The organism is Streptomyces cyaneochromogenes, assembly GCF_003963535.1.
In the GTDB taxonomy this organism is placed as follows: Bacteria; Actinomycetota; Actinomycetes; order Streptomycetales; family Streptomycetaceae; genus Streptomyces; species Streptomyces shaanxiensis.
Genome location: NZ_CP034539.1, coordinates 7,693,857 through 7,809,199 on the forward strand (window position 1 = coordinate 7,693,857; position 115,343 = coordinate 7,809,199).

The 115,343-nt window shown below is 71.8% G+C and carries 62 protein-coding genes and 1 pseudogene (1 of these 63 only partly in view); 43 read left to right on the top strand and 20 right to left on the bottom strand.

Annotation, left to right across the window (positions count from 1 at the left end; genetic code table 11):
* Positions 1-80: 80 nt before the first annotated feature.
* The 3 genes from EJ357_RS35160 to EJ357_RS35170 all read right to left on the bottom strand — a co-directional run bounded on the left by EJ357_RS35160 (position 81) and on the right by EJ357_RS35170 (position 31,310).
* Entirely contained in the window at positions 81-6,680 is a 6,600-nt protein-coding gene (locus EJ357_RS35160) for a type I polyketide synthase (protein ID WP_126395710.1), read from the bottom strand.
* 40 nt (positions 6,681-6,720) lie between these two features.
* Positions 6,721-17,463, bottom strand: a complete 10,743-nt coding sequence (locus tag EJ357_RS35165; protein WP_126395711.1) for a type I polyketide synthase — start codon at positions 17,461-17,463, stop codon at positions 6,721-6,723.
* 71 nt (positions 17,464-17,534) lie between these two features.
* Positions 17,535-31,310, bottom strand: coding sequence for a type I polyketide synthase (locus EJ357_RS35170; protein ID WP_126395712.1), 13,776 nt, complete (start codon positions 31,308-31,310; stop codon positions 17,535-17,537).
* A 298-nt stretch (positions 31,311-31,608) separates the two neighbouring features.
* On the opposite strand from EJ357_RS35170, the gene EJ357_RS35175 reads away from it, so the two are divergent.
* The 3 genes from EJ357_RS35175 to EJ357_RS35185 all read left to right on the top strand — a co-directional run bounded on the left by EJ357_RS35175 (position 31,609) and on the right by EJ357_RS35185 (position 33,297).
* Positions 31,609-32,022 carry a YybH family protein gene (locus EJ357_RS35175; RefSeq protein ID WP_126395713.1) on the top strand — a complete coding sequence of 138 codons (414 nt, stop codon included), beginning with the start codon at positions 31,609-31,611 and terminating at the stop codon, positions 32,020-32,022.
* A gap of 157 nt (positions 32,023-32,179) precedes the next feature.
* Entirely contained in the window at positions 32,180-32,884 is a 705-nt protein-coding gene (locus EJ357_RS35180) for a DUF2306 domain-containing protein (protein WP_175647626.1), read from the top strand.
* Entirely contained in the window at positions 32,881-33,297 is a 417-nt protein-coding gene (locus tag EJ357_RS35185) for a YybH family protein (RefSeq protein WP_126395715.1), read from the top strand. The genes EJ357_RS35180 and EJ357_RS35185 overlap by 4 nt, the downstream gene beginning before the upstream one ends.
* Before the next feature lie 518 nt (positions 33,298-33,815).
* Here the strand turns inward: EJ357_RS35185 and EJ357_RS35190 are convergent.
* The gene (locus EJ357_RS35190) at positions 33,816-35,414 is read right to left on the bottom strand and encodes an MFS transporter (protein WP_126395716.1); all 1,599 of its coding nucleotides are present in this window, start codon (positions 35,412-35,414) and stop codon (positions 33,816-33,818) included.
* 89 nt (positions 35,415-35,503) lie between these two features.
* Entirely contained in the window at positions 35,504-36,091 is a 588-nt protein-coding gene (locus EJ357_RS35195; RefSeq protein WP_126395717.1) for an NADPH-dependent FMN reductase, read from the bottom strand.
* A gap of 137 nt (positions 36,092-36,228) precedes the next feature.
* Here EJ357_RS35195 and EJ357_RS35200 point away from each other — a divergent pair, with 137 nt between their 5' ends.
* The 7 genes from EJ357_RS35200 to EJ357_RS35230 all read left to right on the top strand — a co-directional run bounded on the left by EJ357_RS35200 (position 36,229) and on the right by EJ357_RS35230 (position 47,582).
* Positions 36,229-39,513 carry a BTAD domain-containing putative transcriptional regulator gene (locus tag EJ357_RS35200; protein WP_126395718.1) on the top strand — a complete coding sequence of 1,095 codons (3,285 nt, stop codon included), beginning with the start codon at positions 36,229-36,231 and terminating at the stop codon, positions 39,511-39,513.
* A 346-nt stretch (positions 39,514-39,859) separates the two neighbouring features.
* Positions 39,860-41,431 carry an aspartate aminotransferase family protein gene (locus EJ357_RS35205; RefSeq protein ID WP_126395719.1) on the top strand — a complete coding sequence of 524 codons (1,572 nt, stop codon included), beginning with the start codon at positions 39,860-39,862 and terminating at the stop codon, positions 41,429-41,431.
* Positions 41,432-41,614: 183 nt separating this feature from the next.
* Entirely contained in the window at positions 41,615-43,204 is a 1,590-nt protein-coding gene (locus EJ357_RS35210) for an aspartate aminotransferase family protein (protein ID WP_126395720.1), read from the top strand.
* A 194-nt stretch (positions 43,205-43,398) separates the two neighbouring features.
* Entirely contained in the window at positions 43,399-45,654 is a 2,256-nt protein-coding gene (locus tag EJ357_RS35215) for a BTAD domain-containing putative transcriptional regulator (protein ID WP_175647627.1), read from the top strand.
* 98 nt (positions 45,655-45,752) lie between these two features.
* Positions 45,753-46,289 carry a flavin reductase family protein gene (locus tag EJ357_RS35220; protein WP_126395721.1) on the top strand — a complete coding sequence of 179 codons (537 nt, stop codon included), beginning with the start codon at positions 45,753-45,755 and terminating at the stop codon, positions 46,287-46,289.
* A complete protein-coding gene (locus EJ357_RS35225) occupies positions 46,286-46,753 on the top strand; it encodes a hypothetical protein (protein WP_126395722.1) in 468 nt (155 codons plus the stop codon). Before EJ357_RS35220 ends, EJ357_RS35225 begins: the two co-directional genes overlap by 4 nt.
* A gap of 58 nt (positions 46,754-46,811) precedes the next feature.
* Positions 46,812-47,582 (top strand): glucose 1-dehydrogenase, encoded by a 771-nt coding sequence (locus tag EJ357_RS35230; RefSeq protein WP_126395723.1) that lies wholly within the window; start codon positions 46,812-46,814, stop codon positions 47,580-47,582.
* Between the two features lie 68 nt (positions 47,583-47,650).
* Here the strand turns inward: EJ357_RS35230 and EJ357_RS35235 are convergent, their stop codons facing one another.
* Positions 47,651-48,565 carry a ScbA/BarX family gamma-butyrolactone biosynthesis protein gene (locus tag EJ357_RS35235; protein WP_126395724.1) on the bottom strand — a complete coding sequence of 305 codons (915 nt, stop codon included), beginning with the start codon at positions 48,563-48,565 and terminating at the stop codon, positions 47,651-47,653.
* A 125-nt stretch (positions 48,566-48,690) separates the two neighbouring features.
* On the opposite strand from EJ357_RS35235, the gene EJ357_RS35240 reads away from it, so the two are divergent.
* The 21 genes from EJ357_RS35240 (at position 48,691) to EJ357_RS35340 (ending at position 79,404) form a co-directional block, all read left to right on the top strand.
* Positions 48,691-49,329 (top strand): ScbR family autoregulator-binding transcription factor, encoded by a 639-nt coding sequence (locus EJ357_RS35240; RefSeq protein WP_126395725.1) that lies wholly within the window; start codon positions 48,691-48,693, stop codon positions 49,327-49,329.
* A gap of 451 nt (positions 49,330-49,780) precedes the next feature.
* Positions 49,781-50,899, top strand: a complete 1,119-nt coding sequence (locus EJ357_RS35245; protein ID WP_228472710.1) for an IS701 family transposase — start codon at positions 49,781-49,783, stop codon at positions 50,897-50,899.
* Positions 50,900-51,050: 151 nt separating this feature from the next.
* Complete coding sequence (locus EJ357_RS35250; RefSeq protein WP_126395727.1) at positions 51,051-51,896, top strand: AfsR/SARP family transcriptional regulator; 846 nt, start codon at positions 51,051-51,053, stop codon at positions 51,894-51,896.
* A gap of 202 nt (positions 51,897-52,098) precedes the next feature.
* Complete coding sequence (locus tag EJ357_RS35255) at positions 52,099-53,277, top strand: acyl-CoA dehydrogenase family protein (RefSeq protein WP_228472711.1); 1,179 nt, start codon at positions 52,099-52,101, stop codon at positions 53,275-53,277.
* Positions 53,278-53,367: 90 nt separating this feature from the next.
* Positions 53,368-54,267: an NAD(P)-dependent oxidoreductase gene (locus tag EJ357_RS35260; RefSeq protein WP_126395728.1), complete on the top strand. Its 900-nt coding sequence runs from the start codon at positions 53,368-53,370 to the stop codon at positions 54,265-54,267.
* A gap of 39 nt (positions 54,268-54,306) precedes the next feature.
* A complete protein-coding gene (locus tag EJ357_RS35265; RefSeq protein ID WP_228472712.1) occupies positions 54,307-55,740 on the top strand; it encodes a flavin monoamine oxidase family protein in 1,434 nt (477 codons plus the stop codon).
* A gap of 31 nt (positions 55,741-55,771) precedes the next feature.
* Positions 55,772-57,028 carry a cytochrome P450 family protein gene (locus tag EJ357_RS35270; protein WP_126395729.1) on the top strand — a complete coding sequence of 419 codons (1,257 nt, stop codon included), beginning with the start codon at positions 55,772-55,774 and terminating at the stop codon, positions 57,026-57,028.
* A gap of 2 nt (positions 57,029-57,030) precedes the next feature.
* Positions 57,031-58,605, top strand: a complete 1,575-nt coding sequence (locus EJ357_RS35275; protein WP_126395730.1) for a GMC family oxidoreductase — start codon at positions 57,031-57,033, stop codon at positions 58,603-58,605.
* Between the two features lie 536 nt (positions 58,606-59,141).
* On the top strand, positions 59,142-59,684 hold the full coding sequence (locus tag EJ357_RS35280; protein ID WP_126395731.1) for a hypothetical protein: 543 nt from the start codon (positions 59,142-59,144) through the stop codon (positions 59,682-59,684).
* Between the two features lie 95 nt (positions 59,685-59,779).
* Positions 59,780-63,241 carry a CHAT domain-containing protein gene (locus EJ357_RS35285; RefSeq protein WP_126395732.1) on the top strand — a complete coding sequence of 1,154 codons (3,462 nt, stop codon included), beginning with the start codon at positions 59,780-59,782 and terminating at the stop codon, positions 63,239-63,241.
* The gene (locus tag EJ357_RS35290) at positions 63,238-63,918 is read left to right on the top strand and encodes a hypothetical protein (RefSeq protein WP_126395733.1); all 681 of its coding nucleotides are present in this window, start codon (positions 63,238-63,240) and stop codon (positions 63,916-63,918) included. The genes EJ357_RS35285 and EJ357_RS35290 overlap by 4 nt, the downstream gene beginning before the upstream one ends.
* Positions 63,918-64,595 carry an RES family NAD+ phosphorylase gene (locus EJ357_RS35295; protein ID WP_126395734.1) on the top strand — a complete coding sequence of 226 codons (678 nt, stop codon included), beginning with the start codon at positions 63,918-63,920 and terminating at the stop codon, positions 64,593-64,595. Before EJ357_RS35290 ends, EJ357_RS35295 begins: the two co-directional genes overlap by 1 nt.
* 58 nt (positions 64,596-64,653) lie before the next feature.
* Positions 64,654-65,730 (top strand): macro domain-containing protein, encoded by a 1,077-nt coding sequence (locus tag EJ357_RS35300; RefSeq protein ID WP_126395735.1) that lies wholly within the window; start codon positions 64,654-64,656, stop codon positions 65,728-65,730.
* Positions 65,731-66,154: 424 nt separating this feature from the next.
* Positions 66,155-68,089, top strand: coding sequence for a hypothetical protein (locus tag EJ357_RS35305; RefSeq protein WP_126395736.1), 1,935 nt, complete (start codon positions 66,155-66,157; stop codon positions 68,087-68,089).
* Positions 68,090-68,139: 50 nt separating this feature from the next.
* Positions 68,140-69,312 (top strand): hypothetical protein, encoded by a 1,173-nt coding sequence (locus EJ357_RS35310; RefSeq protein WP_126395737.1) that lies wholly within the window; start codon positions 68,140-68,142, stop codon positions 69,310-69,312.
* On the top strand, positions 69,309-71,810 hold the full coding sequence (locus tag EJ357_RS35315) for a hypothetical protein (protein WP_126395738.1): 2,502 nt from the start codon (positions 69,309-69,311) through the stop codon (positions 71,808-71,810). Before EJ357_RS35310 ends, EJ357_RS35315 begins: the two co-directional genes overlap by 4 nt.
* Positions 71,807-73,210 carry a serine/threonine-protein kinase gene (locus EJ357_RS35320; RefSeq protein ID WP_126395739.1) on the top strand — a complete coding sequence of 468 codons (1,404 nt, stop codon included), beginning with the start codon at positions 71,807-71,809 and terminating at the stop codon, positions 73,208-73,210. Before EJ357_RS35315 ends, EJ357_RS35320 begins: the two co-directional genes overlap by 4 nt.
* On the top strand, positions 73,207-74,805 hold the full coding sequence (locus EJ357_RS35325) for a vWA domain-containing protein (protein WP_126395740.1): 1,599 nt from the start codon (positions 73,207-73,209) through the stop codon (positions 74,803-74,805). The genes EJ357_RS35320 and EJ357_RS35325 overlap by 4 nt, the downstream gene beginning before the upstream one ends.
* Positions 74,805-75,479, top strand: coding sequence for a 4Fe-4S single cluster domain-containing protein (locus tag EJ357_RS35330; RefSeq protein WP_126395741.1), 675 nt, complete (start codon positions 74,805-74,807; stop codon positions 75,477-75,479). Before EJ357_RS35325 ends, EJ357_RS35330 begins: the two co-directional genes overlap by 1 nt.
* Positions 75,476-76,825: a coiled-coil domain-containing protein gene (locus tag EJ357_RS35335; protein ID WP_126395742.1), complete on the top strand. Its 1,350-nt coding sequence runs from the start codon at positions 75,476-75,478 to the stop codon at positions 76,823-76,825. The genes EJ357_RS35330 and EJ357_RS35335 overlap by 4 nt, the downstream gene beginning before the upstream one ends.
* Complete coding sequence (locus EJ357_RS35340) at positions 76,822-79,404, top strand: AAA family ATPase (protein WP_126395743.1); 2,583 nt, start codon at positions 76,822-76,824, stop codon at positions 79,402-79,404. The genes EJ357_RS35335 and EJ357_RS35340 overlap by 4 nt, the downstream gene beginning before the upstream one ends.
* Here the strand turns inward: EJ357_RS35340 and EJ357_RS35345 are convergent.
* Complete coding sequence (locus EJ357_RS35345; protein WP_126395744.1) at positions 79,395-80,375, bottom strand: AAA family ATPase; 981 nt, start codon at positions 80,373-80,375, stop codon at positions 79,395-79,397. The two genes, EJ357_RS35340 and EJ357_RS35345, sit on opposite strands and share 10 nt — an antisense overlap.
* A gap of 221 nt (positions 80,376-80,596) precedes the next feature.
* On the opposite strand from EJ357_RS35345, the gene EJ357_RS35350 reads away from it, so the two are divergent.
* Positions 80,597-84,334, top strand: coding sequence for a CHAT domain-containing protein (locus EJ357_RS35350; protein WP_126395745.1), 3,738 nt, complete (start codon positions 80,597-80,599; stop codon positions 84,332-84,334).
* A gap of 183 nt (positions 84,335-84,517) precedes the next feature.
* On the opposite strand, the gene EJ357_RS35355 is transcribed toward EJ357_RS35350, so the two are convergent.
* Together EJ357_RS35355 and EJ357_RS49660 are read right to left on the bottom strand one after the other, a co-directional pair.
* Positions 84,518-86,077 (bottom strand): TIGR04141 family sporadically distributed protein, encoded by a 1,560-nt coding sequence (locus EJ357_RS35355; RefSeq protein ID WP_228472713.1) that lies wholly within the window; start codon positions 86,075-86,077, stop codon positions 84,518-84,520.
* Between the two features lie 9 nt (positions 86,078-86,086).
* Positions 86,087-86,275, bottom strand: a complete 189-nt coding sequence (locus EJ357_RS49660) for a hypothetical protein (protein ID WP_228472714.1) — start codon at positions 86,273-86,275, stop codon at positions 86,087-86,089.
* Positions 86,276-86,430: 155 nt separating this feature from the next.
* On the opposite strand from EJ357_RS49660, the gene EJ357_RS35360 reads away from it, so the two are divergent.
* Entirely contained in the window at positions 86,431-88,086 is a 1,656-nt protein-coding gene (locus EJ357_RS35360) for an N-6 DNA methylase (RefSeq protein WP_175647628.1), read from the top strand.
* A gap of 20 nt (positions 88,087-88,106) precedes the next feature.
* Here the strand turns inward: EJ357_RS35360 and EJ357_RS35365 are convergent, their stop codons facing one another.
* From EJ357_RS35365 to EJ357_RS35375, 3 genes are read right to left on the bottom strand one after another with little or no spacing between them, the layout of a single operon-like run.
* Positions 88,107-90,242 (bottom strand): DEAD/DEAH box helicase, encoded by a 2,136-nt coding sequence (locus tag EJ357_RS35365; protein ID WP_126395747.1) that lies wholly within the window; start codon positions 90,240-90,242, stop codon positions 88,107-88,109.
* Entirely contained in the window at positions 90,242-91,510 is a 1,269-nt protein-coding gene (locus tag EJ357_RS35370) for an McrC family protein (protein ID WP_126395748.1), read from the bottom strand. The genes EJ357_RS35365 and EJ357_RS35370 overlap by 1 nt, the downstream gene beginning before the upstream one ends.
* A complete protein-coding gene (locus tag EJ357_RS35375) occupies positions 91,507-93,330 on the bottom strand; it encodes an AAA family ATPase (protein ID WP_126395749.1) in 1,824 nt (607 codons plus the stop codon). Before EJ357_RS35375 ends, EJ357_RS35370 begins: the two co-directional genes overlap by 4 nt.
* Before the next feature lie 442 nt (positions 93,331-93,772).
* Between EJ357_RS35375 and EJ357_RS35380 the strand changes: the two genes are divergently transcribed.
* The 6 genes from EJ357_RS35380 to EJ357_RS35405 all read left to right on the top strand — a co-directional run bounded on the left by EJ357_RS35380 (position 93,773) and on the right by EJ357_RS35405 (position 103,853).
* Positions 93,773-95,086, top strand: coding sequence for a sigma-70 family RNA polymerase sigma factor (locus EJ357_RS35380; protein ID WP_228472715.1), 1,314 nt, complete (start codon positions 93,773-93,775; stop codon positions 95,084-95,086).
* Positions 95,087-95,123: 37 nt separating this feature from the next.
* The gene (locus EJ357_RS35385; RefSeq protein ID WP_126395751.1) at positions 95,124-98,267 is read left to right on the top strand and encodes a helicase-related protein; all 3,144 of its coding nucleotides are present in this window, start codon (positions 95,124-95,126) and stop codon (positions 98,265-98,267) included.
* Entirely contained in the window at positions 98,264-100,147 is a 1,884-nt protein-coding gene (drmB, locus tag EJ357_RS35390) for a DUF1998 domain-containing protein (RefSeq protein WP_126395752.1), read from the top strand. Before EJ357_RS35385 ends, drmB begins: the two co-directional genes overlap by 4 nt.
* 4 nt (positions 100,148-100,151) lie before the next feature.
* The gene (locus EJ357_RS35395; RefSeq protein WP_126395753.1) at positions 100,152-101,264 is read left to right on the top strand and encodes a DEAD/DEAH box helicase; all 1,113 of its coding nucleotides are present in this window, start codon (positions 100,152-100,154) and stop codon (positions 101,262-101,264) included.
* Positions 101,265-101,310: 46 nt separating this feature from the next.
* The gene (locus EJ357_RS35400) at positions 101,311-102,621 is read left to right on the top strand and encodes a hypothetical protein (protein ID WP_126400446.1); all 1,311 of its coding nucleotides are present in this window, start codon (positions 101,311-101,313) and stop codon (positions 102,619-102,621) included.
* A gap of 131 nt (positions 102,622-102,752) precedes the next feature.
* The gene (locus tag EJ357_RS35405) at positions 102,753-103,853 is read left to right on the top strand and encodes a restriction endonuclease (protein ID WP_228472716.1); all 1,101 of its coding nucleotides are present in this window, start codon (positions 102,753-102,755) and stop codon (positions 103,851-103,853) included.
* Between the two features lie 336 nt (positions 103,854-104,189).
* Here EJ357_RS35405 and EJ357_RS35410 read toward each other — a convergent pair whose 3' ends face one another.
* The 4 genes from EJ357_RS35410 to EJ357_RS48565 all read right to left on the bottom strand — a co-directional run bounded on the left by EJ357_RS35410 (position 104,190) and on the right by EJ357_RS48565 (position 109,334).
* The gene (locus EJ357_RS35410; protein WP_126395754.1) at positions 104,190-106,691 is read right to left on the bottom strand and encodes an Hsp70 family protein; all 2,502 of its coding nucleotides are present in this window, start codon (positions 106,689-106,691) and stop codon (positions 104,190-104,192) included.
* Positions 106,692-106,759: 68 nt separating this feature from the next.
* On the bottom strand, positions 106,760-107,395 hold the full coding sequence (locus tag EJ357_RS48555; protein ID WP_175647629.1) for a nucleotide exchange factor GrpE: 636 nt from the start codon (positions 107,393-107,395) through the stop codon (positions 106,760-106,762).
* On the bottom strand, positions 107,392-107,676 hold the full coding sequence (locus EJ357_RS48560; RefSeq protein ID WP_175647630.1) for a hypothetical protein: 285 nt from the start codon (positions 107,674-107,676) through the stop codon (positions 107,392-107,394). The genes EJ357_RS48555 and EJ357_RS48560 overlap by 4 nt, the downstream gene beginning before the upstream one ends.
* A complete protein-coding gene (locus EJ357_RS48565; RefSeq protein WP_175647631.1) occupies positions 107,673-109,334 on the bottom strand; it encodes a hypothetical protein in 1,662 nt (553 codons plus the stop codon). Before EJ357_RS48565 ends, EJ357_RS48560 begins: the two co-directional genes overlap by 4 nt.
* Before the next feature lie 21 nt (positions 109,335-109,355).
* Here EJ357_RS48565 and EJ357_RS48570 point away from each other — a divergent pair, with 21 nt between their 5' ends.
* Positions 109,356-109,526, top strand: coding sequence for a hypothetical protein (locus EJ357_RS48570; RefSeq protein WP_175647632.1), 171 nt, complete (start codon positions 109,356-109,358; stop codon positions 109,524-109,526).
* A gap of 112 nt (positions 109,527-109,638) precedes the next feature.
* Here EJ357_RS48570 and EJ357_RS35420 read toward each other — a convergent pair whose 3' ends face one another.
* Entirely contained in the window at positions 109,639-110,058 is a 420-nt protein-coding gene (locus EJ357_RS35420) for a PIN domain nuclease (RefSeq protein ID WP_126395756.1), read from the bottom strand.
* Positions 110,058-110,300: a type II toxin-antitoxin system VapB family antitoxin gene (locus EJ357_RS35425; RefSeq protein WP_126395757.1), complete on the bottom strand. Its 243-nt coding sequence runs from the start codon at positions 110,298-110,300 to the stop codon at positions 110,058-110,060. The genes EJ357_RS35420 and EJ357_RS35425 overlap by 1 nt, the downstream gene beginning before the upstream one ends.
* A 468-nt stretch (positions 110,301-110,768) precedes the next feature.
* On the opposite strand from EJ357_RS35425, the pseudogene EJ357_RS35430 reads away from it, so the two are divergent.
* Positions 110,769-111,873, top strand: a pseudogene (locus EJ357_RS35430) (hypothetical protein).
* Between the two features lie 29 nt (positions 111,874-111,902).
* Here the strand turns inward: EJ357_RS35430 and EJ357_RS35435 are convergent.
* A complete protein-coding gene (locus EJ357_RS35435; protein ID WP_126395758.1) occupies positions 111,903-112,367 on the bottom strand; it encodes an ATP-binding protein in 465 nt (154 codons plus the stop codon).
* Between the two features lie 156 nt (positions 112,368-112,523).
* On the opposite strand from EJ357_RS35435, the gene EJ357_RS35440 reads away from it, so the two are divergent.
* Together EJ357_RS35440 and EJ357_RS35445 are read left to right on the top strand one after the other, a co-directional pair.
* A complete protein-coding gene (locus EJ357_RS35440; protein ID WP_126395759.1) occupies positions 112,524-113,405 on the top strand; it encodes a helix-turn-helix domain-containing protein in 882 nt (293 codons plus the stop codon).
* On the top strand, positions 113,402-113,605 hold the full coding sequence (locus EJ357_RS35445; protein ID WP_126395760.1) for a DUF397 domain-containing protein: 204 nt from the start codon (positions 113,402-113,404) through the stop codon (positions 113,603-113,605). Before EJ357_RS35440 ends, EJ357_RS35445 begins: the two co-directional genes overlap by 4 nt.
* Here EJ357_RS35445 and EJ357_RS35450 read toward each other — a convergent pair.
* Positions 113,591-115,343, bottom strand: partial view of a competence protein CoiA family protein gene (locus EJ357_RS35450; RefSeq protein WP_126395761.1) — the 3' portion only. It continues 467 nt past the right edge of the window; 1,753 of the gene's 2,220 nt are visible here — the last part of the coding sequence; its start codon lies beyond the right edge, outside the window; it ends in the stop codon at positions 113,591-113,593. The genes EJ357_RS35445 and EJ357_RS35450 overlap by 15 nt on opposite strands.

The following is a 115,343-nucleotide window of genomic DNA, read 5'->3' on the forward strand; positions in this document are numbered from 1 at the left end:
GGCACCCGGGAAGCCATGGCGACACGAACGCGGGGAGGGGCCGGGTACCGATGGCGGTACCCGGCCCCTCCCCGCTCATGTCACACCGAGCCCGCGCTCACCGGGGCGTCGGGGAAGTAGCCCCTGCTCACGAAGAAGGCGACGTACCGGGCGAACAGCTCCGGTGTCATCTCCGGGCACGCCACCCCCGTACCGGCGAGGGCCTCTTCGGTGCCGGTGGTGTCGAAGCGCGGGTAGAACCGCCGGCTGTCGGTCGCCAGTACCTCGAATGCGTCGAGGAGCGGGTTCATGGCGTTGTCGGTGTCGGACGCCACCCGCGCGTACCACTCGTCCCAGCCCAGTTCCGCCAGCCCGTAGCCGGCCGAGCGGAAGTGCTCGACGCAGGCGGCGAAGTCCAGGCTGCTCGGGTTGGACAGGTGGAACGTCCCGCCAGCGGCCTTCTCCTGCCGGGACATCGTGAGGATCGCCTCACTGACGTAGTCGACGGGAACGGGGTGCACCGCCGCCGACAGGCCCTCGGGGACGGCGCCCGCCTGGAGCAGACCCTTCAGGCTCAGCCACACGAAGTCCTGTGTCTGGCAGGCACCGTTGACCCGGTCCCCGGACACCACGTCGACGCGGTACACACTGACCGGCAGGCCGCGCTCCCGGGCCAGGCCGATCATCTGCTCGGCCACCCACTTGCTCTGCACGTACCCGGTCGGCAGCTCCCGCGCCGGACCCGTCGGGTCGTCCTCACGCACCGGTACGCCCTCGGTCAGCGCCTTGGGGAAGACGCCCACGGTGGAGACGTGGTGGACGGGGACGGTGCGGTGACGGGCGGCCAGGCGCAGAATCTCCTCGGTGCCGCGGACGTTCGTGGCCTTGAGTTCCGTGTACGGGCGCAGCCAGTGGACGTGGGCACCCGCGTGGTACACCGCGTCGACCGTGCGCGCCAGGTCGTCGAACTCCGCCTCGCCGAGGCCGAGGCACGGCTCGGAGAGGTCGCCCACCAGGACGGTGACACGGGCGAAGTCCACTTCGTCCTGGAGCCCGTACCACTCCAGGTTCGCCCGCAGCCGCTGCCACGCCGCTGCCTCGTCGGCGGCGCGCACCAGGCAGTGCACCCGCGCCCGGGTCCCGCGTAGGAGGTCGCGCAGCAGGAACGCTCCGAGGAACCCGGTCGCCCCGGTCAGCAGCACCGTGTCGGGGTCGACGGCCACCCGGATGACCTCGGACGCCGGACGCACGTCCTCGGCCAGCCGGACCTCGGCCTCCAGATCGACGGCCGGCCGGGCCGCGGCCCCCTGGCCACCCGGCCCGTGCAACGCCGTCTGCAGCAGGTGGCCGGCGAGTTCACGCGGGCTCGGCCGGTCGAAGACCAGCCCGCTCGGTAGCGGGCTGCCCACGGCCGCCGAGAGACGGTTGCGCAACTCCACGGAGGTCAGCGAGTCGAGACCGAGAGCGCTGAACTGCTGCTCGGGGTCGACGGCGCCCCCGGTGGCGTCCGGGTGGCCGAGCACCGCCGCCACCTGGGCCCGTACCAGCGCGAGGACATGCTCGTAGCGTGCGGCGTCGTCGAGCCCGGCGATCTGGTCGGCCAGCGCCAGGGCGGCGGTCGCGGAGTTGACCGCCGTACGCCGCGCGGGCGTGCGGACCAGGCCCGTCATCACCACCGGTGCCTGTGCCGCGTTCTCCCGCAGGGCCTCCCGGTCGACGGGCGTGGCCACGACCGCCGCTTCGCCGAGGGCGAGCGCGGTGTCCAGGAGCGCCGGGCCGGTGCTCTCCTCGATGGGAAGCAGTCCGGAACGGGCGATCCGCTTGAAGTCGGCCTCCTCCATGTGCCCGCTCATCCCGGTGGTCTGCGACCACAGACCCCACGCGACCGACGTGGCGGGCAGGCCCTGGGCGGCCCGGTGCTGGGCGAGGCCGTCCAGGAAGGCGTTGGCGGCTGCGTAGTTGGACTGGCCGGGGCCACCGACCACGCCCGCGACGGACGAGAACAGCACGAACGCCGACAGGTCGAGATCACGGGTCAGCTCGTGCAGGTTCCAGGCGCCGTCCACCTTCGGGCGCAGCACCGCGTCGAGCCGGTCGGCGGTCAGCGTCGACACCAGACCGTCGTCCACGACACCCGCGGTGTGCACGACGCCGGTCAGCGGGTGGGCGGCGGGCAGATCCGCCAGCAGCGCCGCGAGCGCGTCCCGGTCGGCCGCGTCACCCGCGACGAACGTGACCTTCGCCCCCAACTCCCCGAGCTTCCGGCCGAGTTCACCGGCACCGGGGGCCTCGGGGCCGCGCCGGCTCAGGAGGACGAAGTGCGCGACACCGTGCTCCGCGGCCAGGTGCTGGGCGAACAGGCCGCCGAGGGCGCCCGTTCCGCCGGTGACGAGGACCGTACCCCGAGGGTTCCACGCGCCCGTCGCGGCTCGCGCGGCGTCGGCGTCGACCGGGTTCAGCCGGGGGACGAACACCCGCCCGTCCCGCAAGGAGGCCTGCGGTTCGCCGGAGGCCAGGACGCGCGACAGCGAATGCCGCCGCTCGGCCACGGTGTCCGCGTCCGCCGCGGCCTCATGGTCCAGGTCCCCGGCGGCGACGTCGACCAGCACCACGCGGCCGGGCGCCTCGGACTGGGCCGAACGCACCAGACCCCACAGCGCGGCCGCCGCCGGGTCCGGGGCCTCGGCCGGCGCGACCGCCACCGCGCCCCGGGTGAGCACCACCAGGCGGACCCCGGCCAGTTCGTCGTCCGACAGCCAGTCCCGCAGCAGCGCCAGCATGCCCCGGGTCATCTCGTGGGCCGTGCCGGCGACATCGCCGCCGTGGGATGCGCCGCACATCACGGCCACCGCGTCCAGGGGACGCCCCGAACGGACGGCCCGGCGCACCGCCGCCACATCGGCGAGGAGTTCTGCTTCCGGGCCCTGCGGCCACGGCCCGCCGACACCGGGCGCCACCTGGCCGAGTACGGCCCAACGCGGGGCGTCCGAAGGCTCCGTGAGCGTGATCGGCCGCCACGCCACGGAGAACAGGGAGCCGAGCCGGGCGGCGTGGTCGCCGGCCGGCCCGCGCGCGGGCGCCGGGCCCGCCGCCAGCGAGTCGACCGAGGCGACCGGCTGCCCGGACGCGTCGGCCAGCCACAGCGACAGGCCGCCACCGGCGGACCTCCTCAGCCGCACCCGCAGCGACAGGGCCCCGGTGGCGTACAGCCGCACACCGCGCCACTCGGAGGAACGCCCGGTCGCCAGCGCGACCGCCGCGTCACCGAACCAGGCCGGGTGCACGGCGGCGTCCAGCAGGGCGGGATGCAGCACGGACCCGGCCGGGACCGTGCCCGCCTCCTCCGGCAGGGTCACCTCCGCGTACAGGTCGTCGCCCCGCCGCCACGCCGCCCGCAGCCCGCGCAGCGCCGGCGCGTGTGCCAGACCGGCGGTCTCCAGCGCCGCGTAGCCCTCGGCGACATCGATCGGTTGAGCGTCGGCAGGGGGCCACTGGGAGAGGTCGAAGGGCTCCGCGGGGCCGCCGAAGCTCAGCGTGCCGTGGGCGTGCGCGGTCCACGGGGTGCCGGCGTCCGGCCGGGAGTGGATGGTGAGCATCCGGCGGCCGTCGCCGTCCTCCGCGCCGACGGCGACCTGGAGCTGGAGCGCTCGGCGCTCCGGCACCGGAACCGGCGCGGTGACGGTCAGCTCGTCCAGTACCGTGCAGCCGGCCTCGTCACCGGCGCGCACGGCGAGTTCGACCAGTGCGGCGTGGGGCAGGATCCGGGAGCCCTCGGCCGTGAGCCCCGTCGACCAGGGCAGGTCCGCCGTGGAGAACCGGCCGCTGAAGAGCAGCCCCTCGCCCGAGGCCGGTTCGATCGCCGTACCGAGCAGCGGATGCCCGGTCGCCCCGGGCCCCGCTGCCGCCGCGGCGCTGCCGGAACGCCGGTCGTCGAGCCAGTACCTCCGCTGCTGGAAGGCGTACGTCGGCAGATCCACCCGCCGGGCGCCGGTGCCCTCGAAGAAGGCCGCCCAGTCCACCGGGACACCGTGCGTGTGGAGCGTGCCCACTCCGCCGACCAGTGATTCGGCCTCCGCGTCGAGTCGTCGCAGCAGCGGCACCACGGTGTGGTCACCGCCGATGTCGGCGAGCACGTCGCGGGCGGGGGCGCTCAGCGCGCTGCCCGGCCCCACCTCGGCGAAGGCCGTGACACCCAGGTCCGCGAGCGAGCCCACGGCGTCGGCGAAGCGGACGGCCTCACGGACCTGGTCCGCCCAGTAGTCCGGTGTGCTCAGTTCGGCGGCGGTGACGAGCCGTCCCGTGAGGGTCGAGACGAGGGGGATGCGCGGCGTGTGGTAGGTCACCGTGTCGGCGACGTCCCGGAACGCGTCGAGCATGTCGTCCATGTGGGGGGAGTGGAAGGCGTGGGAGACGGTGAGTCGTTTGGTTTTGCGGCCTTGTTCGCGTAGGTGGGTGGCGACGGTTTCGGCGGCTGTCTCGTCTCCGGAGATGACTATGGAGGAGGGGCTGTTGATCGCGGCTATGGCCAGCCGGCCTTGGTGTTCGGCCACGAGTGGGTGGACCTCGTCCGCGGTGGCCTGTACGGCGATCATCGCGCCTGCGCCGGGCAGTGCCTGCATCAGGGTGGCGCGGGCGGCGACCAGTTTGGCGGCGTCTTCGAGGGTCAGGATTCCGGAGACGTGTGCGGCGGTGAGTTCGCCGATGGAGTGGCCGGCGAGGTAGTCGGGGCGCAGGCCCCAGGACTCGGCGAGCCGGAACAGTGCTGTTTCCAGCGCGAACAGGGCCGGCTGCGCATAGCCGGTCCGGTCGAGAAGGGCGCCCTCCGTGCTGCCCGGCTCCGCGAACACGACCTCCTTCAGCGGCCGCTCCAGTTCTTTGTCCAACTGGGCGCAGACCGCGTCGAAGGCCTCGGCGAACACCGGGAACGACGCGTACAACTCACGCCCCATACCCGGCCGTTGAGCGCCCTGCCCGGTGAACAGGAAGGCGAGTTTGCCCCGCCTGGCGGCGGCGGTTGCGGTGATGGTGTCGGGGGTGGGGGTGTTGTGGGCGAGGGCTTGGAGTTGGTGGGTGGGGTGGGTGTGGGTGGGGGTGAGGAGGAGGGCTCGGTGGTTGTGGGTGGTGCGGGTGGTGGCGAGGGAGTGGGCGGTGTCGAGGGAGGTGAGGTGGGGGTGTGTTTGGAGGTGGGTGAGGAGTCGTTGGGCTTGGGCGGTGAGTGCTTGGGGGGTCTTGGCGGAGAGCAGGTAGGGCAGTACGGGAAGGTCGCGGCGTTCGGCGGGCTCGGTGTCCTCCTGCGCCTCCGTCGGGCCGTCCGCGGTCGGCTGTTCCAGGATGACGTGCGCGTTGGTTCCGCTCACGCCGAAGGCGGAGACGGCGGCGCGTCGCGGCGCCCCGGACACGGGCCACGGGCGGGCTTCGGTGAGCAGGGAGACGTCGCCGGCGTCCCAGTCGACGAACGGGGTGGGTTCGTCGAGGTGGAGGGTCTTGGGCAGCACGCCGTGGTGCATGGCCTGCACCATCTTGATGACGCCGCCCACCCCGGCCGCGGCGACTGTGTGTCCGATGTTGGACTTGAGGGAGCCGAGGTGGAGGGGGCGGTTTTCGGGTCGGTTCTGTCCGTAGGTGGCGATGAGGGCTTGGGCTTCGATGGGGTCGCCGAGGCGGGTTCCGGTGCCGTGGGCTTCGACGGCGTCGACATCCGTCGGGGCGAGGCCGGCGTTGGTGAGGGCCTGCCGTATGACACGTTCTTGCGACGGGCCGTTGGGGGCGGTGAGGCCGTTGGAGGCGCCGTCCTGGTTGACGGCCGAGCCGCGGATGACGGCCAGCACCTGGTGGCCGTTGCGGCGGGCGTCGGAGAGGCGCTCCACGAGCAGCAGGCCCACACCCTCCGACCAGGCCGTACCGTCCGCAGCCGCCGAGAAGGACTTGATCCGTCCGTCCGGAGCCAGTCCGCGCTGCTGCGAGAAGTCCACATAGCCGCCGGGATCCCCGTTGACCGTGGCCCCGCCCGCCAGCGCGAGCGCCGACTCACCCGAACGCACCGACTGCACCGCGAGGTGGAGCGCCACCAGTGACGAGGAGCACGCCGTGTCGATCGAGACCGCAGGGCCCTCCAGACCGAGGGTGTAGGCGATGCGACCCGATGCCACACTGCCCAACTTGCCCGTCATCAGGTAGCCCTGGAGTTCGCTGGGCGCCTCCAGCCCCAGATAGCTCTCCTCCACCACACCGACGAACACACCGGTGCTGCTGCCCTTGAGCGAGTCCGGGTCGATGCCCGCGTGCTCGAACGTCTCCCAGGCGGTCTCCAGCAGGACCCGCTGCTGCGGGTCCATGGCCACCGCCTCACGAGGAGAGATCCCGAAGAACTCCGCGTCGAACCGGGTGGCACCGTCCAGGAAGCCGCCCTCACGCGTGTACGACCTGCCCGGCTTCCCGGGCTCCGGGTCGTACAACTCACCGACGTCCCAGCCACGGTCGGTCGGCCACGGTGAGATCGCGTCCACCTCGTCGGCGACCAGGCGCCACAGGTCGTCGGGCGAGGCCACGCCGCCCGGGTAGCGGCAGGCCATCCCCACGATCGCCACCGGCTCGGCGGCGGCCGCCTCCAGCTCGGCGAGCTGTTGGCGCGTCTTCTGCAGATCAGCGGTCACCCATTTGAGGTAGTCGACGAGCTTTTCTTCCTTGCTTGTGTCAGACATGCGACACCCACATCTCCTCGGAACAATTGCTGGGGGCTGATCAACCGGACGTGCGGCCGAGCTGGTTGTCGATGAAGTCGAAGATCTCGTCCGCCGACGCCGACTCGATCCCGTCCACTGCGTCGGCCCGCGCCGGGACTTCCGGGCCGGTCACCCGGGACAGCAGGGACTGCAGCCGTGCGGCCAGGGCGGTACGCTCGCCGCCCTCCCTCGGCAGCGCACCGAGTACCGCCTCGAGCCGGTCGAGCTCGGCCAGCGCCGAACCGCCGCCCGCGCCCGTACCGGTTCCGGACTCGGTGCCGGTCTCCGGCTCGATCTCCGCCAGCACGTACGCGGCGAGCGCCGCGGGCGTGGGGAAGTCGAAGACCAGCGTGGCGGGCAGCCTGCGGCCGACGGACCGGCCGAGCCTGTTGCGCAGGTCGACCGCCGTGAGCGAGTCGAGCCCGAGCTCCTGGAAGGGACGGTCCTCGGCGACGGCGTCGGCGCCCGAGTGGCCCAGCACCGCCGCGAGCGTGGCGCGCACCAGCTCCGACACGGTGTCGTACCGCCGCTCGGCGGGTATCGCGCCGATCCGGTCCGCCAGCGGCACGGCGGGTTCCGCTCCGGCCCCGGCGTCCGACCGCACCGGTACCGTGACCAGGCCGCGCAGCGGCGCCGGCAGGACGTCGCGGGCACGCAGCGCCGCGGTGTCCACCGGCAGCGCCGTCAGCGCGGGCCGCCCCACGGCGAGCGCCGCGTCGAAGAGCGCCGTCCCCTGCTCGTCCTCGACCGGCCGGAAGCCCTCGCGGGCGAAGCGGGCGCGTTCCCCGTCGGTGAACGAGGCACCCATCCCGGAGGCCCGCTGCCACCTGCCCCAGCCGATCGAGACGGCGGGCAGGCCCTGGTCGGCCCGGTGCCGGGCGAGGCCGTCCAGGAAGGCGTTCGCGGCGGCGTGGTTGGCCTGGCCCGGGCTGCCCAGTACACCCGCGCTCGACGAGAACATGACGAAGGCGGACAGCGGGAGATCACGGGTCAGCTCGTGCAGATGCCATGCCCCGTCGGCCTTGGGCCGCAGCGCGGCGGCGAGCTGCTGCGGGCTCAGCGTGGCCAGGAGGGCGTTGTCCACCACTCCCGCGGTGTGCACGACGCCGGTCAGCGGCTGCTCCGCCGGGATCCGGCCGAGCAGCGCGGCCAGCTCCTCCCGGTCGCCGACGTCACCGGCGGCGACGGTCACGCTCGTCGCCCCCAACTCGCGCAGCTCCGCGCGGAGTTCGGCCGCCCCGGGGGCGTCGGCGCCGCTACGGCTGAGCAGCAGCAGGTGCCGCACGCCGTGGCGGGTCACCAGGTGGCGGGCGAAGAGTCCGCCGAGCGATCCGGTGCCTCCGGTGACGAGCACGGTGCCCTGCGGGTCCCAGGCCGGCGCGGCCTGATCCGTCGGCTCCGTCATCCGTCGCAGACGGGGCACGAAGGCACGGTCGCCGCGTACGGCCGTCTCCGGTTCACCGGACGCGACGGCCGACGCCAGTACCGCGTACCCCTCGGGAGAGCCGTCGGTCTCCGTGAGGACCACCCGGCCCGGCGCCTCGGCCTGGGCCGACCGCACCAGTCCGCGCAGCGCGGCCGCCACGGGATCCGCCGACTCCCCGGGCGCCACGGCCGCGGGGGAACGCAGGGCGACCACGAGCGGGGTGTCCGCGAGCCGGTCGTCCGCCAGCCAGTCGCGCAGGACGGCCGACACCTGGCGCGTCAGCGCGTGCGTCGCGCCGACCGGGTCGCCGGAGTCGTCCGTCCCGGCCTCGAACAGCACGGCGGAGATGTCCGCACCGGAGGCGACGGCCTCGCCGGCCGCACCCGCGTCGCGCAGCGGTGTCGCACCGGCCGGCTCGGCGCCCGTCCGCCCGGAGCCCAACACGCCCCAGTGGAAGGGGACGTCGAGGACGGTCGTGCCCAAGGGCACCCAGTCGGTCGTGTACAGGGCCGCGTACGCCGAGTTGCGCGCCCCGCTGAACCGGGACTCGGGCAGCTCCACGAAGGAGACCGACGCGACGGTGGCGACGAGCCTGCCGTCCGCATCGGTCAGCCGTATCGCGGCCTTGTCCTCGCCCGTCCCGGTCAGTTCGGCGCGGGCCTCCGTGATGCCGGTGGCGTACAGACGCACGCCGCGCCACCGGGTCGGGAAGGCGACGGTGCCCGGCGCGGCGGTCGGCCGGGCGTCCAGCGCCGCGTCCAGCAGGGCCGGGTGCAGTGCGAACCGGTCAGCCTCGTCCCGGAGCCCCGCGGGCAGCGCCACCTCGAAGGACGCCCCGGCCACCGCGGCCGTGTCGTCCCCGCCACCGGTGCCGAGCTCGCCCTCGGCCAGCGACTGCCAGGCCGCGTCCGGGTCGTCCGGGCGCGCGAACACGCGCACCGCACGACGGTCGTCCGCGTCGGGCGCCCCCACGGCCACCTGCAGCTGTACGGCGCCTTGGGACGGGACGACCAGGGGGGCCGGGACGGTGAGCTCGTGCAGAACGTCGCAGCCGAGTTCGGCACCCGCGCGCAGCACCGTCTCGACGAGCGCGGCGGCGGGGAGTACGGGCTCGTCCACGACGATGTTCCCGGCCAGCCAGGGGTGACGGCCGGCCGCCACCCGGCCGGTGAACACCGTGCCCTCGCCGCCGGCCAGCGGCACGGCCACCCCGAGGAACGGATGGCTGGTCGGCCGCAGGCCCCACTCGGCGGCGTCGGCCCCGGCGGGACCCGCGTCCAGCCAGTAGCGGCGGCGCTGGAACGCGTACGTGGGAAGCGCGACGTGCCGCGCACCGCTGCCGGCGAAGAACGCCTGCCAGTCGACCCGGACACCCGCGTCGTGCAGGGCCCCGACCGCGCCGACGAGCGTCGTGGGCTGCGGCCTGCCGCGGCGCTGCAACGGCCGCACCGCGAACGCGCTCTCCACCGCCTCCGCGACCAGTGCGCTGAGCACACCGTCCGGGCCGATCTCCACGAAGGCCGCGACGCCCTCCTTGGCGAGGATCTCGGCGGCGTCCGCGAAACGAACCGACCCCCGGACCTGCTCGACCCAGTACTCGGCCGTGATCAGGTCCCCTCCGGTGGCGACACGACCGGTGAGCGTGGACACGACCGGGATGCGCGGCGCGTGGTAGGTCACCGTGTCGGCGACGTCCCGGAACGCGTCGAGCATGTCGTCCATGTGGGGGGAGTGGAAGGCGTGGGAGACGGTGAGTCGTTTGGTTTTGCGGCCTTGTTCGCGTAGGTGGGTGGCGACGGTTTCGGCGGCTGTCTCGTCTCCGGAGATGACGACGGAGGAGGGGCTGTTGACCGCGGCTATGGCCAGCCGGCCTTGGTGTTCGGCCACGAGTGGGTGGACCTCGTCCGCGGTGGCCTGTACGGCGATCATCGCGCCTGCGCCGGGCAGTGCCTGCATCAGGGTGGCGCGGGCGGCGACCAGTTTGGCGGCGTCTTCGAGGGTCAGGATTCCGGAGACGTGTGCGGCGGTGAGTTCGCCGATGGAGTGGCCGGCGAGGTAGTCGGGGCGCAGGCCCCAGGACTCGGCGAGCCGGAACAGTGCTGTCTCCAGCGCGAACAGGGCCGGCTGCGCATAGCCGGTCCGGTCGAGAAGGGCGCCCTCCGTGCTGTCCGGCTCCGCGAACACGACCTCCTTCAGCGGCAGTTCGAACGCGCCGTCCCACTGGGCGCAGACCGCGTCGAAGGCCTCGGCGAACACCGGGAACGACTCGTACAGTTCCCGGCCCATGCCGGCGTACTGGGCTCCCTGCCCGGTGAACAGGAACGCCGTACGGCCCGACAGGTCCGCACGTGCCCGCACCGGTTCGGCCGCACCGGCCCGTACCGAACGCAGCCCGGCGACGAGCTCGTCCCGGTCCGCGCCGGTCACACTCGTGCGGTGGTCGAGCGCGGTGCGCGCGGTGGCCAGGGAGCGGGCCACGTCCAGCGGGGACAACTCCGGGTGGACTTCGAGGTGTTCGAGCAGGCGGGCAGCCTGCCGGGAGAGCGCCTCGGGGGTCTTGGCGGACAGCAGCCACGGCACGGCGGGCAGGGCCTGCGGCTCGGCCGGCCGGTCCTCCTCCGGCTCGTCCGACGACGGCTGCTCCAGGATCAGGTGCGCGTTGGTGCCGCTGATGCCGAAGGACGACACTCCGGCGCGCCGCGGCGCCCCGGACACGGCCCACTCCCGGGCCTCGGTGAGCAGGGAGACGTCACCGGCCTCCCAGTCGACATGAGGGCTGGGAGCCTCGACGTGCAGCGTCCTGGGCAGCACGCCGTGGTGCATGGCCTGCACCATCTTGATGACGCCGGCGACACCGGCGGCTGCCTGGGTGTGTCCGATGTTGGACTTGAGGGAGCCGAGGTGGAGGGGGCGGTTCTCGGGTCGGTTCTGTCCGTAGGTGGCGATGAGGGCTTGGGCTTCGATGGGGTCGCCGAGGCGGGTTCCGGTGCCGTGGGCTTCGACGGCGTCGATGTCGGTGGGGGTGAGGCCGGCGTTGGTGAGGGCCTGGCGTATGACGCGTTCCTGGGACGGGCCGTTGGGGGCGGTGAGGCCGTTGGAGGCGCCGTCCTGGTTGACGGCCGAGCCGCGGATGACGGCGAGGATGTGGTGGCCGTTGCGGCGGGCGTCGGAGAGTCGCTCAACGAGCAGCAGGCCCACACCCTCCGACCACCCGGTGCCGTCCGCGGTGGCCGAGAACGACCGGCAGCGGCCGTCCGCCGACAAGCCGCGCTGCTGCGAGAACTCGACGAACCCCTGCGGCGTCGACATCAGCGTCACACCACCGGCGAGCGCCAGGTCGCACTCGCCCGCGCGCAGCGCGTTCACCGCCTGGTGGATGGCCACCAGCGACGAGGAGCAGGCCGTGTCGACGGTGACCGCGGGACCCTCCAGGCCGAGGGTGTACGACACCCGGCCCGAGGCGACACTGCCCGCGTTGCCGCTGAACAGATAGCCCTCCATGTCCTGCGGGACCTGCTTCACCCGCGACGCGTAGTCGTGGTACATCACGCCCGTGTACACGCCGGTACGGCTGCCGCGCAGCGTCGACGCGTCGATGCCGGCGTCCTCCAGCGCCTCCCAGGCGGTCTCCAGCAGGAGCCGCTGCTGCGGGTCGGTGGCGAGCGCCTCGCGCGGCGACATCCCGAAGAACTCGGGGTCGAAGTGGTCACCGTCGTACAGGAACCCGCCGTGCCGGGAGTACGTCCTGCCCGGCGTGCCCGGCTCCGGGTCGTAGAGCTCCTCGATGTTCCAGCCTCGGTCGGCCGGCAGCTCCGAGATGGCGTCGACCTCGTCGGCGACCAGCCGCCACAGGTCGTCGGGCGAGGCCACCCCGCCCGGGTAGCGGCACGCCATGCCCACGATCACGACAGGGTCCTCGGCGGCGGCCCCGGAGGGCACGACCGCGTCGGGCGCCCGCGAGGCGGCGGGGGCGATCAGGGTCGACAGATACGCGGCGATGGCGGCCGGGGTGGGGTGGTCGAAGACCAGGGTGGTGGGCAGGCGCAGTCCGGTGGCCTCGCCGAGCCGGTTGCGCAGCTCGACCGCGAGCAGCGAGTCGAACCCCAGCTCCTTGAAGACACGGTCGGAGTCGACCGCCCCCTGGTCGGCATGGCCGAGCACCCCGGCCACATGACCGCGCACCAGGTCGGTCAGCACCCGCTCCCGCTCGGTCCCGGAGACCGCGGCCAACTGATCGACCAGCGACGCCCCTCCGGCCGCCCCGGCCGCGGCGCGACGGCGCACCGCCGGAACGAGGGCGCGCAGCATCGGCAGGGGCTCGGCGCCCTTGCGGCGCAGCGCCGCAAGATCCAGCCCGGTCGCCGCGAGGACCGCGTCCGAGGACGCGCCGGCGGCGTCGAACAGTGCCATGCCCTCGTCCGAGGACAGCGGGCGGAGCCCGAAGCGGGCCATCCGCTGCACGTCCACGTCCCCGAGGTGGCTGGTGATGGCGCTGCTCTCCTCCCACAGGCCCCAGGCGAGGGAGGTGGCGGGCAGTCCGTGGGCGGTGCGGTGGTGGGCCAGGGCGTCCAGGAAGGTGTTGCCGGCCGCGTAGTTGGCCTGTCCTGCCGTGCCGAGGAGGCCTGCGATGGACGAGTAGAGGACGAAGGCGGACAGGTCGAGGTCGCGGGTGAGTTCGTGCAGGTTCCAGGCGGCGTCGACCTTGGGCCGCAGTACGGCTTCGAGGCGCTCGGGTGTCAGGCCGGTGAGGAGGCCGTCGTCGACGATGCCGGCGGTGTGGACGACCGCCGTGAGCGGGTGGTCGGCCGGGACGGATGCCAGGGCGGAGGCCAACGCCTCGCGGTCGGCGGCGTCGCAGGCTGCGAAGGTCGCGGTGACTCCCGACTCGGCGAGTTCGTCGCGCAGTTCGTTCGCGCCGGGTGCGTCGGCGCCGCGTCGGCTGAGCAGCAGCAGGTGCCGGACACCGTGCCGGTCCGCCAGATGCCGGGCGAGAAGGCGGCCCAGCGCACCGGTGGCTCCGGTGATCAGTACGGTGCCCGCATCCCAGCGCGGCGCCGTCGCCTCGGCGTCGTCCGCCTCCTGGCGAACCCGGACCAGGCGGGGCACGAGCACGGTGTCACCCCGCACAGCGGCCTGCGTCTCGCCGGACGCCACCACCGCGGGCAGCAGGGAGCCCGCGGACGGGCCGGCGTCGAGGTCGACGAGGCCGAAGCGGCCGGGGTTCTCGCTGTCCGCGGAGCGGAGCAGGCCCCACAGGGTGCTGTGGGCGAGGTCGGTGACATCCTCCTGTCCTGCGGCGACGGCGCCGTGGGTGACGATGACGAGGCGGGACTGGGCGAACCGTTCGTCGGCCAGCCAGGCCTGGGCCAGTTCGAGGTGGTGCCGGGTGGTCTCGTGGATGCGGGCGGGCAGATCCGCGTCGCTCTCCCGGGGCGGTTCGGGAACGGTCAGCACGACGTCCGGTACCGCCGCCCCGCCCTCGACCGCCGCCACGAGCGCGGCGAGGCCGGTGAAGGACCGTGCGGCGTCGACCGGCAGGCCGAGGCCGCCGTCACCGCCCAGCAGGGCCCATGTGCCGGTGTCCGCAGGGGAGTTCACCGCCGCGAGGCCGCTCCACTCCACCCGCAGCAGCCCGTCGCGGTGGGCGTCCGCCGCAGCCCGCAGCGCTTCCTCGGACAGCGGTCGCAGCGCCAGCGACCCGACGGAGGCCACCGGTGCGCCCAAGCCGTCGGCCACCAGGAGCGACGCCGACTCCGGCCCGGTGAGGGAGAGCCGTACCCGCAGCACCGAGGCTCCCGCCGCGTACACCGTCGCGTCGGACCAGGCGAAGGGCAGCAGAGGCCGGCGGTCCTCGTCCACCACGCCCGGCAGCAGGCTGTGCAGCGCCGCGTCGAGGAGCGCCGGGTGCAGGGTGAAGAGCCCCGCGTCCGACTGGAGTTCCTCCGGAAGCGCGACTTCGGCGAAGATCTCGTCCCCGGTCTCGCCCCGCCATGCCCTGCGCAGGCCACGGAAGGCCGGGCCGTACTCGTAACCCTGCTCCCGCACCCGCTCGTACATGCCGTCAAGGTCGGCCTCGACCGCCCCGGCGGGCGGCCAGACGAGCAGACCCGCGGGCGCCTCGTCGGGCGTCGGGGCGAGCAGGCCCTCCGCGTGCAGCGTCCACGCCGCCGCGTCCTCCAGCGCACCGTCGGGGCGCGAGTAGATCTCCAGCCCGCGCCGGTCGCCGTCATCGGCCTCCCCGACGACGAGCTGGAGCTGCACGCCGCCCTGCTCGGGCAGCAGCAGGGGTGCGGCCAGGGTGAGGTCCTCGACCCGCTCGCACCCCACGTACTCCCCGGCCCGCAGCGCCAGTTCGACCAGGCCGGTGCCGGGCAGCAGCACCGAGCCGTGGACGGCGTGGTCCACCAGCCACGGATGCGAGCGGCGCGAGATCCTGCCGGTGAACAGGAATGCGCGGCGGTCCGCGACCGCGACCGCGGCACCGAGGAACGGGTGCCCGTCGGTCGAACCCAGCCCGAGACCGGCGGCGTCGCTCGGCGCGCCGACCGCCTCCAGCCAGTGACGGGTGCGCTGGAAGGCGTACGTCGGCAGCGGCACCCGGCGCGCCGTCGTGCCGGCGAAGACCGTCTGCCAGTCAACGGCTACGCCACGGCAGTGCGCCTCGCCGAGGGAGAGCAGGAACCGCTCCATGCCGCCCGCGTCGCGCCGCAGCGAGCCGAACGCGGCGGCGTCACGGCCGGCCGCCTCCGCCGTCTCCTGCACCGCGAGCGCGAGCACGGGGTGCGGGCTGGACTCGATGAACGTGCCGAACCCCTGCTCCAGCAGGGCGCGTACGGCGTTCTCCAGCTCCACGGTCTGCCGCAGGTTGCGGTACCAGTAGCCGCCGTCCAGTTCGGTACCCACGACCCAGTCGCCGGTGACGGTGGAGAAGAACGGGACCGTGGCCGGGCGCGGGCTGACCGGCGCGAGGAGCGCGGCCAGCTCCTCCTCCAGCAGCTCCACGTACTTCGAGTGGGAGGCGTAGTCCACCGTGATGGTCCGGGCCCGTACGCCGTCCGCCTTGCAGGCCTCCACGAGGCTCCGCAGCGGCTCGACCTCACCCGAGACGACCACGGAGGCGGGGCCGTTGACGGCGGCGACCTGGATCCGGTCCTGCCACGGGGTGATGCGCTCGCGCACCTCGTCGGCGGGGAGCGCGACGGACACCATGCCGCCGAGGCCGGCCAGGACCCGGCCGATGGCCTGGCTGCGCAGGGTGACCACGCGGGCGGCGTCATCGAGGGTGAGGATGCCCGCCACGTACGCGGCGGCGATCTCGCCCTGGGAGTGCCCCACCACCGCGGACGGCCGGACCCCGTGGGCCTGCCAGAGTTCCGCGAGCGACACCATCACCGCGAACAGGACGGGCTGGACCACATCCACGCGGTCGAGGGACGGAGCCCCTTCCGCCTGGCGCAGCACGTCCTCCAGGGACCAGTCCACATAGGCGGAGAACGCCTTCGCGCACTCGGCGATCCGGGCGGCGAACACCGGTGAGTCGGCCATCAGTTCCACGGCCATGCCCGCCCACTGGGACCCCTGCCCGGGAAAGACGAACGCCGTCTTGGAGGGCTCGGCGGCGGTTGCGGTGATGGTGTCGGGGGTGGGGGTGTTGTGGGCGAGGGCTTGGAGTTGGTGGGTGGGGTGGGTGTGGGTGGGGGTGAGGAGGAGGGCTCGGTGGTTGTGGGTGGTGCGGGTGGTGGCGAGGGAGTGGGCGGTGTCGAGGGGGGTGAGGTGGGGGTGTGTTTGGAGGTGGGTGAGGAGTCGTTGGGCTTGGGCGGTGAGTGCTTGGGGGGTCTTGGCGGAGAGCAGGTAGGGCACTACGGGAAGGTCGCGGCCTTCGGCGGCCTCCGCAGCCGCGTCGGTCGCTCCGTCCGCCGTCGTTCCGGCCGGATCCTCCGCCGGGTCCTCCGCGGTCGGCTGTTCCAGGATGACGTGCGCGTTGGTTCCGCCCATGCCGAAGGCGGAGACGGCGGCGCGTCGCGGCGCCCCGGAGACAGCCCACTCCCTGGCCTCCGTGAGCAGGGAGACGTCACCCGCCTCCCAGTCGACGAACGGGGTGGGTTCGTCGAGGTGGAGGGTCCTGGGCAGCACCCCGTGGTGCATGGCCTGCACCATCTTGATGACGCCGCCGACGCCGGCGGCTGCCTGGGTGTGTCCGATGTTGGACTTCAGGGAGCCCAGGTACAGGGGCCGGTCGTCGGGTCGGTTCTGCCCGTAGGTCGCCAGCACGGCTTGGGCTTCGATGGGGTCGCCGAGGCGGGTTCCGGTGCCGTGGGCTTCGACGGCGTCGACGTCGGTGGGGGTGAGGCCGGCGTTGGTGAGGGCCTGCCGTATGACACGTTCTTGCGACGGGCCGTTGGGGGCGGTGAGGCCGTTGGAGGCGCCGTCCTGGTTGACGGCCGAGCCGCGGATGACGGCCAGCACCTGGTGGCCGTTGCGGCGGGCGTCGGAGAGTCGCTCCACGAGCAGCAGGCCCACACCCTCCGACCAGGCCGTACCGTCGGCGGCCGCCGCGAACGGCTTGCACCGTCCGTCGGGCGCCAGCCCGCGCAACCGGGAGAACTCGACGAACCCGGTGGGAGTCGACATCACGGCCGCCCCGCCGGCGAGCGCCAGGTCGCACTCGCCCGCGCGCAGCGCGTTCACCGCGAGGTGGAGCGCCACCAGCGACGAGGAGCACGCCGTGTCGACGGCGACCGCGGGCCCCTCCAGACCGAAGGTGTAGGCGAGGCGGCCCGAGGCGATGCTTCCCGCGCTGCCGCTGTAGAGATAGCCCTCGAAACCCTCCGCCGGAAGGTGCGGACGGGAGCCGTAGTCCGTGTACATGAGGCCCGTGAACACTCCGGTACGGCTGCCCCTGAGCGCCGCCGGGTCGATGCCCGAGCGCTCCAGGACCTCCCACGTGGTCTCCAGGAGCAGTCGCTGCTGCGGGTCGGCGGCGAGCGCCTCACGGGGCGAGAGGCCGAAGAACTCGGGATCGAACTGGTCGGCGTCGTGCAGGAAACCCCCGTGGCGGACGTACGACGTGCCCACCCGCTCGGGGTCCGGGTCGAACAGGTTCTCCAGGTCCCAGCCGCGGTTGACGGGAAACTCGGACACGGCGTCGACCTCGTCGGCGACCAGCCGCCACAGATCCTCCGGCGAGGCCACCCCGCCCGGGTAACGGCAGGCCATCCCCACGATCGCTATGGGCTCCTGCGCCTTCTCCTCCACCTCGCGCAGTTTCCTGCGAGCGTCCCGCGCGTCGGCGATCGCCCGCTTGAGGTAGTCGCGGAGTTCCTTCTCGTCAGCCACCTGTCGTCAGCTCCCCAAGTGTGTTGCGCTCAATTGCGGGTGATGCGTGGTGCACGGGCTCGGGAGCCCGGTCAGTCGAGTTCGTCGACGAGGGCGAACAGGTCCTCGTCCGAGGCGGATTCGAGATCGTCATCACCCAGCTCCTCCCGTGTGGTGCGGTCCGTCTTCTCGATGAGTTGCAGCAGTTGGCGCAGGCGGGTGCCGATCCGGTCCTGCGCGATGTCGTCGGGCGTCCCGTCGGACGCCGCCGACCGGATCAGCCCCTCGATCCGGTCCAGACCGGCGAGGGCTTCCTCGGCCGGACCGTCGTCCGCCACGACGAGTTGGTCGCGCAGATACGCGGCGATGGCGGTCGGGGTGGGGTGGTCGAAGACCAGGGTGGTGGGCAGGCGCAGTCCGGTGGCCTCGCCGAGCCGGTTGCGCAGTTCGACCGCGGTGAGCGAGTCGAAGCCCAGCTCCTGGAAGGCCCGGTCGGCGCCGATGGCACTCTGGTCGGCGTGGCCGAGCACGTCGGCCACCCGGGCCCGCACCAGATCGACGAGCAGCCGCACCCGCTCGGCCTCCGCGAGACCGGCGAGGCGTTGCGCCAGCGACGGCCCGGACTGCTCCCCGCCGCGTGCGGCGGTGCCGCGCGCCACGGGCCGGCGCACCAGGTCGCGGAAGAGGACGGGCGGCTCCTCGCCGCTCGACCGCAGCGCGTCCAGATCGAGGCCGCTGACGGCCAGTACCGCCCGGTCCGTGTACGGCGCTGCGTCGAACAGGTCCATCGCCTCGTCCGGCGCCAGCGCCTTCAGGCCGCTGCGGGCCAGCCGCTTGAGGTCGGCGTCGGACAGCGAGCCACCCATACCGCCGTGCTCACCGCTCCACAGGCCCCAGGCGAGGGAGGTGGCGGGCAGTCCGTGGGCGGTGCGGTGGTGGGCCAGGGCGTCCAGGAAGGTGTTGCCGGCCGCGTAGTTGGCCTGTCCTGCCGTGCCGAGGAGGCCTGCGATGGACGAGTAGAGGACGAAGGCGGACAGGTCGAGGTCGCGGGTGAGTTCGTGGAGGTTCCAGGCGGCGTCGACCTTGGGCCGCAGTACGGCCTGTAGGCGTTCGGTCGTCAGGCCGGTGAGGAGGCCGTCGTCCACGATGCCGGCGGTGTGGACGACCGCCGTGAGTGGGTGGTCGGCCGGGACGGATGCCAGGGCGGAGGCCAACGCCTCGCGGTCGGCGGCGTCGCAGGCTGCGAAGGTCGCGGTGACTCCCGACTCGGCGAGTTCGTCGCGCAGTTCGTTCGCGCCGGGTGCGTCGGCGCCGCGTCGGCTGAGCAGCAGCAGGTGCCGGACACCGTGCCGGTCCGCCAGTCGGCGGGCCAGGATCCGGCCCAGCGCACCGGTCGCACCGGTGATCAGTACGGTGCCCTCGTCCCAGCGCGGTGCATGCTGCCCGGTGTCCGTGGGCCCGGACGCAGCCCGGGCGAACCGCGGCACCAGGATCCGGCCCTTGCGCAGGGCAGCCTGCGGCTCGCTCGCCGCGGCCGCGATGACCAGCCCCGTGTCGGACTCGCTGTCCCCGTCGAGGTCGACGAGGCCGAAGCGGCCGGGGTTCTCGCTGTCCGCGGAGCGGAGCAGGCCCCACAGGGTGCTGTGGGCGAGGTCGGTGACGTCCTCCTGTCCTGCGGCGACGGCGCCGTGGGTGACGATGACGAGGCGGGACTGGGCGAACCGTTCGTCGGCCAGCCAGGCCTGGGCCAGTTCGAGGTGGTGCCGGGTGGTCTCGTGGATGCGGGCGGGCAGATCCGCGTCGCTCTCCCGGGGCGGTTCGGGAACGGTCAGCACCACGTCCGGTACCGCCGCCCCGCCCTCGACCGCCGCCACGAGCGCGGCGAGGTCCGCGTAGCGAGGCAGGGCGTCGAGCCCGCCGGCCGGTCCCTCGCCCAGCACCGCGCAGCTTGCGGCGTCCACGCCGCGCACCGTGCCGGCCTCGTTCCACCGCACCTCCAGCAGGCCCTCGCGGTGGGCGTCCGCAGCCGTCCGCAGCGCTTCCTCGGACAGCGGCCGCAGCGCCAGTTCGGCCACCGAGGCGACTGGCGCGCCCAGACCGTCGGCGACCGTCAGCGCGGCGGACTCCGTCCCGTTCAGGGACAGTCGGACCCGCAGCACGGTGGCGCCGGTGGCTCGCACGGTGACGCCGGACCAGGCGAAGGGCAGCACCGCGGGACGGTCGTCGCCGGTCACCCCGGGCAGCAGCGGGTGCAGTGCGGCGTCCAGGAGCGCCGGGTGCAGGACGAAACGTGCGGCGTCCGCGTGCCGGGACTCCGCGAGCGCCACCTCGGCGAAGAGTTCCGTGTCCGTGTGCCAGACCCGGCGCAGACCCTGGAAGGCGGGCCCGTACGCGTAACCGTGCTCGGCCAGCCGCTCGTACACGCCTTCCAGGTCGGCCTCCGTCGCCCCGGCGGGCGGCCAGGCGCCCAGGTCGGGCACCGCCTCCTCGGCGGACGCCGGAGCCACCCGGCCGGTCGCGTGCAGCAGCCACGGGGCGAGATCGTCCTCCCCCGCACGGGAGAAGACCTCCAGCGTGCGCCGCCCGGCGTCGTCCGCCTCGCCGAGCACCGCCTGGAGCCGTACTCCGCCCTGCTCGGGCAGCAGCAGCGGTGCGGCGAGGGTGAGGTCCTCGACCTCGGCGCAGCCGACCTGTTCCCCGGCGCGCAGCGCGAGGTCCGCGAAGGCGGTGCCCGGCAGCAGGGCCGCACCGTGCACGGCGTGGTCCCACAGCCACGGGTGGGTGTGACGGGACACCCTTCCGGTGAACAGGAAGGCGTCCCGCCCGGCCATCGCCACGGCCGCGCCCAGCAGCGGGTGCCCGGTCGGGCCGAGCCCCAGTCCGGCGGCGTCACCGGGCACCGACGGGGCCTCCAGCCAGTGCCGTTCGTGCTGGAAGGCGTACGTCGGCAGCGCCACCCGGCGGGCGCCGGGGAACAGCGCGGACCAGTCCAGCGCCGCGCCCCGCAGGCCGAGCACCGCCAGCGCGGCGCCGACGGTACGGGACTCGGACCGGCCGGAGCGCAGGACCGGCGCCAGTACCGCCGCCTCCTGCGTGAGGCAGTCCTGGGCCAGGGCCGTGAGCACACCGTCGGGGCCGACCTCCACGAAGTCGGTCACGCCCTCGGCCTCCAGGAAGCGGACCCCGTCCAGGAACCGGACGGCGGCGCGGATGTGCCCCGCCCAGTAGTCCGGCGACCGCAGCTGCTCGTCCGTGGCGAGTTCCCCGGTGACGTTGGAGACGACGGGGATCGCCGGGGAGTGGAAGGTGATGCCCGAGGCGACCGAGGCGAACTCCTCGACCACCTCGTCCATGTGGGGGGAGTGGAAGGCGTGGCTGACGGTCAGCCGCTTCGTCTTGCGGCCACGCTCCCGCCAGAGCGCGGCGATCCGTTCCACCGCGCTCTCGTCGCCGGAGACGACGACGGACCGGGGCCCGTTGATCCCGGCGACGGCGACCGCGCCACCGAACTCCTCGAGCGAGGGGAGGACTTCCTCCTCGCTCGCCTGCACCGCGGCCATCGCACCGCCCGTACGGGCGGCCTGCATGAGCCGGCCGCGGGCGGCCACCAGGGCACAGGCGTCCTCCAGGCCGAACACCCCCGCGACGTGCGCCGCGGTGACCTCGCCGATGGAGTGCCCGAGCAGGTAGTCGGGTGCCGCCCCGTGGTGGGCCAGCAGCCGGAACAGCGCCACCTCGACGGCGAACAGCGCGGCCTGGGTGAAGACGGTCCGGTCCAGCAGCTCCGCGTCCGCGGAGTCCGGCGCGGCGAACAACACGTCCTTGAGCGGCCGGGGCAGCTCGCGGTCGAGGTGCCCGCACACCGCGTCCAGCGCCTCGGCGAACACCGGGTGGGTCTCGTACAGTTCACGGCCCATGCCCAGGCGCTGACTGCCCTGCCCGGTGAACAGGAACGCGGTCCCGCCCCGCCGGGTCCCCGGGGCCCGCACCACCGAGGGCGCCGACTCGCCGCGCGCGAGCGCCTCCAGGCCGGCGCGCAGCTCCTCCCGGTCGCCGACGACGGCGGCCCGGTGCTCGTGCGGGGAACGCGTGGTCACCAGCGACAGACCCACGTCGGCGGAGCGCAGCCCGGGATTCTCGACGAGGTGCCGGTGCAGTCGCTCGGCCTGGGCGCGCAGCGCGCTCTCGCCGCGGCCGGAGACGATCAGGGGTACGACCTCGTCGCCCCCCGGGCCGGCCGCGGCGGGTTCCGCGTCGCCCGGCCCGGTGTCCTGCGGTGCCTGCTCCAGGATGACGTGCGCGTTGGTGCCGCTGATGCCGAACGACGACACACCGGCGCGGCGGGGCCGCTCCCCGTCCCGTGTCCACTCCCGCTCCTCGACGAGCAGCGCGACCGCCCCGGACTCCCAGTCCACGTGCGGCGAGGGTTCGTCGACGTGCAGCGTCCTCGGCAGCGTGCCGTGCCGCATGGCCTCGATCATCTTGATGACACCGCCGACACCGGCGGCGGCCTGCGCGTGGCCGATGTTCGACTTCAGCGAGCCCAGGTACAGGGGCCTGTCGCCGGGCCGGTCCTGGCCGTACGTCGCCAGCAGGGCCTGCGCCTCGATCGGGTCACCGAGGGTGGTACCGGTGCCGTGTGCCTCCACGGCGTCCACGTCGGAGGGGGCGAGCCCCGCGTTGGCGAGGGCCTGGCGGATCACCTGCTCCTGGGACGGGCCGTTGGGGGCGGTGAGGCCGTTGGAGGCGCCGTCCTGGTTGACCGCCGAGCCGCGCAGCACCGCGAGCACCTGGTGGCCGTTGCGCCGCGCGTCGGAGAGCCGCTCCACCAGGAGCAGTCCGACGCCCTCCGACCAGCCCGTGCCGGCCGCGCCGGCGGCGAACGAACGGCACCGGCCGTCCGGCGAGAGCCCCCGCTGGCGGGAGAACTCGATGAACGTGTTCGGCCCCGACATGACCGTGACGCCACCGGCCAGGGCCAGGTCGCACTCCCCCTGGCGCAGGGCGTTCGCCGCGAGGTGCAGCGCCACCAGCGACGACGAGCACGCGGTGTCGACGGTGAGCGCAGGCCCCTCCAGGCCGTACGTGTAGGCGAGGCGGCCGGAGACGACGCTGGACAGGTTGCCGGCGAGCAGGAAGCCCTCGAACTCCTCCGGCGTGGCCGCGAGCCGCGACGCGTAGTCGTCGTACATCACGCCCGTGAACACACCGGCGTTGCTGCCGCGCAGCGAGTCCGGGGTGATACCGGCGCTCTCGAAGGTCTCCCACGCGGTCTCCAGCAGCAGCCGCTGCTGCGGATCGGTCGCCGTCGCCTCACGCGGGGACATGCCGAAGAAGGCGGGGTCGAAGAGGTCCGCGTCGTGCAGGAACCCGCCGTGACGCACGTACGACGTACCGGGAACCTCCGGGTCGGGGTCGTACAGCGCCTCCAGGTCCCAGCCGCGGTTGACGGGGAACTCGCTGATCGCGTCGGTGCCGTCGGCCACGAGCCGCCACAGCTCCTCGGGCGAGCGCACACCACCCGGGAAGCGGCAGGCCATGCCGATGACGGCGATGGGCTCGTCGGCCGACCGTGCGGCGCGTACCGCGGCCGTCGCGGCCGGGCGGGTGCCCGAGATCCGGTCGTACAGGTACGTCGCGAGGGCGGTCGGCGAGGGGTGGTCGAACACCGCGGTGGCGGGCAGTCGCAGGCCGGTCGCGGTGCCGAGCCGGTTGCGCAGCTCCACTCCGGCCAGGGAGTCGAAGCCCGCCTCCTTGAACGCCCGGTCCGGATCGACGGCCTCGCTGTCCGCGTGCCCGAGCACGCCGGCCACCGTCGAGCGGACCAGCGCGAGGACGGCGGTGCGCCGCTCCTTGTCGCCGAGCTCGGCGGTCCGCCGGACCCAGGACGACGCGTCGGCACCCGCGCCGCCGGTCGCCGCGGCCGTACGCGGACGGGGCTTGACCAGGCCGCGCAGCAGCGCGGGCGGCAGGGAACCGGTGGCGCGCAGCCGCGCCAGGTCGAACGCCGCGGGGACGGCGAGGACGTCCGTGCCCGCGAGGGCGGCGTCGAACAGCTCCAGCCCCTGCTCCGGAGCCAGCGGCGAGATGCCCGCCCGGGTCCAGCGCGCGAGGTCGGCGTCGCCCAGCGTGCCGCCCATGCCGTGCTCCCCGCCCCACAGGCCCCAGGCCATCGAGGTGGCGGGCAGCTCCAGGGCGCGCCGCCGGGCGGCGAGCGCGTCCAGATAGACGTTGGCGGCGGCGTAGTTGGCCTGTCCCGCGGTGCCGGTGACACCGGAGACGGAGGAGAAGAGGACGAACGCGGCGAGGTCCTTGTCCAGCGTCAGCTCGTGCAGGTTCCACGCGGCGTCGACCTTGGGCCGCAGCACGGCGTCGAGCTGCTCCTCGGTGAGCGACTCCACGGTGGCGTCGTCGAGGACGCCCGCGGTGTGCACCACCGCGACCAGCGGACGTTCGGCCGGGACGCAGCCCAGCACGTCGGCGAGCGCCGCGCGGTCGGCAGCGTCCGCGGCCACGACGGTCACCTGGGCGCCCAGCTCGACGAGTTCGGCGCACAGGGCTTCGACGCCCGGCGTGTCCGGGCCGCGCCGGCTGGTCAGCAGCAGATGCCGCACCCCGTGCCGGGCCACCAGATGGCGGGCCAGCAGCCCGCCGAGGCCACCGGTGCCGCCGGTGACCAGCACCGTGCCGTCCGGGTCGAGGGCGCGCCGCGGTGCCGCGTCCGTACGCGTCGCCCGCGCCAGCCGAGGCACGTGCAGCGCCCCGTCGCGGACGGCCACCTGCGGCTCCCCGGCGGCGAGGGCGGCGGGCAGCAGCGGCTCGCCCGAGTCGTCGAGGTCGACGAGGACCACCCGGTCGGGGTGCTCGGACTGCAGGGACCGGACCAGGCCCCACACCGGCGCGGCGTCCAGGTCCTCGACCCGCTCGCCGGGGCGTACCGCGACGGCGCCGTGCGTCACGAACACCAGCCGGGTGTCGGCGTACCGGGGGTCCGACAGCCAGCCGCGGGCGATGCGCAGAGCCCGCCGCGCGGCCTCGTGCGCGGCCTCGGCGCTGTGGCCGCCGCCCGCCGCGGGCGCGAACCTGACGACGACGGCGTCGGCGCCCGCGGGGTCGGGCAGTTCGTCACCGGCCGCTTCGACCGGACTCGGCCCGGTTTCGGCGGGGGTGCCGACGACGGGCCACTCGACCGTGAACAGCGCGTCGCCGACGGAGTCCCCGGCGGGGACGAGCCGGTCCCTGGGGACGGGCCGCAGCGACAGCCGTTCGACCGTGGCGACGGGCGCCCCCGTGCCGTCGGCGAGCGTCAGCGTGTAACCGTCGGGTCCGGCCGGAGCGATACGGGCCCGCAGCTCGGTCGCGCCCACGGCGTGCACGGTCGTCCCGTCCCAGGCGAAGGGCAGGCGGATCTCCCGCGCGTCGCCGGCGCCGCGGGCCGCGTCGAGCACCAGCGGGTGCAGCGCCGCGTCCAGCAGCGCGGGGTGGATCGCGAACCGGCCGGCGAAGTCGCGCTGCTCGTCGGGCAGGCGCAGCTCCGCGTAGATCTCGTCGCCCCGGCGCCACAGGCCCCGCAGCCCCTGGAAAGCGGGGCCGTACGCGTAGCCCAGGTGCGCCAGCCGCTCGTACACGTCCGTCAGGGGCTCGGCGACGGCGTCCGCCGGCGGCCAGGCGGCCAGATCCTCGGGGGCGGGCGCGGACGCCGGTTCGGCCAGGGTGCCGGACGCGTGCCGGGTCCACGGGGCCGGCTCGTCGTCGCCCTCCGCACGGGAGTGCACGGCGAACGCCCGCAGGCCCGAGGCGTCGGGAGCGCCCAGGGTGACCTGGACCCGGGTGCCCCGGCGCTCGCCCAGGAACAGCGGGGTCTCCAGGGCCAGTTCCTCGACCCGCCCGAACCCCACCTCCTGGCCGGCGGCCACGGCCAGTTCGAGGAAGGCGGTGGCGGGCACCAGGACACTGCCGCCGACGGCGTGGTCGGCCAGCCACGGGTGCCGCCCTGGGGAGAGCACGCCGGTGAGGATCCGCTCGTCCCGGTCGGCGAGTTCGACCGACGTGGCGAGCAACGGGTGCTCGGAGACCGTCAGGCCGAGCCCGCGCCCGTCGGTGCGCTCCTCGGGCACGAACCAGTAGCGCTCGTGCTGGAAGGCGTACGTGGGCAGGGCGGTCCGCGAGGCGCCGGGGAAGAACGACGCGATGTCCGCCGCGGCTCCCGCCACATGGGCCTGGGCGATCCCCGAGGTGAGGACCTCCGCCTCGGGACGCCCGGAACGCAGCAGCGGGACGGCCGTGGCGCGCTCCGTGGTGAAGGAGGCCTGCGCCATCGCGGTGAGCACGGCGTCGGGCCCGACCTCGACGAACGTGGTGACCCCCTCGGCCTCCAGTGTGCGGACCGCGTCGAGGAAGCGCACGGTGCCGCGGATCTGGCCCGCCCAGTAGGCGGGGGACCGCAGCTCGTCGTCGGAGGCGAGGGCGCCGGTCACGGTCGAGACGATCGGGATCGCGGGCGACCGGAACTCCAGCTCGGAGGCGACCGCGCGGAACTCCTCGAGGACACCGTCCATGTGCGGTGAGTGGAAGGCGTGGCTGACGCGCAGCCGGCGCGTCCTGCGCCCCTGCTCCCGCCAGTGGGCCGCGACCTGCTCCGCGGCCTCCGCGTCGCCGGACACCACGACCGCGGCGGGTCCGTTGACCGCCGCGACGGCGAGGGCGCCGCCGTGAGCGGCCGACGTCCGGGCCACCTCGGCCTCGTCGGCCTGCACCGCGATCATGGCACCGCCGGGCCGCGCGGACTGCATCAGCCGGCCCCGCGCGGCGACGAGCGCGGCGGCGTCGGGCAGGGACAGCACACCGGCCACGTGCGCGGCGGCCAGCTCGCCGACCGAGTGGCCCGCCAGCCGGTCGGGGACGAACCCGTGGTGCTCCAGCAGCCGGAACAGCGCCACCTCGACGGCGAACAGGGCGGGCTGCGTGTACGACGTCAGGTGCAGCAGCTCGGCGTCCTCCGAGCCGTCCGCGGCGAACATCACCTGCAGCACAGGACGCTCCAGATGCCCGTCCAGGGCGGCGGCCACCTCGTCCAGGGCCCGCGCGAACACCGGATGGGAGGCGTACAACTCCCTTCCCATGCCGGGGTACTGGGCGCCCTGACCGGTGAACAGGAAGGCCGTCCGGCCGGCCCGCCCGGCGTCGCCGCGCACCACGTTGGGTGCCTGCTCGCCACGGGCCAGCGCGTCGAGGCCCGCCAGGAACCCGGCGGTGTCCGTGCCCGTCACCGCCGCACGCCGGTCGAAGACGGTACGGGCGGCCAGTGAGCGGCCGACGTCGGAGACCGGCAGCCCCGGGTGGCCGGCGACGTGGTCGCGCAGCCGGGCGGCCTGCGCGCGCAGCGCCGTGTCGTCGTGGGCGGAGATCACCCACGGCACCGTCGTCGTCGGCGCGGCCGTGACGGCGGGTACCGGAACCTCCGCCTCCGCGGCCTGTTCGAGCACGACGTGCGCGTTGGTACCGCTGATCCCGAACGACGAGACCGCGGCCCGGCGGGGCCGGCCGGTACGCGGCCACTCCCGCTCCTCGGCGAGCAGCTCCACCGCCCCGGAGGACCAGTCGACGTGCGGCGTGGGCTCGTCCACGTGCAGCGTCCTGGGCAGGACTCCGTGCCGCATCGCCTGGACCATCTTGACGATGCCGCCGACGCCCGCCGCGGCCTGCGTGTGGCCGATGTTGGACTTGAGCGAGCCGAGGTACAGCGGCTGCGGACCGCCACGGTCTCGCCCGTACGTGGCGAGCAGCGCCTCGGCCTCGATGGGGTCGCCGAGCCGGGTGCCGGTGCCGTGGGCCTCCACCGCGTCCACGGCGTCGGCGCGCAGCCCCGCGTCCTCGAGGGCCTCGCGGATCACCCGCTGCTGGGACAGCCCGCTCGGCGCGGTCAGCCCGTTGGAGGCACCGTCCTGGTTGACGGCGGTGCCGCGGATGACCGCGAGCACCTCGTGGCCGTTGCGGCGCGCGTCCGACAGCCGCTCGACGAGCAGCAGGCCGACGCCCTCGGCCCACGACGTGCCGTCGGCCGACGCGGCGAAGGACTTGCTCCGGCCGTCCGGGGCCAGCCCGTGCTGCCGGGAGAACTCGACGAACATGCCGGGGGTCGACATCACGGTGACACCGCCCGCCAGGGCCAGGTTGGTCTCGCCCGAGCGCAGCGACCGTACGGCCATGTGCAGGGCCACCAGGGACGAGGAGCACGCCGTGTCGACGGTCACCGCCGGGCCGATCAGCCCCAGTTGGTAGGCGACCCGGCCGGACATCACGCTCGCGGTGGTGCCGGTCAGGACGTGCCCCTGGACGTTCGCCGGCGCGGAGTGCATGCGCGGGCCGTACTCGAGGGCCGTTCCGCCGACGAACACGCCGGTACGGCTGCCCTGCAAGGAGGTCGGGTCGATGCCCGCCCCCTCGACGGCCTCCCAGGCGGTCTCCAGCAGCAGCCGCTGCTGCGGGTCCATGGCCAGGGCCTCGCGCGGCGCGATGCCGAAGAAGCCCGCGTCGAAGCCGCCGGCGTCGCGCAGGAAGCCGCCCGCGTCGACCGCGCTCCGGCCCGGCTCGCGCAGCTCGGGGTCGAACAGGTCCTCGGCCCAGCCGCGGTCCTCGGGGAAGCCCGAGATCGCGTCGCCCGCCTCGGACACGAGCTTCCACAGGGCCTCGGGGGAGTCGACGCCACCGGGGTAGCGGCAGGCCATGCCCACGATGGCGATCGGCTCCCCGGCCGTCGCCGGTGCCGAACGCTCGTCGCCGGTCTCGCCCGCGCCGGTCAGCTCCGCCAGCAGGTGCCCGGCCAGCGCGGCCGGTGTCGGGTGGGCGAACAGCAGACCGCTGGGCAGCGTCAGACCGGTGGCCGCGGCGAGGGCGTTACGCAGTTCCACGGCCATCAGCGAGTCGAAGCCGAGGTCCTTGAACGCGGCCCGCAGGCCGACGTCGTCCTGCGGCCCGTACTCCAGGACGGCCGCCGTGTGCGCCGAGACCAGCTCGGTCACCGTGCGCAGCCGCTCGGCCGCCGGCAGGGCGGCGATCCGTTCACCGAGCCCGCCGGCCGGGACGACGGGACGCCGCGCAGGGGGTTTTGGGGCGGATGAGGCGGGGGCCGCCGCGCCCGAACGGGCCTGTGCGGCCCGCCGGGTGCCGTCGATCCAGTACGTCTCCCGCTGGAAGGCGTACGTGGGCAGATCGGTGCGGCGGGCGCCGGTGCCCGCGTACGCCGACGCCCAGTCCACCTCCGTACCGCGTACGAAGACCGAGGCGAGCGCGGTCAGCAGTGACTGCGGCTCGGACCGGCCGCCGCGCAGCGCCGGGACCGCCGCGACCGCCTCCGGGTCGAGCACGGACTCGGCGGCCATGGCCGCGCAGACCCCGTCCGGCCCCAGCTCCAGGAACGTGCCCACGCCCGCTGCCTCGAGGGCGCGCACCGCCTCCATGAACCGGACCGGACGGCGAACCTGGTCCACCCAGTACTCGGGCGAGCACCACTGACCGCCCTGTGCGACCCGGCCGGTCACGGTGGACACCACCGGGACGCGCGGGACCTCGAACGCGAGCGTCTCCACCACCCGGCGGAAGTCGTCCAGCATCGGCTCCATGAGCGGCGAGTGGAACGCGTGACTGACCGTCAGCCGCTTGGTGCGCCATCCCCGTTCGGACGCCTGCCCGGCCACCGCCAGCACGGCGTCCTCGGCTCCCGAGACCACGGTCGCCCGCGGACCGTTGACCGCGCCGATCCCGGCACGGTCCGCGTACGGAGCCAGCAGCTCCAGCACGTCGGCCTCCGAGGCCTGGACGGCGACCATGGCGCCGCCTTCCGCAAGCGCCTCCATCAGCCGGCCCCTGGCCGCGACCAGGCGCGCCGCGTCCTGCGCCGACAGGGTCCCGGCCACATGGGCCGCGGCCACCTCGCCGACCGAGTGCCCGGCCACGAAGTCCGGGCGCACACCCCAGGACTCCACCAGCCGGTACAGCGCCACCTCCAGCGCGAACAGCGCGGGCTGGGTCCACCCGGTGCGGTCCAGGCCGTCGCCGGAGCGGATCACCTCGGCCAGCGGGCGCTCCAGCAGCGGGTCCAGCAGGGCGCACATGTCGTCGAAGGCGCGCGCGAAGACGGGGAAGGCCTCGTACAGTTCCCGGCCCATGCCGGCCCGCTGCGAGCCCTGTCCCGTGAACAGCACACCGAGCCCGCCCGGCTGGACCGAGCCGGTGACGACACCGGGGGCGGGCATCCCGTCCGCCAGGGCCTGCAGCCCGGCCCGCAACTCCCCGTCACCGCCGAGCAGGACGGCCCGGTGCGGGAACATGGTCCGGGACGACAGCAGGGACCAGCCCACGTCGGCGGAGGTCGGCGAGCCGTCGGAGGTGGCGGTCGGCGAGCCGTCGGACAGGAACGTGTCCAGTCGCCCGGCCTGGGCGCGCAGCGCCTGCGGGCCGCGTCCCGAGAGCACCCACGGCAGTACACCGGGGGCGGCCGAGGTGCCCGACGGGGCGGCGGTCGCCTCCCGCCCCTCCGCGGTGCGGGGAGCCTCCGACAGCACGACGTGGCAGTTGGTGCCACCCATGCCGAAGGAGCTCACGCCCGCCACCAGCTCCCGGTCCTCGTGGGGCCAGGGCGTCAGCTCCCGCTGGACGGACAGACCCAGCTCGCCCAGCGGAATACGGGGGTTGGGGGTCTCGAAGTTCAGGCTGGCCGGCAGGGCCCGGTGACGCAGGCTCAGCAGCACCTTGAGCATGCCGACGATGCCCGCCGCGCCCTCCAGGTGCCCGACGTTGGTCTTCGCCGAGCCGACCAGCAACGCGTCCTGCGCGCCGCGCCCGGCGCCGAGCGCCGCTCCGAGCGCAGCGGCCTCGATGGGGTCGCCGACCGGAGTGCCGGTCCCGTGCAGCTCCACGTACTGCGTCGTCGACGGGTCGACCGACGCCTTGCGGTAGGCGGACCGCAGCACGTGTTCCTGCGCGTCCTGGCTGGGGACGGTCAGACCGGCGGTCGAGCCGTCGTTGTTCACCGCGCTGCCGCGGATCACGCCGTGTACGCGGTCGCCGTCGGCGAGGGCCGCGGCCAGCGGCTTGAGGATCAGCACACCGCCGCCCTCACCCGGCACGAAGCCGTTCGCCCGGGCGTCGAACGTGTAGCTGAGGCCGTCGGGCGACAGACCGCCGAAGCGCTCCTCGGTGACCGCGTTCTCGGCGAGGACGTTCAGGTTCACACCGGCGGCGACGGCCATCGAGGACTCACCCGACCGCAGGCTCTCGCAGGCGAGGTGGACGGCGACGAGGGAGGACGACTGGGCGGAGTCCACGGTCAGGCTCGGCCCGTGCAGACCCAGGTAGTACGAGACACGGTTGGCGATGACGCCCCGGTTCACCCCGGCCATCGTGTGCTGGGTGATCGCGTCCGTACCGTGCTGGTAGACCAGGTTCGTGTAGTCGTCCCGCAAGGTCCCCACGAAGACCGCCGTACGGCTGCCGCGCAGCGTCGCCGGCACGATCCCCGCGTCCTCCAGCGCCTCCCAGGCGAGCTCCAGTACGAGCCGCTGCTGGGGGTCCATGGAGACCGCCTCGCGGGGCGAGATGCCGAAGAAGGCCGCGTCGAAGTCGCCGACCCCGTCGATGAATCCGCCGCGCGACGGCAGTCGGGGCGCGTCGGTCGCGGCCTCTGCCGAGTGCGCGTCCCAGCGGCCGGCCGGCACGTCCGTGACGGCGCTGCGGCCCTCACGGAGCAGTTCCCAGAATTCCTCGGGAGTCGCGGCCATCGGCAGTCGGCACGACATTCCGACGACCGCTACCGCCCCGTCGTTCTCCGCGTAGGAATCCGCCGCCACCGGCCGGTGCTCACTCGCCATCTGCTTGTCCGCCCTTTCGTCGCCGCCGGACCCGCGGCGTGGTCCAGACGCGTGCGCTTGTTCAACACGCGCCTGGAAACGTGGAATTGGTGACCGTGTCAACGAACGTAGCAACAGGCCGAATACCGGCGATCAGTGAGCGGTAACGTGCCGATAACCCGGCACGTGAGGCGGCCTTGTGGACGCTTTGTTACCCACGGATGGAAGGCCCCGGCTACGTTGGTCGCGGATTTGCTCGGCCACCTGCCGAGATGTCCTGGAAAACCACAGCAGGCCTGTGCCGTAGGAGGTTTCAGTCATGGCAGGGAAGACCGATGCCGTCGTGCACGCGGGCGGTGTGGAAGAGCATCTCGCCTTCTACGTCCGCACCTTCAACTCGGGTGACGCCGACGCCATCAACCAGCTCTACACCGAGGAAGCGGTGTCCGTGTGGGAGCCCGGAAAGCCGCTGCAGGGGGAGGAGCGCAGGACGAATCTCGCGGAATTCCTCAAGCTGCACCCCCGGTTGAGCGCGAAAATCCGTGAGTCGCACGTCACGGGCGACACCGCTCTGCTGTCCGTCGACTGGAACATGGAGATCGACGGCGAGGAAGGAAAGCGGGAGTCCTTCGGCGGACTCGCCACCGACGTTCTGCGTCGCGGTGCCGACGGTAATTGGCGCTATGCCATCGACGATCCGTACGGCGATCCGCGGAACGATATTGCCGAGTGACTCGGTGGTGAAAGCGACCGATTCCCCGCCCTCGTCACCGCGGCCCTCGTCAACACCACGGGCGTCGCCCCCGGCCACGGGTGGGCCCCGGCAGAGAGGGACGGCGGAACGGCGGTGGTGGCAGCGCCCCTGGATCGGACCGCTCGCGTTGGTCTGCGTGGTCTTCCTCGTACTGTCGCTGCCGCGCTACCTGACCTTCGACCCCCGCCGGTCCCGCGTCCCACAGCCGGAGAACTTCACGTTCCACTACCCCCTGCTGGTGGCGCACATCCTGTTCGGGTCGGTGGCCATCGTCACCTGCTGCCTCCAGATCTGGCCCTGGCTCCGGCAGGCCCACCCCGCGGTCCACCGCGTCAGCGGGCGGCTGTACGTCTTCGCCGGGGTCCTCCCGGCCGGCGTACTGGGGCTCGTCCTCGGCGCCACCAGTCCGAGCGGCCTGACCATGCGCATGAGCAGCCTCATGCTGTCGTCGCTGTGGCTGATCACCGCGATCGCGGGTTATCGCACCGCCAGACAGCGCAGATGGGGTGACCACCGCCGGTGGATGGTCCGCAGCTTCGCGCTGACCATGGCGATCGTACTCAGCCGCGTCTACCTGCTGCTGCTCATGGCCACCGTCCTGCCGGAACCCGCCTCGGCCGATCCGGCCGTGATGGACGCCTGGAACGACGCCCTGATCGGCAACGCCGACTGGCCCGCGTGGATCACCACCCTCCTGATCGCCGAGTGGTGGCTCACCGAGCGAGGCGCCGGCGCCAAGCACAAGGCACGGGCCGCCCGGCGCAGGACCGCGGCCGCCGCGTCCCACCGTGACAACGACCAGACCCCCACCCCCGCCCCGGAGAGAGGGAGCCCGTCATGAGCACCGAGACCGACCTGTACAACCTGGAACTCACGGCCGACCCCGACCAGCAGAACGAGGTCTTCCTCCTGGCCTTCAATTCCTACGACGGAGCAGTCTTCGACCGGCTGTACCGCGACGACGCGATCTCGAACCTGTCGGGCTCGCCCCTGACCGGTGCGGCGCGCAAGGCGAAGATCACGGAGATGCTCGCGCTGAAGCCGTCGCTCAAGGCGACCCTGCGCCACTCGTACACGGCCGGGGACGTCCAGCTCATCGTCGTGGACTACCAGTTGGAGGTGCCGACGCCGGACGGCGGCCGCGAGGAACTCCGCGGCACCTGCACCGACGTCCTGCGGCGCGGCGAGGACGGCAAGTGGCTCATGGCCATCGACCGGCCCATCCCGCTGGAGCAGCCGACCGCGGCCGCCTAGCCCCTGAGCCGATCACGGCCCCCGACCGAGCGGTCCCCACCGCCCGGCCGGGGGCCGTCGTCGTATCCGCGCGCCCTACGAGAGCGGGCGCACCCACCGTACGGCCGCGGGACCGGCCGCACGGGGCCTACCGCGCACCCCGCGGCTTCCGGACCCCGCAGCCCAACTGCCCCTGACAGGCACCCACATGGGCTGCGGCACGAGGAGGGCCCCACGGAGCCCGCCCCACCTCGCCCACGGCACCGGAACCTGTGGGGCCGCCCTTGGAGCTTGCCGTAGGGGGCGCCCTGCACCGGTACGAGTCGGGCACGGACATCGGCACCCAACGCCCACGGCTCGGTCATCCGAGTCGGCACATGTGGCCCCGGACCAGGGCCACATTCTCACCCGAGCCCGGCACGCCACCCACCGATTCACCGCGGGCGCGTGCGCGTGCGCGAACCCCCACCACACACGTGCGGGGCGGCCCGGTCGAATCGATCGACCGGGCCGCCCCGCGAACTTCCTCGCGCCGAGCCTCAGCGCCCTTCCCCGGCGGTCGCCGGTTCCGCCGGCGCCGGGATCGCGCCGGTCTCGTCGGCGTCGGGGGCCTCCTCGTCGCCGCCCGCCGGGACGTGCCGCAGCAGCACCATCGCGGCGATGGCCACCACCGCGACGATCGCCCCCGCGAGACCGCTCGCGAGGTTCAGGCCGTTGGTGAACGCCTCCCGGGCCTGGTCCAGGAGCTCGGGGCTCACCGAGCCGGACACGGCGTCGGCGCCCGCGAGGGTGTCGCGCACCGTGCTCTCGACCGACGCCGGGAGGTCCTGCGGCAGGGCACCGCCGATCTCGTCCCGGTACACGGCGGTCACGACACTGCCCAGCCCGGCGATGCCCAGCCCGATGCCGAACTCCATGGCCGTCTCCGACATCGCCGCGGCCGAACCGGCCTTCTCCGGCGGCGCCGAGCCGACGACCAGGTCCGTGCCGAGCACCATCATCGGGCTGATGCCGGTGTAGATGAGCACGAAGCCGGTCACCAGCAGCGGCAGCCCGTCGACGCTGTCGACCATGGCGATCAGGGCGTACCCCAGCACCGAGAGGAACAGCGCACCGCCGACGACGAACCCGGGTCGCACCTTGGCGGCGATCGCCGGCGTCAGCGACGACGCCACGATCAGCGCGCCGGCCGCGGGCAGCAGCCACAGGCCCGCCTTGATCGGCGACTGGCCCGCCACCAGCTGGAGGTACTGCGTGATGAACAGGTACAGCCCGCCCATGAGGCCGAGGCCGAGCAGCAGCACCAGCAGCGCCGCGGTGAACGCCCGGTTCTTGAACAGCCGCAGGTCCAGCAGCGGGTCGGCCAGCTTGCGCTGACGCTGCACGAAGACCACGCCGAAGACCACACCGACCAGGAGAGTGCCGATCGCGACGCCGTCGACCCCGTGCTCGGCCAGGCGCTTGATGCCGTAGATCACCGGCAGCACCGTGACCAGGGACAGCGCCACGCTGGCCAGGTCGATGCGGCCCGCGTCGGTGTCCTTGTACTCGGGGAGCAGCAGCGGCGTCGCCACCAGGAGCACCACCATCACCGGCACGGCGAGCAGGAACACCGAACCCCACCAGAACCACTCCAGCAGCGCACCGCCCAGCACCGGACCGACGGCGATACCGACCGAGAAGCAGGTCACCCACACACTGATGGCGACGCCGCGCTGACGGGGGTCCTGGAACATGTTGCTGATCAGCGCCAGCGTCGACGGCATCAGCGTGGCACCGGTGATACCGAGCAGCGCGCGGGCCGCGATCAGCATCTCCGGGCTGGTGGCCGTCGCGGCGAGGACCGAGGCGAGACCGAAGCCGAGCGCGCCGATCATCAGCAGCTTGCGCCGGCCGATCCGGTCACCGAGCGTGCCCGCGGTCACCAGGAAACCGGCGATCATGAAGCCGTAGATGTCGACGGTCCACAGCAGTTCGGTGCTGCTCGGCTTGAGGTCCGCGCTGATGTGCGGGACCGCGAGGTTCAGCACGGTCGCGTCGAGGGCCAGCAGGATCGTGGGGAGCGTGAGCACGAAGAGCCCGAGCCACTCCCGTGGGCCGGCCCTGAGGTCCGCGGAGGCCTGGGTATCTGTCGTCATGGGGGAACCCTCCATGGTTCGTGGGTCGTTGCGCCCCGGTGGTCCGGGGCAGGGGACGGGGGCGGGGCACCGGCTGGGCGCCCCGGGGGTCAGGACTCGTACGGACGGCTGTCGCGGGCGTCGTGCAGGACGCGCGCCCACCAGGTGAGCTGGTCGAGCGTCGTCTTGACGGCGGCCGTGAAATGCGTGGACGTCTTGGGCCAGTGGCCGTCGGCGTCGAACTCGTCCCAGTAGTTGGGGATGCTGATGCCGTCGCGGATCGCGACCGCGTGGACCTCGGTGAAGGCGCTGCGCAGTTGCTCGGTGGCGTGCAGCCCGCCGGACGGACCGCCGTAGGACAGGAACGCGACCGGCTTGGCCTTCCACTCGTCCAGGTACCAGTCGATGGCGGTCTTGAGCGGTGCCGGGAAGCTGCGGTTGTACTCCGGGGTCACGACGACGAAGGCGTCGGCGGCCGCGAGCCGAGGAGCCAGCTCCGCCACGGGACGGGGCAGCTCCTCGCACTCGTCACCGAGCGTGTCGGGCAGGTTCGTGTCGGCCAGGTCGATCAGGTCGACGTCGAAGTCCCTGCGCCGGCGGGCGTGCCCGGTGAACCACCGGGCCGCGGTGGGACCGAAGCGACCCCGGCGCGTACTGCCGATGATGATCGCCAACCGCAGAGGGCTGTTGTCGGACATCGGATGCTCCTGCGCCGGGTCGGCGGTGCCGACGGTGGTGGACGTGTTCCAGCCTGCGGCGGGGCGCTCACGGCCCGCTCACGGTCCGCTCACGGTCGACTCCCGGCACGTCACGGGGCTGCGTTAACGTGACGCCCATGCGATTCGGAGTGCTGGGGCCACTGGCCGTGTGGCGGGCGGACGGCGGCCTCGTCACCGTCCCCGGGCTCAAGACCCGAGCGCTGCTGGCCGCTCTGCTGTCGCACGAGGGCCGCCCCGTGTCCGCGGACCGGCTCGTCGACGAGCTGTGGGACGAGCGGGAGCTCCCGGGCAACCCCTCCGCCGCCCTCCAGACCAAGGTCTGGCAGCTGCGGAAGGTGTTCGAGGACGCGGAGGCGGGCGGCCGCGAGCTGCTGACCCTGCGCGACGACGGCTATCTGCTGCGTACGGAACCCGAGAGCGTCGACATGGACCGGTTCGCGGCCCTGACCGCCCGCGCCCGGGCCGCCGACGACCCCGGCACCCGCGCGGCACTCCTCTCCGACGGCCTCGCGCTGTGGCGGGGCGAGGCGTTCTCCGGCTTCGAGGACGCCGCGTTCGCCCGCCCCCTCGTCACCCGCCTCGAAGAGGCCCGCCTCGCCGCCCTCGAAGCCCTCGCCGAGGCCCGGATCGAACTGGGCGAACACCTCGACGTGGCGGGAGAACTGCACGAACTCGTCGTACGCCACCCGCTGCGCGAGCGGTTGCGCGCCCTGCAGATGCGCGCGCTCTACGCGGCCGGCCGGGTGAGCGAGGCCCTGGCCTGCTACCAGGAGCTACGCACCCGGCTCGCCGACGAACTGGGCCTGGACCCCAGCCCCGAACTCACCGCCCTGCACCAGGCGATGCTGGAGCGGGACGCGGAGCTGGAGGCTCCCTCCACGGCCGTGGCGGCCCCCCGGCGACGCGCCGCCACGAACCTGCCCGCTCCACTGACCGAGCTCGTCGGCCGTGAGGGCGCGGTGGCCGAGGTGAAGGGCCTGTTCGCCACCGCGCGGCACGTGACGCTCACCGGCTCCGGCGGTGTCGGCAAGACCAGGCTCGCACTGGAGACGGCGGCCCGGCTGGCCGACGACTTCCCCGACGGTGCCTGGCTGGTCGAGCTCGCCGCGCTCGGCCGTACCGCCGGCGCGAACGCGGTGGACCCGGTGGCGGAGGCCGTGATGACGGCACTCGGCATCCGGGAGGAGCCGGGGCCGGCCTCTCGCGGTGCGAACGGACCTTCCTCACCCGCCGAGAGCCTGGCCGAGGCGCTCGCCGGCAAACGGCTGCTGCTGCTCCTCGACAACTGCGAGCACATCGTCGACGCGGTCGCCGAACTCGCGGCGCTGCTGCTGAAGCGGTCCCCCGAGCTGCGGATCCTGGCCACCAGCCAGGAACCGTTCGGGGTCCTCGGCGAGGTGGTGTGGGCCGTGCCCCCGCTGGAGGTGCCCGACCCCGCGCGCGAGGCGGGCCTCGACGAGGTGGCCCGTTCCAGCGCCGTCGAGCTGTTCGTCGCCCGGGCCGCCGCCACGGCACCCGGCTTCACGCTCGACGACGGCAACGCCCGGGACGTGTCGGTGATCTGCCGTCGACTCGACGGGATCCCCCTGGCCCTCGAACTGGCCGCCACCCGGGTACGGGCCCTCGGGGTGCGAGGGCTGATCACCCGCCTCGACGACCGCTTCCGGCTCCTCGCCACCGGATACCGGGGTGCCCCGCCCCGCCAGCAGACGCTCCGGGCGATGATCGACTGGAGCTGGGACCTGCTGACCGGCCCCGAGCGCGCCGTACTGCGCCGCCTCGCCGTCCACGCCGAAGGGTGCACCCTGGTGGCGGCGGAGGCCGTCTGCGCCGGGGCAGAGGTGCACCCCGACGACGTACTCGACCTGCTCGCCCGCCTGGTAGCCCGCTCACTGGTCGTCATGACCGACAGCGGTGACGAGCCCCGCTACCGGCTGCTCGAATCCGTCGCGGACTACGGTCTGGCCCGCCTGGACGAGGCGGGTGAGAGCGAGGACGCACTGCGGCGCCACCGCCGGTACTACATCGAACTGGCCGAACGCGCGGCGCCGTTGATGCGGGGTCCCGAGCAGGGCCGATGGCTGCGCCTGCTGGACGCGGAGGCCGCCAACGTCCGCCGGGTGCTCGACCACGCCATCCAGCAGGGCGCCGTCGAGGACGTCCTCAGGCTCGTCAACGCGCTGGTCTGGTACTGGTTCCTGCGCGGCCGGCTCCGCGAGGCGGGCCGCTCGCTGGAGGCGGCGCTCGCGGCGACGGAGCGGACCGAGGCCACCCGCGCCTCGCGGGCCGTGGCCTCCCTGCGGGCGCGGGCCCGGGCGTGGCGAGCGGGGTTCGCCGTGCTCGTCGGCGACGGCAGCGAGCGGACGCAGTACAGCCGGGTCGCGGATGAGCTGTTCCGGGAGCTGACGGACCCTCGGGAGCGGGCCGGAGCACAGTGGTTCCTCGGCTTCGCCCTGTTCGGCGTCGGCGACCAGGCCGCCAGCGAGGAACTCATCGACCAGGCACTCGAAGGGTTCCAGGCCCTCGGCGACACCTGGGGCACCGCCGCCGCGCTGAGCGTACGGGCCAACCAGGCGCATGTGCGGGGCGACCTGGAGCGGCTCGCGCGCGACGGGCGGCGCAGCGCGGAACTCTTCGCCGAACTCGCCGACGGCTGGGGCCGGTTGCAGACCATCGAACCGCTCGCATCGCTGGCCGAGATGGCCGGCGACTACGAACGCGCGGCGCGCCTCCACCAGGACGGGCTGCGCATGGCCGAGGACCTCGGGTTGTGGCCGGAGGCCGCGGACCGGCTGACCAGCCTGGGCAGCACTGCCATGCTCACCGGCGACCACGCCAGGGCACGGGAGTTCCACCAGCGGGCGCTTCGCCTGGCCGCCGAGCACAACTTCAAGCCGGGGGAGATCCACGCCGAGGTCGGGCTCGGCCTCGGCGCCCGCCGCGAAGGACGGCTCGACGCCGCCGAGGCCCACATGCGCCATGTGCTGCGCTGGCAGACCAAGATGTCCTTCGAGCCCGGCCGCGCGCTCGTCCTGGCCGAACTAGGCTTCGCCGCCGAGCAGCGGGGCGACGCGGACCAGGCCCTCAGCCTGCACCAGCAGGGCTGGACCTCGGCCCGCAACACCGGAGACGCCCGGGCCATGGCACTGGCCCTGGAGGGCCTGGCAGGCGCCCACGCCCTCGCCGGACGCCACGCGTACGCCGCCCTGCTGCTCGGCGCGGCCCATGCGGCCAGGGACTCCGTGGGCATGCCGCTTCCCCCGGCCGAACGGGGCGATGTCGACCGGATCACGGCGGCGGTTCGGGAGCACCTGGACGAGGAGGCCTATCTGGCCGCGTACCGGCGTGGTACCGGTCTGACGCCCGAGGAGGGGTTGTCGGCGGAGGCGGAGCCCTGGTGACCGGCCGGGGGCATGGCGCCGGCTCTGTGAGGCCGTGCGGGTGTCCACGGCCTCTGGCCGGGGTTGCACGCGTACGCCGCCCTGCTGCTTGACGCGGCCCATGTGGCCACTCCGTACCGGCGCGGTACCGGGCTGACGCCCGAAGAGGGGTTGTCCGCGGAACCCCGGTGACCTGCCGGGCGGGCCCACCGCCCGCAGACTGCTCAGTGACCGGCCGATGAGAGGCCGACCCTAGCCTCACAGAGGCACCGGGACCTCCCCCTCGCACGCGCTTACCGCCGCCGCGGCAGGGTCCCGCGCGCCCAGGTCCATTGACGCACCATCGGAAAAGGAAACTGGGGACGAAATGACTGAAGCCGCCGCGCCCGTGCTCGCCGACGCCAACGTGCGACAGATGCTCTCTCCGTTCGGGCTCGACATCGAGTACACCCGAGCCGAGGGCAACGCTCTCCACTACACCGACGAAGAGGGCCGCGAGCACCGGGTCGTGGACTTCGCCTGCGGCTTCGGGTCCCTGATGCTCGGCCACAACAACTCCGAGATCGCCGAGCGTGCCAAGGAGATCCTGGACGCCAAGGTGCCGGTGCACACCCAGCTGGCACAGCACTCGCACACCAACGACCTCGCCCGCGCGCTGAACGAGATCATCGCGCGCGAACTGCACACCGACGAGCCTTACTACGCCCTCTTCGGCAACTCCGGCGCGGAGGCCGTCGAAATCGCGATCAAGCACGCGGAGTTCGACCGGCTGCAGCGGGCGCGGGAGCTCCTCGACGGCGTCGAGGACAACATCGCGGCCGTCCGCGACGCCGTGAGCGACGGGGGCGCGCAGGTGTCGCCCGAGGCCTACGCCCTGGCCGGTGTCGCGGGAAGCGCCGGCCTCGAGGACCTGGTCGCCGAGGTCCGGCGGCACAACGAGGCGGCGGCGGCCACCCCGCCGCTCTTCCTCACCATCGAGGGGTCCTTCCACGGGAAGCTGGCGAGCAGCATCCAGCTCACCTACAACGAGATGTTCCGCCTGCCGTTCAAGTCGCTGTCCGCGCAGGCGCGGTTCGTCCCCGCCGACCAGCCCGACGCTCTCGCCAAGATCGTCAGCGACGAGCGCGTCGCGGTGCTCGACCTCGTCGTAGAGGACGGCGTGGTCCGCGTCGTCGAGCGCGACTTCCCCGTCTTCGGTGCCTTCTTCCTGGAGCCCATCCGGGGCGAGGCGGGAATCCGTCCGCTCAGCGAGGAGTTCGCGCGGACCATCCAGCAGGTGTGCGCCGAGCTGGGCTGCCCGGTCGTCTCCGACGAGATCCAGTGCGGCACAGGCCGCTCCGGTGCCTTCTTCGCCGCGTCGCACATCGGGCTGGTCGGCGACTACATCATCCTCGCCAAGAGCCTGGCCGGCGGCATCGCCAAGACCGGCGTCGTGCTCGTCCGGGAGGGCCGCTACCGCAACGACTTCGAGCTCATCCACAGCTCGACCTTCGGCAAGGACAGCTTCTCCTCCCTGATCGCCCTCAAGGTGATCGAGATGCTGGAGGCGGACGGCGGGGCGGCGTACCGCGCCGCCGAGGAGCGCGGCGCCAAGCTGAAGACCATGCTCGAAGCGGTCCGCGCCGACTTCCCCGACGTCGTCAAGGACGTGCGCGGCCGGGGCCTGATGCTGGGGCTGGAGTTCCACGACCAGTCGGAGGCCGCCTCCGAGATCATTCGCGAGCAGACCCAGCACGGCTACATCGGGTTCGCCGTGGCCGGCTACCTCCTGCGCAAGCACGGCATCCGTACCTTCACCACCGCGAGCGCCCTGCACACGTTCCGGTTCGAGCCGTCCATCTACCTCGGCGACGAGGACATCGCCCAGCTGGAGACGGCCCTGCGCGCCGTGTGCGGCGTCCTGCGGCGCCAGGACGAGAAGGGGTTCGCCGTCGTCTGACGGGCGGAGCGACACCTCCAGGGCCGGCACGGGCCGGCGAGCCGAGCGAGTGGGGCACGGCCGACCGGGGACGGACGGCCGTGCCCCACTTCCGTCGTGCGCGGCGCCGTCGGCCGCGCCGCCCCGCCGCACCCGCAAACGAACAGCCGGGGCCCAACGCCCCCGGATCCCAAAGGAGTCGACATGAACGCCACAGCCTCCGAAACCGGTCTCGCGGAACCCCACCTCGCCGAGGTGCTGGCCGCCGTCGGACTCGACGTCGAGTATGTCCGGGCGGAGGGCAACACCCTCTACCGACTCGACGAGGATCAGCGCGAGGTCCCCGTACTCGATTTCGTGGGGGGCTTCGGGTCGCTGATCCTCGGGCACAACCACCCCGAGATCGTGGCCTTCGCCCAGGACCTGCTCCGCTCGCGGCTCCCGATCCACGCGCAGTTCTCGCGGGCCCCGCACGCCAACCGGCTGGCCGCCGCCCTCAACTCCGTACTGAGCCGAGAACTGGGCGACGACGAGCGCTACTTCGCGATCTTCGCCAACAGCGGTGCGGAGGCGGTCGAGGCGGCCGTCAAGCACGCCGAGTTCGACCGGATGCTCAAGGTGGCCGCCCTGAGCGAGGAGATCAACGACCACGTCGCGCGGATACGCACCCTGGTCCGGGACGGCCTCGTCGTGCCGGCGGCGGGCGCCCACGAGAGGTTCGGCGACGCGGACCGCTCCGGTGACCCGGTGCGGGACATCGAGGAGCTGATCGCCCGCGTCGATCGCTGGAACGCCCCGCGGCTGTCCAGGGCGCCCCTCTTCCTCGCTCCCGAAGGCGCCTTCCACGGCAAGCTCGTGGGCAGTGTGCAGCTCACCCACAACGAGGCCTTCCGGACGCCCTTCAAGGCGCTGGCCGCGCAGGCCCGCTTCGTCCCCCTCGACCAGCCGGAAGCCATCCGCAAGACCATCGACGCCGAGCGGACCGTGCTCCTCGACCTGGCCGTCGAGGACGGCACCGTCACCGTGGTCGAGCGGGACTTCCCCGTCTTCTGCGCCTTCGTCCTGGAACCCATTCAGGGGGAGGGCGGCATCAACGTGGTCAGCCGGGAGTTCGCCGAGGCGGTCCGCAAGGCCTGCGACGCGATCGACTGCCCCGTCGTCGTCGACGAGATCCAGAGCGGCATGGGGCGCTCGGGCGCCTTCCTCGCCAGCTCGCTCATCGGGCTGCGCGGTGACTACTACACCCTCGCCAAGAGCCTGGGCGGCGGCGTCGCCAAGACGTCGGTCGCGCTGATCCGGGAGTCGCGCTACCGCAAGGAGTTCGAGCTCGTCCACAGCTCGACCTTCGCCAAGGACGGATTCTCCAGCCTCGTCGCGCTCAAGGTGCTGGAACTCCTGGAGGCCGACGACGGCCGGCTGTACCGCGTCGTCGAGGAGCGCGGCAGGAGCCTGAGGGCGATGCTCGACGCGGTCAGGGCCGAGTTCCCCGACATCCTCAAGGACGTGCGCGGTGCCGGTCTGATGCTGGGCGTGGAGTTCCAGGACCAGTCGGGGTCCACCGCCGCGACCATCCAGGGTCTTTCCCGCTCCGGCTTCCTCGGCTACGCCGTGGCCGGGTACCTGCTGCGCGGCCACGGCGTCCGGCTCTTCCCGACCGGCAGCGCTGCGAACACGCTGCGCCTGGAGCCCTCCGCCGGACTGACCGACGCCGAGATCGCCCAGCTGGAAGCGGCCCTCAAGGACGTCTGCGCCGTTCTGCGCGACCAGGACGAGGGCCGCTTCATGGCGTCCTGACCTCGCTCTTCCCGTCCGTGACGCCCCGGCCCGAAGCGGCCCTGCTGACCTGACCAGGGCCGCTTTGTCCAAGGTTTGTGTGAGCTTGGACCGCGGCGCAGCAGCATGGTGGCCGGATCCTGGCAGTCCTGGGCCGCGGTGTGCGCACCGTGCTCCGGCGGCCGGTGCCGACGATGCGTTCGGATGGGGGAGTCATGGAGTTTCGTGTACTGGGGCCGCTCGAGGTCGTTCACGAGGGCAGGCCGGTGGAGTTGAGAGGAACCAAACAGCGGGGCACGCTGGGTTGCCTGCTGCTCCAGGCCAACCGGGTCGTACCGACGAGTCGGCTGCTGAACGCCCTGTGGCCCGACGACAACGCGCCGACGACGGCCCGCAAGATCCTGCAGAACGCGGTGTACGGACTGCGCGGAGTCCTCTCGTCCGGGCCGGACGACGCCCCTGGCGCCGCGACCCTGCTGACCCAGCCGCCCGGCTACATGCTGCGCGTGGCACCCGAGCAGGTGGACCTGCACCTGTTCCATCGGTGGGTCGGCGAGGGCCGCGACAAGCGCGCGCAGGGCGCCCCGGCCGAGGCGGCCGCGCTGCTGCGCGACGCGCTGGACCTGTGGCGCGGCTCCGCCCTGGCGGACCTCGTGGAGGCCGGCATCGAGTGGCCGGAGCTGGCCTCCCTGCAGAACACCCGGCTCGACGTGACGGAGGACTACTTCGACGCGCAGCTCGGCTGCGGCCGTCACCACGCGGTCCTCGCGGAGCTGGAGACCATGGTGGCCGCCGAGCCACTGCGGGAACGGTCCTGCGGCCAGCTGATGCTGGCCCTGTACCGCTGCGGCCGGCAGGCGGACGCGCTCAACGTGTTCAGCCGTGTGCGGTCGCTGCTGATCGAGAACCTGGGCCTGGAACCCGGCCATGCCATCCAGGAGCTGCAACGCGCCATCCTGACCCAGGACCCGCTGCTGTCCCTGGACCCGGCTCCGGCGCGCTCGGAGCCGGTGCGCATGACGACGGTCCCCCGTCAGGGAACCCGTTCCGAGCCGGTGGGCCCGAGCGTGCCACGCACCGAGCCGTCCCGCCCGGAGACCGCGCACCGTCCCGCCGAGCGCACCGGCGCGCCGGCCGAAGCCCGCACGGAAGCCGCCCCGCAGCACTCCGGGATGCAGCGCCGCCTGGTCACCGTCGTGTCGGTCCGCACCCGGCTCACCCCCTCCCTGGGCGACGGCGCCGGTGACGGCGTGGACGACCTGCTGGACGCCGCCGTGACGATGGTCCGGGGACAGGTCGAGCGGCACGGCGGCACCGTGACGGCCTCGATGGGCTCCGTCACGCAGGCGCTGTTCGGGCTCGACGGCCCGGACGACGCGGGCGCGGACCAGGCCGTGCCCGCAGCGCTGGCGATCCGCGATGTCCTCGAGGTGCGCGGCGGTGGCGAGCCCGGCCCGGCACCGCTGTCGGTGCGTGCCTCGGTCATGACCGGCGAGGTGCTGCTGCGGTACTCCGGCCAGGGCGAGGCGCCCACGGCAGTCGGCGCGGTGCTGGACGAGTCGCAGTGCCTGCTGTCCGACATGACCGACGGTCAGGTACTGGTCAGCGACACGGTCCGCCGGGCGACCGAGGACACCGTCTCCTATCGTCCCGCGGACGCCCGTCCGTCCTACTGGCTCGCCGTCGGACACCGGGCCGTGCGGCAGCAGACCGGAGCGGAGGACCCGGAAACGGCGTACGAACTCGACCTGCTGTGCGGGCTGGTCAAGCGCAGCCGGGAACGGGGGATCCCGCACGTGGTCACGGTGCTGGGGGAGTCCGGTGCCGGCAAGAGCCGCCTGCTGCGGGAGTTCGGGAGCAGGCTGGGCTCCCGTCCGGGCGCTGCCACGGTCCTGACGGGCCGTACCCCGGCCGCGCCCACCGAGCACCCTCTGAAGGCCCAGGCGCAGATCCTGGCCGCCTACTGCGGTATCCGGCCCGGCGACGATCCGGAGTCGGCCCGGTCGGCACTCGACGCCCAGGTGCGCTTCCTGTTCCGTTCCGACCGGACCGCGCGCCGGATCGGGTCGTGCCTGATGCCGCTGCTGGACGCGCGGACCGACGCCGCGGCATCGGCGGTGCCCGCGGCCGAGACCCTGGCAGCCTGGCGGGACTTCTTCCAGGAGGCGGCGCAGCACCAGGCGGTCGTGCTGTGCCTCGACGACCTGCACCGGGCGGACACACGTGTCCTGGACGTCGTGGAGGAACTGGCCGAGTCCGCCGGGCCGGTCCCCCTCTTCGTGGTCGTCTCGGCCAGCCCCGAACTGCTGCTGCGCAGGCCTGCCTGGGCCGGGGGCAAGAGCCACGCGACCACCCTCACCCTGGGCCGGGCAGAGGAGGCCACCACCAGCAGGCAGCTGGTGGAGTTCCTCCGGTCGGCCGCGCGTGAACTGCGCGAGGTGGGGGACGCCTACACACCCGCGGCCGGCTGAACCGGCACAGGGCCGCTGTGCGGGGGGTTACCTGTGAATGAGCGTTCAGGGATTTGCCCGCCCTATGTTCTGAGTATCAGACTCCTGAAGGGTTCGGCATGATTTCTGTATCCACTGACGAGATTGCCAACCGGATTTCGATGACACCGTCATCCCTGCGGGAATCGATGGCGCGCTTCGCCACAGGTGTCATCGTGCTCAGCGTGGGTGGAGACGACATCCATGGAATGACCGCAAACGCTTTCACCTCGGTATCGCTCGACCCGCCCACGGTGCTGTGCTGTGTGGCCCACAGCGCGGTGATGCACAAGGCACTGCTGGCACAGAAGCGGTTCGCCGTCTCTGTCCTGGGATCGGACCAGGAGGATCTGGCCCGTCATTTCGCCGACAAGCGTCGCCCTTTGGGGCCGGAGCAGTTCCACCGGGTCGAATGGGAACCGGGCGAGTTCACCCAAGCCCCCTTGCTGCACGGTGCGCTGGCCTGGCTGGAGTGCGAACTGACCGAGTTCCACGACTCCGGCGACCACTCGATATTCCTCGGGACCGTGATCAACTCGAGCAAGAGCGCCGACGGCTCCGGACTGCTCTTCTTCGACGGGGCGTTCCAGGGGACCGGATCAGCCGACGCGTCATGAGCGTCTCCGAAACGGCCATCGCCCAATGGTTCGTCGACGCCCTCAACGAGGGCCTGAACAGGTCGGTTGTCCATACGCTGCCGCGCAGGGCGCAGAACGACGACGTCCTGGCCGATCCCTTCGCGGCCTCCGTGCTGAGGCGTTTCGAGGACTGCCTGCCGACCGTGCTCGGCCCCCGGGAACGTGACGACCGGGCCCTGCACACCGCACTGGTGCGACGGGCCCGGGACCTCCTTGCGCGCGCCCTCGCCCCCGTCCGGGAGCCGGCCCGCCGCCGTCCGTTGCCGACCCCGCCGACACTGCCGGACCGGCAGGAGGCGGTGGTGGCGACCCTGCTCCTGGAATGCGCCGTGACCCTGCTCATGGAGCCCGGGAACTCGCTCGCCCCGCCGCGCGAACGGGTCGCGCTCGTCCGCGCGTTGGGTCGCTCGCTGCGTGAATCCCCAATTCCGGATTCCGCGTGAAGACCGCACCCGGGCCTCGCCACGGAATGCCGTGGCGAATGTCTGCCAGAATCCGCTCATGACCAGTTCTCTTCTTTTGGACAAAGTAGTTCTCGTCACGGGGGCGAGCAGTGGAATCGGTGCGGCGGCCGCGCGTGTCTTCGCCCGGGAGGGCGCCGTCGTGGTCCTCACCGCGCGCAGAAAGGACCGGCTGGACACGCTGGTGGATGAACTGCGGGCCAAGGGAGCACAAGCGGCGTCCGTCGTCAGTGACGTGTCGGTGAACGAACAGGCCGCGGCTGCCGTGGATTTCGCCCTCTCCGAATACGGACGCCTGGACTCCGCTTTCAACAATGCCGGAACGGGCGGCGACCGCACCCCTTTGCACCTCATGCAGGACGATGTGTACGACGCCATCATGGACGTCAACGTGCGCGGCCTCTGGAACTGCCTGCGCCATGAGATAGCGGCGATGCTGAGGCAGGGGCGGGGCGGTTGCAGCATCGTCAACAACAGCAGCGTCGCGGGACTTGTGGCGATCCCGGCCGCCGCGCCGTACATCGCCTCCAAGCACGCGGTCGTGGGCTTCACACGGGCCGCTGCCGACGAGTACGCCAAACAGGGCATCAGGGTGAACGCCATCGCCCCCGGCACCACCCACAGCGAGATCACGGCGGACTGGTTCGGGCGCAACCCCGGACTGGAAGGGCTCGTCAACTCCCTCACCCCACAGGGAAGGACGGCGGCTCCCGAGGAGATCGCGGAGGCGGCCGCATGGTTGCTGAGCGACCGCTGCCCGTTCCTCACCGGCGCCGTGGTGCCGGTGGACGGAGGCTTCGTCAACCAGTGACATGACCGGCCGGCCGGGGCCGGGCAGGTGTCCCCCACCGCCCGGCCCCGGCCGCGTCCGTGCCGTGGTTACCCCGCCCGTCCGGTGAACTCGACCCGGAAGGCCTGCTGTTCGCCCTGGATCCCGGTGACGACGAGGCCGAGCGTGTCCGGCCCCTGTGCGGACGCAGGCTCGGCCACGATCCAGCAGGGCTGGTCGAACTCGACGTACTGCTGATAGGTGACCGCGACTTTCGTGGGCTCGAAGCACGCCGGTGGCGCCGCGGCGTGGGCGGCCTGCTGGGCGGCCTCCAGGAGGGCCAGCCCCGGCACATGGTCGACGGGATGGTCGAAGAGCAGCCGGTTGTCCACGTCGTAGCGCAACTGCCAGCGCAGCGGCTCGTCGGTGGCGGCGAGGACGACGTCGCCCTTGGTGGGGCGGCAGACCGCGTTCGGTTCGATCGGGTCGGGCACCGGCCACTGCCCCCAGGCGACGTCGAGGTGATCTCCGCGCAGCCGCCGGTATGCGGCCGGCGAGACCCAGCTGAAGACCGAGTCCGCGTGGACCACGGTCTCGCCCTCGTACGCGATGCGGATGTCGAGGTCCAGGCTGTTGCCGGCGGGTTTGCCCGTGTGCCCGGGTCCGGCACCGTCCTTCACGACGACTTCGACGTCCAGTTCGGACCGCTGGTCGTGCGGCACTCGGAAGCCGGGCGCGATGGTGAAGTTGAGATGGTGTAAGAGGGTCTGATGGGTGAGTGGTACCCCCCGTTCGGCGTGGCCCACGATCAACCCGCTCTGCCTGATGGTCTGGGTCAGGAGGCGAGGGTCGTAGGGCCACTTCTCGTAGGAGGCCGGCCAACGGGCGGTCAGGTCGAAGCTGTGGTCGGTTATTCGGTGCCAGCCGGTGACGAGCACCGATGAGCCGTGACGCAGATGGGTGTAGGCGGCCAGGCTCTCCGTCGACCGGCGGGCAGGCGGGAGCTGTTCACTGTGCTTGGGCAAGGTTCCCCCAGGTCCATGCGTGGAGCTAGTGAGCTGAACTTGTAAAGTACCGGTCTTCCGGTCGGTTTTTGGGCCCGAGTAAATGTGACTTCAAGCACGAGTAAAGATTTCATCTGGAGGCCACGTTGGCGAGACAGGAACGAGCGATCCGTACCAGGAGGGCGATCCTCGAGGCGGCCTCGGTGTTGTTCAACGAGGTGGGGTACGAGGCGACCACGATCGGCGCCCTCCTGGAGCGCATCGACCTCACCCGGGGCGGCCTCTACTTCCACTTCACCACGAAGGAACAGCTGGCCCGGGCGGTGCTGGACGAGGCCGTGACCCTGGAAGGGGTGCGCCCCCAGGCCTTCAAGCTGCAGGAATGGGTGGACATAGCGCTTCTCCTCGCCCACCGGGTTCCCCGCGAGCCCCTCCTGCGCGCCTCGATACGGCTGTCGGTCGACCCGCTCTCGCGGGCTCTGTTCGGCACCCGGTGGCCGGACTGGGTGGCTGTGGGGGAGTCCCTGCTCGTCGAGGCGCAGGAGAAGGGGGAGTTGCTGCCCCACGTGGATCCCGCCGAGACGGCGCGGCTGCTCGTGGGTGCCTGGACCGGGGTGCAGCTGGTCACGGAGGTGCTGCCCGGCCGGACCCTGTCCGAGGAGATCTCCAGCCTGTTCGCGCTGATCCTTCCCAACGTCGCCTCCAGCGGTGTGCTCGCGCGGCTGGACACGTCCCCGTACCGGGCCGAGCGCCTGCTGAAGGAGGCGCGTTCCCAGGCCGACTGACGTGCGGGAGCGGGCCCAAGTGCCGGCGACGACGCCGACACGGCCGTAGAACCGGACGAAGCATCGGTTTACGTCGTTCGCAACCACTCCAGGACCACCGACCGGTCATCGGCTCACCGCCGTGATCCTCGGTTCAAAGGGGTGGATTCGAACTTGTCTTTGCCTAAGATGCTTACCGTCCGGTTTTTGAGGGCCTCTTGACCCGGTCCTCCCGTCGTGCGGTCCGGCAAGCGCCGTACCCGCCCCTCCGGTGACCGATGTTTCGCCTGGCCAGAGGCGATCCTGAAGTCTCGGAGCGGGTGTGCGCCGGAACCGGACCACCCGCCGCTTTTCGCGGTGGGACAAGGGGGATCAGCGGGCGACCGCGGCGCGGCCGCGGCTACGGCTGCCATCCGCGACAGGGGGATCGATGGACGGAGAGCTGTCTCAATCCAAGGGCACGGGGGGCACGTTGACGCCCCCGTCGTCCCACCAATTCTGCGGTGAGTTCGCGTCACTGCTGTTCGCCTCCCTGCGCCGCAGGGAGCAGCGCCACAAGGCGCGTCAGTACGTCTGCGGCCTGCTCGTCGAGCCGGGGCGCAAGACCCTGCGCAATGTCGCCGCCCAGTTCGAGGGCGTGGGGGCACGCCAGAGCGTCCACCACTTCATCACCGCGTCCTCGTGGGAGTGGATGCCGGTGCGGCACGCCCTCGCCCGGAGCGTGCACGAAGCCTTCGACCCGCTCGCCTGGGTGATCAGCCCCACGGTGATCCCCAGGGCCGGCAGCCACACGATCGGTGTCGACGAGCACTACGTGCCGCAGCTGGGGCATGCCGTCAACGGCCAGCGTGCCGTGGGCGCGTGGCTCTCCTCGGGCCGCTGCGCCCTCCCCGTCGGCTGGCGGCTGCTGCTCTCCGACCGCTGGATGCGGGAGCCGCTGCGCCAGCGGGCCGGCATCCCCGCGGGAGCCGCCGCGGGCACTCTCGACGACTGCGTCCGCGGGCTGGTGGCCGACGCCGTGGAGGCCGGCGGGGTGCCCCGCGTCCCGGTGGTGGTGGACGCGGAGCTCGCCGACGCCGTGGGGCTGGCCCGTCATCTCGCCTCCCGGGGCCTGTCCTTCCTCGTGCGAGTCGATCCGGCCGAGCACCTGCGCCTGGACCCCGTCGAACTGCCCATGTACGGGGGCCGGGAGCGTCCCGCCGGCGAGCTCGTGAAGGCCCTGACCCGCCTGCGGTGGGCGGTGAACCCGGGTGACGGTCCGACCCTGGCCGCCGCCATCCCCGTTGTCGGGCCGCGGGTCCCGCCGTCGGCCGGCGGTGCCGGACTGTTCCTGGTGAGTGAGCAGATCCGGGACGGCCGCTCCGACGGCCGGCTCTGGCTGACGGACTCCCCGCCCGCGGCGCTCGCGTCCGCCCTCGCGCTGACCCGCCTGCCGGACGTGGTGCAGCGGGACTTCGGCGCGATCTCGGAGAGCGTCGGCATGCGGGACTTCGCCGGCCGCTCCTTCCCGGGCTGGCACCGGCACGTCACGCTGGCGTCGGTCGCCCACTGCATCGCCGCCTGGCCGATGCGCACCGCCGTCGGCGTGTGAGGTCGGACACAGAAACAAGCTTACCGTCCGGTAACTTGACACTTTCTGTGCCTCGACGGCGCTTCGACTCGAACCATCTTCTTACTGTCGGGAAAGCCGCACCATGTCCCGACGCCCGCCGCAAACGGCCCCGGAACCAGGAGTGTCCGCAGTGCAGATCAGTCTTCTCGGCCCCTTCGAAATAGTCACCGACGACAACCGGACCTTTGCCCCCAACGCACCGAAGCTCTGCCAGATCCTCACCGTGACCGCGCTCCAGCCCCGAGAGGCCGTGGCGACGGGCACCCTCATCAGGGAGCTGTGGGGCGAGGACGCCCCCGCCGCCGCCACCCGGACCCTGCAGACGCACGTCTACCACGCCCGCCGCATGCTCTCCGACATGCGAGTGACCGCGCCCGGAAGGCAGTTGCTGGCCACCCAGGCGCCCGGTTACCGCATCGACGTCAAGGACGAGGAGGTGGACGCCAGCCGCTTCGAGCGGTTCGTCCAGCGGGCCCAGCGCAAACTCGTCGAGGGCGAACTCCACCGGGCGGCCGAGGACCTGAAGCAGGCCATGTCCCTGTGGCGCGGCCCCGTGTTCAGCAACGTCCCCGCCGGAGACGTACTCGTCGGAGAGGCGGCGCGGCTGGAAGAACTCAAGATCCGCGCCCTCGAACTGCGGGCCGAGACCGAGCTCCGGCTCGGCCGGCACCGGGAGTTCCTCCCCGAGCTGCGGTCGCTGGTCAACAGCCACCCCCTGCACGAATGGCTCCACGGGCAGCTCATCACCGCGCTCCACCGCGCGGGCCGCCGGGCCGAGGCCCTGCAGGCCTACCAGAACCTCTACCGCATCCTCAAGCGCGAACTGGGCCTGGCGCCCTCGGTGGAACTCCAGCGTCTCCAGGCGCAGATCCTCAGCGCGGCCGGCCCCGAAGCACCCCTTGCGCTGCGCCTGCGCATCGACCACCGCCCAGGCGCCGTACCCGCCCCGGTGCCCACCACGGCCGTCGCCAGTTGAGGCCAGGACCGCAGTGGATGGGCGGTTACCGCACGATGCGCGGGCGGTTCGGCAGGCCCCGTTAGCGTGCACGTACCCCGACTCCGGCGACGCGGAAAACCGTCACCGGGACGCGGAGGGACGCGGGACGGCGGCATGCCGCCGCACCCCTACGGACGCCCGTATCGCGGCCCCTCAACCCAGACCAGCACAAGGAGACGTGGTGACCACCGCAGCCATCGACGCCGACACCGTCGTGCACGCCGTCCAGGAGATCGTTCCCAAGCTCCGTGAGAACGGACAGCAGGCCGAGGAACAGCGCTGGATCCCGCAGGAGAACATCGACCTCCTGGAGAAGGCCGGCGTGTTCAGCATCGCCACGCCCGGCCGCTTCGGCGGGCTCGACCTGCCGGTCGCCGAACAGACCAGGATCCTGGCGGAGATCGCACGCGGCTGCCCGTCCACGGGATGGGTCGCCTCGGTGTGGGTCTCCAGCACCTGGCTGGCCACCCTGTTCCCGGACCGCGCCCAGGAGGAGATCTTCGCGCAGCCCTCCGTACGCGTCTCCGGCGGCTTCACCCCGACCGGCAGCCTCACGCCGACCGAGGGCGGCTACCTCCTCAACGGCAGCTGGCGCTTCAACACCGGTTGCCGCGGCGCCGACTGGAACATCGCGGCCACCGTCCTGGAGAACCCCGACGGCACGCACGCCGAGGTCATCGCCATCGTGCCCATGTCGGAGTTCACCATCGCCGACGACTGGCACACCTCCGCCGCCTCCGGCACCGGCAGCTCGACCAGCACGGCGAAGGACGTGTTCGTGCCCGCCCACCGGGTCGTCGACTTCGGCGAGGCGATCTACAACGTCACCCCCGACCGCACCAACACCGGTGCGAACGGCCGCAACTACGGGCTCTTCGCCTTCGTGATGGCCGAGACCGTGGCGACCTTCCTCGGCACCGCCCAGGGTGCGCTGGAGCTGTTCCTGGAGCGGATCCCCGGCCGTGCCATCGCCTACACCTCCTGGGAGAACCAGGCCGAGCACCCGCTGACCCAGATCCGGGTGGCCGAGGCCGCCAACAAGATCGCTGCCGCGAAGGCCCTGGAGGCCGGGTGGCTGAAGGTCCTTCAGGACCGCGCCGACGCCGGTGAGCAGCCGACGCTGGAGGAGAAGGCCGCCGTCCGGGGCCAGGGCGCCTACGCCGTGCAGCTCGCCAAGGAAGCCGTCGAGATCCTCTACCGGACCAGCGGCGCCTCGGTCATCCAGCGCAGCGTCCCCCTGCAGCGGTTCTTCCGGGACGTCGAGGGCTTCTCCCTGCACGGCTTCCTGCTGCTGAGCACCAACCTCGAACTGCACGGGCGGGTCCTGCTCGGCCTCGACCCCGACACGCCGCTGCTGTAAGGCCGTTGGGCCCGGCCCGAGGGCTCCCCAGAAACCGTCGCATCGACCACGCGCAGCCTCGCCGCTCGGCTGTGCCGGAGGACTCCGAGTATGAGCACGAACACCGCCCCGACCGCCGGCACCGCGGTCACCGTGATCGGTCTGGGCATGATGGGAACGGCCCTGGCCGACGCGTTCCTCGGCCAGGGCCACCCGACCACCGTGTGGAACCGTTCCCCCCACAAGGCCGAGCAGCTCACCGCCCGGGGCGCCACCGGAGCCGCCACCGTCGGCGAGGCCGTCTCGGACGCCGCCCTCGTGATCGTCTGCCTCTCCAACGACGAGGCAGTGCACCAGGTCCTCGAACCCGAGACCGAGAACCTCAAGGGCCGCGTCCTGGTCAACCTGACGTCGAGCACACCCGAAGAGGCCCGCGACACGGCCGCCTGGGCGGCACGGCACGGCATCGAGTACCTCGACGGCGCGATCATGGCGATCCCGCCGCTGGTCGGACAGCCCCAGGCGCTCATCTTCTACGGCGGCTCGTCCAGGGCGTACTCCGACCACGAGCAGACCCTGCGCGTCCTGGGCGGCGCGACCACCTTCCTCGGCGAGGACACCGGCCTGCCCTCGCTCTACGACGTCGCCCTGCTCGGCATCCTCTGGGCGACCGTGGCCGGCAACATCCACGCCCTGGCCCTCGTCGGCAGCGAGGGCGTCACCGCCGAAGCCTTCCTGCCGTACGCCACCGGCTGGCTCAACCACGTGGCCGTGCCCTTCCTGCCCAGGCTCGCGGAAGAGGTGGACCAAAAGCAGTACGCCACGGAGATCTCCACGCTCAACGTCAACAGGGAAGCCATCGCGCACCTGGTGAGCGCCTCCCACTCCCAGGGCGTCAGCCCGGAACTGCTGCTTCCCGTCCAGGCCCTCATAGAACGCCGGGTCGCGCGCGGCCACGGCTCCGACAGCCTGTCGAGCCTCATCGAGGAACTGCGCGATCCCGCCACGTGAGCCGTGCCCGTCCGCACCCCAGATCATCAAGGAGACACCGTGAGCCCCGACACCCGTCCAGGTGACCCCGCGATACCGCCGGCCGCAGACCAGGGCGCGAGCCGACGCACCGTGCTCCGGGCCGCCGGTCTGACCGCTCTGCTCGGCGCCACGGGCGTCACCCGTGCCGCCGCCGCGGAACCCGCGGAGGCGGGCGGTCACGACGTCATCGTCATCGGCGCCGGCTTCGCCGGTGTCACCGCCGCCCGCGAACTGAGCCGGGGCGGGCTGCGCCCGCTCGTCCTCGAGGCCCAGGGCCGCATCGGAGGACGCACCTACACCGCCGAGTTCGCCGGCGAGAAGGTCGAACTCGGCGGCGCCTGGTTCGACGAGGGACACCCGCACGCCTGGAAGGAACTGCTGCACTACGGCCAGCAGCGCACCGTGGACCAGGCCCCCGAGGTGGCGTTCTTCCCCGCCGAGCAGGGCTATCGCGCCTACGCCCCCGCGGAGGGGTTCGGACGGCTCGCCGAACTGGTCACCCCCGTCTTCGACGGATCGAAGGAGTACTTCCCGCGTCCGCTCGACCCGTTCGCCCGTGAGGACCTGGTGGGTCCGCTCGACCGCACGACCCTGATCGAACGGATCGACGCGCTGAACCTCGCCCCGGTGGACCGCGCCTGGGTCACCGGCAACCTCGGCGGTCTCTCGGGTGGCTCCGCACGCGGCTCGCTGACCCAGATGGCCCAGTGGTGGGCCCTGTCCGACTGGAACTACGACAAGTTCTCCAGCGCCACCTCCTCCCGCCTGGTCCACGGCACGGCCGCCTTCATCGAGGCGATGCTCGCCGACGCCGACGCGGACCTGCGCCTGAACTCGCCCGTCACCAGGATCGAGGACAACGGCAGCCACGTCCGGGTAACCACCAGAAGAGGTACGACCTACCGCGCCCGCGCCGCCGTGGTCGCCGTACCCGTCAACGTCTGGAACCGCATCACGTTCGCGCCCGGACTGCCCGCGGAGTACCGCCGCCTCGCCGAGGAGACCGTCGCCGTACCGTCGGCCAAGAAGATCTGGCTCCACCTCCGCAGCGACCAGGGCCTGTTCTACGCCGCCGGAGCGGAGGGCGTGCCGGGCATCGGTGACGTCATCCCCACCCAGCGCCTCGGCGACGGTCACCTCGCCTACGCCTTCAGCACCGACCCCGCTCTCGACGTGACCGACCGCGCCCAGATCCAGGCCTCCCTGCGGCGCTGGGCTCCCGACACGGAGGTGCTCGCCGTGCGGGGCCACGACTGGGGCAACGACCCCTACGCGCGCGGCGGCTGGACCTACAAGCGCCCCGGCCAGCTCACCGGACCGCTGCGCGCCGTCCAGCGCCCGGTCGGCCGCCTCTCCTTCGCCGGCAGCGACATCGCCCTCGGCTGGAGCGGCTGGGTCGACGGCGCCATCGAGTCGGGCCTGCGTGCCGCCGGCCAGGTCCTCGGCCGGTGAACACCCATCCCGCGACCGTGCCGGAGAAGCGATGACCGATCAGACAGCATCCCAACGCACCGATCCCATTCGTATCGATCCCAGCGGCAGCGACCTCCACGCCGAGGGCGACCGGCTGCGCGCCCGCGGACCCGTCGCACAGGCCGAACTGCCCGGTGGCGTGACAGCCTGGGTGGTGACCGACGCCGACCTGGCCAAGAGCCTGCTGACCGACGACCGGGTCTCCAAGGACGCCTACCTGCACTGGCCCGCCTGGGAGAACGGCGAGGGAGAACTGGCCCGCAGCTGGCCGCTGGCCTCCTGGGTGGCCGAACGCAGCATGATCAACGCCTACGGCGGCGACCACCGCAGGCTGCGCAAACTGGTCGCCAAGGCGTTCACCGCCCGCCGCACCGCCGTCCTGCGCCCCACCATCGAGACGCTCGTCTCGGACCTGCTGGACGACATCGCCGCCACCGCGCCGGGCCGCCCCGTCGACATCCGCGGCGAGTTCGCCTACCCCCTGGCGATCCGGGTCATCTGCGCGCTCCTCGGCATCCCGGCCGCCATGCGCGCCGACCTCTTCCGGGTCGTCGCCGACATGTTCCGCACCTCCGCCACCCTGGAGGAGGTGCAGGCCACCGGCGAAGAGCTGTACGGCCTGATGACGGCACTCATCGCGCACAAACGCCAAACGCCGGGCGACGACCTGGTGAGCGCGCTCATCGCCGCGCGCGACGACGAGGAGTCCGCCGGACTCGACGAGACCGAACTCGTCGACATGGTCCTGCTGATGATCGGCGCCGGCCACGAGACCACGGTCAACCTGCTCGACCACGCCATCCACTCCCTGCTCACCCATCCCGAGCAGCTGCGCCTCCTCCAGAACGGCGACGCCACCTGGGACGACGCGATCGACGAGGCGTTGCGCCACGAGGCGCCGATCGCCAACCTGCCGATGCGCTTCGCCGTCGAGGACATCGACACCGGCCAGGTGACGATCCCCAAGGGCGACGCCCTGATCATCTCCTACAGCGCGGTGGGCAGGGACCCCGCCGTCCACGGCGCCGACGCCGACGCCTTCGACATCGCCCGGCCCACACGCCACGACCACATCTCCTTCGGCCACGGGGTGCACCGCTGCGTCGGCGCTCCGCTCGCCCGGCTGGAGGCCTCGCTCGCCCTGCCCGAGCTCTTCGCCCGCTTCCCCGACATCGGCCTGGCCGTGGCCACGGACGAACTCCAGCCCCTGGAGTCGTTCGTGTCCAACGGTCACCGCACGCTGCCCGTCCTCCTGAAGCAGGCCTGACCATGGAGGACGAGCTGTTCGACTACGTGATCGTGGGCGCCGGGTCGGCAGGCTCCGTGCTGGCCGCCCGGCTCACCGAGGACCCCGCCGTACGCGTCGCGCTGATCGAGGCCGGCGGACCCGACACCGACCCCGCCATCCGCGTTCCCAGCGCCTCACTCGCCTTGCTCGGTACCGAACTCGACTGGGGATACGAGACGGTGCCCCAGCCCGGCATCGACGGCCGCAGCGTCGGCTGGCCCCGGGGCAAGGTCCTGGGCGGCTCCTCGTCGCTCAACTTCCAGATGTGGATACCGGGTTGCGCCGACGACTACGACGCCTGGGGCCGCGCCGCCGGCCCCACTTGGTCCTGGGACACCGTCCGGCCCTACCTGCGCAAGGCGGAACACTGGGCCGGAGACCCGGCCGAGGGGACCTCGTACGGCGATGACGGTCCCCTGTGGATCTCGCCGCCCCGTGATCCCGACCCGACCACCGCCCACTTCCTGCGGGCCTGCGCCGAACTCGGGCTCGGGCCCGTGCCGGGCGGCCTCGGCGGCCCCCACCTGGGCGGCAGCGCGCTCACCCCGCTCAACCAGCGGCGCGGCACCCGGTGGAGCTCCGCCGACGGCTATCTGCGCCCGGCCCTCGAACGCGACAACCTGACCCTGTTCACCGGGCAACAGGCCCGGCGCGTCGTGCTGGAGGACGGCCGTGCCCGCGGCGTGGAGCTGGCGACCGCCCGTCTCATGGCACGCCGCGAAGTCATCCTCAGCGCGGGGGCCATCGGTTCGCCGCACCTCCTCATGCTGTCCGGTATCGGCGACGAGCGGGAACTGTCGGCCGCGGGCGTCGAGCCTCGCGTCCATCTCCCCGCAGTGGGCCGCAACCTGCACGACCACGCGACGCTCGACGTGATCCGGCACGCGGTCGACCCCGTACGCCTGGCGGACGCCGAAACGGCCCGCGCGAAGCAGCAGTTCGAGCAGGACCGCACCGGTCCGCTGACCTCCAACATCGCCGAGGCGGTCGGGTTCCTCCGCAGCGACGGCCGGCCGGGTCCGCCCGACCTCGAAGTGATCTGGGCCCCGATCGCCTTCCAGGGCGACTCCCTCGCCGACGGACTGACCGTGGGCGTCGTCCTCCTGCAACCCGAGAGCCGGGGCACTGTCACGCTGAAGGACCCCGACCCCGCGACGCCGCCCCTGATCGACCCGCGGTATCTGTCGGCCGGTGCGGACCTCGAACGGCTCGCGGCGGGAGCCCGCTTCGCCGAACGTCTCTTCACCACCGACGCCCTGCGTCCCCTGGTGGCCGGGGCCATGGCCCCCTGGGCCGACGGCATGAGCGACGACGCCCTGCACCAGCACGTCCGGGAACACACGAGCACCCTTTTCCACCCGGTCGGCACCTGCCGCATGGGCCTCCCGGACGACGACACCGCCGTGGTCGACCCCGAACTGAGGGTCCGAGGCGTCCCCGGCCTGCGCGTCGTGGACGCCTCCGTGATCCCCCGCATCATCCGCGGCCACACCCACGCCCCGGCCGTCATGCTGGCCGAGCGGGCAGCGGCCCTGATCCACGGCGAGCCCCGGTAGCCGAACCGGGCACAGAACGGGCGAGGCCCGGTGGTACCCCCCGGCCACCGGGTCTCGCCTCACGTCCGCGACAGACCGTCCGGCGTCTTCGGCCGACCTGCTTGCCGAGCCCCTCGCGCGCGACGGGCCGGGGGCGATGACGGGGAGGCGCACGGCCTGGGCCGACCACGTTGCCGTTCCTGCCGGGCGATCTCCGGCAGGGTGCTCACCGTCCTGCTCGCCGCGGGAGACGTCCGGCGAACGGTACGCTCCGATGCCGGGCCTCGGCTCGGCCCGTGCTCCCGCGGCCCGAGCCGCGAGCACCGCCGCGGCCTGTGCCCGACGTGGCCGAGTCCGAGCGTTTCCAGAAACCGGGTCTGGTGCGCCGCCAGCTGCCTCTCTCCGACCCAACCGTGCCCGGACGCGCCCAGGTCTTCCTCGCCGCTGCCCAACTGGTCGGTGGTGGGCCGAACTTCGGGCGTTCTTCGGGTGGGGGTTCACACGAGCACAGGCCCGCTGCTTCGCTGGCCATGTGCCGGACGAACGCTGGAGGTCGCGTGGACGGCGGTAGCGCGACCGCCCTCCTGACCGCGGTTGCGGGAGTCGTCGGGACGTTGCTGTCCGCGTTGTTGACCCAGCGCGCGGCGGACCGCAGCCGGCAGCGTGAGCAGGAGCGGGCCGAACAGATGCGAAAGCAGCGCAGCGAGGCCCAGGAACTGCGGTCGTGCTACGTGGCGCTCAACACGACGGCTCGCCAGTATCTGGCCGCGCTCACCGACCACGTGCACGCCCTGGGCCGGGGCGAGGATCTGCGGTCCGTGCGGCAGCGGCTGACCGAGGCGCGTGACCAGCACCGGGACGTGTACGCGGAGGCTCAGATGCAGGTGCCGGAGCGCGTGCTCGAACTCGCGGGCGACCTCAGCCATGACCTGGGCGCGGTGTACGGCATGGTGCGGCGTCTGGACGACGGTGCGCCGCGAACGGGGGACTCGCCTGCCGCCGTGCAGGAGAGCATCGACGCGCTGTGGGACGGGCTGAGGGAGGTGCGCCGCGCGATGCGGGCCGATCTGGGCGCTTCCCGGGCGGATTTGGGGCGTTGACGAGGAGAAGCGCGGGATCTCGTCGCCATACGTCCGGCCGATCGGCATAGTGGCCTTGATTCCAAGGGCTGTCGAGTTCTCGGGGGAGAGCCAGGATGTCGGTGAGCGACGAGGAGAGCGGCGGCGTCCAGGGGCTGCGGGCCTGGGCGGCGGACGCCGCGGAGCGGGTCAAGCGGCTGACCCCCGCCATGGGCGCGAGAGATGTGCCGCCTCAGGCGTACGAGCCGTCGATCGCCGAACTCGACGAGCTGGCAGGGCTGTTGGACCATGACCCCGTTCTGCGCAGCGCGGTGAGCGTGTGGCTGGGCGGTGCGCTGGCCATGCGGTACTCCGCCGGGGGTGGTGAACCCGCGGACCGGGAGCGCGCGGAGCGGCTGCTGCGGGAGGCGCGGGACCGTGGGACGGCACTGGGAGCCGCGGCGGGCGACGAGCACCGGCGGTGGGCGGCCTTGTTCCTGGTGTCGGTCATCGCGCCGATACGGTCGCAGCAGGGCGGGTACGGGGCGGTACCCGACCTCTCCGCCTTGGTCGACTGGTTCTCGCAGGCGGGGCTCGCCGGGATGGCCGCCTTCAACACGGAGCTCGAGGAACTGACCGCGGAGGTGCTCCAGCTGCCGTTGCCGCCGTCGTTTCTGGCGGAGTTGCGGCAGATGCAGGGGATCTTCTCGACTCCCCCGGGGGCGGAGTTCACCGACCTGCTGACCAGCATGATGCCCGCGGGGGATCCCCACACGGACCAGCTGCGGCGGATGATGAACCAGATGTTCGGCATGGCCGGCGCCCCTGCGGGCGGGCGGACGGACGCCTCGGGACCCGCTGCCCCAGGACCTCGTAGGAGCCCTGATGCCGGGCCGTCCCGGAAGCCCGACTCGTCCGCCGCTCCGGATCCCGACCCCGCCCCGGCCCCCGACCCCGCCTCCGGGCCCGGGCTCACCCCCGACGACATCCGTCGGCTCGCCGCCGGCCTGGACGCCATGAACGCCGCCACACGTGGCCTCGACGACGTGCTCAACAGTGGTGACCCCGAGGCGTTCAACGAAATTCTCCGCCGACTGGGCTCCGTACAGAAGAACCCGCCACCTGGTCCGGACCCGACCGCCGGGCTGGAGGCCATGCGGGCGCTCCTGCTCAACATCAGTTCCGTGGCCGGCGGTGCGAGGCAGGACCAAGCGGCCGGACGGGCCAACCTGCAGAAGATCGTCGACCACTTCGCGACGCTCGAAGGGTCGGCGCCTACGGGCGTGACGGGTCATGCCGTCCTGGGGCGCGCGATCGCGCTGTACACCAGGGTCCTCGACGCGGGCGAGTCGGAGGACGTCGAGGCGCTCCGGGACCTGGTGGACGAGGCCGAGGCGCTGGAGAAGTCCGTCCCTGAGGACCATCAGTTCCGCTACATGGTCCTCTCGACGCTGGGCGCGGCCTACTGCCGGCTCGGCATCGTCACCCGGGACCGGGAGTTGATGCTGCGTGCCCTGCCGTACATGGAGAAGGGGATATCCGGTGTCAGGGACAGCGGTCTCCCTTTCGCCGACGAGATGCCCTTGCCGTACATCCCGGACATCGATCTGGTGCGCGCCGGCCTCACCGGCGACCCGACGCAGGCGCACGAGCCCGTTCGCCTGCCCCCGGACGCCTCGACCGAGGATCTCCACCGCTCCGCGCACTCGGTCGCCGTGTACTACTCCCTCAACCGTGACCCGGCCGTCCTGGACAGGCTGATCGACGAACTGGAGCGGGTCCGCGACCGCGTCCGGGAGGGGAGGGCGCCGCGGATCGCCGCTGAGGCGCTGTGGAATCTGGCCATGGCGTACCGCGAGCGCGACGTCCTCAACCACGACGTGCAGAACATCAGAGCCCTGGAAGCCGCCCAGGAGGCGCTGACGGTGCTCGCCGCCGACGTCCTCCTCCAGTCGGGTGCGGAGCACGGCCTGCTGGCGGCCCGTTCCGGGGCGAGCAGGGGTGTTCAAGCCGCTCTGTGGGCGGCCTCGCAGGGACGGCTGCACGAGGCCGTGGCCGCTCTGGAACTGGGCCGGGCCCTGGTGCTGCACGCGGCGTCCACCTCGTCAGCCGTCCCCGAACTCCTTGATACGGGCGGGCACCACGATCTCGCCGAGGCATGGCGGGCGGCCGACTCCGGCCGAAGCCCCGCTGCCGCCGACGACGACCGCGTCCCCGACGAACTGCCCGGCAGGCTGCGCCGCCAGGCCCTCGAAGCCCTCGGCTACCGGCGCGAGGGCGGCCTGCTCGGCACGCCCACCCTGAGTGAACTCGCCGACGGAGTCGCGGAGAGCGGCGCCGACGCGCTCGTCTATCTGGTTCCCTGCGAGGACGGAGACGCCGGCGTGGCGATCGCGGTGAGCCCGGCACTCGGAGCCGGGCTGTCGGTGCGGCCGCACCTGTCCGGCGCCGAGAGCGGCCCGCTGGAGCGCTACCTCGACGCCACCGCCGCACGCGACGCCGCCGCACGCGACGGTGGCCACAGCGACCCGTCAGTCGAACAGACCTGGGAGGAGGCCCTCAAGGCGCTCTGCGACTGGGCCTTCCAGGTGCTCGGCCCCGTGCTCGCCGACGTGGACAAGGGGCTCGGGGCCGACGGCCGGCCGCTCAGGATCGTCCTGGTGCCCTGCGGCCGACTCGGCCTCGTCCCCTGGCACGCCGCGCGCTACCCGGACGACGCGCCTCACCGCTACCTGTGCGAGACCGATGTGATCAGTTACGCGGCCTCGGGCAGTCAGTTCCTGCGTACGGTGGGACGCGCGCCGCGGGATCCGGCGGCCGCCCCCGTCCTGCTGGCCGACCCGACCCTGGACCTGACGCATGCCGAGGTCGAGGTCATGGCCCTGAGGGACGCCTTCTATCAGCAGGCCCGGATGGTCGGCGGGATCTTCGAGATGCCCGAGGAGGAGCTGGTCCCCGGCACTCCCGACGAGGTCCTCGCGTTCCTCGCCGACGGGGCCTCGCTGCTCCACGTGGCCTCGCACGGATCGGCGGGTACGCGTCCCACGGTCTCGGCACTGCATCTCGCTGCCCCCGGGTCCACGGGTGGCACGTCCGCCGAAGCGAGCGGACCGGAACCGGATCCGGGCATGTTGACGGTGACCCGGCTGCTCGATCGGTCGGCCCCTCGACGAGCCGTCGAGGACGGGCCGTTGGTCGTGCTGAGTGCCTGTCAGACCGACCTCAGCACCCGCGACCACGACGAGGCGCTGACCCTCACCACGGCGTTCGTCTCGGGTGGAGCGCGGGACGTCGTCGGATCACGGTGGACGACCAACGACAGCGCGTCGGCGCTGCTGATGGCGGTGTTCCACCACCACCTGACCGTCGAGGGGCTCAGCCCCGTCGACGCGCTCAGGGCCACGCAGCAGTGGATGCTCGACCCGCACCGTGAGAACCCCGGCTCGCTCGGCGGCGAGCTGCTGCGGCAGATGCGGCGACCGGACCTCGACCGGATCTCACTCTGGGCCGCGTTCATTCACCAGGGGCATCCAGGGGCGGGGAGAAACCAAGGCAGGACAAACAGGAACAGGACAGGAAGAGGAAGGGGGAACGGATGAATGACGGCCGCGAGAGTTCGGCCGGCCGGCTGCTTGCCCTGATCGGGGAGCACCGGACCACCATCCGCGAGGCGCTCGACGACGAGCAGTACACGGTGCTGCTCGCCAGGCTGGGAGCCCTCACCGAAGCGGCGCCCGACGACGACAGGGCGGTCCGCAGGGCACTTCAGGGCGTCCGCCTCGCCCTGCTGCGTCTGCCGTTCGACCATCCGGTGCGCGTCGTTCTGGACCGCACCCGACTGGTCGCCGCTCCGCCCGAACCGGCGACCGTGGCGGGAGCGCGGGAACTGATGGCCCTGCTGTCGTCGAGCCCGTCGCCTTCCCCCGGCCCCGAGGCGACCACCCCGGACCAGCCGCTCCTGGCGCCGGCCCTTTCGGCGGAGGAGGCGCGGGCCCGGTGCGGCGGCGCGGCCCCGCCCCCCGAGCTGATCAGGCTGGCGGATCCCCAAGGCGGCGACCGCTACCCGGAGTTCCAGTTCGCCGCGGGCAGCGGCACCCCCTACCAGGTCGTCCTCGAGGTCAACCGCCTTCTCCTCGCGGACATCGACCCCTGGGGCGCCGCGGCCTGGTGGCTCAGCGGGAACACCTGGCTGGGCGGGACGCCCGCGTCGCTCCTCGGCCGGCTGCCCGACGAGCAGTTGGTGGGCGCGGCCACCGCGCTGGTGGAGGGGGACTGATGACCGGCCACTTCCCCATGACCCCGTTGGAATTCCGCCCCGTCCGCCATGAGATCCCGGCCGGTACGGAGCTGTGGCGGGTGCACAACACCAAGTACAGGCCGGACGAGTTCAACCCGAACCTCGCGGACCCCTTCGAGTTCAGGAACGGCAACCGTTTCGACGGCACGCCGCTCGATCCGTATCACTGCCTGTACCTGGCGGACACCCCGACCACGGCCCTCGCGGAGAGCGTGCTGCGATCCAGGCCCTTCGAGCCATCGGCCGGCATGCGGGTCATCCCCTACGCCACGGTCTGGCGCCGGTCGCTGAGCGTGCTGCGCACCAGGTGCGAACTGACCCTGGTCTCCCTGATCGAGGCGCCCGACCTGGCCGCCGTCTGCCAGGACGCCACGCTCCTGGAGGACGAGCGGAACTACGTACAGGCAAGGCGCTGGGCGAGCGAGATCCGCGCGCAGGCACCCGACGTCATGGGGCTGATCTGGCAGTCCCGGCACAACCGGCCCCAGCGCGCCCTGGTGCTCTTCCACGATCGGTTCGACCACGGTGACGGCGGACCGCTGGAGGTGTCGCCGACGGAAGGAATTCCGGAACTCGACTCCGACGCCGGCATCGCCCGGGCGAACCAGCTTCTCGAACCGTTGCGGTCGAAGATCTCGCAGCCGAGAAGGGAGTGACGAGCCGAGGTCGATGGGTCCGCTTGTCCGCAGGTGATGCGTGAGCCATCGTGAACGCATGTCATCGTCCCATCCTGACCATGCGTCACTTCTGGCTGAACTCAGGAAAGTCAGGCTCACGGGGCTGGTCCGGCTGCGCGGGCGCGCACTGCCGGCCCTGGAGGCGGCCGCGGAAGCGGTGACCGCGGGCGCGGCCCGGACTCCGGGCGCGGCTGTCGAGGCGCTGCTGCGGCTCGCCGTGTCGCACCTCGACGCGGGCACGCTGCGCACCGCCGCCGAGTACACCCTGGGCCTGGCGCAGGGAACCCGGGACTGGCCGGCGTCCTCGCGTCGCGACAGGGCGGCCTCGGTGTACGGCGTGAGTATTGAGCGCTTCCGTAAAGAACACGAGGTGATGGTCCTCGGCGAGGTCGCCGAGCACATCCTGCGGGTGGTGTCGCAGGAGAGCGGGGCGACCGGCGCCGCAGAGGACGAGTGGAGCGTCGGCACCCACCGGTCCGTGCAGGTCCGGGCCGGCGCTCGGCAGGTGGGGCTCACCGTCCATGTGCACCCGGTGGACCTGTTGCGGGACGTGGACGTGGTCGTCTCCCCGGTCAACGTCCACCTCGCGCTGCCCGAGCCGTACAAGTCGTCGGTCGGCGCATCGCTTCGCCGGGCGGCCTCCGTGCGTGGCGTGACCGGGGACGTGGTGGACGACCCGCTCCACGACGAACTGCGCGACTGGGCTGCCCGGCACGGGACCGCGGGACGCGCGGTGCTGCCCGGCACGGTGGCCGCCACCGGCTCGGGGGCCCTGGCCGGACAAGGTGTGCGGCGGATCTACCACGCCGCGATCGCCGTTCCCCGGGCGGGGACCAACGACTACGACGTGCTGTCGACCGACGTCACCCGGGCGGTGTCCCGGGCTCTCACGCTGCTGGCAGAGGAATCCGACCGGCACGATCCACCGCTGCGCTCGGTGTGCTTCCCGCTGCTCGGCTCGGGGCGCGGCGGGCTGCCGTATCAGGTCAGTCTGTCCGCGATATGGGCCGCCGTCGAGGCGGAGTTGGCGCGCGGAGCGTGCTGGGACGTCCACTTCGTGGTGCGCGCGCCCAAGGCAGCAGCGCTCGTCGAGCGCATCCCGGCCGGGATGTGACCGGTCCGCGACCGGTGTTCGCCCGGGTGACCCGGTGGAATGGAGGGAAGTCCCACCGCTCCGCATGAGGAGAAGCCAGGGGGGCTACGGGGATGCGGAGCGGTGGGACGGATGAGTGGGTCCATGGAGTGTGGCGCCTGCGGCCGGTCGTGGAGCCGGGCAGGTAGCAGATCGACCTGTGTAATCCGCTTCTCCGCGCCGCGAATTGCCGCCGGGAATCGGATTGTGGAGTTCCGGCAGGTGAAGTCGGCTGGATTGTCAACGGACTGTCAACGGATTGTCGGCGATCTGTGGAAACCAGGAATTGATCATGCCGTCGTGTCATCGTGATGCCTCCCTGGAACGGGTGTTGCGTGAGGTGGTCGTCGACGACTGCCGGGGCGGGGCAGGACTCGGACCGAGACGGGGGGTCGGGGGAGTGGAGATGACGGGGGCCTGTGGTCCGCAGGCTGCCTGCCCGGTGTGTGCGACCCCGGATCAGCGGAGCGACTTCTGCGCGGTGTGCGAATGGTGTCTCCAAAGCGACCTGGTACTGGGGGAGTTGACGGCCCGGGAGTTGAAGGACGCCGGAGACGCGCTCCTGGCGGCCGGACATGCCTGGGACGCCCGGGCGGCGGCGCTGTCGGCCCGGGGCCCGGAGAGCGCTCGTCGGGTCACGGAGGTGATCAGGGGAGGTCCGCCTCGCCGGGACGAGGAGAAGCCGCACGCGGCCGGTTCGGCCGACCTCGGGATTCCGTCCGGATACGGCGGTCTCCTCGACGAACTCCGCCACGGCACGCTCAGGGAATTGTCGTTCGTGGAATTCACGGCCGACGGTCTTCACATGATCAGGGTCACCGTCGGGGAGGCCGGAATCCCGCTGCAGAACGACACAGAAAGCATCGCATGGCCTTTCGCCGTACCCGCGTTCGATTCCGATGAGGATGTACGCCGATTCCAGCTCGCGGGAGGAATAGGCACCCTGCCGCCCGTGGACCGTCGGGAATTCGACACCGCCGTTCTGGAATGGCTCAAAGCATCCCTGCCGGTTTCCGACCCCCCGCTCGTCCTGCTACGGCCTTCGCCCGGGTGGCAGCTGCTGGAGCGCGCGGCCGCCACAGCGCGGCAAGCCTGCGCCCCTCAGGCGGAACTGCACGCGGGCGGTGCGGATTCGGCGCACGGCACGTCGGCCCACCGTACGACCGCGGACGCGGTGCGGCGTCTCGTGCGAACCCTTCCGCTCCAGGCCGACCACACGCTGCTGCTGGCCCGGCTCGACCGGGAAACCGGCGCCGTGCACGCCGAAAGTCATGTGCTCTTTCCCGAGGGCTTCCGGCTCGGCCCCGGTGAGACCGAGACCGCCGAGGTCACCGTGTACGGCGGACCGGCCGACCGCGATGCCCTGTACCTTCCGGTGCTGGCCGGTGTGCCGGTCGCCGACGGGACCGGCGCGTCACCCGTGAGCACGCATCAGATCGAGGTCGGGGCACTGGAACCGGCGCGGCTGACCTTCGTACTGCGCGGGCCGGGGGAGGTGGACCTCGTCGCGCCGCCCGGTGCCCGCACGCTCGGGGATCCGACCGCCGCCGACGTGCCGAGTCTGATCCCCTCCCCGCTGCTGCGGATCGATCCGCAGCCGCGGCTGGAGCTGTACTTCACCGTCGAGCTCAGCGGCGCCGATCCGGCCGAGACCGAGGAACGCCTCACCTTCGTGCGGGACGTCGTAGACCTGCTGGGCCGGCGGGATCGCACCGGCGCCGCGATCCGCGTGGGAGCCGTCGGCCACTACGACCACACCGTCTACGAGAGCATCCGGGCCAAGGAAGGCATCCTGCTGCAGGCCCCCGTGTCCGCGCGGCCGCCCGCCGAGTTGGCGGCCGCCCTGGCGGGATGGGCGCCCGCCCGGCGGCGGCAGGACATGGTGTCGTCCCTGGAGGACGCGCTGCCAGAGGTGGCTCGGCTCATCACCGGGGACGCGCTGTGGGACGTGGGTGGCCGGCGGGCCTCCGAGGACCCGGGCGCCCCCTGCGTGCACAGGGTGGTTCTGATCGTCGCCCGCCGTCCGCCCGCGCCGGCCCGCCAGCACGGCGTCGTCCCGGCCTGCTCGCAGGGCGTGAACTGGCAAACGGCCCTCGCCCGGCTGCGCTCCCACCGTTGCCGGGTGATGACCCGGGCGGACCCCGCAGCCGGGCCGCCCCCTGCGGACCGACCGGGCCGGGACGCCCGGCGCTACGCCGACGGGGTCTGGAGGGACCTCGGCGCCGACGGCGCCTTCCGGCCAGGCGTCGACTCGGCGGCAGCCGTGGCCCGCAGCCTCGCCCCGCCTTGGAGGGTGCAGGGCCCGAACTGCCCTCTCGCCTTCGCCGCCCCGCTCATGTGACACCGCCCCGCGTCTCCGCCGCCCCAGCGTCCACGGTACGAGGAGAGTCCATGTCTGACCTGTACGACCCGAACAAGAGGGAGTCCGACGGCCCTTCACCGGACCCCACGAGCACGTCGTCCGGGAGCGGCCTTCCGCCGGGCGCACCACCACCGACGCCGCCCGTGAACGGTGCGGGCGATGCCCCGGACCCCGGGCCTGTGCCGGGGTTCGGGCTGGTACCGGATGCTGTGTCGTCCCGGGAGCCCACTCGCATCTCGCCCGTCGGCCCGGACGAGGACCGTATAAGAGTCGGACTGTGGGGCGCACCCCGCTCGGGCAAGACGACCTATCTGACCGCCCTGCCGATCGCAGCGATGCAGTACCAGCGGCACAACGAGGGCAGCTGGCACATCACCGGCATGACGCCTGAGGCCAACGACTTCCTCGCCCGAGGCGTTGACCTGCTGACCAGGGAGCGGGCCTTCCCTCCGGCCAGCATGGGTGTCCAGGGAATGGCCTGGTCCGTCCAGGGGCCGGAGAAGAGGGAGAAACTCCGGACTCGGCGGCCCGACTTCGTGCTGGAGATCCAGGACGCGGCCGGTGAGGTGTTCCTGCACAATCATCCCCAGCAGGCCCAGCTCGTGGCCCATCTCGCGCGGTCCCAGGGGCTGATCTATCTCTTCGACCCGATCGGTGACGCCGAGGAGGCCACCGGGAGCTTCACCTATCTCCAGGCGACTCTGACCCAGCTGACCGCGATGGTCCGGGACCGGGGTGAACTGGTCAAAGGCAGGCTTCCGCACCATGTGTCAGTCTGCATAGCCAAGTTCGACCATCCGGACGTCTTCCGGCCCGCGGTGGAGGCGGGCTGGGTCGTCCAGGACACGGTGGGCTCACAGCTTCCCCGCGTGCCCAGGGACCGGAGCGAGAAGTACTTCCAGTGGATGTGCGAGGAATTCCGAGGCTCCAACGCCCGCTTGGTGCGTGACGCCCTGTACTCCCACTTCGACCCCGATCGCATCTCCTACTACGCGACCTCCTCCGTCGGCTTCCGGCTGAACCCGCAGCACGTGTTCGACCTCGAGGACTACGTCCAGCCGGTCGCGGTGGACGGGACACCGCGCATCCGCACCTCCCCCGTGCCGATCAACGCCCTGGAGCCGCTGATCGACCTGGAGAGCCGCATTCACCAGGACCGCGGCCGCGGCCGGGGCGGGTGGCTCGGGGGGAAGCGGCGGTGAACGAGGGCCTCGGAGAGGAACGAGTGACCGCCCACTGGGCGGTGCTGGGCAAGCATCCGGGGCAGACCATGGGCTACGAGGTGCTGCGGAGCAGCCTTCCCGGCGACCGGGCCGGCACCTACCTCTGGAAGGCCTCCGCCACCGGCGCTCCCGGCGGCCGCGACCCGGAGGGCGAACTGCCGTGGCGGGTGTTCCTCGGCAGAACGGACACGGATCCGGAACCCGTCTGCGCCTGCGTGGAGACCACGTGGGACGGGTCGACCGACGGCACCGGCGCCCCCAGTTACACCTGGAGGCTGACCCTGCTGGATTGGGCGGAAGCGGGCCGGGCCGCCCTGACCTGGTCCGGCATCGACCGTGCGCTGCTGTCGGAGCCGCCGCCCCTGCCCGATGACGCGGTCCCGATGACTGTTGCCGTGCCGCGCACGCCTCCCACTGAACTCGCCGGACTGGTCGACCGGTTGGGCTTCGAGTGGGCGGCCGGCGTGGCGGCGCTGCTGCTGGACGAACGTCAGGTGGCGATCACGCCGGGACCGGGCGAGGTGCTGCCCGGAGTCTCCGACCGCGTCCGTGTACTCGACGCGGTCTGCTCTCTCCTGCCGTACGGGTACCGGTCCTGGCTCAGCGCGGCGACCTGGACCGGCCAGGCGCAGCACGACCTGAGGTTGTTCTTCGCACCCGCGGCAAGGACGGGCCAGATCGCGGCCGTGCTCGGCGGCGGCCCGCCGGACGAGCCGCGGGACGAGGCCGCCCGGACCTATCTGCACAGGCTCCGCAGGCTGCGGGCGAAGACCGGCGACACCACCGAGATCGTGGAGTATCTGCTGACAGTCTCGGAACCGGCCACGGCCCCACGCCCCGGTGCGGCGCTCCGGGTCCTGCGCGAGGCCGACCTGCTGGACACGGTGGTCGAGGAGATCCGGTCCGGCGCAGGCGAGGCCGAGGACGTCGGGAGGGTCCTGGACCGTTATCCGGCCGCATCCCTGGACGACCGTCGGCTGGCCGTGCTGACCTTCTTCCTGGTCCGGAGCGCGCGCCAGGGCGACCGGGGCGCCGGGAGCCTGCTGGCGGCGCACTGGACCGAGCGCACCGGATCCCTGCTCGTCCGCGAGGCCCTGGCTGCCGGAACTCCTGCCGAGTCCTTCGAACGGGCCAAGCGGTATCTGGGCGTCATCCACGACGCGGTCGAGGCGCACCGCGGCGGCAGCTTCGACGAACTCTTCAACGCCCTGGTCGGGGCCCCGGAACCGACGCGCGAGTGGACCGGTGCGCTCATCTACATGGCCGAGGCCGAGTGGAAGCGCAGCACATACGACGCCGACCGCCTCCTCGTGCGCGAGTCCGCCGTAGGGAAGACCTGGCTCAAGTACCTGCTGACGCACGAGGACCGCAGCCTGCAACCGCTCCGCCGCCTGGTGCGGCGGGCGCGGGAGGACATGTCCGTCGACGCCACCCCCGGTTGGCTGCGCTTCGCGGCCGTCCTGCTGGGCGACTCCCCGGCCTCTGCTACCTCGACGGATGCCACCGACTTCGCCGAGTCCGTCAAGGGAGGCTGGCGGGCCACTCTGGAGATCGCCCGGCTGCAGAGGCGGCCGGAGGTGCTCGGTCTGATGTGGAGTGGGCTGTGGAGGGCCGCCCGCGCAGACCGAGGGCTGGGGGAAGCTGTGGAGCGGCTGGTCCCTGTCGCGCAGACGCAGACCTCCGCGGGCGTGGCAGCCGACGCCGACCTCTTCTGCACGGCTGTCCGGGCCGGAGCCCGGCCGGGGATGCCCCGGCTGGAGCGGCTCACCGAGGAGGGGGAGCTGCGGGACTACGCGTCTGCTCTGGCCGGCAGGATCAAATCCGACGGAGAACTCCGGAGGCTGGCGGTCGAGGCACTTCTCGAAGGGGAGTTGGGCCGGAGCGCATGGCGACAGGTGATCGAGCAGCTGAGCCTGGAAGTGCCGGACGAGTTCCTGCGTGAGCTCCTTGACGAACTGTACGGGCGGCTCACCGGACGGGGCCGTCCCCTCAACGATCTCGACGTACCCGACTGGCTCATGGAGGAGCTGGAGAAGGCGGGACGGTACGAACTGGGATGGCGGGGGCCGGTCCGTGCCTTCCGGAAGGCAGTGCAGGACCGGGCGTCGGAAGGGGACTTGGCCCGGATCATTCTGCAATCCCGTGGGCCGACAGGACTCCCCGCACCGTTGCTGGACGCGATCGCCGTTTGGACGCTCGAGAAGGGACCGCACAACCTGGAGCAGGTCACCCTGAGGATGGACAGCCAGGCGAAGGGCTGGCCAGGACTGGGGCTGTACGCGGCCTTCGCACGCGGGGACAGATACGCAGAAGTGCGTGATCTGGTGGTGCAGTACATCGAGGCCCGGCAGGACCGGGACGGATGGATCCTGGCGGAAGTGCGGCGCCGGCCGGAAGCATCGGGCGAGGCGTCCGGGGCCGGGACGGAGCGCCGGGGTGTCTTCAGCAAGATACTCAGGCGGGGGGCATCCGGATGAAGACTCCGCCCGCGTCCACCATCGCCATCGACCCCGGCACCCGCTTCCTCCGCATCGCCCGGACCCGCGCGGACGGGACACCGGCGTTGGTGGACCTGCCCGGGACGGTGCCCGGAGAAGGGCTGCCCACCCCTGCCGAGATCCGCGGCGACCGCGAGGCGGCGCTGAGTTTGGCGTACACCACGTACCGCGAACACTGCGGTATACCCGGCCAGTTGGTGCTGGTCGTCCCGCCGGGGGAACGGACCGTACCGCCCGGGGACGGCCGGATGCCGCCGCCCCGGCTGCTGGACACCCCGCACGCGGTGCTGGCCCTGCTCCGGCATGCGGGCACCCCGATCGCGCGCCGCCTTTTCATGTGCGACCTGGGCGCCTCGGCGGCCGGGGTCACGGAGTGCGCCGACGTAGGCGGGGCCATCGCCATGGTCCCGGCCGAACCGTCCCCACCCGCCGACGGCGGCTACGGCGCCGCTGCCGACAATGTCGTGCTGGAGGGGGTCGGATTGTCGGCCGACGACACCGGCGTGCTGCTGGAACTCGGCGAGGCCAGGGCGCACAACGCCCGGCGCATCGAGGTCGCTCTCGACCGGATGGCGTCCCACCCCGACCGGGCCGACCGGTTCGCGGACACGGTGCTCTTCGGCGTGGCCGGCCAGGAGATCACCGCGGGCCTGGTGCATCAGTCGCTGGGCCGGCTCACGGACGGCCTCGACAAGGCCCTGGCCGGTCTGCCGGGAGTCTCCGCCAACCGCCCGGACCCGTTCCGCACACCGGTGATCGTGGTGGGGGGTGCGGCCCGGTTCGGGGCGCTCCTACGGCATCTGACCGGTCGTCTGGGACGGCCGGTCCCGCTGCCCGACGGGACGGACCCAGCACTGGCCGCGGTGTTCGGGGCCGCCCTGGTCGCCGGTGAACACGTCGAGCCTGCCGACCGCTATCCGCATGCCGTGTCCGTGCGCGTGCACCGGACCGCGGCGGGTCGGCCCCGAGACGAAGAACTCCTGATCAGTCCTCCCGGCACGCTGGAGCCGGGAGGAGCCACCGTGTTCGCCGAGGCCGACGGGGAACGGCTGCGGGTCCGGACCGGCCCCGCCGACGGGACCGGCGGCCGCGATGTCCGGATCCTGGTCCGTGCGGCCGGGACCGGCACCGCCGCCCCGGTCGGCGTGGTCACCATCCCTCCGGCCGGCGACGGTGCGCGCTTCCACGTCGGCGTCCGCCTCGCCACCGACGGGACGGCCCGCCTCGTCCTGCAACCGTTCGACCATGGCCGGTCCGACACGCACCAGGCCGGGAACCGGCGGCCCGAGCAGCCCCCGCCCGCGGAGTTCCCGCTGGGCGTCCTGCCGGCCGATCTCCAGCCCGACCCCCCGCCCGACACTCAGGGAGCCCGCACGTGAAGCGATCCGCCTGGTCACCGCGCGCGGTGACCGTGCTGTGGCGCGGGGCCGCCGTGGCCGCCGCCACCCTGCTCGCCGTCCTGCCCGTGACCGCCGCGCCGGCGACTGCCGCCGGGACGACGCCGACCCGGGACGAGATCTACCGGGAACTCGGCGTGGCCGATCAACCGGTCGACTACGTGATCCTGGTGGACACCTCCGGGTCGATGGCCGCCAAAGGCCGCTACAGCACGGTCCGTTCCACCCTGCGCACCTTTCTGGACGGGCTGTCGTCCGCCGACCATATCGCCCTCGTCACCTTCGACGACCGCCCCGAGGAGCGCTACATCGGATCGGCCGGCGACACGGCGAAGATCGTCTCCCGGTTGCCCGCGAAACCCAACCCGACCGGTGGAACCGACATCGGGGCCGCCCTGGACCAGGCCCTGCGCGAACTCGAACGGACGGACGCCGCGGACATCGCCTCCGTGGTCCTGCTGACCGACGGCAAGCACGATCCGCCCCGGGGGTCCGACTACCCCAAGTCGTCCGGCACCTCCTGGGACAAGCTGCACAAGCGGGCCGAGTCCCTCGGCGAGCGCGCCGAACTCGTCGGCTACGCACTGCCGTTGGGCGGCGGTGCGACCGGCGCGAACCTGCTCGGGAAGGTCGTGGAGGACGCGCTCGTCCTGCGCCCGGACGGCATCCAGGACCTCGGCGCCTATCTGGAACGGGCCGGGGACAGCACCCGGGCCCGGTCGGCGGCGCAACTGCTCGCCACGGACAGGAGGAAGGGCGTCACGGTGTCCTGGACGGACACCGGTGTCCGCGACCTCACCGACGGCTCCGCCACCGCCTCCGTCACCTTCCGGTCGACCACCCGCCACGTGCCGCTGACGGTGAGCGGGGTACGGGTCTCGGCGGACGGTGTCCCGCTCGACGTCACCGGGGTGCCGGGCCAACTGACCCTGGGACCGGGTGAGTCCCGCAAGTACACCGTCCGACTGGACGGGGGCCCTCGGGAGGGCGGACTGCCCTACCGCCGAACCGAGGACGGCGAGGCGGCGTTGCGGGTGTCCGGCGAGGTGTCCACCTCGTGGCAGCGGGCGCTCGCCCCCGACGTGGACCTGAAGACTCCCGACGAGGTCGGTGTCGCCGGCGATCCCCTGGAGGTGCGCGCGGAGGTCGGCTCGGCGTACTTCCTGCCGACCGTGTTCTCGGCGCTGGCGGCGACCCTGGTGCTCGGGTGGCTGTGGTGGCGCAGTGTCAACCGGCCTCCGCTGCACGGCGTGTTGACGGCCGTTCGCGTATTCGACGAGGAGATTCCGGACCGCATCGCGCTGTCCGGCAGGCGGGTGGGGTTCCGGCCACGCGGCGGTGGGCAGGGCACGGTGCACGGCCGACGTCGCCGGACGGCTGACGGGCCCAGGGTCGACCTGCTGATCCGCTACACACCGGGCAGCGCTTCCGGACGGCCGGACCAGGTGATCTGCGGGCCGGGCGGCCAGGTCGTCCTCGGCGGCCTGTCGTTCACGCATATCCCGCAGGAGTCGGCCTCCGGCCCTGCTCCCGGTTCCGGAACCGACGCCGCCGTGCCGGGCGGCGGGCGGCCCTGATGACCGCCCAGCCGCTGCTCAACGTGGCGGCCACGCATGTCGGCACCCGGGCGCTCGGGCCCGGCATCCGATCGGTGGTGTGGGTGCAGGGATGCCCGTTCCACTGCGCCGGGTGCGTCTCCCCGGAGTGGATTCCGGACCGCCCCGCGCGGCAGGCCGCCCCCGGGGAGCTGGCGGCCGAGCTGCTCGCCGACCCTCGCGTCACCGGTCTGACCCTGTCCGGAGGGGAGCCGATGCAGCAGGCGGCCGGGCTGGCCGCACTGGTCCGGCGGGCGCGGGAGACCCGGGACGTCTCCGTGGTCTGTTTCACCGGCCATCGACTGGAACGGCTGCTGGCCCGGCCTCCGTCGGCGGGCGTACCGGACCTGCTCGCCGTCGTCGACGTGCTGATCGACGGGGTGTACGTGGCCGCACTGAACGACGGGCGAGGCCTGCGCGGCAGCACCAACCAGCGGGTCCACCACCTCACCCGACGGCTGGCGGACAGCGGATACGACTTCGCGCACCGGGCCCGTGACGCGGAGATCGTGGTCAACGGCCCGGAGACGCTGCTCGTCGGAGTGGCGCCGAGAGGGTTCCCCGCGGTGTTCGACACCGCGGTCGACACGGTGCGCGCCCGGATGCGGGGAGCGGACGCCAACAACCCGAGTCCAGGACAGGAAGGGTGGTCATGAGCTGCAGGAAACGCATTCAGGTCGACCAGTCGGAGTGGTACCGCCTGCAACAGAGGGCGCGGCAGCTGCGGGAGGTCAAGCGGGACATCCCCCGGCTGTTCGCCGATGTGCGGGCCCGGACCCAGGCCGACATCGACCGGGCATTCAACTCCGTGACGGAACGACAGCGCCGCCAGCAGGAGGCGGTCGACAAGCTGAGCGACCAGACCCGCCGCCTGGAGGCCGAGACCACCAGCAGGCTCCGCGAACAGGCCGACAGCCTCCGTAAAGAACTGCGGGAGACGGCAGGCCGGATCGAGCAGGACACCCGGCGACGCCTGGAAGATCAGCGGAAGGAGACCGAGCGTGCCATCGCCGTCGAGCGGGAAAGGATAGACGGCGTGGTACGGGCCCGGGAGCGCGCCGAGATCACCGCACGGACCTGGCTGTCGGACGCCCGCATCATGGCTGACCTGATCGACGGAGAACTGCCCCACGAACGGTACGCGCCCGGCCGTCTGGACAGCCTGCGCGGCCGTATCGCCACGGCCGAGCAGAACACCGCGGACGGCCACTACGACGCGGCTCTGGCCGGGGCGCAGGAGACCTTCCACGGGCTGAGCGACCTGCGGGTGGACATCGAGCAGCGGGAGTTCGAGCGCTGCCTGGCCCAGAAGGAGGCGATCGAGGCACTGGTGCAGGTCGAGACCCTGGCCGAGGAGAACCGGGAGCGTCCGGTCGTCGGACCGGACGACGAGGTCGTCGCCGGTTACGTGCTCGATGTCGCCCACTGGTCCGAGGGCGAGTTCGACCTTGTACTGCGGGACACCGACCGGGCACTTGCCCGGGCCCGTGACCCGCGGACGGGCGTGGAGGACCTGCGCGGCCTGCGTGACGACGAGGCGCCCCGGCTCGAACAGAGCCTGGGCGAAACCGTCGAGAGGGCCGGGATGCGCCAGCTCACCTCGCAGATGAGGCTGAACCTGGCCGACATCGTGGCCGACAGACTCGCCGAGATCGGCTTCTACGACCTCATGGAGAAGGAGTCCGGATACATCGACGGTGATTTCCGGAAGGCCTTCCGGGCCCGGCTCCGGAACGAGGCCACCGGCAACGAGATCACGGTCGAGATCGAGCAGGCCGACAAGGACTCGGACCAGTGCGTGATCCGCGTGGTCTCCCACGACTACGACGTCACTTCCGAGGCCGAACTCCAGGACCGGGGCGTCGCGGTGTACGAGGTGGTGCAGGAGCAGGGCGCGCCCATGGGGCTGGTCGCGGCGGCGCCCGTCACCGAGGTTCACCCGCCGGACCCCGGTACCGGGGAGCGACCGGGTTCCTCGGGTCCGGGAACCCCTGGCACATGAACAGGACCCTGACGAAGGAAGGCCCTCCTCCCCGCCCGCCGGGGACGGAGCGGCTGGACCCGGACGCCGTCCGCACCGGCGAGCCCTTCACCGTCCTGCACGGGCCCGGTGTGGGCGACGTCTTCGTCGACAGCGTGGCCCGGGTGTGCACCATGGAGCAGGCGCTCTGGCGCATGCTGCGTGCCGCGGGCTTCGAACGGATCGTCTTCAGTACCCTGCAGCACCCTGTCTACTTCCGGGACAGGGCGTCACGGGATCTGTCCCGCCGACCGGCCGGCCGCAATGGGGAGACGGCCCGCCGCGGTTCGCGCACCATGCGACACACAAGCCTGCAAGGGCCGCTCGGCGCGACGCAGTTGCTGGGTGCCGCTTCACGGTCCGCGGCGGAACCTGCCCCCGACCAGGACCGGGGAGTCGGTGCGGCACGCGCGTCCGGGATCTCCGATCCGTTCGGCGTGATGACCCTCGCCGCTCATCTCCACGATGCGGAAAACCGTACCGCTGTCGTCTTCCCGCACGCGGAAGAGTTCCTGCTCCACAACCGGGCCGCGCGGCAGCTGGCCGGTGCGATGGCCGAGTGGGCGTCCGACACGGTCGAAGGGAACCAGTGGATCTTCGTGTTCCGCAGGCCCTCCTTGAACGGAGTGGCCGAATTCCTGGCGGGGCGCGGCTATCCGCAACTGGAGACCTTTGTGGACGAACGGCTGGCTGAGCCCGGCCGCGGTGGCACCCTTCGGGTCGGACTTCCCGAGGCGGCGGAGCTGGAGCGCCTGGTGCACTCGGTACGGCTGCGGAAGGGGCTGAAGGTCGAGTGGCAGGACCTGGACCGGGTGGTCAGGGCGATGTCCGGCCAGCCCGAGACCGCCCGTGTCTGGAGGGACCGCCTCGAGCAACTACGGGCGCACAAAGCATCGTTGAGCCAGCACACGGTTCGGCCGTGGGTGAGAGGAGCCGTGTCCGACGAACGGACGCCTTGGGAGCGACTGGCCGCGATGCCCGGCATGGAGCCTGTGCTGCGGTTCTTCGAGCGCATGCGGGCCGAGACGGAGGCGGCCGAGGAGCTGCGCGTCCGCGGGCTGGCCACCGTCGGTGAACCGCCCGCCCGGCACATGGTGTTCACCGGCAACCCCGGGACCGGGAAGACGACCGTGGCCCGGCTGGTGGGCGAGATGTTCCGGGATCTGGGAGTGCTGAGCCGTGGACACACTGTGGAGGTGGATGCCGACGACCTGGTCGCCGGATACATAGGGCAGACCGCCATCCGGACCAACGCGGTGGTGGACCGGGCTCTGGATGGTGTGCTGTTCATCGACGAGGCGTACGCGCTCAGCGACCAGAGCGGCGGATTCGGCGACGAGGCCATCCAGACGCTTCTCAAGCGCATGGAGGACGACCGCGGTCGTCTGGTGGTCATCGCCGCCGGCTACCCGGAGGAGATGAACGAGTTCCTTGGCTCCAACCCCGGCCTCAGGAGCCGGTTCCCCAAAACCGTCCCATTCCCCGACTATGACCCTGCCACCCTGTACGCGATCCTGCTGAAACGCGTGGCTGAGCAGGGCCTGCGCCCCGGAGAGGAGGCGGCACAGGCGCTGCGGCAGATCGTGGAGGGCATGTACGACTCCAGGGACGAGCGCTTCGGCAACGCCCGGGAGATGCGCACCCTCGCCGACGCGCTCTTCGTCCCGTGGGCCGTACGCGTCGGACGGAACGTCGAACAACCCGTCATCGTCGACGACATCCCGGAGGAGTACCGGGACCACCTGCCGCGCCCGGTACCCGAGGTCGCCGAACTGCTGGGCGAACTCGACCAGTATGTCGGCCTCGGGGCGGTGCGCGGGGAGCTGGAAGGACTCGCGTACCGGCTGAGGATGCGCCAGGAGCGTGGCAACAAGGCATTCGCTCCTCCCCACCTGCTGTTCACCGGCCCTCCGGGCACCGGCAAGACCACGGTGGCCCAGTTGGCCGGCGATCTGTTCCGCGGACTGGGGCTCCTGCGCAAGGGACATGTGGTGGAGGCGACCCGCACCGACCTGGTGGCCGAGTACGTGGGGCAGACCGCGCCCAGGGTCCGTGCGGCTGTCGAGCGCGCGCTGGACGGTGTGCTGTTCATCGACGAGGCATACAGCCTGGTCCGGGACACAGGGGGCCAGGGCGGTTTCGGCGCGGAGGCCGTGGACACCCTGCTGCGTGAAATGGAGAAGTGGCGCGGCCGGCTGGTCGTGATCGCGGCCGGATATCCCCAGGAAATGAAGGAGCTTCTCGCCTTCAACCCGGGGCTGCCGGGACGGTTCACCACCACGGTGCCCTTCCCTGGCTACACCCAGGACGAGCTGGTGGAGATCCTCCGCCGGATGGCTGCCGAGTCCGGCGACACCCTCGGACCCGGGACCGCGGAACGTGCCACGCAATGGCTTGAGGAGATCCGATGGGCCCGCGGGGCCGCGTTCGGCAATGCCCGGGAGGTGCGCAGGCTGGTAGACCTCATGGAGCACCGCAAGGGAGCACGTTGGAACAAGGGCGACAAGGATTCGGAGTATCTGCCCGAGGACGTGCCGGATCCCGCCGACGATCAGGGCTGAGTGCCGGTGATCCTCGTCCCGCCGTCCTCTTCCTGCGGGGCCGTCAGGATGCGGCCGAGGATCTCGTCCGCCTTGATGAGCTGCTGCTCGATGGTCCGGGTGAGGTCCTCCACCTCCTCCAGGGTGAGGCCTTGTCCCGGCACGGGGCCGGGGGTGTCCGCACCGGCGCCCTTGCGCAAGGCCTGCGCCAGCTCCCGGTCGGCCTGGGCATAGCGGGCCAGGGACGTGAACACCTTGCCCTGTTCCGCCTGGATACGCTCCAACCGGTCCTGGTCGGCCGCGAGTTGATGGGAACCCTCGCTGAGGTCGTACTCCGCGTTCGCCAGTACCTCCTGCGCCGAGACGGCTTGCTCCAGCGCCTGCCGGGTCCGCGGCTCCAGCACGGCGAGCTGCTCCTCGGTGAGCTGCAGCAGGGCGTCGGCCGCGGTGCGCAGCTCCTCGTCGAGCGCCCCGAGGTTACGGGCGCGCAGCTCCCGGAACCGGGTGTCGAGGGCTTCCCGCTGCGCCCGCAACTGGTCGCGCATTTCCGCCAACCGTTCCAGCCGTCGAAACTCCTCGACCTCTCGCCGCAGCTTCTCGTGTTCCACCTCGCAGCGACGCAGCTCCTCCTCCTTCTTCAGGAACTCGGCCAGAGCCGCCCGTTCCGACGTCACCCGTCCGGCGGCCGCGGTGAGTTTGTCCATCAGTTCCGTGATGCGCCGCTTCACGCTCTCGCCCGGCCGGGCCGCCTCCAGCAGCCCGGGCAACGCATCGGCAAGGCCGAGGGCGTCCGTCAGCGCGTCGTCCATGGCGAACAGGGCGGTCAGGGCGTCGGCCCCGTCCGGCGCACCGTCGTCGGAGGCTCGGTCCGGCAGACCGGGGCTGTTGGCGGCCCAGTGGACGGCAATGGCCAGCACCCGGTGTGCCGTATCCCGGTCGGTGCGCGTGGAGTCCGCCAGCGCGTCCGCGATCTCCTGCCTGTGGTCGCGCACGAATCCCCCCTCGTCCTCGGCGAGGCCGCTCGGCGACCCAGGCCGTCCTGGTCGACAGCGTATCGCCGTGGTGCGGTGCGGTGCGTGATGCGGATCGGCCCGGACAACCCGGAACCACCGCAACCACAGGCACGTTGAGAGAGTCTGCCGACGCACGCGGCGAGCGGGCGTGGGGCAGTTCTCGGGGAAACGGAACGAGGCAGACGTATCGGGGGGAGCCGGTGGTCAGCGAGGTTCGACGGGACGACGACGCCGGGTCGGCGGCGGTGCGGGAGGAGGCGTTCGACGCTCTTGGGGAGGCCCGACGGCTGTTGGACCACCCGGACGGCTGGCCACCCGTCGAGGCACTGGAGCCGGTGATCGGGCGGCTGACCCGTATCGAGGCCGCGTTGGCGGAGAAGGACGAGGTGAATCTCTCCCACATCGTCTTCGTGGTCCTGGGCATCATGTTCGCCGCGCACAGCCTCACCAGGCGCGAGGGCGCGTCGTCCGGTTCCGAGGAGCGGGCGCAAGCGCTACGGCGATTGCGGTGGGCGGACCGCAACGGCCCGCCGACGGACCTGATCGTGGTACAGGCCCGCATGATGCTGGTCTTCCTGCTCGCGCCCTGGGCTCTGCCTCGCCCCGACGGCAGGCGCACCGCTCTCGGGGAGGCGCTGTTCGCAGTCGCCGACCGGCGGGTGCTGACCGAAACGCTGCGCCGGGACCTCACCGAGGCCAAGGACGTGGTCGACCGCATCGCCGGGGCCTCGCTCCCGCCGGAGATCCAGCAGCAGACCGCGAGGCTCAAAGGGGACATCGAGCGGATGCTCGGCTCAGGCTCCGCGTCGCCTGTCCCTGATGAAGCGCCTGTCTCCGATGAAGCGCCTGTCTCCGACGAGGCCCACTCCCCCGATGACGCCCACGCCGTGCTCCTCGAAACCGTCCGTGGTCTGCTGGCCCTGGCCGGCGCACGCAGTACGCCGCAGTTCACCCGCGTGCTGGTCTGGCTGACGGTCGAGTTGCAGTCCGGGGCCGGCAGACCGACCGCTCGCTCGCTGTACATGGCGGACCCGGAAGCCGAAGTGCTGCTGCGTCAGGCCTCGCTTTGTGGGGCAGCCGGCGCAGAAGGCATTCGGCGCGGCGCCGACCTGGCTCTGGAGGCGCTGTGTGCCCTGCCGCCGGACGCACCCGAGGGAGCCAGGGTCGCCAGGCTCCACGCCTACCTGCTTGCCACGGCGGAACTCCTGGAGCCCGGATCGGTCGACTTCGGCACGGTACGGCGACCCACGTCGGAACCGGACGACGGCGGCAACCGCCTCGACGACTGGCCGATCAGTTGCCCCGTGGAGCCGGGTCTGGTTCCCCATCTCGACAACTACCTACGGGACTTCGTCGCCCACCTCGGCATGCGCGAGCGACGCATGGCGGCCTCGTACGACCGGCTCCTGGCCCGCCGAACCGGCGACCACGGCTATCTGGAGGACGCCGCCACCCTGCTCGGTGAGGCGCCGGACGCGAGCGCAGCGGACTCCTGGTGGGCTCTGGCTCTACGGGTGGAGCTCACCGACGTCCTCGAGCAGGCCGCCTCGCGCGGCGGCAGCCACCACGACGCCGACTTCTCCCTGGCCGCCATGCGAGAGCTGGGCGCCGCCCTGCAGAATGACGGCACACTGCCGCTCGACGCACCGCTGGTCCTCGACCTCGCGCTCTCCGCCGCCGACGGCGAACTGCGGCACGCACGGCGCACCGAAAACCATGAGGCGCTCCCGCATCTGATCGACAAGCTACGCGCGCTGCACGCCACCCTCCCGGCGGACAGCGCCGCACGCGAGAGGCTGACGGAGCGGCTGAGCCGACTCGAAGAGCTGCGCGCGGATGGGGAGCGGGCCACCGGGCGTCAGGCGCCCGAGGCGCCCGAAGCGCCGGGACCGGTCGGCACGGCAGACCCCGTCGCCGAGCGGGCGTCCCTGGACCGCGAAGTCGCCGAGTTGCGCCGGAAGCTCACCGAACCGGAGGCGCACTACGAGCACGAGTACGACCGGCGCTCCTACCTCGGCCTGCGGCTGCTTGTCGCCGTAGTGGGGGGTGACGAGGACCCGGCACTGCTCGACGAGGCCATCACCGAGCTGACCCGCGTCCGCGCGCTGATCGCCGAGGGACGTGGCGTGGCACAGCGCGTGGACATCCTGACGAATCTTGCCGAAGCACACGTCATCCGCGCCGCCCGGCGCGGCCCGCGTCCCGACGCCGACATGCGGGCATTTGTGGAGATCACCCGCGAGGCGCTGGCCGAGCTGGCCGCCGACGTCCTTCTCCAACTCGGCGCCGACCACGGTCTGTCGGCGGCCCTGAACGGCAGCATGCTCGCGCGGCGGCTGGCGCTCGCCGACTACCGCACGGGTCGACCGGCCGACGCGGTGGCCGATCTGGAGAGAGGGCGGGCTCTGGTGCTCCAGGCCGCCTTCGCCTCTCTGAGCATCCCCGAGCTCCTCGACGCCGCCGGCCACCCCCAACTGGCCCGGCAGTGGCGCGCGCAGGTGCCGACGGACCCGCTGCGGCCGACAGCCGAAGGCGCATCGCCCCCGACGGCATCCGGCCCGTCGATCCCCAGCGGACTGCGGCGCAGGGCGCTGGCCGCGCTGGGCGTCCGCCCCGGTGCCGGGGAGAGCCCGGGCATCCGGCATCTGGTGGGCGCCGCCGAAGTGGCCCAACTGACGGCCGGCCTCGCCGCCACGGGCACCGAAGCGCTGGTCTACCTGGTGCCCGGGGCGCCCGTCGCCGATGGCTCGATGCCCGGCTACGCGCTGATCCTGCGCCCCGGTGCCGATCGCCCCACCTTCCTTCCCCTGCCGGAGCTGACCACCCCGGGCAGCGAGCCACTGGAGCGCTACCTCGACGCCGCGGCGGAACGCTCCCGGGCGCTCGCAGACCCGCACATGCACGCATCCTGGAAGGCCGCCTACGATGCGGATTGGCAGGTCGCGTTGCAAGAGCTGTGCGAGTGGGCCTGGAAGGCGGTGATGGGCCCGGTGCTCTCGGCCGTACACCCGTTGCTCGCGGCCCCGGGACCGCCGGCCCCGCCACCGAGGATCGTGCTGGTGCCGTGCGGCCCGCTCGGCGTCGTCCCGTGGCACGCCGCGCGCATCCGGGGTCTCGGCGCGCACGGACACCGGTACGCCTGCCAGGAAGCCGTACTCAGCTACGCCCCGTCCGGCACCCAGTTCCTGGCCGCCGCCGCCCGGCGACGGATGCCTCCTGCCTCCGGGCGGCAGGTGCTCGTCGCCGACCCGCAACTGACCCTCCCGTGGGCCGAGATGGAGGCGGCCGCGCTGCGGGCCGGGTGCTACCCCGACGCGCTCCGGTACGGCGAGTTCATCACCACCGACGTGGTACCCGATGCCGAGGGCACACCGGCGGACCTGCTCGCCGTCCTGCCCGGAGGCGCGTCACCGGCGTCCGTGGTGCACCTGTCCTGCCACGCTCTTGCCGCGCCGCGTCCCACCGGCTCCGCGCTGTGGCTGGCCGCCCCGCCCGGCGCGGGCCCGGACGCCGGCCGGCTCACCGTGGCCGACATCCTCGACGGCGCCGCCGGTCGACGGCCGGACGCCGGCCCACTGGTGGTGCTCAGCGCCTGCGAGACCGACCTGAGCACGCGCCACCACGACGAGGCGCTGACCCTCGCCACCGTGTTGGTCGCGGGCGGTGCCGCCGATGTCGTGGGGTCCCGCTGGGCGGTGCGGGACGGCCCGACGGCCGTGATGATGGCCGTCTTCCACCACCACCTCACCGCCGGCGGACTGGCCCCGCCCGACGCCCTGCGGGCCGCCCAGTTGTGGATGCTCAACCCGCACCGAGAACTCCCGCCCACCCTCGCCGGCCCCCTCCGCCGCGAGGCCACCCGCCCCGACCTCCACCGCGTTCATCATTGGGCCGCCTTCACCCACCAGGGCAACCCGGCGTCGACGGCGACGGGTTGAGGCGCGGATCCGCCGCCTCGAGCGGTAGTGGTGCCCCGTTGGGCATCCTTGCCGCGGCTGGGCCACGGCGGCATCCGCGACTCAGGTGTCCGAAGGGGCACAAGCCCGGAAGTCCCAGCAATGTCCCCGCAGGATCCTGCTTCTGACAGGGTGTTTCGAGGATCGGTGTCCCGCGACAGTTGGTCACGATGTGAATAGTTGACTCTGGAGTGCGGAGGTGTGGTTTCCGGGAGACTCAGCCGGGGACCGCGCACGCATTCCCACGTCGCACAAAGGTGGGGAAAGTGTGTCAGCGCCCCTTTGCGGAATGCCGACGATCTGGACAGTCACCCCTCGTGCTGCCAGGGCCTTCGAGGTCTGGGCGATGGTGATCTGGGAGAACCCGAAGACGGAATCCGGGGTCAGGCTCCCGCGCTTCTTGAGGAGCATCGCAAGGACGATCCGCTTGGGCGTGTAGTCATTCGGAAGCAGGCGTGCGCCGCCGCTCAGCCTGGCCACCTTCGCGGTGAAGTCCGCGCGGACCTGGGCGGACTCCTGGAGAAGTTCCACCGCCACCCTGGCCTGGCTGAACAGGTGACTCAGCGGACCGGAACCGCCTGCGCGCTTGACGAGGATCAGAGTGCCGTCGGGCATGAGTAGATCGCAGATCTCGACCTGGTCCCTGGGCCGGAGAGGGTTGGCGACGTTCTTGGTGTCGAGGCAGAGCCAGTTGGGCCGGTCGTCAGCCACCCTGTTGTTGTAGGCGTTCTCCGACTCGCCGACCGCCCAGGCGGGAAGGGAGACGGAGGGCGAAGGCGAGAACAGCGCCCGCACGGCCGCCTGGCACTCTTCGACATAGGCGGCCCCGGCCTCGTACCACTCACCGTCCATCAGGAAGAACCGTCTGGAGCCGAGCGAGACGCCGGTCTCCAACCACGTCAGCGCGCTGGTGACGGCGAGCGAGTCGGCGGCCCCCGCCCGCCGGTCCCGGGCAAGCGTCACGGTTCCCTCGCGCAGCGCCTTGAGGCGTTGCCCAGGCTGTGCGAGGCGGGCCCGAGTGAGTATGTATCCGAGGTCGAAGTCGTCGGAGCGCAGGGCGCCGTTGCTGCTGTTGATCTGCGTCATGTACGTGGTGGCCTCGGTGTATGCCAGGTGATGTTCGGAGGGGACACAGGCGGAGATGCTTCCGTCGGCGGGCCGGCCGAGACGGTTGTCCAGGGCCTCGTCCAGGGCGTCGAGGGTCGTCGGAGCGCTGACCGGGACGATGTGGTCGACGAACTCCAGCTCCTGGTGCGGGATGTCTTCGCGGCAGATTCTGGTGATGGTCCGCAGGTCGGAGAGCAGGGCCTCGGGCTCGACTCCGAGGGCGATCCTCAGTCCGCACCCGCCCTGGGCACTCACGGCCTTTCCGCGCGTGTAGCGCGACCGGGTGAGCGGCAGGTCGTCGAGGTATCCGCCCAGGCTGCGCACGATGCGCGAGTGGTCACGTATGCCCAGCAGTGGGACCGGGGCGCCGCCCGGAACCAAGGAGATGTCCGTGCGTGCTTGCCCGAGAGACCTCGATACGGCTCCGCGGATCATGCTCGGGTCCATCTGTCGGATGGCGAACGAGAGACCGAAGCGCTTGTCCTTGAGGTGGTCGGGGATCAGCCGGTACCCCTGGTCACAGCCGATGGCGTACACCGTGTCGTCGACGGCGAGCAGAAGCACCGCAGCGGTGCGCCGGACACTCTCGCTGACCGTGATGCCGGTGCTCCGCGACATGGGTTCGCATCAAGGGGCCTCGGTGCGCTCCATCCCGCAGGTGATGTACACGGCCGGGACCCCGAGCGCCTCCGGTAAATGCGGATCGGCACCGAGCCTGTCCAGAAGTTCGAGGTCAAGGGCGTACAGCATGGCTTCCGTGGTGGGAGCGACGTCGGACAGCCGGTAGACGGTGCGTACTGCGGTGTTCGGTGCCAAGGGGTGCCTCCGGGGACAGCTGTGGCTGGGGCACGCTCTGCGGCGTGCTGGTTCAGGGATGAACCAAGTACACGAGTGAGAGTGACATTGATCCGTGTACGTTGTCAACGGACTCAACTGTGGAAAATGTTTCACGCTCCGTGTACGCTGGGGCTATGACGGACAATGCCGCTTCATCGGTCGGCCCACTGGTCACCGGCGCCGAGATCGCCCGGCTGGCCGGAGTCACTCGGGCCGCTGTCTCCAACTGGCGTCGGCGCTACGAGGACTTCCCCGCGCCGGCGGGAGGGGCCGCGAACAGTCCGCTCTATGCGCTCACGGAGGTCCAGGAATGGCTGGACGCGCAACGCAAAGGCCAGGAGGTGTCACCCGAGGTCGAGTTGTGGCAGGCCATGAGGGCCGCTTTCGGCGAGCAGATGGTCGCGGGCCTGGCGCAGGTCGCCGCGGCGCTGGCCGACCGGGCCGGACCGGAGCTGCCGGACGACGTCGCCGCCCGGGTACGCGAGCTCGCCCGAACCGGCTCGCCCGTCGACCTCGTGAACGGACTGACCGAACGGTTCATGGACTCCGCTCGGCGCGCGGGGTCCGACCAGGTGACTTCCGAGCGTGTGGTGCGTGCCGTGTGCCACTTCGCTCCCGAGCTGCCGGCCGACGCCACGGTCTTCGATCCGGCCTGTGGAATTGGGGTGCTGCTCCTGTCCGTGGCTTCGGAAGCCCAGATTCTCTGCCGTGGCCAGGAGCTGGATACCGACAGCGCTCGCTTCGCACAGCTCCGCGCCGATCTTCTGGGCCGATCGGGCGTGCGCATCGTGGCTGGTGATTCCCTGCGCTCGGATGAATGGCAGGACCTCAAGGCGGAATTGGTCGTCTGCGACCCTCCGGCCGGCGTGACCGAGTGGGGGCGGGAGGAACTGCTGCTCGACTCCCGCTGGGACCTCGGCACCCCGTCCAAGGCCGAAGGCGAGCTCGCGTGGCTCCAGCACGCCTACGCCCACACCGTGGCCGGCGGCCAGGTCCTCATGGTCATGCCGGCATCGGTCGCCTACCGCAAGGCAGGCCGCCGCATCCGAGCGGAACTCGTACGCCGGGGCATCGTGCGCCAAGTGATCGCCCTGCCACCGGGTACGGCGACCTCGCACGCCCTGCCTGTCCATCTGTGGTGTCTGCAGCGCCCTGAGAGCCCGGGAGGGGCGGACACACAGCACACCGTGCGCATGGTCGACCTGACGGACAACAGCCCCGACGGGGACCTGGAACCACGCCCCGACCAGGTTGCCGACGTACCGCTGATCGAACTCCTCGACGACACCGTCGACCTGACACCGGCGAGCCATCTCCGTTCCCGGCACCGCGATTACCCCGGCGAGTACGCCGCCTTGCGCAAGGAACTGGAGGACCAGATCCGTCGACTCGCCGTCCTCCTGCCCGAGCTGGCGACGGGCGGCGGGCCGGGCTCGCTGGACGGGGCCACCACCAGCGTCGCGGATCTCGCCCGTGCGGGGCTCGTGGCGTACGACGGTCCGGAGCCGGTCTCGGCCAGCGAGCAGCTCGACACGGACTATCTGCAGGGGTTCCTGCGCAGCTCCGCCAACACCCGCAGGGCCACGAGCGCGAGCGGCACCTACCGCTTTGACGGCAGGGGTTCACGCATTCCCCGCATGGGCATCGACGAGCAGCGTCGGTACGGCTCTGCCTTCCGGGCCCTGTCCGCGTTCGAGGAGGGAATGCGCAAGGTCGACGAGCTGAGCCGGCAGCTCGCCGAGGTCGCCCGTGACGGTCTCGCAACGGGCGCCCTGACGCCGGAGGAATGAGGACCGAGCCGGGCGGCCGATCAGACGACGGGCGGAAGGAACGGGCTCGCGGTCCCGCTCCAGGTGACACTCAGGATTTCGCGAGCGCGCGTGCAGGCGACGAAGAGCAGACAGCGCTCGCGGAGCAGGTCGGCATCGTGCTGGAGCGGGTCGGCCTCACGCGGGGTGATCTCACGGGCGAACGGGACGGTGCCCTCGGCGACACCGAGCACGGACACCGCCCGGAACTCCAGCCCCTTCATCGCGTGCATCGTCGCCAGCCGCACTCCTTCGGACCCCTGCGCGACCTGCCCTTTGACCCGTAGCACCGGGATGCCAGCGGCCTTCAGTTTCTCCTCGGCCGTGTCCAGGGCGAGGTTGAAGCGTGCGCACACACCGATCTCGTGCGGCGCGAGGCCCTCGGCGAGCAGGGTTCGGACCCGCTCCACCAGCGCGTCGGTCTCCTCCTGCCGGGTGGCGTATTCCCGCACCCGCGGGCGGCTGCCGTGGAGCAGGGAACGGTAGCCGGCCAGCGAGTCCGTTCCCTCGCCCTCGAGCGCGTCGATGGTGACAGGTGCGAGGAGGCGGGCCGACCAGGCGAGGATCTCCTCCGTGGAGCGGTAGTTGACGCGCAGCCGGAAGCTGCGGCCGACTGTGGCGATGCCCAACGAGCCCAGCGACACCCGGGAGTCGTAGATCCGCTGATGCGGGTCGCCGGTGACGAACAGGTCGTCGGGGCCGGGGGAGACGGCGGCGCGCAGCACCCGCCACTGCGCGGGATGCAGGTCTTGTGCCTCGTCGACGACGACATGCGAGTACGGAGCCGGCGCGTCGGCCAGGAGCTCCGCCGCGCGGGCGCAGATGCGCAGGTGCGTGGTCTCGCCGCGGTCGCGCAGCAACTGTTCGAACCGCTCCACGCCGCTCCACACCTCCCGCCGGCGCGCGGGACCGAGACCGGTGCCGCGGCCGCGGCGGCTCGCGCCGAGGTAGGCGTCGAGATCGCGGAGGTTCTGGCCGAGAACGACGTGCCGGTACTCCTGGGCCAGGAACTGGGCGGTGAACGCCAGATCGAGTTGCCTGACCGCCTTCTCCCACAACTGCCGCTGTTCCCGGTCCCCGATCGGTTTGGGCACGGCCGCCGAGTGCGCGCGCACGACGCCGTTCGCACAGGCGTCGACCGTCGTCACATCGACCCGCGCCAGCAGCTTCTCGTCCTCGTCGAGGAGCAGGCCGAGCATCTCGCGCAGTCCGGCGGCGAGCGCGTTCGTGTACGTGGTGAGCAGGATGCGGCCGTTCTCGGAGCGGCCGAGCAGATGCTTGACCCGGTGCAGGGCAGCCACGGTCTTGCCCGTACCGGGTCCGCCGGTGACCTGGACGGGACCGCCGTACGAGGTGCGGTAGGCGACGCGCCGCTGGGAGGGGTGGAGGAAGACGCGCCAGGCCGCGAACGGCTTCGCCAGCATCTCCTCCAACTCCCGCGGCCCGGTGACCAGTCGGATGCGGGCGGACGTGTTCGTGATCACCGTGGCCAGGTCCTCGACCGGTTCGGCGGGCGCGTCGGCGGGGCGACGTACCGCCACGACGTCCCGGTAGACCTCCTCCGGGCTGAAGCCCTCGGCGAGATACTGGAGCACCTCCAGCTGATCCTCCGGCAGCAGAGTGGAGAAAGCCTCCAGTTGAGCCTTGTCCACCAGTGAACGCGCGGCGCGCAGGACTTGGTCGTCGATGCCGAGTTCGCGCAGTGTGCCGTCGGAGACGTCCGCGAACAGCAGCCGGGGAGCCGTGCGTGCGGCCGTCTCGTACAGGGGTGTCAGCTCGTCCAGGGCGACGGCGTTGCGCACCTCCAGGGCCCGTGTCGCGGAGTTCGCGCTGTACAGACGCTTCGCCGCCCAGGTATAGGCGTCGTCGTGCGGCAGGACGTTGACGAGGAGGAACATGTCGCTGCCGTCGTCGGGGGCGAGAACCACCCCGCGCCAGAAGTCGGTGATGCGAATGGTGCGCATCCGCGGGTCACGGGCGTTGTGGACGGACTCCAGATGCAGCCCCTTGTCCGCGTTGAGTTCGGCGGCGCTCATGGCCTGGAATTTCGCCATGGCCTTGCGCACCCCGGCCCGGACCGGCTTCTCCAAGGTGTCATAGCCGTCCCAGAAGCTCTGGGCGAAGGCGAGCCGGGGCATCAGATCACTTCCCTTCTCCCGGACGCCAGTTGTCCGGCGATCTCTCGGAAAGATATGAGGAGTTGTTCTGGTTCGCGAGAGAGATCGAGGCTGTGCTGGAAAAGCCGCACTCCCCGTCCGTCCGGCCCCGCCGCCGTTCCTCGCACCTCGTGGAAGCGCTCGGGCTGCCGTCCGGCCGCGTACACCAGGTGCGCCTCGCGCAGACCGAGCACGGTGGCGTACGCGAGCGCCTGGTACAGGTCGGCGTTGTGCAGTCCATCGGCCTTGTCGACCTTGTACTTGGCATCGACGACCGCGAGCGGAGTACGGCCGTCACCGGTGCGGACGACCAGGTCGGGACGCATGCCCACGAGACCCGCGATGTCGAGGTGATGGGAGTCCTGGAGGCGCGCGGTCAGGCCGTGCTCCCTGACCGCCTCGCGCAGGGCGACGGTCACGAAGTCCTCGAACAGCTTGTTCATGTCGAGCAGGAAGCCGTCCATGGCGAGCGGGTCGGCCTCGGCCGGCCGGTGCTCGGGCGAGGTTCCGCGCAGGACGGCTTCGGCGAGCCGCAGCGCGGGCTGGTAGCGGGAGTTGAGGCGTGACGGCTGCCAACGCGGCAGTTCCTGCCCTCGTATCAGTGGCAGTGCGTCGGCCAGGCGTACGCGCTGGTGAGCGAGGCGCCGCCGGACGGGACCGGGAACGTCGGGCAGCCGCAGCAACCGCTCGGTGGCGGCGCGCAGGAGGCGGTTCTCGGCGGTGTCGGCGGTGTACGCGTCGTAGGCGATCTCCACGGGCGGAGTACGGCCGAAGTGCCGCCGGATCTGCTCGGCCTCCCGCAGCCTGCCGCGCACGACCAGCGCGGTCTCCTCCACTTCCCGGTAACCCTGGAGAACACCCTGGCGCAGTGCCCCGTCGATTTGCCGCTCCACGGCGTGTGCGAGTGCGGGGACGACGTCGTCGTACGCGCCGGTGTCGATGGTGCCTTCCCGGCTGTCGCGCCAGGCGCGGGCCGGGTCGATGCTGAACCCGAGGAGGAAGAACAGCCGGCTCACCGAGGTCTTGGGCATGATCCGTACGACCGGACCTCCAGGCATGCGCACGGCGCCGACTCGGCTGCCCGCCCGCAGCAGCCAGTGCCCGTTCCGGTGGGGGTCGGGGGTCGCGCTCTGGAGGATGCCGGAGGCGGCCAGGGCCTGTCCGGCTTCGGCGCCCAGGGGGACGGAGACGGCGGGCCCGTACTCGCGCAGCGACACCTCGGCCACGGGCACGGTCGCGGACACGGTCACGGGTGCTGCTCGCGCAGCGAGTCGAGGCCGTAGCGTGCGGTGACGTCGAGGCCCTCGCCGTAGTGGTGTTCCTCCAGCAACGGAAGGATCTTCGTGCGCCAGGTCCGTTCGAGTCCGCCGTCGCGGTACACGCCCGGCTTCATCAGGTACGACGGCCCGATGGCGAAGTCGGCGTCGTCGATACGGGCGTTGAGGGCGTCGAGAAGGCGGGCGGGCTCCACGTCCTTGCCCTCTCGCTTCAGCCAGCGCGCGAGCAGGCCGGCGGTCGGTTCGGTGCGCGGGGACAGCTCCACGAACGCGAAGCGGCGCCGCATCGCCGCGTCCACAAGGGCGATCGAACGGTCGGCGGTGTTCATCGTGCCGATCACGAAGAGGTTGGGCGGCAGCGCGAAGTCGTCCCCGGAGTAGGTCAGACGGACCGACCGCGTCCGGTACTCCAGAAGGAAGTACAGCTCGCCGAAGACCTTCGCCAGATTGGCACGGTTGATCTCGTCGATGATCAGGAAGTGCGGGATGTGCCGGTTGCCCTCGCGGGAGGCGAGATCGGCGAGCTCCCGGAGCGGGCCCGCCGTCAGCCGGAAGGCCACCTCCCGGGTCTCGGGGTCCTCCACGGGCCGGAACCCCTCGAAGAAGTCCTCGTAGGCGTACGAGGGATGGAACTGCACGATCTTGACCTGCTCCGGACCGCCACCGAAGTATTCGGCGAGTTTCATCGCCAGATAGGTCTTACCGGTGCCCGGGGGGCCGTAGAGCACCAACTGCCGCTCATCGATGAGGAGTTCGCGCATCTCCTCCAACCAGGCGCCATCGTGGACGAGGAGATCGGTGGCGAGTTCCTCGGTGATGTGCGGCAGCGACAGCTCGCGTTGCGCCGGTCGTTCCACGGGGCGGTGCTCGCCGGTGTCGCCCGTTGCCGCCGGGGTCGTGGGGTCCGTCTGCCCCGTGAGCCCGTCGAGCGCGTCCAGCACACCGGTCAGATCGACGACATCGTGCTGGACGGACAGCTTCTGCTGGACCTCCTCCGGCAGCTCCTCGTACGCATGGCTCTGCGGCATCCAGGCGACGGTCCTTCGCAGATTGGACAGCCCGCCCGGCGACGAGGTCTGCACGGCATCCCCGGTGATCCGCCCGATGTGCAGCCATCCGTCGCCGATGGTGGCGACGGTGTCGCCGATGCGCATCTGCGTCAGGAAGGCGTGCAGTTCGTCGACGAGGCTCCGTTTCTGGTTGTACGAGGCAGCCCCCTCGTACCCCTCCTCCACGAAGCGGCGCAGCGCGCTCTTGGTCGGGTCGGTCTCCTCCAGGGGCGGCAGATGCGCGGCCGCGAGAGAGACGAAACCCTCCGTCAGCCACAGCTGCCGCACCAGGTTGTGCCCGGAGACATTGGAGCCGCGCACCAGCCACGCCTTGCGCGGGGCACGCCAGCCGGTGGACAGATAGTCGGCGAGCGGGTGGCCCTCCGCGGTGCGCCAGGACTCGGGGCCGGAGGCGTCGTAGCCGTACACGAGCGCGGCCGCGGCCGAGGATGAGTTGCACTCGATGTCCCGAATCGCCACCCAACGGCGCTCCGCCTGCGGCAAGCTGGGATCGGCAGGCGCGTCGACGAGGCCGCCGCTCGCGCGCAGCTCCGCGCGGTTGCGGCGGGCATGGTCGCCGAGACCGGGCCAGGCCTCGGCGGCCACCAGGGAACCCTCCCGCAGAAGGAACTTGTGGGTGCCGTTGCCGCCGAACTCGGCGAGGAGATGTCCGCGCGCCTCACCGCCCTTGGGCAGTTTGATGCGGAACTCGGGAGTGCCGGGGAGGAGTTCGGGTTGGGGCACGGGTGACCTTCCGGGAGTCGCGAGGCCTGGGCCGACGTACCCACCCTACCTGTTGACGCCGTCAAGTGACCCTGTAGGTGTGTAAACAAATCAGTGAAACGTGTTGACGGTGTAAACGCATCGGTTCTAAAGTGTTGGTCGCGCCCGGCCGACCCTTCGCCGGAAGTCCGGGTGCTCGAACGCTCAAGTGGGGGGCACTATGGGTGGGGAGCCGACGGCTGAGGCCAGACGGCGCACGATCGAGGCGGAGTTGCCGTCGGTCATTGAGAGGCTGAGACGTTCCGCGTCTCGTTCGGGCCTCGTGAGTCATCGGGCCTTCGCCTTGGAGGCGGATCGGCTCGGGCTCACGAGCGAGGAGCAGCAGCGAAGGTTGCGCAATGGGCTCGCCGCTGTCGGGCTGCACGTGAAGTCCGCGCGCCAAAAACGGTGCCGGACCTCTGCCATGGAACTGGTCGCCGTATCAGTCCCGCAAGCCGCAGGGACGGTGTTGTCGCCGGCGGCACTGCGGAAGGCCGCAGCCGAACCCGCGCCCGTCCCCAGCGAAGCGGCCGGACGCCTGGCCCAGGCTCGGCGGATGCTGGCCCGCTACGCCGACGCCGACGGGACGGTCGGCAAGCTCGCCCACGACGGTGTCGTACGGCTCCACGGGCTCAGTCCCTCCGAAGCGCGGGAGCTGACGGCAGACTTCCCGATCACCCGCCCCCGCCCGCCCCGCACGTCCGCCCAGGCGCTTGCCGATGGCCGGGCAGGCCGCTCGACGACTCCCGGGTCTACCACCTCCGCCTCCCCGAAGCCGCCGACCGGCAAGAAGCGCGCAGCCCGTTCCGCTGCTTCTGCCACGGACGACAGTCAGGTGGACGCCGTCCGCGCGGCCCGGGCCGTGCTGGAAGACGACCGGTGGCGTCGGAGCCCGGGCAAGGTGATTCTCACGGCGGACGAGGAAGTCGGCCTCGCCGTGCTTCTCCGCGATGGCACCGACCGCCTCGGCCGCGACGTCCCGGCGGAGGAGATCAAAGCGCTGCCCTGCGACGGAGAGCGGTGGCGCGCCTACGAGTGCCTCGTCCTGCACAACCAGCGGCTTGTGTGGAAGATCGCGCACGGTTACCAGGGACGCGGACTGGACATCGAGGACCTCGTTCAGCACGGAACCCTCGGACTGATGCGAGCGGTCCGTAAGTTCGACGCCACCAAGGGCTTCAAACTGTCGACCTACGCGACGTGGTGGATCAAGCAGTCCATCACCCGTGCCATTGCTGACGAGGGCACCATGATCCGGCTGCCCGCGTACATCCACGAAAGGGTCAGCAAGGTCGCGGCGGCCGAGCGCAAGCTGCTGAACGAGGGCCGCCCTCGGACCGTCGACAACGTGGCCTACGCGACCGGCCTCACCTTCGCCGAGGTAGAGGAGGTGCGCCGGATCAGTCGGCCCACCGACTCCCTGGACCGGATCATCGGGGATGACACGGCCCTGCGCGATCTGATCATCGGGCCGAGCCGCCTCCCGGGACCTCCGATCGTGCTGCTCCGCAAGGAGCTTCAGGCACGCCTGCGGCACGTCCTGGGGCACCTCTCCGAGCGCGAGCAGCACGTCCTCGTCCGGCGCACCGGACTCGACGGCGACGAGCCGGACACCCTGGAGGACATCGGGGTCGTCTTCGGCGTCACCCGCGAGCGCATCCGCCAGATCGAATCCAAGGCCAAGGCCAAGTTCCGCGGCGAGCTGATCCGCCACGGGATGACCCCGTCGCACCAGTGAACCTGTCGCAGCCCAACTGATCCGAAGGAACCCGCACATGGACCCGCGCCAGGAACTGGTCGACTACCTCACCCGCCAGCTCGTCGGCCCCGCCGGCGGTGACGACGAGGTGCTCGACGCGCCGCCGGACCGGCAGTACCTCATGGGCACCCTCTACCCGCAACAGGCGGACCGCCGGCGCCGGCTCGACCTCGCCGCCGACGATCCGGAGGCACCCGGCGCCGAGCAGGACGCCCCCGACGTGGACCCGGCCGCCGACCCCGTGCCCGAGACCAACAGCTGGCTGCCCGCGTCCCTCGGCATCAGCTTCTACACCGATGCCGTGGACGTCGAGGTCAGCTGTGCCGCCGCCCGCTACGAGACGCAGCGCAACGAACCCGGGCGCGGCCGGCGCTGGAAGCGCGTCCCCCTCACGCCCGAGACGCATCCGATCGGCCCCGACCGGGAGGAGGTGCCCGTCTTCGACGGCCGCGCGAAGATCCAGCTGACCCGGCGCTCCTATGGCGCGGGCACCCTCATCACCGTGGCCCTGGTCAACGAAAAGCGCCACAACGGTGCCGACGACAAGGCGCCGGCCTGGGACGACATGCTGTTCCAGTGCCGGCTCAGCGTCCGCCCCGCCCAGGGCGCCGTGCTGCCGTATCCCAGCGTCCGGCTCGCCAGTCGCGATCCCGAGGAACGCGAACTGCGCCTCCAGTACCGGCATGTCGTCACCCACGCCGTCGGCCACGGCTGCGCCGTCCGCGAGGACCGCGGCGAGGACGGCGGTGTCGAACTCCTCGCCTGCGAAGCCCTGCCACGCGCCGAGGTGCCCGCCGTCCGGGCCGGCGGCCCGCTCGACGCCCCCGCGCTCACGATTTCCCACCTGGCCGACCCGGCCGTCGACAGGGACCAACTCCGCGAGGAGCTCGCTGAGTTCGCCGCTTCGTACCACGCCTGGTACGTGGGCCAGCGATCCGTCGAGGTGCCGCCCTGGGGCCGCGAAGCCGCGGAGCGGATCCTCGACCGCATCCGCCGGGCGGTCACCCGCATCGAGGCCGGCGTGCGTACCCTGTGCGACCTCGACCGCCCCGAACTCCTCGACGCCTTCCGCATCGCCCAGCGCGCCATGCTGCTGCAGATGCGGCGCTCCGCCCCCGACCAGGCCGGTCAGCGGCGTCACCGCGCGGACCCCGTGGCCCTCGACCCGCCGGTCGACCCCAACGCCTCCTGGCGCCCTTTCCAGCTCGCCTTCTTCCTCCTTGCCCTCGACGGCGTCGCCGATCCCGGACACCGTGACCGCGAGACCACCGACCTGATCTGGTTCCCCACCGGTGGTGGCAAGACCGAGGCGTATCTGCTCCTGGCCGCCTTCACCATCGCCCTGCGCCGGATCCGCGGCGAAGGCGGTGGGACCACCGTGCTCAGCCGCTACACCCTCAGTCTGCTCACCACCCAGCAGTTTCAGCGCGCCGCCACCACGATCTGCGCACTGGAGCACCTTCGCCGCACCGAACCCGAACTCGGCCTCGAACCCATCACCATCGGCCTGTGGGTCGGCGACACCACCACCCCGAACAAGTTCGAGGCGGCCAAGGTCGCCTTCGACGAGCAGCGCGCGGCCAGCCACCCCGAGGACGTCTTCATTCTCGACCGCTGCCCGTGGTGCGGCACCCGCATCCTGCCTCCCACCTGGTCCAGCGTCCGCTCCGACTACGGAGTCCGCGCCGAGGCGGACGAGTTCGCCTTCCACTGCACCCGTGACGAGTGTGCCTTCCACGACCATCTGCCCGTCGCCGTCGTCGACCAGCACCTCTACGAGGATCCGCCCACCTTCGTCCTGGGCACCGTCGACAAGTTCGCCCGGCTCGCCTGGGAGCCCGACTCCGGTCGCCTCTTCGGCGCAGGCACCGGCCATCGGCCCCCATCCCTGATCATCCAGGACGAGCTGCACCTGCTCACCGGACCGCTCGGCACCACAGTCGGCCTCTACGAGGCGGCCATCCTGGAGCTGTGCACCGGCCCGGACGGCCGCCCACCCAAGATCGTCGCCGCTACGGCCACCATCCGGCGCTCCGCCGAACAGGTCCGCGCGCTGCACCATCAGGACGTCCAGCTCTTCCCGCCATCCGGGCTCGACGCCCGCGACAGCTTCTTCGCCGTCCCCGACACCGGCCGCCCCGGCCGCCTCTACCTCGGCGTCATGGCGCAGGGCCACACCGCGGGTCGCGGCGCCGTCGCCACCACGGCGTCCATGCTCCAGGGCGTCCACCAGCTCCCCGAGGAACACCGCGACGACTACTGGACGCTCGTCGCCTACCACCACAGCCTGCGCGAACTCGGCCGTACCGTCACCGCGGCCGGCGACGACATCCCCGCCCAGCTCTGGGGACTTGACGAGGGCGTCGGCGTACGCCCGCTCGGCGACGGCGACGTACAGGAGCTGACCAGCAACCTGCCGCGTGCCGAGCAGCCCGTCCTCCTCGACCGCCTCGAAAAGCCCTGGACGGACCCTCGGTCTGTGTCGTTCCTGCCGTGCACCAACATGCTCTCCGTCGGCGTCGACGTGAAGCGGCTCGCGTACATGCTCATGCAGGGCCAGCCCAAGACCACCGCCGAGTACATCCAGGCCACCAGCCGCGTCGGCCGCCATCACGTGCCCGGACTCGTCGTCACCTACTTCAACGCCACGCGCCCGCGCGACCGGTCCCACTACGAGACCTTCATGGACTACCACCGGGCGCTCTACCGCTACGTCGAACCCGCCAGCGTCACCCCCTGGTCCCTGCCCGCGCGCCGCCGCGCACTGCACGCCGCGCTCGTCATCCTGGTCCGCCACCGGCTCGGCCTGGCCGCCGAGAACCGCGCCGGGCGGATCACCGACCACAAGGAAGAGGCAGGGCGGATCGCCGACACCCTCGCCGAGCGTGCCGCGACCGCCGAGCGCGGCGCCACGGGAGCCGACGCCGACGCCGTACGCGCCGACGTACGAACAGAACTCGGTTACCTCCTGGACGACTGGTACCGGCAGGCCGACACCGCCGCGGCCGAGGGGAAGGACCTCTACTACCGCAGTCAGGGCAAGGGCCAGCACAACCTGCTCAAGGGCTTCGAGCAGCGTTACGGCCTGTGGGAGACCCTCAACTCGATGCGCAGCGTGGACCGCGAGTGCCAGATCACCGTGACGGGAGCAGGAAAGTGAAGCGCAAACTCCGGGTCCGCCAGGCGCAGACCGTGCTGCCGTTCGGCGTGGGCGCGGTACTCGACGTCCAGGGCGAGTCCTTCGTCGCCGCCGGTATCGAGAGGTGGCCGGACCTCAAGACCCCCGTCTCCTCGGACCGGCTGGCCACCCGCCTCGGCGTCAAGGGCTTCTTCGCCGCGCCCCACACCCTCAACGACCGCTACGACAAGGCCGATCGCCCCGGCGTCCCCTATGTGCGCTTCCCCGGCTGGCTGTTCTGCGGCTCCTGCCGGGCCATGGTCCGCTTTCTGCGCGAGCACGAGAAGCCGGGCGAGCCGCCCGTCTGCACGTCCTGCGCCGCGGCACCCCGCCTCACCCCGATGCGGTTCGTCCGCATCTGCCCGGACGGGCACCTCGACGACGTCGACTGGTGGTACTGGGCCCACTCCAAGCTCGTGCCGGAACTGCGCGAGTCCTGCTCGGAGTCGAAGCATGCCTGGAAGGCCCGCCGGCTCAGCTTCCGCGTCGCCGACCGCGCCTCCGGACTCGAAGCGCTCTCGGTGCGCTGCGAGGCAATCAGGGAAGGCGGCAAGCCCTGCGGCGCCGAACGCGACCTGCTCGACGTCCTCGGCCCCCAGGGTGGACGCTGTTCCGGCCGCAACCCGTGGCAGCACTGGGATTCGAGGGTCTCCTGCGGCCAGCAGGTGCACAACGTGCAGCGCACCGCCGGTAACGTCTACTACCCGGTCGTCTACTCGGCCCTCGACATCCCGCAGACCGCTGAAGCCCCGCGTGCCCAACGGACCATGGCGGAGGCTGTCCTGGACCACGGCTACTGGACGAACCTGATCGACGCGCTCGGCACGCCCCGGGCCGACGTCTTCCGCGGCATGATCAAGGAGGACACCGACGCCTCTGACCGCCTCATCGACCAGCTGGTCGCGGAGGCCACGGGCGCCCCCGCGCCGCCGTTCCCCGATCGACAGGAGTCCGGAAAGTCGGGAAAGATCGACCTGAGTCGCGACGAGTGGTATGCCTTCGACGCCGCCCAACTCCCGGAAGCCACGAAGGAGTTCGCGGTCCGCCGCAGCGGACTCGGCCTCGACGGCGAGAAGGAGGAGCCCTGGGCCACCCTCGACGCGCATATCGGCGGTGTCGTCCTGGCCGACCGCCTCCGCGAGGTCCGTGCCCTGACCGGCTTCCGCCGACACTCCCCGGGCGGGACCCTCGTCCCCGCCGACACCGGCGGCCGTCTGCGCTGGCTCCCCGCGACCGAGGTGTACGGCGAGGGCATCGTCCTCACCCTCGACGAACAGCGCCTCACCGCCTGGGAGAACGACCCCCGCGTACGCGCCCACGTCCGCGGTGTCCGTACGGACCTCGACGCGTCGTTCCGCGACGAACAGCTCGCCGAGACGACGGGCAGTGAACTCTCGCCCCGCTTCCTGCTCCTGCACACCGTCGCCCATCTCCTCATCCGCCAGCTGTCCTTCGACTCCGGCTACACCACCGCCAGCCTGCGCGAGCGCGTCTACGGCCGCCCCGAGTACGGCCAGCACGGACTGCTCATCTACACGGCCGCCGGTGACGCGGAAGGCACCCTCGGCGGCCTGGTCCGGCAGGGCGAGGCGCCACACTTCGCCGAGACGCTCATCCGGATGCTGGAGGCCGCCGCCTGGTGCTCCGCCGACCCGCTGTGCGCCGAGCACACCGGCCAGGGCTTCGGCAATCTCAACCGGGCCGCCTGCCACGCCTGCACCCTGCTGCCCGAGACCAGCTGCCAGACCGGCAACACCCTGCTCGACCGCGCCCTGGTCGTCGGCTCCGCCCGCGTGCCCGGCTACTTCACCGACGTCCTCACCGCGAGCCGCGAGTCCGCCGCCGCCATCGCCCAGGGATGACACCATGACCACCGCGAACACCCCCGTGCTCCACCCCGACCTCACCCCGGCCCAGCGCGACTGCCTGGACGCCCTGCCGCTGACCGGCAGCCGCGTCGTCAGCGGCCCGCCCGGCAGCGGCAAGAGCCTGCTCGCCGCGCACCGCGCCGTCCACCTCGCCCTCACCGGCCGCCCCACCTTGCTGCTGTCCCGCTCCAACCTGCTGCGCCAGCTGCTGAACGGCATGCTCCAGGGCCTCACGGTCCCCGGCACACCGGTCGAGGCCGCCACCGTCCACGGCTGGGTTCTGCGCCACTTCGGATACGGCGCACCGCGAACCCAGGACGGCTGGTTCGACTGGGCTGCCCTCACCCAACAGGCTGCCGCCGCCCTCGGCGAGAACGAGGCGGCCACCCCTCACCTCGTCGTCGACGAGGGCCAGGACCTGTCGCCGGGCTTCTACCGGATGGCCCGCCTCGCCGCCGCCACCGTGACGGTCTTCGCCGACGAGTGCCAGCGCCTCACCGAGACGAACTCCACCCTCACCGAGATCACCGACGCCCTCGGCCGCTCCACGGGACGAGTCGAGATCGCCGGGAACCACCGCAACAGCCGCGAAATCGCCTCCCTCGCGGAGTACTTCCGCACGGGCGGCACCCGCCCCGACATCCCCTTCCGCAGCGGGACGCTGCCCGTGGTCCGCCACTATTCCGGCACCACGGACCTCGCCGACGACATCGCCGGCCTGGCGGCCCGGCACCCGCGGGACCGCATCGGCGTCATCGTCAACTCCCTGCGCACGGCTGCCGACCTGATGCGCCGCCTGGAACGCGCAGGCCTCGCCCACGAACCCCAGCTCTACAGCTCGGCGGCATCGTCCGGCCGCTATCGCGACCTCGACCTCGCCCGCCCGGGAGTGGTCGTCGTCCACCGGGCCAGCGCCAAGGGGCTCGACTTCGACACCGTCGTCATCGCCGACGCGGAGTCCGACTCCGCCACCGATCCCACGGCGGCGATCCTGCGCATGGCCTACTACGTCATGATCACCCGTGCCCGGCAGCGGTTGGTGCTGGGCTGGCAGGGGAGTCGGCTGCCGCGGCACCTGGAGGGGCTGCACGGGTGGGTGCACATGCGGTGATGGCGCGACTGAGGCTACGAGCATGCTGGAAGACCAAGGGGAGACGATGACTGACGACCGCAAGACGACCGTGCCCGTGTGGACGCTGGCGACCGCTGACGTCCGGGTGCCCGGGTTGACCGCGGGCGAGTCGATGACGGCTGAGCGCCTGGCTGAACTGCGCGGAGTGCTGGCCGTCCTGGCCGACGAGCCGATTGCCACACTTGAGGTGCATCCGCTGCCCGACGAGATCGACCGCGGCCGTGGCATCCCGCTCGACGCCGCGAGTCCCTTGGCGCAGCATCTGTCGCAGTTCATCACGCAATCGGCGCGAAGTTCCCTTACGGCGGCCAGAGCGACCGCTTCCGGCGAGAATCTGTATCGCATGGTGGTCCCGGCGAAGGTCGCTGCCCAGTTCGGGCAGGGCCTCGTTCGCCCGATGGCGTCGAAGGCGGTGGCCGGTGGCATTCGCGGTCCGCTCATGGACACAGCGGGCAAAATCGCCGGCGGTGCGACGTTCGTGCCGGTCGGAGGAGCGGCAGCGGCGGGCACGGTCGGCGGGGCCGGTGCGACCGCCGGTGCCGTGGCCGCCGGCGGCACTGTGCTCACCGTGGCCGCTCCGCTCGTGCTCATGGCCGTGGCGGTGGGGGTGAGCGCGCACGCCGACCAGAAGCGCCAGCAGGCCATCGAGCACATCACGGAACTGCTGGAGCAGCTGCAGCAGGACAAGCTCGACGACGAGCACAGTGCGCTCAACGGCTGCCGTGCCGCCATCGACAAGGCCACCGCCATCCTGCTCGACGAGGGCAAGCTCGGTGTCTCGCTGGGACTCGACTCGGCGGTGCACACCATCGACACGGCGCTGAGCAAAGCCGGCCTCCGCCTGGCCCGGTGGCAGAGTGCACTCGACAAACTGCCCGACGGCGAGGCCGTCGAACTCGGCACGGTGACCAAGTCGTTCCCCGGCGTCGACGAACATGGAGGCACGTTCCGCACGCACCTCGAACTCGCTTCCCTGGCCATCGCGCTGATGCGGCGGGTCGTCATCCTCCAGGCCGTCGAGCACGCCCAGAGCGAACCCGGCAATCCGTTCGAGAACTTCACCCGCGCACTCAAGCGCGATCAGCAGCGCCTCGACGATCTGGAGTCGGGCATCGCCGGTGTCCTGGTACGCCTGTCGGCACTGGAACTGGCACGCCCGAATGGTTTGCGACCCGTCTTCACGACCGGTGAAGTCGATCGCCTCATGAGCGCGGCCCACCGGATTCACCAACTGGGCGACGGCGTCACAGTCAACAGCCGTAAGACAGACGTGGCGATTGAGATCGCCCGCGAGAAGGACGGCTCAGTGGTCGTGTTCCCCGCGCTGGCCGCGTAGGCGCAGGCGCGCCCGCACTCACCCGGTGAGTGGTGCGCAGGCGCCCGGAACCGCGAACGCGGTAGTCGCTCTCATTCATGATTCAGCACGGTTGTACGGCCGCTTAGGAGACGCATGCATAGGGTCACGACATGGTGAGGCTGGAAACACTGCGGGGATACCTTCTCGAAGAGGTCCTCGCCTGGCTGCTGCGGTCCAGTGGGTACCGTCTGCTGACGGAGAAGGACGACCCGGCCAGGCCGCCGTGGAAGGTGCTGGAGAAACGCAAACACGGACTGGTGGTGCGGGGCCGCGGGGCCTGGCACCAGGCGGACACTCTTGGCGAGTTCCAGTACGTGCCCCCGTTCTCGCTCCCGATCCGCCTGTTCGCCGAGGCGAAGTTCACACGCACCAAGGTCGGTCTCGCCACCGTACGCAACGGCCATGGCGTCGTGCATGACCTCAACGAAAATGTCGTAACCACTTTGAGCAACGGCTACGGGCCGCACCGCCCAAGGGCGCGCTATCACTACAGCTACGCGATCTTCTCGACATCAGGGTTCACCCAAGATGCTCAGGAGTTCGCGCTTGCCCACCAGATCTCTCTTATCGACCTGTCTCTGCCCGATTTCCAGCCATTGTGTGACCTGGTGAGAGTGGCGGCCAAGTCGGTTTACGACGCCACGAAGTCGATGGTGGGGAGCCAGCGGCCCACCGTGTATGAGATGCGCAACTACTTGCGTCGGCACCTGTTGGACATGTGGGACGAACCCGCGACTGAGGCTCCCTCGGTTACCGATCCGCTCGACACGTTGGCGGCGGGCCTGCGCCGCCGATCGTCGCTGGGTCTCGTCCTGGCTTTTCCCGCCGCCCCCTTCGTCCTCGGACTTGTCTCCAACGACCTCAAAGCCTTTGTCAGATACGCGCTCGAAGAACCCACTCATGCCGTCCGCGTATATAGGAGCCACCGGTCTGGGGGGCATCCGCTGTGGCTGATCGAACCGCGCGTAGGCCATGCCTACAGGCTGACTTTCAGCCTGCCGGAACAGGTGGAGGCATGGATCCTGGACCAGGAGGAGGGAACGCGGTCCCGCGCTCACTGGATGACGCGGAACCTCCTGTCCGCCATCACCATGTACTGGGTTGACGAGAACCACACCCACACCTTCCAGCTTCACTACAGCTCGGACGAGTTCCGAGAGGTCAGCGGGAGGCCGATGAACGGCTTCGGTGGGACCTCCGATCTCTTCTGATACCGGGTGGGCGCTTCATTTCCTTGTCCTTCGTAGCCCCCTCCGCGACCGGCTGGGAGAGGGCGACCGAGTCCTCGACCTCCTCATCGGTCTGATCGGCCGCCCCATCACCGTCACCCCGGCCGGGGGGCGTCGCTCCCGAACCGAAACCGGCCAAGGCCCTGGAACCGAAGCCGGTCGAGAAGAAGGACCCGAACCTCAGGAACTGGAGAAGCGGAGGTTCGCCCGAGCGCTCCTACGCCCAGGCGGCGGGGCCAGGACATCCCCGCGTTCCGGAGCGCGCCGCGCCTGTTGGAGTGACGCTGTGCTGCCCTTGTACCGAACCGGATTGCGCGGTCACCGCTTGGACGGCAGTACGCTCCCGGTGGTGGGCGTGCTCACCTCCGCGAACTCGCCACGGCCCTGTTCGGCGAGCCGCCCCAGGCGTACGAGATGGGTGTCCTGGTCGGCCTGGTCGCCGCGTTCCACAGCGTCACGCAGGGCGTCGCGGGCGGCCAGAACCTCCTTGCGGAGGGTCGCCGGGTAGGCGTCCTGTTCGGCGAGGCGGATGGTGAGGAGCGAGGAGCGGACCGCCGGGTCGAGTGCGGTCAGGAGTTCCTCGGCCCGCTCCGTGGCAGCCCGCATCGCGTCGGCGTTCATGGCCCTGCGCGCGTCCATGACCGCCTCCGCGGCCTTCCGGAGGTCCTCCAGGAGTGGCGGTGGCAGCAGTCCACGTCCACCCCGTGCGGCGATCGTCGCCCGGGCGAAGACACTTCGGGCCTGTGTGCACGTCTCCAGGGTGTCGCGGGCCGAGTCCAGGAGTCCGTCCAGGGAACGGCCCACTGTGTCCCCCTTGCTGAGGACCGCCAGATCTGCCATGACCTCGGTGAGCGCGTCACGCTCGGCGGGGGTGGCTTCCTGGCCCCAGTTGTGCAGGAACTCCGTGTAGCGGTGGTGGAGTTCGGACGCCTTCCGGCCGACGGCGGCGGAGACCATGCTGCGCCGCAGCCGGGCACCGCGCCAGTCGCCGGAGCCGATGCGGTACTTCAGTTCGACGGTTCGGTCAGAGTCGAGCCGCACCTGAAGGTCGAGTGATACGTCCCCTCTGAGCCCGTCGGTGTGCTCGTCGACGAAGCCCCCGCAGAACTCGTTGCGCTGAGCAGAGCCCAGGTGCGGCCCCTCCCAGACCTGGAGCCGCACTGATCTGCCGTTGCCCCCGCGGACCACGAGGTCGTCCACAGGGCGCCACTCGGTGGGGTAGGGCGTACCACTGGGGAAGAGGAGCTCCACCGTGCCGTCGGCGAGTTCGAGCCCGAGGTGCTGTGCCGTGACCTGTTCGGCGGGTGCGGTGCCGAAGTCGCTGCCGCAGAGCGAGCAGGCGCTGAGCCCGGCGGCGTTGACCATCCCGCAGCCGGGACACTTCAGGCCGCCCGTGTCCAGCGGGGCGTCGCAGTCGAGGCACACGGTCGCGGAGGCGGGGTTGTCGGCCCGGCCGCATTCCGGGCACTCCGTGCGGTTGGCCGTCGGAGCGGTCGCGCGCAGTCCGGACAGGTCCGTGGTGCACACAGGGCAGGCGGTGGTGAGTTCGGGGGCGGGGACGTGGCAGGTCGGGCAGTCCACCGTGGCCGTGCCGAGCAGCGGGGTGGCACAGCTCGGGCAGGCGTCGGCGGTGACGGGAATGCCTTGGACGGTGCAGGTTTCGGCTGGGCAGTCGAGGGTGTTGAGGAGGCCGGCCTCCACGGCGGCACCGTGGGCGACGGCCATCATGGGATCGACCGTGTGCGCCACCGTTTCCTTGCCGAACACGTCCTCCAGGTCGCGTCGGACGGCCGGGATGAGGGTGGAGCCCCCAACGAGGAGGACGCGCTGGACGTCCTCCGGCAATGCCTCGCCCTCCTTCAGCACCGACTCGACCGTTTCCCGCATCCGGCGCAGGTGCTCGGTGAGGAGCCCTTCGAAGACCGTGCGCCGCACCGCGCCGGACCAGGATCCGCCCTGGCGGCCGAGTGGAGCGAGGGTCACCTCGGAGACGTCCCGCGAGGACAGTTCGACCTTCGCGCGCTCGGCGGCTGCCCGGATGCGGGAGGCGTCTCCTTCGCCGCTGTGGTCGCGTCCGTCGAGCTGCTCGCGCAGGTGGCCGTCGAGCAGCGCGTCGAAGTCGGCGCCGCCGAGGAGGTTGTCCCCACCCAGTTCACTCACCGAGAAGTAGCCCGGACCGATCGTCAGCAGTGACACGTCGAAGGTGCCGCCCCCCAGGTCGAAGACGAGCACGGTGGCGTAGTCCGCGGTTCCGTTCTCGCCCGACCTGACGCCGAAGGCGTGCGCGGCGGCGGTCGGTTCCTCCACGATGCGCGCCACGTGGAAACCGGCCAGTCGCCCTGCCTCACGCACCGCATGCCGCTGCGGCTCGGCGAAGTACGCCGGCACCGTGATCACCGCACGCCGGAACGGCACCCCAGCGGTGCTCTCCGCGTCCTCCTTCAGCCGGCGCAGCAGGATGGCGGAGACCTGCACCGGGGAGAGGTAGTGCTCGCCGAGCCGGATCTCCACCGATCCGTCGGCGCTCGCCCGGACGGGCGGCGCGTCGTGAGGCCGCGCCTTCAGCGCCTGCTGCACGAGTTCGTCGTCCCAGCGCCGTCCGATCAGGCGCTTGACCTCAGTGATCACGTAACTGGGGTCGGTGACACGCCAGTTGAGGGCTTCCTGCCCGACCAGCAGAGCACCGTGGGAGTCGATGCCGAGGGCCGAGGGGGTGGCCTGATCACCGTGCCGGTTGGGCAGTACGACGGGGACGCCGTCGTGCAGCCAGGCCGTGACGGAGTTGGTGGTGCCGAGGTCGATGCCGAGAGTCCGGTGCATGGAAGGTTGCTTCCTGATTGTCGTGGGCGTCCTGCGTAGGACGGGAGAGGGACGGCGCGGCCGCCGGGTCAGGTGCGACGGGAGCGACGTCTCCGCCCGGCCGAGGGCTTGCGCGGGAGCTTGCGCTGGGAGCGAGTGGTACGACGTGGCTGCGCCCGCACGCCGTCTGCCGGAGGCACCTCGGACGCCGCCGGATCGGGGCCGTCCCCGGCGCCCGGAACCGGCTCGGATTCCGGTGCGGGGCCCGGAACCGCGACGACCACCTGTGCGGGGCGCAGGATGGACGCGCCCAGGCGGAAGCCGGTGACCCTCTCCCTCAGCACCGTGCCGTCCGGGGCGGACGGATGAGCTTCCCTCCCGACTACCCGCATCTCCGCCGGATCGACGGCCCTGCCCACCGCATCCATCGGCCTGACGTCGTGCCGGGCGAACTCACCGCGCAGCATCAGGTGGGCCGCGTCGATCTGCTCGCTCAGCGCGACGGCGGCCGAGGTCGCCTCACGGGCGGATCGCGCCTCGTAGAGGGCACCGGTCCGGCGACGCGTGTCGGCGAGCAGGTCGTCCAGCGGCAGCAGGGAGCTCAGCAGGGCTTGCAGCCGGGACTCGGCCTCGTCGCGTTTGCGGGACAGGGCCTCGACCCGGCGCCGCAGCTTGTCGAGTTCGGACGGCGGGCCGGTGGGAGCGGCCGGGTCGGGACCGTTCACGAAAATTCCTCGGGGTCGTGGCGGGGCAGGGGCGGGGTGAGCATTTCGGCGACGAGGGAGCCGACGGCGCCGCGGGAGGCATGGTCGGCCCGGCGGATGAGCTCCCGCCTGACCGGATCCTGCCGGGCCGCGGTGAGGGCCTGCCCCACCTGCCTGCGGAGAACCGGGGGCCGGGTGCCCGGCGCGGCGCCCGCGACGAGTTCGTGCAGCGTGGGACCGAACCAGGGAATCGGTGGTGCTTCGGCGCCTCCGGCTCCCGAGGCGGGCTTGGCGACGGTCAAAAGAGGGCTCCCTGTCCCGAGTCGTGGCGGGGGTGGCGGCGGCTGCGAGGGACGGTGCCGAACAGCAGGCCCTGGTCTGGTAGTCCGGTGCCGATCCGTTCCGCGCACGCGCGATCGTGCTGTGCCCCGCCGAAGTCGCCTTCCTCCGCGCGCGTCTCGGCGCGGCGCAGATAGGCCGCTTTCACGGTCCGGTCGAAGCGGGCACTGACGCCGGTGCGCATCAGGTCCCGCAGGAACAGCCCGATGACGTCGGACGGCGACGCCGTGGCCTCGAGGTGCTCGGCGAGGTCGAGCACCGCCGCGTCGCGTTCCTCCCTGACGTCGCCGCGCGTCGGCCCTGCGATGTCGGCAGCCGTGCTCAGCAGGTCGACGCGGCGTTCCATCCCGGCGCGAGCGCTCTCGGCTTCGGTGACCCGGGCCGCGTCGATCAGGAGGTCGACGAGCACGTTGTCGATGCGCTCCTCCTCGCACGGACCTTCCCCGCCGTCGTAGTGGATCACGTCGCGCACGGCGGAGCGCGCCGTCGCCGTACGTCCGTCGGAGGCGGCGACCACAGCCTGCTCGGCGTAATGGCCTCTCAGCCACTCCCGGGCCGACGCACAGTCCGGATCGCGCTGCAGTAGATCCAGCACCGCGACTGCGCGGATCCTGTCCCGAGGCTCTGCCCCGTCGAGTGCCTGGCGCAGGTCCGCCCTCAGATGGTCGTCGAGGCCGGACCTGGCGTCTCTGTCATCGGGCGACACGACCAGGGCCCGTGCGAAGCGGTTCCTGCTCTGCCGAGGGTCGGTGCCGAAGACCTTCCGGCCCTGCCGCACCAGCTCGGCGGTGAGCTCGGCGGCCAGCGAGCCGTCCTCGGGCAGCAGCGCCTGCGCCATCTCCAGGCCCTGGATGCGTGTGACGGGGGAGTAGTCGCGCCCGGTGCGGCTCCGCCCGACGTTCTTTCCCGCGCGCAGGACGGCCGCCCGATCCCCAGGGCCGAGGGGGTGCCCGAGCCGCGCCGCCGTGCTGAAGTCCGCGAGCGCCTCGCTCCATTTCTTGGCCCGCACCCGGCCCTGGCCCCGTTCAGCGAGGGCCTGGGCGAGAACGTCGGCGCACGCCCGGTGGTCAGGGGAGTCCGCGGTCCAGGTGGCGGGGTCGGGGTGGCGTGCGGTGTAGGCGTCGAGGAGGGCCTCGCCGCGGTCGCGGCTCACGAGGTGCCGGGCAGCTTCTTCGAGTGGAATCAGGCCGTCGGGCCCGGCGTCCGAGAGGAGGACCGCGAGAACGGCACGCTCGGTCTCCCAGGCCGTCTCCCAAGCAGCGAGGATGTCCCGGCCGGCCCGGACGTCCAGGGCGCGCAGCAGCTCGGTGATGCGCCCGAGCAGATGACTGTGGGCACCCTCCCAGACCTCGTCGGGCACGGGAGCGCCGCGCCGCTCGGTGAGCAGTGCGCGGAAGTCACCCGGGTCGTCCTCGTCGAGGAGATGCGCCCACAGCACGATCGCGAGCGCTGCCGTGCCGAAGTCGGTGTGCCGCCCGCCCTCTTCGCTCAGCCGGCGGAGGGCCCCCACCGCGAGGGCGTGTACGACCCCTGTCGCCGCGAGGTCCAGGTCGCTGTCGGGACACCGCCGGACCGCCTCCGGCCAGTTCCCGACCCGTGCGGCCAGGGCGGCGCGGAGCACGGCGTACCGTACCGTCGCCTCGTGGGCGTCGTGGGTGCCGAACTCGGCTTGGAAACGCTGCAGAAGCGGTCGTACGACGCCGAACTCAGCGCGCAGAAACGCGCGTTCGGCAGCGTTGAGCAGGCGGCCGGCCGTGACGGCTCCTCCGGGTTCACCGGTGTCGTCGACCTGCACGGTTTGCTGCCCCCCTGAGCCCCTTGCGCATCAACCGTCACCGTAGATAAGCGTGTTGGCGACGTCAACGCACTAACGGGTGGGATGGCTGGTTTCTGTGTGCCCAGTGACTCGATGGTCCCGGGCTTCCTCACCGGTCGGCACTGCCGGGTGGGACGACCCATTCGGTGGGCTGGCCGGTGAGGGAGGCGATCATGTCGAAGTCCCCGTCGTAGTGGAGGACTGTTCGCTGGTTCAGTTCCGCTGTGGCGGCGATCAGTAGGTCGGGCAGGGACAGGGCGCGGTGGAAGCCCGCGTTGAGGGCATGGCGCTGGATCTCAAGAGCGCGGGTGAAGGCGTCGTCGTCTGTTCCGAGGTAGTCGAAGGCGTGGAGCCAGGTGCTGATACGTGTTGCCTCCGAGCTGTCCCGCGCGGAGTGGATCATCTCGAACTCGGTGGGGCGGCATACGGCGAGGAGATAGCGCTCGTGCAGAGGCTTGAGTACCTCCTTGACGCTCGGCTTCGTCCAGCGGGCGAGGGCGGACTTGTCGATCAGATAGCGGTCCTGCATCAGGCGGCTCGGCCTCCGTCGCGCTTGAGGGAGCCGTCTGCGTTGCGGGGGCCGGTGTTCTCGACGATCTCGCTGAAGTCGAACTCGCCGGCGTCCATGGCGTCGAAGCCCTCCTGTCTCAGGTGCCTCTTGACGGCGTCTTCCATGGCGAGGCGGACGGCCTTTGCCTTCGTCTTGGTCCCGAAGATGCGCATGGCTTCGGCGACCATGTCCTCGTCGAGGTCGATGACGGTTCTGGCCATGCGGGTGGTCCCTTCCCAAGCGAGTCTGCCAGTGAAACGATATCTCTCTTTGGCCATGATAGATGTCGTTTCGGGTAGGCGTCCACGTCGTGCACGCGTGGTGCGTGGGCGCTCCGTGTGGGAAACGGACAGTAGTCCTCTGATGTCGAGAGCACTGGTCGCGCGGCACGACCCACACCTGTTCGGGGGCTTCGGCCGCGCCGTCGAGGCCGCCTCGCCGCAGCCGGGCGGTGCGGCAGCCCGGCGGCGGGTGCCGTCGACATGGCGCCTCCGGCCCGCCGCTTCCTCGTGGCGCATCACGATCTTGACCGCACCGACAGGAACCGGCTGGTGGGCGACTGGCTGCGCCAGGTGAGGGCGGTCTGATCCTCCCGGCTCTCAGCGGCGTCGATGCGGCGTGCGCGTCCCGGGTGTCGGCCGGCTGTCGGCGAGCTGCGAAGATGCGTCCGTTTCCCAAGCGGAGGGCATTTGTTCGTTTTCGTGTGTGCGGGGTGCGGCGCCGAGTTGACCACTCCGCTGTCCCAGGTCTCACTGCCGGTCCACACCCGTCAGACGTACGGGAACGGGGCCCAGCTCCCGGTCCTCATGCGATCAGGGACGTTCGCCATGGACCCGGACCCATGGAGAGGGCCCTGGCGGAGGTGGGACGAAACCGATCCGGGGGAGGCGGAGGCGCGCGGCATCTACGCGCCGGTCCACTCCCTTTCCGAAGGTACGCGTGGGGCGAGTGTCATCGCGCTCGGAACATCCGTGGAACCCGGCTGATTCCTGAGAAGCGCGGCGGTGCCTGCTGTGGCCTCGCCGGGGCCGACGGGCCCAACATGGCCTGCGGGACATGCGACCTCCCCGTGGCGACCAGGATCGACGACTGTTCGCTCTGGCAGGCGGTGTGACTCAGCCCGGACGCCGTGCACCGCCTCCCCGTCGACGGTGTCCACGCCGGGCCCCTCTCCTGGGCCGAGCTGGCGGAGAAGGGAGAGAAGACGCCGCCGTTCGAGCCGATCTCCACGTGGGGAGGACGGTCGGGGACGAACCACTACTGGTCGTGGAGTCCGCAGTGGGAGGCGGCAGCCGGCCATGCGCTCGCCCACCTGCTGGTCGCCTCCCAAGGGCAGCCGGTGCAGGTCCCGGGCGGTCTGACCGCGGACATGTTCCAACGCATGCTCGACGCCCTGCTGCCCCAGGCACCCCCAAGCGGCGTGCCGTCCTGGCCGGACCGGGACGCCCCTCCCCGGACGCCGGCGTCGACATCCTCCTCGTGCCGGTCCAGCCCCAGACGGGGCAGACCTGGTCCCCCGCCGGCACGACCGCGTCGGCCTACCTGGTGCCCCTGCCGCTGGGGGTGTGGCTCTGGCTGGTCTGTCCCCAGCCGTACTTGCCGGTCACCGCGTCGGGCCGCATACCGCAGGACGTCCTCCGCGACGACCCGCTCCCGCTGCTCCCCAACCAGCCGTTCCGGGCCGACCAGGGAACGTTCCAGCACACCCTGGTCCGGCTCCCCGCGGTTCGCAGCCCGTGGATGCGCTCGGTCCTGGAGAATCTCAGGCAGGGCACCTTGGCCGACCTCTTCTAACCCTCTGGCCATGGAACAGCGCAGGACGCTCAGCGGGTGACGGCAGCTGCCTTCCCCCGCGTCGAGAGCACTGCCCGGACGGTCTTGCCGGTGGGTGGGTAGGGGACGCAGTCCCAGTGGTCGGCGAGGGCGGTGACGAGTGACAGGCCGCGTCCGCCGGGGCGGGGCGCATCATCTGTGTCGGAGCCCGTCGCGATCTGCGGGTAGAGGTCCCCGCGGGCGTCGGTGACCTCCACCCGGAGGCGGTCGACCGGTGGGTCGAGTACGAGGGTCAGGCGAAAGCTGCGTCCGGGCAGGCGGCCGTGGAGCACGGCGTTCGCCGCGAGCTCCGCGACGACGATTTCGGCACGCTCCGTGAGGTCCTGCGGGGCGCTCCAGGACTGGAGTTGGCTCACGGTGAGCAGCCGGGCGAGCCGAGCGCCGCGCCGCGTGGAGGAGAGCAGCTGCGTGAAGGTGTGCGGGGAGGTGGTGAGTTGGGGAGCGGGTTGGTTCATGGCGCCAGCTTGGCGTCCGTGAAGGTCCGTTGCGAGCTCCGGACCGCGTACGCGGAGTCAGCGTACGAGCACAGGGAGTGGACAGTACGTGGGCCGACCCATCACTCTGTGTGCTGAAACGTGTGCGGCCGGAGCGGCTGGAGAAAGGGGCGGCGGATGGACATCGGCGCGGGGGAAGCGGCCACGGGCGTGGGCGACCGGGCGGTTCCGGCGGGGGACTGGGAGCGCGAACCGCATCCGTCGGACAGTCTGCGTACGTTCGGCGCGGTCGTCCAGGCCTTACGGGAGCACGCGGGGCTCAGCCGTAGTGAGTTCGCCGACATCGTCCGGTACTCCAAGCACACGGTGGCGTCTGTGGAGTTGGGCCGACGAATGCCGGACGAGGCGTTCATCGAGCGTGGGGAGGAAGCGACCGGAAACACCGGTGCGCTGCGGAAGGCCGCTCGCCATCTCACCCGGGGCGAGGCGGGACTTGCCGCCTGGTTCCGGCGGTGGGCTCGGCTGGAGCGCGATGCGGTGAGTCTGTGTACGTACGAGTGCCGGTTGGTGCCGGGGTTGTTGCAGTCGGAGGCGTATGCGCGGGCTGTGTTCGAGGGCACGATTCCGTTGCGGACGGATGAGGAGCTGGAGGCGCAGCTCGCCGCGCGGATGGACCGCCAGCGGATGATGCGGGAGCGGCCTACCGTGCCGTTCAGCTTCATCGTGGAGGAGCATGTGTTCCGGCGGCGGTTCGGGGATGCGGAGGCGATGCGGGAGCTGTTCGACCATGTTCTGGAGCGGAGCGCGCCGCGCAATGTGACGCTTCAAGTGGTGCCGCTGGAGGCAGGGTTGCATGCCTGCCTGGATGGGCCGGTGCAGGTTCTGGAGACACCGGAGGGGCGGCGGCTCGCTTACTCCGAGGGCCAGAAGAACGGGCGGCTGATCTCTGACCCGAAAGAGGTAAGTATGCTCTGCCAACGCTATGAAACACTGCGCTCGCAGGCCCTGAATCCCGAGGAATCCAGGGCCCTGTTGGAGCGACTGCGAGGAGAGCTATGAGCAGCGGGACGACGGAACTGGCCTGGTTCAAGTCCAGCTACAGCGGTAGTGAGGGCGACAGCTGCGTGGAGATCGCGATCGCCGAACAGGCCGTCCACGTACGGGACTCCAAGGACGTGAGCCGCCCGGCGTTCGCGGTTGGCCGTGACGGCTGGGGGCGGTTCGTGCGATTCGTGGAGCAGGCGTCAGCGCAGCTCTGAGTGGCGACGCAAAGCCATGCGCCAGTGCATGAACAGTGCGTCGGGTGGGGGAGCGATCCGGTCCAGGTTGAAGAGGATCTGCTGGTAAAGGGGATGCGGCCGGTCGCCTCCGTGCGCGGTGACCAGCGCGGACAGCGGAGGCCTGTCGTCCGGTGTCTCGCGGTCCACCTCGACCAGTACGGCGGTCTTGTCGTCGGGGTGGAGAGCCGCGAGCGGAGCCCCGATCCGCATGGCCAGTTCACCCCATGTCGTCGTACGCCCTTCACGCGCGGCCTGCCGCAGCGCGACCCGTACGGCGACGGCATGGCCGCGTATCTGCGACAGCGTGAGGCGCTCGGTCAGCCGCTCCAGGTGCCGGTGCCAGCGCGCAATGTCACGACGTTCCTCCGCCGCCAGATCGTCTCCGACCTCTTCGGCGAGCGCCTCGGCGCCCCGCAGGGCACGGCGCAACTGGTCCGGAAAGAGGTCGTCCCCGTCGCGGTTGATCGTGTCGACGAGCGCTGACAGACGCTCCCAGGTCACGTACAGCTCGTCGGCGCGCTGGTCCAACAGCCAGTCCGTCTGGTCCCGCACGGCCTCCTGGGCATCCGTCGACAGCGCTGCTCGTTCCGCCAGGAACAGGTTTTGCTCGAAGGCATCGAGGTCACCGGCCTGGCGTGCCTCGTGAGCCACGTCAAGCAGAGCGTCGAAGGCGGCGCGGCGTCGGGCGGCGGCGGAGTCGGTCCACTTTCTTCTGACATGCCCCGGTGGCTCGCGGTGGGTTTCCTGACGGGGAAGCGACGGTGGGTTCGCCTGGCTGCTTCTGCTGTAGGCGGCGTGGACGCGGCCACGCTCGCGGTTCCAGATGTCGAGCAACACGGCGTCGGAGAGCCCCTTCGGCAGGCCGAGTCCGTGCAGTACGTCTCCGAAGAACGGGGCCGGACCGCCGTCTCGCCCCTTGATGAGGGCTGACAGAACGGGCTTGCCCGGGGTCCTGGGCTGCTCGACCTGGAGGAGCAGCTCCCGCCACCGCTCCACGGAGAGGGTGCGGCCGTGGAGGGACGCTCCCCGGAGCAGGGCTGCCATCGTCACGACGTTCTTGCTGCGCGCCGTGTTCTCCAGCGTCCTGCGGAAGGAGGCGACGAGATCGGCGTCAGGGGGAAGGGGCTGTTCCTCGGGTGACGGATCGTGCGTGTCGGACGAGGGGGCAGCACTGTCCGTGGACCCGACGGGGGTGTCGGTTCGGACGAGGTGCAGTGCAGCGGCCGTGATCAGCCATGTGCCGTCACGGTCGAGGGAGAGGGCGACCTCCATGGGCAGGTACGCGGACCGAACGTCGGGCGCGTCCGCGTCGACAGGGAGCGACAGGCGGGCGTTGACACGAACGGAGACATCGAACCAGCGGTGGGTGCCGGTTACGTGGGACAGCGTGGCGTCGGTGATGAGAACCGAGGCCGGGGTGAGCGGCAGGCCGGACGGGGGAGGGACGGGGACCGCCGCGGCGGTATGACGTGGAACGATGCCGTTCGGTGTGCGGAGGAGACTCGGGGTGACGATTCCTTCGGGTGTGAGCGTGCACTCCGCGAGGGAGGTCCACTCCACAGGCCCGTCCGGGAACTGGGTGCCGATCTCCACGGTTCGGGTCGCCCCGAGAGACCGGCACTGCACGCGAAGGGCGTACCCCTGCCGCTCGACCTGCCAGTTGGCCAGGAGACTGTCGGGCCCGAAGAACCAGTCGAGTTCAGAGTGCCGGACTCGT

What these genes read in the sequence shown, in the direction of transcription:
- EJ357_RS35160 (WP_126395710.1), bottom strand. Translation starts at nt 6,680, where the DNA reads ATGTCTGACACAAGCAAGGAAGAAAAGCTCGTCGACTACCTCAAATGG.
- EJ357_RS35170 (WP_126395712.1), bottom strand. Translation starts at nt 31,310, where the DNA reads ATGGCGAGTGAGCACCGGCCGGTGGCGGCGGATTCCTACGCGGAGAAC.
- EJ357_RS35175 (WP_126395713.1), top strand. Translation starts at nt 31,609, where the DNA reads ATGGCAGGGAAGACCGATGCCGTCGTGCACGCGGGCGGTGTGGAAGAG.
- EJ357_RS35185 (WP_126395715.1), top strand. Translation starts at nt 32,881, where the DNA reads ATGAGCACCGAGACCGACCTGTACAACCTGGAACTCACGGCCGACCCC.
- EJ357_RS35190 (WP_126395716.1), bottom strand. Translation starts at nt 35,414, where the DNA reads ATGACGACAGATACCCAGGCCTCCGCGGACCTCAGGGCCGGCCCACGG.
- EJ357_RS35195 (WP_126395717.1), bottom strand. Translation starts at nt 36,091, where the DNA reads ATGTCCGACAACAGCCCTCTGCGGTTGGCGATCATCATCGGCAGTACG.
- EJ357_RS35200 (WP_126395718.1), top strand. Translation starts at nt 36,229, where the DNA reads ATGCGATTCGGAGTGCTGGGGCCACTGGCCGTGTGGCGGGCGGACGGC.
- EJ357_RS35205 (WP_126395719.1), top strand. Translation starts at nt 39,860, where the DNA reads ATGACTGAAGCCGCCGCGCCCGTGCTCGCCGACGCCAACGTGCGACAG.
- EJ357_RS35210 (WP_126395720.1), top strand. Translation starts at nt 41,615, where the DNA reads ATGAACGCCACAGCCTCCGAAACCGGTCTCGCGGAACCCCACCTCGCC.
- EJ357_RS35215 (WP_175647627.1), top strand. Translation starts at nt 43,399, where the DNA reads ATGGAGTTTCGTGTACTGGGGCCGCTCGAGGTCGTTCACGAGGGCAGG.
- EJ357_RS35220 (WP_126395721.1), top strand. Translation starts at nt 45,753, where the DNA reads ATGATTTCTGTATCCACTGACGAGATTGCCAACCGGATTTCGATGACA.
- EJ357_RS35225 (WP_126395722.1), top strand. Translation starts at nt 46,286, where the DNA reads ATGAGCGTCTCCGAAACGGCCATCGCCCAATGGTTCGTCGACGCCCTC.
- EJ357_RS35230 (WP_126395723.1), top strand. Translation starts at nt 46,812, where the DNA reads ATGACCAGTTCTCTTCTTTTGGACAAAGTAGTTCTCGTCACGGGGGCG.
- EJ357_RS35260 (WP_126395728.1), top strand. Translation starts at nt 53,368, where the DNA reads ATGAGCACGAACACCGCCCCGACCGCCGGCACCGCGGTCACCGTGATC.
- EJ357_RS35270 (WP_126395729.1), top strand. Translation starts at nt 55,772, where the DNA reads ATGACCGATCAGACAGCATCCCAACGCACCGATCCCATTCGTATCGAT.
- EJ357_RS35275 (WP_126395730.1), top strand. Translation starts at nt 57,031, where the DNA reads ATGGAGGACGAGCTGTTCGACTACGTGATCGTGGGCGCCGGGTCGGCA.
- EJ357_RS35285 (WP_126395732.1), top strand. Translation starts at nt 59,780, where the DNA reads ATGTCGGTGAGCGACGAGGAGAGCGGCGGCGTCCAGGGGCTGCGGGCC.
- EJ357_RS35290 (WP_126395733.1), top strand. Translation starts at nt 63,238, where the DNA reads ATGAATGACGGCCGCGAGAGTTCGGCCGGCCGGCTGCTTGCCCTGATC.
- EJ357_RS35295 (WP_126395734.1), top strand. Translation starts at nt 63,918, where the DNA reads ATGACCGGCCACTTCCCCATGACCCCGTTGGAATTCCGCCCCGTCCGC.
- EJ357_RS35300 (WP_126395735.1), top strand. Translation starts at nt 64,654, where the DNA reads ATGTCATCGTCCCATCCTGACCATGCGTCACTTCTGGCTGAACTCAGG.
- EJ357_RS35305 (WP_126395736.1), top strand. Translation starts at nt 66,155, where the DNA reads ATGACGGGGGCCTGTGGTCCGCAGGCTGCCTGCCCGGTGTGTGCGACC.
- EJ357_RS35310 (WP_126395737.1), top strand. Translation starts at nt 68,140, where the DNA reads ATGTCTGACCTGTACGACCCGAACAAGAGGGAGTCCGACGGCCCTTCA.
- EJ357_RS35320 (WP_126395739.1), top strand. Translation starts at nt 71,807, where the DNA reads ATGAAGACTCCGCCCGCGTCCACCATCGCCATCGACCCCGGCACCCGC.
- EJ357_RS35330 (WP_126395741.1), top strand. Translation starts at nt 74,805, where the DNA reads ATGACCGCCCAGCCGCTGCTCAACGTGGCGGCCACGCATGTCGGCACC.
- EJ357_RS35335 (WP_126395742.1), top strand. Translation starts at nt 75,476, where the DNA reads ATGAGCTGCAGGAAACGCATTCAGGTCGACCAGTCGGAGTGGTACCGC.
- EJ357_RS35340 (WP_126395743.1), top strand. Translation starts at nt 76,822, where the DNA reads ATGAACAGGACCCTGACGAAGGAAGGCCCTCCTCCCCGCCCGCCGGGG.
- EJ357_RS35355 (WP_228472713.1), bottom strand. Translation starts at nt 86,077, where the DNA reads ATGTCGCGGAGCACCGGCATCACGGTCAGCGAGAGTGTCCGGCGCACC.
- EJ357_RS35360 (WP_175647628.1), top strand. Translation starts at nt 86,431, where the DNA reads ATGACGGACAATGCCGCTTCATCGGTCGGCCCACTGGTCACCGGCGCC.
- EJ357_RS35365 (WP_126395747.1), bottom strand. Translation starts at nt 90,242, where the DNA reads ATGCCCCGGCTCGCCTTCGCCCAGAGCTTCTGGGACGGCTATGACACC.
- EJ357_RS35380 (WP_228472715.1), top strand. Translation starts at nt 93,773, where the DNA reads ATGGAACTGGTCGCCGTATCAGTCCCGCAAGCCGCAGGGACGGTGTTG.
- EJ357_RS35385 (WP_126395751.1), top strand. Translation starts at nt 95,124, where the DNA reads ATGGACCCGCGCCAGGAACTGGTCGACTACCTCACCCGCCAGCTCGTC.
- EJ357_RS35395 (WP_126395753.1), top strand. Translation starts at nt 100,152, where the DNA reads ATGACCACCGCGAACACCCCCGTGCTCCACCCCGACCTCACCCCGGCC.
- EJ357_RS35400 (WP_126400446.1), top strand. Translation starts at nt 101,311, where the DNA reads ATGACTGACGACCGCAAGACGACCGTGCCCGTGTGGACGCTGGCGACC.
- EJ357_RS35405 (WP_228472716.1), top strand. Translation starts at nt 102,753, where the DNA reads ATGGTGAGGCTGGAAACACTGCGGGGATACCTTCTCGAAGAGGTCCTC.
- EJ357_RS35410 (WP_126395754.1), bottom strand. Translation starts at nt 106,691, where the DNA reads ATGCACCGGACTCTCGGCATCGACCTCGGCACCACCAACTCCGTCACG.
- EJ357_RS35420 (WP_126395756.1), bottom strand. Translation starts at nt 110,058, where the DNA reads ATGCAGGACCGCTATCTGATCGACAAGTCCGCCCTCGCCCGCTGGACG.
- EJ357_RS35425 (WP_126395757.1), bottom strand. Translation starts at nt 110,300, where the DNA reads ATGGCCAGAACCGTCATCGACCTCGACGAGGACATGGTCGCCGAAGCC.
- EJ357_RS35435 (WP_126395758.1), bottom strand. Translation starts at nt 112,367, where the DNA reads ATGAACCAACCCGCTCCCCAACTCACCACCTCCCCGCACACCTTCACG.
- EJ357_RS35440 (WP_126395759.1), top strand. Translation starts at nt 112,524, where the DNA reads ATGGACATCGGCGCGGGGGAAGCGGCCACGGGCGTGGGCGACCGGGCG.
- EJ357_RS35445 (WP_126395760.1), top strand. Translation starts at nt 113,402, where the DNA reads ATGAGCAGCGGGACGACGGAACTGGCCTGGTTCAAGTCCAGCTACAGC.